The organism is Luteimonas lutimaris (assembly GCF_039537065.1).
GTDB lineage: Bacteria > Pseudomonadota > Gammaproteobacteria > Xanthomonadales > Xanthomonadaceae > Luteimonas > Luteimonas lutimaris.
The window spans coordinates 1-81,079 of the sequence record NZ_BAAAZU010000010.1; the positions used below are offsets into that span (position 1 = coordinate 1).

Below are 81,079 nucleotides of genomic sequence, written 5' to 3' on the forward strand. Positions count from 1 at the left end.
GCGCCGCGTCCCGCTCGCCTTCGGGCAACTCAAGCAGTTCTTCCGTCAACGCCAGTGCGGCCTGCCAGGCCGGGGAGTCACCGGAGCCGGGAGGAGTCGTCATGCGGACCTCGATCCATGTCCTGCGCCGTCCCTCGGTGGACGACGCACATGTCCATACATTCGCAGCACCGGCGGGAACGGGGCCAATGTCACGCCATCATGACCTGCAGTGCCGCACGGGCGGCGGCCCATTCGCGCCTGAGCGTACGCTCGGAGCGGCCGAGCAGCTGCGCCAGCTCGGTGTAGTCCAGGCCTGCGAAAAAGCGCAGTTCCACCAGCTCGCGGCGCGCGGGATCGAGTGCGCCCAGTTGCTCCAGCGCCCCGTCCAGCGCCAGCAGCTGGTCGGACCTGAGCTCCTGCGGCAGGCCGTCGTCCAGCTCGACCCGCACCAGGTTGCCCCCCCGGCGGTCGGCCTGCGAACGCCGCGCGCGGTCCATCATGATCCAGCGCATCGTCTGCGCCGCGACGACGAAGAAATGCTTGCGATTCTCCAGCGACAGCGTGCCATCGCCGGCGCACAGCCGCAGGTATGCCTCGTTGACCAGCGCAGTAGGCGTCAGCGTCTGCTGCCCGCCGCGCAGCTGGCTGCGGGCGATCTTGCGCAGCTCGTCATAAAGCAGTCCATAGGCCTCCGACAGCCCGCCCGCATCACCCGCGGACGCCCTCTGCAGCAGCACCGTGATTTCCCCGGTCATCCATGTACTCACCCTTCCCCGATGCCCGAATTATGACCCGTGTCGCAGAACCAGGTAAATTCCGGCCGCGACTGCGTACCTGGCAGCCCGTTGCATGTGGACGGGCCTGCCCCCGCCTTCCACGAAAAAGCCCCCGCATCGCTGCGGGGGCTTTCGTGTCGCGGTGTAGTGCGTAGACGGCGGGTATCAGAACCCCATCCCGCCCATGTCGCCCATGCCGCCGCCCGGCGGCATTGCCGGTTCTTCCTTCTTTGGCAGCTCGGCCACCATCGCCTCGGTGGTGATCATCAGGCCGGCGATCGAGGCCGCGTTCTGCAGCGCCGAACGGGTGACCTTGGTCGGGTCCAGGATGCCGAACTCGATCATGTCGCCGAATTCGCCGTTGGCGGCGTTGTAGCCGAAGTTGTCCTTGCCGTCCTTGACCTTGTTGAGGATGACGGAGGGCTCTTCGCCGGCGTTGGTGACGATCTCGCGCAGCGGCGCTTCCATCGCGCGCAGGGCGATCTGGATGCCGTGGTTCTGGTCTTCGTTGGCACCCTTGAGGTCGCCGATGGTCTGCAGCGCGCGCACCAGGGCCACGCCGCCGCCCGGGACCACGCCCTCTTCCACCGCCGCACGCGTGGCGTGCAGGGCGTCTTCGACGCGGGCCTTCTTTTCCTTCATCTCGATCTCGGTCGAGGCGCCGACCTTGATCACCGCCACGCCGCCGGCCAGCTTGGCCACGCGCTCCTGCAGCTTCTCGCGGTCGTAGTCGGAGGAGGTTTCCTCGATCTGCGCCTTGATCTGCTTGATGCGGCCTTCGATGCCGGAGGTGTCGCCGGCGCCGTCGATGATGGTGGTGTTCTCCTTGGAGACCTGCACCTTCTTCGCGCGGCCGAGGTCCTTGATCGTCGCCTTCTCGAGCGACAGGCCCACTTCCTCGGAAATCACGGTGCCGCCGGTCAGGATGGCCATGTCTTCCAGCATCGCCTTGCGGCGGTCGCCGAAGCCCGGGGCCTTGACCGCGCAGACCTTGACGATGCCGCGGATGGTGTTGACCACCAGGGTCGCCAGCGCCTCGCCTTCGACCTCTTCGGCCACGATCAGCAGCGGCTTGCCGGCCTTGGCCACGCCTTCGAGGACGGGCAGCAGGTCGCGCACGTTGGAGATCTTCTTGTCGTGCAGCAGGATGAAGGGGTCGTCCAGCTCGGCCGACATCGACTGCTGGTTGTTGATGAAGTACGGCGACAGGTAGCCGCGGTCGAACTGCATGCCCTCGACCACGTCGAGCTCGTTGTCCAGGCCCGAGCCTTCCTCGACCGTGATCACGCCTTCCTTGCCGACCTTCTTCATCGCGTCGGCGATGATGTTGCCGATCGACTCGTCGGAGTTGGCCGAGATGGTGCCGACCTGGGCGATCGCCTTGTCGTCGGCGGTGGGCTTGGAGAGCTTCTTGAGCTCTTCGACGGCGGCCTTGACGGCCTGGTCGATGCCGCGCTTGAGGTCCATCGGGTTCATGCCGGCGGCGACGGCCTTGGAGCCCTCGCGGATGAAGGCCTGGGCCAGCACGGTAGCGGTGGTGGTGCCGTCGCCGGCGTTGTCGGAGGTCTTGGACGCGACTTCCTTCACCATCTGCGCGCCCATGTTCTCGAACTTGTCGGCCAGCTCGATCTCCTTGGCGACGGACACGCCGTCCTTGGTGATCGTCGGGGCGCCGTAGCTCTTCTCGAGCACGACGTTGCGGCCCTTCGGGCCGAGGGTCGCCTTGACGGCGTTGGCGAGCACGTTGACGCCGCGCACCATCTTGGCGCGCGCGTCCTCACCGAAGCGGATTTCTTTTGCGGACATGGTGGAACTCCGGAAATTGGAAATGGGGAATGGAAAATCGATGGATCAAGGGCGGGGGAGCGGGCCTGGGGCGGGATCGGTGCAGATGACCTGCTTCAACGATTCCCCATTCCCGGTTCCCCGCGCGGGTCGCCTCAGGCGAGCACCGCCAGGATGTCGTCCTCGCGCACGATCTTGTATTCGACGCCTTCGAGCTTGTAGGCGCTGCCCGAGTACTGGCCGTAGATGACCTTGTCGCCGACCTTGACCTTGGGCGCGCGCAGCTGGCCGTTGTCCAGCGCCTTGCCTTCACCGATGGCGACCACTTCACCCTTGGTCGGCTTTTCCTTGGCGTTGTCCGGGATGACGATGCCGCCGGCGGTCACTTCGTCGGCTTCGATCGGCTTGACGACCACGCGGTCGTAGAGCGGCTTGAGATTCATTGCAACCCTCGCAAGTGATTGATTAATTTATGAAAACAGCTGGATCTGGGCGCGGATTCTAGCAGTCGCCAAAGACGAGTGCCAAACGCCGCGGACGAGAAAGCCCGGCGAACCGGGTTGCACGGGAGATGGGGGGGCCGGCAGGGCTTTCAAGAGGCAGGCGACGAAAATTTTCGCGGCCGGTCGGCGGATGGCCGGCCCGGCCCGTGTTCCACCTGCCGGACACGCGCAGGGCAACCGTGGAACAGTCCGCACCGGGGCCGGCCCGTACAATCGGGGTATGCCCCAAGCCGTCATCGCATTCTGCACCTGCCCCGACGCCGCCACCGCCTCGCGCATCGCCGAAGCGCTGGTCGGCGAGCGCCTGGCCGCCTGCGTGAGCGTGCTGCCCGGCGTGCTGTCGGTGTACCGCTGGCAGGGCGCGGTGGAGCGCGCCAACGAGGTGCAGTTGCTGGTCAAGACCGTGGCCGCGCGCATGCCCGCGCTGGCCGAGCGCATCGCCGCGCTGCACCCCTACGAAACCCCGGAACTGGTCGCGATCGAAGCCGCGTCCGGACTGCCGGCCTACCTGGACTGGATCGGCGCCGAAACCGCGCCCGATGCCGGCCGACAGGAGCCTCCGAAGACGTGATCCCGAAGTCGTTCGCATCCCGCTGGCCGCGCCTGGCGGCCACCTTCGCCCTGTGCCTGCTCGCCGCCGCGCCCGCGCTGGCCGCCATCCACGAGGACGACCTGCTGCCGGTGGACGAGGCTTTCGTGCTCAGCGCGAACGCCACGTCCGCCGATCGCATCGCGGTCGAATGGAAGATCGCCGACGGCTACTACCTGTACCGGCACCGTGCCAAGGCCGTCGCCACCGACGGCAGCCGGCTGGGTGCGCTCGACCTGCCGCACGGTGAGCCGCACGAAGACGAGTTCTTCGGCCGCGTGGAAACCTTCCGCGGACGCATGGCCGGCAGCGTGCCGGTCGAAGCCGCCGACGGCGGCCAGGTGGTACTGAAGATCAGCTACCAGGGCTGCGCGGACGCCGGCGTGTGCTATCCGCCGCAGTCGCGGACGCTGACCGTCGCGATGCCGGCCGGCGCCGCGGCCGCGGGGAGCACGGATGATGCGGCCGACACCGGCTTTGCGGCACTGGGCACGTCCCTGGGCCAGCCGCGCGGCGGCGGTTCGCTGGCTGGCGGTGCCGACGCTCTGCCGCTGCCGCCCGAACAGGCCTTCGGCTTTGACGCCATCGCCGACGGCGGAAACGCGCTGCTGCTGCGCTTCACCCCGGCGCCGGGCTATTACCTGTATCGCGACAACACCACGCTGGCGCTGGAAGCCGACGGGATCGCGCTCGAAAAGCCGCGCTGGCCGCAGGGCAAGCTGCACCGCGACGAACACTTCGGCCAGGTGGTGGTGTATTTCGACCAGATCGAGGTGCCGCTGCCGCTGCGGCGCACGAACACGCAGGCACAAAAGGTCACGCTGACCGTGACCTTCCAGGGCTGCCAGGACGAGGGGATCTGCTATCCGCCGATGACGCGGCGGGTGGCGGTTTCGCTGCCGGGGGCGGACGTATCCTCCTCCGCGGGAGCGGCGACCAACGAACCCACCCCGGCCCTGCCCTTGAAGGGGAAGCAGCAAAACCCCGCGGCGCCGGATACCGCTGCCGCAACTGCCGTCAAACCCTCCCCTTCAAGGGAAGGGTTGGGTGGTGATGGGTTTCCCGCGGACGCGAGCGGCGACGGAAACCCCGCCAGCCAGGCCACGGCAACCACCACCGCCAGTGACGACCTCGCCGAAGACACCCGCCTGGCCGCCGCGCTCACCGGTTCGGGCCGCTGGCTGACCCTGCTGTGGTTCTTCCTCGGCGGCCTCGGGTTGGCGTTCACGCCCTGCGTGCTGCCGATGATCCCGATCCTGTCGGGCCTGATCGCCGGCGCGGGCACGCGGCTGGGCACGCGGCGCGCGCTGTGGCTGTCGTTTGTCTACGTGCTGGCCAACGCGCTGGTGTTCACCGTGGCCGGCGTCATCGCCGGGCTGGTCGGCGCCAACCTGCAGGCCGCGTTCCAGGTGCCGTGGGTGATCGCGCTGTTCGCGCTGCTGTTCGTGGCGCTGGCACTGTCGTCGTTCGGGCTCTACGAGCTGCAGCTGCCGGCGGCGCTGCGCTCGAAGCTGGGCAGCGTCAGCGACCGCCAGCGCGGCGGTTCGCTCATGGGCGTGGCGGCGATGGGCGCGCTGTCGGCGCTGATCGTCGGCCCCTGCGTGGCGCCGCCGCTGGCCGCGGCGGTGCTGTACATCAGCCAGAGCCACGACCCGGCGTTCGGCGGGCTGGCGCTGTTCCTGCTGGCGATGGGCATGGGCCTGCCGCTGCTGGCCTTCGGCGCGGCCGCAGGACGCGGGATGCCGACCAGCGGGCCATGGATGACCGGCGTGCAGCGCGTATTCGGCTTCGTGTTCCTGGCGCTGGCGGCGTGGATGCTGTCGCGGATCGTGCCCGGGCCGGTGACGCTGGCGCTGTTCGGCGTGATCGCGCTGGCCGCGGCGGCGTGGGCGTGGGGCGGCGCGCGCAGCGAGGACGGACGGATGCGGTGGTTCGCCCGCTTCGCCGGGCTGCTGCTGGCGGTGATCGGCATGGCGGAGCTGTTCGGCGCGCTGGCCGGCAGCCGCAACCCGCTGCAGCCGCTGGCGGGCTTCGGCGGCGGGCAGGCGACGCAGGCCGAACTGGCCTTCCGCACGATCAAGTCCAGCGAAGACCTCGACCGCGAACTGGCCGCCGCGCAGGCCGCAGGCAAGCCGCTGATGTTCGACTTCTATGCCGACTGGTGCGTGTCGTGCAAGGAAATGGAGGCCTACACCTTCACCGACCCGTCGGTGCAGGCGGCGCTCGCGGACTTCGTCCTGCTCAAGGCCGACGTCACCGCCAACGACGAAGTCGACCAGAAGCTGATGCAGCGCTTCGGCATCATCGGCCCGCCGGCGACGCTGTTCTTCCACGACTCGCCGGACGAGCGCCGCGGACTGCGCCTGGTGGGCTTCGAGAAGGCCGCGCCGTTCGTCGAGCGCGTGCAGCGCGCGGCAGCCGCCCCGTGACGGGCGCGCGGCCATGAACTCCACGACGAAGATCATGCTGGTGGCGCTGGCCGCCGGCACGCTGGGGGTCGTCGCCAGCCTGGTGATGAACGGCCCCGGCCCGCTGCTGGGCACCGAGGCGGGACAGCGGGTGGTGCAGGAGGCCTACCGGGCCAGTGCGCCCGAGCCGCCCGCGGGTATTGCGGTCGCCGGGCGCGGCGACCGGCTCCCGGCATTCACCGTGCCCGGCCTCGACGGCGGGCCGGTGGACGTTTCCACGGCCTGGACCGGCAAATCGCTGCTGATCAACGTCTGGGCGAGCTGGTGCGGCCCCTGCATCGAGGAAATGCCGGAACTGCAGCGATTCCACGCCGAACAGGGCAACAACGGCGTGCAGGTGGTCGGCATCGCGCTGGATGATGCGGACGCGGTGCGCGACTTCCTGCGGCGGGTGCCGGTGGACTATCCGATCCTGGTCGACGCCGCCGGCCCGGCCGATGCCGGCGTGCGCCTGGGCAACCCCAAGGGCGTGCTGCCCTACTCGGTGCTGGTGTCGGCCGACGGCGTGCTGCTCAAGCAGCGGATCGGGCCCTTCGCGCATGGCGAGATCGACGACTGGGCGCGCCAGTAGCCTCTTACTGGACTTCGGGAGCGGCTATGGCCGTTCCCACGGAAGCTGTTGAGCCAAAACTCAAACACGCGCTTAAATCGGGTTAATGCCGGAAACTTCGGCGATCTGGACAGCATCGGCCGCTTCGCGCAGACTGGCCGCCCGATTCGCCCTGCGTCCCCGATGGCCAAGCTGCTGGTCCTGCACGGTCCCAACCTCAACCTGCTCGGCACGCGCGAGCCGGAGGTCTACGGGCGCACGACGCTGGCGGAAATCGACGCCGACCTGCAGGCCCGGGCGCTGGAAAAGGGCCTTGAACTGGCCAGTTTCCAGTCCAATGCCGAACACGCCCTGGTCGACCGCGTCCAGGCCGCCCGCGACGACGGCACCGACTTCATCCTGATCAACCCCGCCGGCTTCACCCACACCTCGGTCGCCCTGCGCGACGCGCTGGCGGCGGTGGCGATTCCCTTCATCGAAATCCACCTGTCCAACCCGCACGCCCGCGAGCCGTTCCGCCGCCAGAGCTACTTCAGCGACCTGGCCGTCGGCGTGGTCTGCGGCTTTGGCGCGCTGGGCTACGGGCTGGCGCTGGTCGCCGCGACCCGGCAGCTGGACGACCGCAATCGCGGCGGCGCCGGATAACCGCGCGCGACCGCATCCGAAACATGGTCCGCCGCCGCGGACCGCCACGACAAACCACGAGAGGCCTCCATGGACCTGCGCAAGATCAAGAAACTCATCGACCTGCTCGAGGAATCCAACCTCGCCGAAATCGAGATCAAGGAGGGCGAGGAGTCCGTGCGCCTGGCGCGCACGCCATCCGGCGGTGCGCCGGTCACCTATGCCGCGCCCGCCATGGCCGCACCGGCGCAGCAGGCGCCGTCGCAGGTGATGCCGATGCAGTCCCCGGTCGACGCCGCCACCGGTGGCCGCCCGGCCGAGGGCGGCTCCGCCCTGCCCGACGGCCACGTCGTGCGCGCGCCGATGGTCGGCACCTTCTACGCCTCCCCCGCCCCGGACAAGCCGGCCTTCGTCAGCGTCGGCCAGGCGGTCAAGGCCGGCGAGACGCTGGGCATCATCGAGGCGATGAAGATGTTCAACCCGATCGAGGCCGAAGTCGCCGGCACCGTGCTCGCCATCCAGTGCGAGAGCGGACAGCCGGTTGAATTCGACCAGCCGCTGTTCGTGATCGGCTGAAATGAGCGGGACTCGGGACCCCGGACTCGGGACTCGGCAAGAGCAACGGCAGAAGCTTCGGTTCCGGCTTCTGGGCCCTGCTTTTGCCGGGCCCCGGGTCCCGGGTACCGGGTCCCGGAATACCTCCAGGAATCCCGGAACTCCCCATGCTCGATAAAGTCGTCATCGCCAACCGCGGCGAAATCGCGCTGCGCATCCTGCGCGCGTGCCACGCCCTGGGCATCCGCACGGTCGCGGTGCACTCCACCGTCGACCGCAACCTCAAGCACGTGGCGATGGCCGACGAGTCGGTGTGCATCGGCCCGGCGCCGTCGGCCGAGAGCTACCTCAACATGGCCTCGATCATCGCCGCGGCCGAGGTCACCGACGCGCAGGCCATCCACCCCGGCTACGGCTTCCTCAGCGAGAACGCGGATTTCGCCGAGCGCGTGGAGCAGTCGGGCTTCGTCTTCATCGGCCCGAAGGCCGAGACCATCCGCCTGATGGGCGACAAGGTCGAGGCGATCCGCGCGATGAAGGCCGCGGGCGTGCCCTGCGTGCCGGGCAGCGGCGGACCGCTGGGCGACGACATCGACGAGAACATCCGCATCGCCGCGGAAATCGGCTATCCGGTGATCGTCAAGGCCGCCGGCGGCGGCGGTGGCCGCGGCATGCGCGTGGTGCATACCGAAGCTGCGCTGGCCAACGCCGTGTCCACCACCAAGTCCGAGGCCAAGGCCGCGTTCGGCAACGACATGGTGTACATGGAGAAGTTCCTCGAGAACCCGCGCCACGTCGAGATCCAGGTGCTGGCCGACGGCCAGGGCAACGCGATCCACCTGGGCGAACGCGACTGCTCGATGCAGCGCCGCCACCAGAAGGTGGTGGAGGAAGCACCCGCGCCGGGCATCACCGACGAACAGCGCGCGCAGATCGGCAAGGTCTGCACCGAGGCCTGCGTGCGCATCGGCTACCGCGGCGCCGGCACGTTCGAATTCCTGTACGAGAACGGCCGCTTCTACTTCATCGAAATGAACACCCGCGTGCAGGTCGAGCACCCGGTCACCGAAATGGTCACCGGCATCGACCTGGTGCGCGAGCAGCTGCTGGTCGCGGCCGGGCAGAAGCTGACCATCCGGCAGAGCGACGTGGTGCTGCGCGGCCACGCCATCGAATGCCGCATCAACGCCGAGGACCCGGAGACCTTCATGCCCTCGCCGGGCCTGATCCAGCACTTCCACGCCCCCGGCGGCCCCGGCGTGCGCGTGGACTCGCACATCTACGAAGGCTACCGCGTGCCGCCGAACTACGACTCGATGATCGGCAAGCTGATCGTCCACGGCGCCGACCGCGAGCAGGCGATCTGCCGCATGCGCGTGGCGCTGTCGGAGATGGTGGTCGACGGCATCAAGACCAACATCCCGCTGCAACAGCGCATCCTCGCCGACGGCGGCTTCAGCGATGGCGGGCAGAACATCCACTACCTGGAGAAGCGGCTGGCCGAGCGCAGGGACAAGGCGCTGTCGATCGGCTGACATCGCCCTTGCCTTCTCAGGGGAGTGAGCTGAACGCTCGCGGCTGAAGCCGCTCCTACAGGATTCACGACGCCGCCATGCCTTTCCTCGAACTCACCGTCCCCTGCCGCGAATCCGAACAGCCGCGCTACGAGCACGCGCTGGAGGACGTCGGCGCGCTGGCGGTGACAATGCTCGATGCCAACGCGGATACCGACAACGAGCACGCGATCCTCGAGCCGGGCGTCGGGCAGACGCCGCTGTGGGATGCGATCACGCTGACCGCGCTGTTCCCGCACGATGCCGACGCGCTGCTGCTGCTCGCCGCGCTCGAAGCCTTCGACCCGGCGCTCGACTGGTCGCAGGCTGCATTCCGCAACGTCGAGGACCAGGACTGGGAGCGCGCGTGGATGGACCAGTACGCGCCGCTGCGCTTCGGCGCGTGTACCTGGATCGTGCCCTGGAACCACGACCTTCCGGCCGAAGCCGATGCGCCCGACGCCGCTGTGGTGCGACTCGACCCGGGCCTGGCGTTCGGCTCCGGCACGCACCCGACCACGTCGCTGTGCCTGCAGTGGCTCGACGCACTGGCCGAGGGCGGCGAACTGCGGGGCCGCGAGGTGCTGGATTTCGGCTGCGGCAGCGGCATCCTCGCACTGGCGGCCCTCAAGCTCGGGGCCGCGCGCGCGGTCGGCGTCGACAACGACCCGCAGGCGCTCACCGCCACGCACGACAACGCGCAGCGCAACGGCGTGGGCGATGCGCTCGCGGTGTTCCTGCCCGATGAAGAACCCGTGGCCACGTATCCGGTCGTCGTTGCCAACATCCTCGCCTCGGCGCTCGACGCCCTGGCAGACACCCTCGCCGCGCGCGTCGCGCCGGGCGGGCGGATCGCGCTGTCGGGCATCCTCGACGGCCAGCAGGCGCCGCTGCTGCAGCGCTACGGCGCGTGGTTCGACGACCTGCAGGTGGCGGTCGAGGGCGACTGGGTCCGCATCGACGGCGTGCGCCGCGGCTGAGCCGCGCGCCTGCACGGCACGCGCAACGACGACACCGTCACGGAACCGCGCGAACGCGCCCATCCACGCGCGCACGGCCACCGCCGCCTCGTGATTGAATAGGCGCGCCATGTTCATCAACTGCCCGTTCTGCAAGTCCCTGGTTGCCACCGACCCGGCGACCGACCTGCCGCCGGAGCGCTGCCCGCGCTGCGCCGCGAGGCTGGACGAGCTTCCGACGGACACCGCCTCTTCGCCATCGCCGGCGCTGTACGACACCGGCGGCGCGCCCGTGAAACCGGAGTTCGACCTGCTCGAAGTCCCCACGCCGGACACCCTGGCCGCCGCGGCGGCGCCGGCGCTGCCTGCCTCCGGCCTCGCGACGCAGATCCACGAGGCCGTCGCGCCGGCGCCGATCGCACCGATCGCGACCATGCTGCGTCCGCGCGCGCCGGGACCGGAGGCTGCGCCGGAAGCGGAGCCGGAAGCGCCCGCTCCGGCGGCGACAGGGGACGCATCCCCGCTCGCCGCCGAAGCCGCGCCCACACCGGCCGCGCAGCCCTTCGCCCCCGTCCCGGCCACGCCACCCACGCCCGCCGAACTGGACGAAGCAGCCGACACGGACACGCCTGGCGACGCCGAAACCGCCGTCCAGCCGGTGGCGGACGCGACCACCGGGACCGATGCGCCGCACGCCACGGACGCGGCCGATTCGCCCGTGCAAACAACACCGGACCCCGCGCCGGCCACCGCGCCTGCCGCAACCCGCGCACTGCCGAGCTTCGCGCGCAGGCGCCGCCGCGGCGCGTCCGGCTTCGGCTGGAAATCCGGCGCCGCGATCGCGGGCCTGGCGCTGCTGCTCGTGCTGCAGTTGCTGCTCGCCGATCGGGTGAACCTGGCCAGCGACGCGCGCTGGCGGCCGCTGCTGGCGAATGTCTGCGGCGTGTTCGGCTGTTCGCTGCCGCCGTGGCGCGAGCCGGGCGCGTTCAGCGTGCTTGCGCGCGACGTGCGCCCGCATCCTTCCACGCCCGGCGTGCTGCGCGTCACCGCGACGTTCCGCAACGACGCACGCTGGTCGCAGCCGTGGCCGCGCGTGCGCCTGACGCTGTCGGACGTCAACGGCCGCGCCGTGGCCGCGCGCGATTTCGACGCCGGCGACTATCTCGGCGAGGCACCGGCACAGGCCGAACTGCGCAGCGGACAGAGCGCGTCGATCGCCATGGACGTGCTCGAACCGGCCGCGCGCAGCGTCGCCTTCGACTTCGAACTGCACTGAAACAGCCACGGCGCGCGCCGATGGCCGGCGCGCCATCGCATTGGCGCACGCGACGGCAGCGCGCTAGACTCCATCTCCCCGTCGCCCGCCGTCGGGCTTGCATCACCGGGGACACCCTCCTTGAACGCCGACCGTTCCGACAACGCCAGCCGCAGCGGTGCCCGCGCGCCGCTGCGCGAGCACGTCGCGAACTCCGTGCGCCGCTACATCGGCGACCTCGACGGCTGCGACGTCAACAACCTCTACGAGATCGCGCTGCGCGAACTGGAAATCCCGCTGTTCGTCGAGGTGCTCAACCACTGCGACGGCAACCAGAGCCGCGCCGCGGCGATGCTCGGCATCCACCGCGCCACGCTGCGCCGCAAGCTGCGCGAGTACGGCCTGGCCTGAACGCCCTGGTGTGAGCGGCTTCAGCCGCGAGCTTTCCCGATACGGGTACTCCACGCAAGGAGCGTGCGGGGGAAATTTGGGGACGCCTGCAGGAGTGGCTTCAACCGCGAGCGTCATGCCGGGTTTGCAGGAGCGACGGAAGTCGCGACCGGGGTTCGCGGGGAAAGCCTTCGCGACTTCCCTCGCTCCTGCACAAGCAAAAGCTCGCGACTGAAGCCGTTCCCACAAGGCTCAACCCGGCATCAACGTCCAGTACAGCGCGTAGAACGCGACCCAGGCGATCCACCAGACCCGCCGCACCACTGCGTCGCCGAACCGCGACGCCGCCCAGCGCGCGATGCCGCGCGCGAGCAGCGCCACCGCCACGAAGCGCGCGCCGCGCGCGACCACGCTGCAGGCGATGAACAGCGGCAGTCCCAGCCCGGCCGACACCGCCTGCGCCGCGTACAGCTTGTACGGCGCGCCGCTGAATCCGCCCACCAGCAGGCCCAGCCCGCCCAGGTCGTGCAGCTGTGCCTGCACGCGCGCCACCAGTCCCGGTCCGATCGCCGGCAGCCGTTCGAACAGCGCCAGCAGCGCCGCCTCGTGGCGTTCACCGGCCAGGTAGACCGCCACGCCGCCGACCAGCGCGCCCGCCAGCGCGAACGCGCAACCGCGCAGCGCCGCGCGCCATGACGACAGCGCCAGGCGACTGATCCACACGTCGGGCACGACGAAGAACACGCAGGCCTCGGCCAGCCCCCACAGCGCCGCCAGCGCCTGCGCGCGCCATCCCTCCGGCCATTTTCGCGGCCGTGGCCGGGGTGGGCCAGCTGGCGGCATGCGACATTCTCCGTGTTCGTTGCGCGGCGCATCGGCTCCGGGCCGCGACGTGCGCCGCCGATGCTCTCGTACAATACCGTCCCCGCCGCAACGCCTCCCCGCCATGCCCGCACATTCGCCCGCCGCGCCGGTGAAGATCACCCGCGCCCTGCTGTCCGTTTCCGACAAGACCAGCCTGGTCGAGCTGGCAAGCGCCCTCGCCGCGCGCGGCGTCGAACTGCTGTCCACCGGGGGCACCGCGAAGGCGATCCGCGATGCCGGCCTGCCGGTGCGCGACGTGTCCGAGGCGACCGGTTTCCCGGAAATGATGGACGGCCGGGTCAAGACCCTGCATCCGGTGGTGCACGGCGGCCTGCTCGGCCGCGCCGGCACCGACGACGCGGTGATGGCGCAGCACGGCATCGCACCGATCGACCTGCTGGTGCTCAACCTGTATCCGTTCGAGAAGGTCTCCGCCGACCCGGCGAGCACGATGGACGAGATCGTCGAGAACATCGACATCGGCGGTCCCGCGATGCTGCGTTCGGCGGCGAAGAACTTCGCCCGCGTCGCGGTCGCGACCGATCCGGTGCAGTACGCCGGCATCCTCGAAGAACTCGACGCCAATGACGGCGCGCTGTCGGCGAAGACGCGCTTCGCGCTGTCGGTGGCCGCGTTCAACCGCGTCGCGCAGTACGACGCCTGCATCAGCGACTATCTGTCGTCGCTCGGCGAAGACGGCACGCGCAACCTGTTCCCGGGGCAGGCCAACGGCAGCTTCGTCAAGGTCGCCGACCTGCGCTACGGCGAGAACCCGCACCAGCGCGGCGCGTTCTACCGCGACCTGCATCCCGTGCCCGGCACGCTGGCCACGTTCGCGCAGCTGCAGGGCAAGGAGCTGAGCTACAACAACCTCGCCGACGCCGATGCCGCCTGGGAGTGCGTGCGCCAGTTCGACGCGCCTGCCTGCGTGATCGTCAAGCACGCCAATCCCTGCGGCGTGGCGACGGGCGCGGCCTGCGGCGATGCCTACGAGCTGGCCTACGCCACCGACCCGACGTCCGCGTTCGGCGGCATCCTCGCCTTCAACACCACGCTCGACGCCGCGACCACGAAGGCGATCCTCGACCGCCAGTTCGTCGAGGTACTGATCGCGCCGGACTACGAACCCGCGGCGCTCGATTACGCGAAAAAGAAGGCGAACGTGCGCGTGCTTCGGATCCCGCATGGCGACGGCCGCAACAACGTCGACGTCAAGCGCGTCGGCTCCGGCCTGCTGATGCAGGACAGCGACAACCGGGAAGTGTCGCGCGACGAACTCAAGGTGGTGACCCGGCGCGCGCCGGACCCGGCTGAACTCGACACCCTGCTGTTCGCCTGGCGGGTGGCCAAGTTCGTCAAGTCCAACGCGATCGTCTACGCGAAGGACCAGCGCACCATCGGCATCGGCGCCGGGCAGATGAGCCGCGTGGTCAGCGCGAAGATCGCCGGGCTCAAGGCCGACGAAGCAGGGCTGGTGGTGCCGGGCTCGGTGATGGCCAGCGATGCGTTCTTCCCGTTCCGCGACGGCATCGACGCCGCGGCCGCGGCCGGCATCCGCGCGGTGATCCAGCCCGGTGGCTCGATGCGCGACAAGGAAGTGATCGCCGCGGCCGACGAGCACGACATGGCGATGGTGTTCACCGGCGTCCGACATTTCAGGCATTGATTCCGGCTGCGCCGGCATCAATCCCAAAGTTTGCCTTGCAAACTTCGGGCCCCGCCCACGCGGCCACACCCCATTCGCGCCTGCGGCGCGAATCGCCCCCTGACTCAGGGGGCTAAACTTCCCCGATCGACGGCCACGGCATGGCGATGACGTTCACCGGCGTCCGACATTCCCGGCGTTGACCGTTTGTTCCATTGCGCCGCCCTTGTAGGAGCGGCTTCAGCCGCGAGCTCCAAACTTGGCCGTTCGTGGAAAAACTCGCGGCTGAAGCCGCTCCTACACTGATTTGCAAGGAGATCCACGCATGAAGATCCTCGTCATCGGCGCCGGCGGACGCGAGCACGCCCTGGCATGGAAGCTCGCGCAGTCGCCGTGCGTGGACGAGGTGATCGTCGCGCCCGGCAATGCCGGCACCGCGGTCGAGGACAAGTGCCGCAATGCGGACGTGGCCGCCACCGACATCGACGGCCTGCTGGCGCTGGCCCGCAATGAGGGCATTGCGCTCACGGTGGTCGGGCCGGAAGGGCCGCTGGTCGCCGGCGTGGTCGACCGCTTCCGCGAGGCAGGCCTGCGCATTTTCGGGCCCACCGCCGCGGCCGCGCAGCTGGAGGGCAGCAAGGCCTTCGCCAAGGATTTCCTCGCCCGCCACGGCATCCCAACCGCGCACTACGCGGTGCATACGCACGTCGAGGAGGCGCTGGAGTACATCCGCGACCATTTCGAGAAGAGCGGCGGCACGCCGATCGTCATCAAGGCCGACGGCCTGGCCGCGGGCAAGGGCGTGATCGTGGCGATGACCGAGGCCGAAGCCGAGGCCGCGGTGACCGACATGCTCGCCGACTATGCGTTCGGCGCCGCCGGCGCGCGGGTGGTGATCGAGGAATACCTCGACGGCGAGGAGGCCAGCTTCATCGCCATGGTCGACGGCCGCTTCGCGCTGCCGATGGCGACCTCGCAGGACCACAAGCGCGTCGGCGACGGCGACACCGGCCCGAATACCGGCGGCATGGGCGCCTATTCGCCGGCACCGGTGGTCACGCCCGAGGTCGAGCAGCGCATCCTGCGCGAGATCGTCGCACCCACCGTACGCGGCATGGCGGCCGACGGCATGCCGTTCACCGGCTTCCTCTACGCCGGCCTGATGATCGACAGGACCGGTGCGCCCAAGGTGATCGAGTTCAATGTGCGCTTCGGCGATCCGGAGACGCAGCCGATCCTGATGCGGCTGCGCTCGGACCTGGTCGAGCACATCGAGGACGCCATCGACGGCCACCTCGACCGCAGCCGCGCGCTGTGGGACCCGCGCCCGTCGCTGGGCGTGGTGATGGCCGCCGAGGGTTACCCCGGCAAGCCGCGCACCGGCAACATGATCAACACCTGGGACGTGCCCGACGTGGACGATACCCGTGTGTTCCACGCCGGCACCCGGCTCGACGGCGACCGCGTGGTCACCGCCGGCGGCCGCGTGCTGTGCGTGTGCGCGCTGGGCGACACCGTGGCCGACGCGCAGAAGCGCGCCTACTCGGAAGTCGCCGGCATCTCCTGGCCGGGCGAGTTCCACCGCCACGACATCGGCTGGCGCGCGATCGAACGCGAGCAGCGCACGCGGGATGGGTTGAGGGCTTGAGCCAACGGCGAAACCCGTCACGCGGATTGCACCGGCGCACCACGGCCGTCGAAGGTAAGGCCCGCGGCTGAAGTCGCTCCCGCGGGGCCTGGCGCATCCGCATGAACGCGCGGCTCTGCTAGGCTCGCGCGGTTGCCACCGGGACCCTCGCATGTCGGGCCATAGCCAGTTCCAGCTGCTGCGGCAGCGCCGCTTCCTGCCGTTCTTCGCGACCCAGTGCTTCGGCGCGTTCAACGACAACGTCTACCGGCAGGCGATCATCGGGATGCTGTTCTGGCTGGGCGTGAGCGCCGAGCAGAAGACGCTGTACGCCACGCTCGCGCCGGCGATCTTCATCCTGCCGTACTTCCTGTTCTCGGCGCTGGCCGGGCAGTTCGCCGAGCGCACCGAGAAGGCGACGCTGATCCGCATCACCACGGCGATGGAGATCGCGATCATGACGCTGGCGGCGGTGGGCTTCGCGACCACCAACATGACCGTGCTGCTGGTGGCGCTGTTCCTGACCGGGGTGCAGTCGACGCTGTTCGGGCCGGTGAAGTATTCGATCCTACCGGCGGTGCTGCATCCGCGCGAGCTGACCGGCGGCAACGGGCTGGTCGAGATGGGCACGTCGCTCTCGATCCTGCTGGGCATGGTGCTGGGCGGGTCGATCTTCGCCATGGCCGGCGACGGCGGGCCGTGGGCGGCCGGCGGCATCATCATCGCGCTGGCCGTCACCGGGCACCTGGTCAGCCGCGCGATCCCGCCGGCCGGCGCCGGCGCGCCGGGGCTGAAGGTCAACTGGAACCCGATCCCCGAGTCGATCGCCGTGCTGCGGCTGGCGCGCAAGCTGCTGGCGGTGCGCAACGCCATCCTGGGCGTGTCGTGGTTCTGGTTCGTCGGCACGGTGCTGACCAGCCAGCTGCCGGCGTACGCCGAGGTCTACCTGGGCGGCTCGGCGACGCTGTACATCCTGGCGCTGGCGCTGTTCTCGGTCGGCACCGGCGTGGGCTCGATGCTGTGCGAGAAGCTGTCGGCGCGCACGGTGGAGATCGGGCTGGTGCCGCTGGGTGCGTTCGGGATGACCGCCTTCATGCTCGACCTGGCGCTGTCGCGCACCGGCGCGGCAACGGTGGCGGGACTGGACGTGGCCGGCTTCCTGCAGCAGCCCGGCGCGTGGCGCACGGTGGCCGACCTGGTCGGCATCGGCCTGTTCACCGGCTTCTTCGTGGTGCCGCTGTTCGCGCTGATCCAGTCGCGCACGCCCAAGTCGGAGATGTCGCGGGTGTTCGCGGCGCTGAACATCCAGAACTCGGGCTTCATCGTGCTGGCCTCGCTGTCGGCACTGGCGGTGCAGCGCTGGCTGGGCTGGACGATCCCGCAGGTGTTCCTGGCGCTGGCGGTGGCCAACGCGCTGGTGGCGATCTGGATCTTCGCGATCGTGCCGGAATTCCTGATGCGGTTCCTGAGCTGGGTGCTGGTGCACACGCTCTACCGGCTGCGCACGCGCGGCATCGACAACGTGCCCGAAGACGGCCCGGCGCTGGTCGTGTGCAACCACGTCAGCTACATGGACGCGCTGCTCCTGGCGGCCAGCATCCCGCGGCCGGTGCGCTTCGTGATGGACCACCGGATCTTCAACATCCCGGGGCTGCACTGGATCTTCCGCACCGGCAAGGCGATCCCGATTGCCGGCGCGCGCGAGGACGGCGCGCTGATGGAGCAGGCGTTCGACGCCATCGACGCGGCGCTGGCCGACGGCGGGATCGTCGGCATCTTCCCGGAGGGGCGGCTGACCGGCGACGGGCAGATCGCCGCCTTCAAGTCGGGCGTCGAGCGCATCCTCGCCCGCGCGCAGGCCGCCGGGCGCCCGGTGCCGGTGGTCCCGCTGGCGCTGCGCGGCATGTGGGCGAGCATGTGGAGCCGCCGCGACGGCCGCCGCGGACGGATGCGCGTGCCGCGCCGCTTCCGCGCGCACGTGGAGGTCGTGGCGGGCGAGCCCGTGACCGGCGCCGGCGTCACCGCGGAAACGCTGGAAGCGGAAGTCCGCGCGCTGCGCGGCGGCGAGGCATAGCAACCGCTGTTTGTGGGAGCGGCCATGGTCGCGATGGGATGCGGTGGGAGTCCATCGCGGCCATGGCCGCTCCCACAAGACTCCCACGGGAGTTGCTTCTAGCTCACCCAGCCGGCGACCACGAACAGCGCCAGCACCGCCATCCACACCAGCAGGATGCGCCAGGCCAGGCTCATGGCGTCGCGCAGTTCGGGCAGCTCGGGGGCACTGGGGGCAAGCGCGCCGCCGGTGGCCATCGCGACGCCCGATTCGGTCTCGTCGTCCACCTCCGCGGCCAGCTCGCTGCGCACGCAGGCACGGGCGGCGGCGTCCAGGAAGCCGGCGTCGAGGACGAACGACGCGCCGCCGTTCTCCCGCCACGCACCGAACACGGCGTCGAAGTTGCCGACCAGCGCCATCGCCAGGGTCATCAGCTGCGCCACCGGCCAGTCGAGTACCGCCAGCAGGGTGCGCGCGCCGGCGACGGTGCCGGCCGGCAGCAGGTGGGTGTCGCGGCCTTCGGCGGCCAGCGCGGCGAGGCGGTACAGCAGCGCGCCGACCGGCCCCAGCAGCAGGAACCAGAACAGCACGCCAAACCAGCGCCGCCTGGCGTTGCGGAACACCGCGCCGACCAGCGCGCCGCCGCCCAGCGACACCGGTTCGCCGGGCGGCCACAGGCGTGCGGCCGCGTCGTGGCGCTCGACCGGGTCGGTCGCCGCGGCGATGGCGTCGACGTCGACGTCCAGGTCGCGCGGGCCCCACGCGTAGAACAGCGCCGCGATGCCGAACACCAGCGCCGGCAGGCCGTACACCGAATCGCGCAGCGCCAGCTGGAACAGCACCACCACCAGCAGCGGCGGCACCAGCGCCAGGGCGACGCCGAAGGGGCCACGCCAGAAGCCGTCGCCGGGGAAGCGGCCGTCCAGCCAGCGCATCCACTGCCCGAACCAGCCGTACTGGCGCACGGCCACGGCGAGCGGCGGCACGAGATGGCCAAGGACGAGGGCGACGACGACGGCGAGCAGGGTCGTGAACATCGCCCGAGTTTAATGCAGCCTCCGCGCCGCCGGCATGACGCGCCGCGGCGGCGTGTCGCGCGGAGCCTCAGCGCGCGGCGGCCATCGTCGCGTGCCAGTGCTCGACCAGCCAGCGCGAGATCGAGATCGACGGCGACAGCAGCAGTCCGCCTTCGGGCGACACACCGCGGAGCGCGGCATCGATTTCTTCGAAGCTGAACCAGCGCGCGTCTTCCAGCTCATCGCCGACCTGCGGCTCGTCCGGCTCGGCCTCGGCAAGGAAACCGAGCATCAGCGACGACGGGAACGGCCACGGCTGCGACGCCAGGTAGCGGCAGCGGCGGACGCGCACCCCGCTCTCCTCGAATACCTCGCGCGCGACGGTCTGCTCCAGCGATTCGCCCGGCTCGACGAAGCCGGCGAGCGTCGAATAGCGGTGCGGCGGCCAGCCGGGATTGCGGCCGAGCAGCAGGCGCGCGCCGTCGGTGACGGCAACGATCATCGCCGGGTCGGTGCGCGGGTAGTGTTCGAGCCGGCAGCGCGGGCACCAGCCGAGCCAGCCGGCGCGTCGGTACTCGAGCGCGGTGCCGCAGGCGCCGCAGTGGCGGTGCCGCGCCTGCCAGTGCAGCAGCGCGCGCGCCTGCGCGAACGCGGTGGCCTCGAACGCCGGCCAAGCGGCCGCGGCGCTGCGCAGGTCGATCCAGCCGGACGCGTCGATCGCGACCGCGTCGGCGCGCACGGCGAACCACGCTTGCGTGCCGCGCAGGCCGAGGAACAGCGCCGCCGCGGCCGGGCCGGCGGCGGCGGCGCCGGCCGGCGCAAGGTCCATGCCGTGCAGCACCAGCGGCGCGCCGGCCGCATCGGCGGCCGCGCGGCCTTCGGCGTCGACCACCACCACGCGCGCCTGTGGCCAGCGCCGCGCGAGCAGGTCGGCGTCGTCGCGCAGGTGCTCGGCGCGGTCCAGGGGGGATTCGACGAAGGCGAACGCCGGTGGGCGTTCGACGGGGGACGATGTCATTCGCGCGGGCCGGTCATCGTGCGGGTCGCCATTGTCCCATTGTGGACACGGCGATGAGATCTTCCGCAGGAGCGACGGAAGTCGCGACCGGGTTTGCGGGGAAGGCCGTCGCGACTTCCGTCGCGCCTGCGAATGCGGATACGGACGCGGATGTGCCGCGCCGCCGCACCTAGACGGTGAAGCTGCTCCCGCAGCCGCAGGTCGACTTCGCGTTCGGGTTGCGGATGGTGAACTGCGCGCCATGCAGGCTCTCGACGTAGTCGACCGCCGCTCCCATCAGGTATTGCAGGCTCAGCGGGTCGACCAGCAGCACCACGCCGTCGGTGTCGATGGCCAGGTCGTCCTCGCCCTGCTGCTCGTCGAACTCGAAGCCGTACTGGAAGCCCGAACAGCCGCCGCCCTGGATGTAGACGCGCAGCTTCAGCGCCGGGTTGCCCTCCTCGGCGATCAGCTCGCGGACCTTGGCGGCCGCGGCGGGGGTGAAGTCGAGCGGGCGCTGCAGCGACTGGTAGCCGGGCTCGGCGCCGTGGGCGGCATTGATGTCCATGGCCACAGGATGGGGGGCGCAGTGGCGCGCTTCAAGCTTCCGGCGCGGAACGGCCCGTCGCATCGGCCCAGGTGAACGACTGTTCCACCGCCGCGCCGCTCTTCGGCGCCAGCCGCACGACCACGCGCAGCGGCTGGTAGCCGGCCGGCAGCACCAGGTCGCCGCCGACTTCCTCGAAGTACTTGAACGAATACGCGATGCCGGGCGCGTCGGGCTGCTGGCGCAGGTCGTCCCAGGCCAGCGTCTGCAGCTTGCCGTCGCGGGTGCCCTCCACCGACAGGGTCACCTCGCCGCTGCTGACCGCGCCGCGGTTGAGGTTCTGGGTGAGCGTGGTGGTGAAGTGCCAGGCTTGGCCGGACTGCGGCCGCAGGTTCAGCTGGTGCACGGTCAGCCCGCGGCGCTGCCCGGTGGCGCCGACGAAGCGCTCGTAGAAGGCGACATCCGCGCGCAGACCGGCGATTTCCTCGTCGCGCTCGGCCAGGGTGCCCTGCAGGTCGCGGTTGGCGTCACGGCTGATCTGGTCGGAGCGGCGCAGGGTGGCGACCTGCTGTTCCAGCGCCTCGACCCTGGCATGCTGACCGGCCGAGGGCACGGCGGGCGCCGGGGCGAAGGTCTTCCAGGCCCCCCAGCAGCCGAACGCCAGCGCCACGACGAACAGCAGCGGCCGCCACCAGCGGAGGGGCGACGCGGGCGAGACAGGGGGCGTGGAAGGCGTGGCCGGCGCATCTTCCGTGGGCGCCGCGGGCGGCGGTGCGGCGGGCGGCGATTGCTCTGGATCGGTCATCGCACCGGTATAGCGGCGCGTCAGCGGTGAAGCAAGCGCGTGCCGGCATCGCGGGCGATGGCGTCGCCGGCCATTCAGGCAGCCGCGCGCGGGCGCGCTAACCTGCGCCCGGCAGCCGCGATCCGACGCGGCGCGGGATGACGACATGACCGATGCCCACCTGTTCGCGATCGGCGTGCTGCTGGCCTGGCTGGCCGGGATCCGGGTCTACCTGACCGTATTCGGCGTCGGCCTGGCCGGCTGGTTCGGCTGGCTGGACCTGCCGCAGGCGCTGGAGGTGACCGCCTCGCCGTGGGTGCTGGGCGTCTCGGGCGTGCTGGCGGTGGCCGAATTCTTCGCCGACAAGATCCCCGGCGTCGACAGTGGCTGGGACCTGCTGCACACGCTGCTGCGGATCCCCGCGGGCGCCTTCCTCGCCGCCGCCGCGCTGTCGCCGGACGGCGACCTCGGTACCGGCATGCTCGCCACCGGCGCAGGGGTCGCGCTGACCAGCCACCTGCTCAAGAGCGGCGCGCGGGCGATGATGAACACCTCGCCCGAGCCGGTCAGCAACTGGACGGCCTCGGTGACCGAGGACGCGGCGGTGGTCGGCGGACTGGCATTGGCGTTCGCGCACCCGTGGATCGCGCTGGCGCTGGTGGTCGCGGTCAGCCTGTTCTTCGCCCTGCTGGTGTGGTGGGTCTGGCGCAAGCTGTTCCGCCGCGCGCCGCGGCCGCAGGGCGGCTGAGGGTCCGCGTTCATCGGGTCCGTGCGGCGCGGCGTGAGACCTGCCGGCAGGGCATCGACGACCGCCGGGCACGGCCGCTACCAAGGGTTTCCCCTGTCCTGATCGAACCGTGCGGTCCGTAGTAGGCTTGTACGCAGGTGCTGCGCATAATCGCGGCATCGACAGGGGAGCCTGCACGTGACCGCGTCCACCCGAACCGCTGCCGCAGATGCCGCAGGCGGCGCACGGCCTACTGCCGTGGCGCCGGAACCGGGTGTGCGCGCGGAATACCCGCCGCAGCACTACTGGCGCCGCTGGTGCGGCGATGCACCGCCACCGGAGCTGCCCGCCGAAGACGCCACGCCCGCCAACGAGCCGCTGCCGCAGGTGTTGCCGGCCGCGGACGAGGGCGTCGACGCGCCGTACCGGGTGCTGATCGTCGAGGACGACCCCAGCCAGGCCCTGTTCGCCGAGACCGTGCTGATGGGCACCGGCATGCAGGCGCGCGTGGTCGGCATCAGCAGCGAGGTCATGGCCGCGATGGAGGAATTCCGGCCCGACCTGGTACTCACCGACCTGCACATGCCCGGCCTCAACGGCGCCGAGATCACCACCATGATCCGCGCACACGCCGCGTTCGCGCACACGCCGATCGTGTTCCTGACCGGCGACCCGGATCCGGAAACCCAGTTCGAAGTGCTGCAGGTCGGCGCCGACGACTTCCTGACCAAGCCGGTGCGCCCGCGGCACCTGATCGCGGCGGTGGAAAGCCGCGTGCGCCGCGCGCGCAAGCTCGAACGCCAGCGCAGCGGCGAGGGCCGGCACCCGTCCACCGGCCTGTACACGCGCGCGGCGATGCTGCAGCAGCTCGGCGCGACGGTCCCGGGTGCGACATCCGGCGGCCTGTACTTCGTCGAGATCGAACACACCACCGCGCTGCGCGACCGCTTCGGCTACGCCGCGCTGGAAAGCGCGCTGGCCGACACCGGGCGCCACATCGGCGAGCTGGCCGGCGAGCACCTGGTCTGCCGCCTGAACGACAACACCTTCGTGGTCTTCGCCACCGGGCTCGACGACCCCGCGCTGGGCACCTTCGCGCGCACCCTGCGCGACGGCACCAGCCGCCACCAGGTGTCGATCGACGGCGAATCCCTGCGCCTGCGCGCGCTGGTCGGCTACGCCGCGCTGCGCAGCAATTTCGACGACGCCAGCACCGCGCTGGCAGCGGCCGAACAGGCGCTGCGCCAGGCGCGCCAGCTGCCGGTCGGCATCGCCGCCCACGAACCGCCGCGGGAGGCCGCCGTCGAGGCCGATGCCGACCGCGTGGTGATGATCCACGACGCGCTGATGAACGACCGCTTCGAGTTGGCCTACCAGCCGATCGTCGCGGTCGCCGGCGGCGAGGAAGCGCAGTACCAGACGCTGCTGCGCCTGCGCGACGGCAGCGGCAACCTGCACACGGCCGCCGAGATCGTGCCTACCGCGGAGGCCGCGGGCGTGCTGCACGAGATCGACCGCCGGGTGCTGGACCTGGCGGTCGCCACGCTCGACGAACGCGCCGGCGAGAACCGGCCGGTGCGGCTGTTCGTCAGCCAGTCGGCGCGCACGCTGGTCCGCGACGGTTACGCCGCCGCGCTGCTGCAGATGCTGTCGGGCACCCGCATCGACGGCCCGACGCTGGTGGTCGACGTGCGCCAGGACGACGCGCTGGTACACGCGGTGGCGCTGCAGGAGTTCTGCGCGGCGATGGTGCCGGCCGGCGTGCAGCTGTGCCTGAGCCAGTACACCGCCGGCCCCGAACCGGACGCCCTGCTCGCACGGATGCCCCTGGGCTTCGTGCGCCTGGCCGCGCGCTACTCCAGCCAGCTCGGCGAAGGCGCGGTGCGCGACGAGATGCGCGCGGCGATCGAACGCGCCCACCGGCTCGGCCTGCAGGTGATCGGCCAGCAGGTGGAAGACCCGCAGGCGGCGGCGACACTGTGGATCAGCGGCGTCGACTACATCCAGGGCAACCTCGTGCAGCACGCCGCCGGGGGCCTCGACTTCGACTTCCAGAACTCCGTCCTATGAACCTGACGGTATCCCGCGCGCGACCCTCGGCCGTGATGCTGCGCTGGCTGGCGCTGGGCGCGGCGGCCGGCGCGGCGCTGACTCTGTCGCTGGACGCGCTCGGCCTGGACGGGCCGTGGCAGGGCGCGGCCCTGGTGCTGGCGCTGCTGGCGGTGTTCGCCTCGATCGGCGTGTTCGTTTCCAGCCGCGAGCGCGAACGCGAGATGGCCGAGGCCGAGATCCGCGCCCGCCGCGACGAGGCCGAGCTGGGCGAGCTGCAGCGCGAGCTCGACCGCCACACCCAGCTCGAACAGCAGCTGCGCCAGGCCAAGCAGGCGGCGGAGTCGGCGATGATGGCCAAGGGCGAGTTCCTGGCCACGATGAGCCACGAGATCCGCACCCCGCTCAACGGCATCGTGCCGATGCTGGACCTGCTGATGCACGCCCAGCTCGCGCCCGACCACGCCGAGATGGTGCGTACCGCCTACACCTCGTCGCAGCAGATGCTGCGCATCGTCGATGACATCCTCGACTACTCCAAGCTCGAGGCCGACAAGCTCGTGCTCGAGTCCACCGGCTTCAACCTGCGCGAACTGCTGGAAACGGTGGTGCAGCTGCTCGAACGCCCGGCGCTCAGCAAGGGCCTGCGCCTGTCGCTGCAGATCGACCCGGGCGTGCGCCTGCCGGTGCGCGGCGATCCGGTGCGGCTGCGCCAGGTGCTCAGCAACCTGGTCAGCAACGCGGTCAAGTTCACAGAGCGCGGCGCGATCACCATCAGCCTGCGCCGCATCGGCGAGACGCCTGCGCAGCACCAGCTGCGCTTCGAGGTGCAGGACACCGGCATCGGCATCGCCCGCGACGCGCAGGGCCGGCTGTTCCAGGCCTTCAACCAGGCCGACACCTCCACCACCCGCCTGTACGGCGGCACCGGCCTGGGGCTGGCGATCTCCAAGCGCATCGTCGAACTGATGGGCGGCAGCATCGGGGTCGAGTCCGAGTCCGGCCGCGGCGCCACGTTCTGGTTCGAGGTCCCGCTGCTCAAGGTGCAGGGCGACATGCCCGCCACCGGCATCGCCGCGGCCAACAGCGGAGGCCGCCTGCTGCTGCTCAGCGCCGACCCGCGCCTGCGCCTGCGGCTGTCGATGCTGCTGCCCAACTGGGGCCTGCGGGTCAGTGCGGTGGAAACCACCCAGGAAGCGCTCGAACGCCTGCGCACCGCCGCCAACCAGGGCAAGCCGTGGGCCTACTCGGTGGTGCTCGCCGACCTGGCCGGCATCCGCAACACCGCCGTGGCCCTGCATCGCAACATCAGCCGCAGCTCGATCTATGGCGACCTGCGGCTGGTCTGCCTCTACGGCGAGGACTCGATCCCCGAAGAGCTGCAGCACAGCGCCACCCTGCTCAGCCGGCAGGCGCCCGACCAGGACCTGCGCGCGGCGCTGACCGACTCGCGCCCCGCCACCACCACGCCCGACAGCCTGCAGCGCGACGCTGCCGCCACACCGACAACCACGATGGTCACGAACAACGACGCCACCACGCTGCGCAGCGCCCGGGTCCTGCTGGTCGAGGACAACCCGGTCAACCTGATGGTCGGCCAGCGCCTGCTCGGCGTGCTCGGCATCACCTGCGACACCGCCAGCAATGGCGAGGCGGCGCTGATGCGGATGTCCGCCTCGCGTTACGACCTGGTGCTGATGGACTGCCAGATGCCGGTGATGGACGGCTATACCGCCACCCGCCGCTGGCGCGAAAGCGAAGCGGCCGCCGACCATGGCCACCACCTGCCGATCGTGGCGATGACCGCCAACGCGATGGCCGGCGACCGCCAGAAATGCCTGGACGCGGGCATGGACGACTACCTGCCCAAGCCGGTCACCCGCAGTGAACTCGAACGCTGCCTGCACCACTGGTGGAACCCGCAGGTCGCCGCGCTCGACGCCGACGCGCCCGCACCCGGCGTCGATGATGCCGCCGCGCCGGAAGCCGCGGCCGACGCCGCCTGGGCAGCCGATGATGTGCGCGAGGACGTGGTTTCGGTCCCCGTCCTCGCGGATGTGGCGCCCGAGCCTACGCCCGCCGCGCCACCGGTGATCCCGGCAGCGCCCGCTGTCGCGGCAGCGCAGCCGGAGCCGGTGGCCGCCGCCATCGCATCCGGCGCCGCCGCGCACGTTCCCGCCCCCGCCGCACCTGCCCCGGCACCCGCAACCTCAACGCCGCGGGCCGCAGCTCCGGCCAACGCACCGGCCTCCATGCCTGCACCGCCGCGCACGCCGGTGCCGCTGATCGACAGCGAAGTCCTGGACGAACTGCGCGCCCTGCTCGGCGGCGAAGTCGACCGCCTGATCGACGTCTTCCTCGAAGACACGCCGCGCCTGATTTCCGAGCTGGAAAACGCCGCCAGCAGCGGACCGGACTACCCGGCCCTGCGCGACGCCGCGCACTCGCTCAAGTCGTCCAGCGCCAACCTCGGCGCGATGTCGCTGTCGGCCGCGGCCAGGCGCATCGAAATGGGCGCCCGCGAGCAGTCGCTGGAGCGCCCCGCGGTCGCGGTGGCCCTGGTCGCCAACGAATTCCAGCGCACCCGGCAGCTCCTGCGCGCCACCCAGGGCAGTACCGCCGATTCACCCTGATCAAACAGGATGCCTGTATCTGCAGGGGCGGCTTCAGCCGCAAGTTCTTCAAGAGAATCCCAGCCCCCTGCGTGAGGGGAGATGGATATGCCCACCCGCCAATCAACAGCGCACGACTGAAGTCGCTCCCGCAAGGAGCAAGAGAAACAGCCCTCAGTCGTCCCCGTCGATCTTGGTCTGCAGGTAGTTCTGCTCGCCGATCCGCTCCACCAGCGCCAGCTGGGTTTCCAGCCAGTCGATGTGCTCTTCCTCGGACTCGAGGATGTTGGTGAACAACCGCCGGCTGACGAAATCGCCGACCTGCTCGCAGTACACGATCGCTTCCTTGAGCGGCGCGACGGCCTCCATTTCGAGCGCCAGGTCGCACTCGAGCACTTCCTTCGGGTTCTCGCCGATCTTCAGCTTGCCCAGCGCCTGGAAATTCGGCAGCCCGTCGAGGAACAGGATCCGCTCGGCGAGCATGTCGGCATGCTTCATCTCGTCGATCGATTCCTCGTACTCGTGCTTGGCCAGTTCATGCAGGCCCCAGTTCTTCAGCATCTTGGCGTGCAGGAAGTACTGGTTGATCGCGGTCAGCTCGTTGTAGAGCGCCTGGTTGAGGAACTTGATGACCTGTGCGTCGCCCTTCATGGCCGCCTCCGTGGTTCACGATGGCGCCACTCTAGCGCCATCGCCGGAGCGCTGACGAAACGCGAATCGTGTGCAATACCGGACCCGTCCGCAGGCGGGACGGCGGTCGTCAGGCGGCGTGGCGGATGCCCGGGAATTCGACGACGTTGCCGCGCTGCGGCTGCAGTTCCGCACGGGCCTGTTCAAGCGTGTCGGCAGCGGTGTCGACGCAGCTGCCGCAGCAGGCGCCGCAGCCGGTGCGCATGGTGAGCTCGGCCATCCCGCAGCAGCCGGCCTTCGCCGCCTGGCGGATGTCGTGGTCGGTCACGCCATTGCAGATGCACACGTACATGGATCGGTATACCGTCGCCGCGGGGAACGGTGCCGATTGTCGATGCAAATGAGAATGATTGTCAATCCTTAACGGGCGACACGACCACCCGGCGGCACGTCCCCCTGCCCTCGCTGCCCGGGCCGGCGCGGCGAGGGCCCGCGCATCCGGGCGTCGGGCCGCGGGTCCGGCTGCGGCTGCGGGATCGCCCGCTGGCCGGCGATCTGGCGCGCAAACGGCGCCAGGTGCCGCAGCGCGCTCGCGTAAACCCCCCGCTTGAAGGACACCACGTGTTCGAGGGGGTACCAGAAGTCGACCCAGCGCCAGTGGTCGAACTCCGGCTTGTCGGTGCCGTCCAGGCGCAGGTCGCTCTCGGCGCCGGTGAACTGCAGCAGGAACCAGACCTGCTTCTGGCCGATGCACACCAGCCGGTCGTTGCGGCGGATCGCCCGCCGCGGCAGGCGGTAGCGCAGCCAGCCGGGGGTGACCCCGAGCACGGCCACGTGTTCGGACCGCAGGCCGGTCTCTTCCTCCAGCTCGCGGTACATCGCCTCCAGCGGCGTCTCGTCGGTGTTCATCCCGCCCTGCGGGAACTGCCAGCCATCACGCCGCACCCGCCGCGCCCAGAAGACGCGACCGTCCGGATGCATCAGGATGATGCCGACATTGGGCCTGTAGCCGTCCGGATCGATCACGATGCGGACTCCAAATTCACTGCGACCGACTCTGCCATGCCCGTGCCGGACCGACAAGCGACCGCACCATGAATTGACGGCAGGCCGCCGCGCGGGAATAATTCGCGGTTCCGCGCGGCAAGGCAGTACAGCCGGCTGGAGCACGGTCCCCGCGAGGGGCCATGGCTGTAAAATCCGAAAACCTGGCTATGTAGCTCAGACGGTTAGAGCGCGAGACTCATAATCCCGAGGTCGGTGGTTCGATTCCACCCATAGCCACACCCTCCCGAAAGCCCCTGAAATCACAGGGGAAAAGGCATTTCCAGACGGTTCGGACCCTGTGCTACAGGGAGAGCTACAGGAAATGCTACAGCGCCGGGGCGCCGTCTACGCATCGCGGGTCATCGTGCCCGCCGACCTTCGGGACCGGCTTCGCCGGACTGAAATCACCAGATCACTACAGACCACGGACGCCAAAGAGGCGGCCCGTAGGCTTGCCCTGTGGGAAACTCACTTGGGGACACTGTTCACAAGCGCGCGACGCCGGGCCATGCCGACCGATCAGCTAGACGAGATCACCCGCCGCTACCTTGCCGCCAGCTTCGAGGAAATCGAGGAGCGGCTGGCGCTGGAATGGGAGGAGCCGGGACTAGACGCGCATCGATTCGACTTGAACGACGAAGCGCACCGGCTCGCCGCCCTACTCGCCCATGCGGACCCGGGGGAATTTCTGGACACAGCCCGGGCCATGCTGCCCGAGGCGGAAGCCGACACCCTCCGGAAGCTGGCCCGCAGGCTCACCGAGGCCAAGCTAGAGGCCACCACCGCGGAGCTTAGGGCGCTGGCAGGGAAGCCCCTGCAACGCCCCCAGACGGCCACCGCGGGGGCACTGCGGGAGGAGCCGAAGGAGACCCCGGAGTTTTCCGAGGTAGCGAGGGCCTACGCCGACGAGCGCGTATCCCTTGGCAAATGGGCCCCACGGACCGAACACCAGAACCGCGCCATCCTCGCAACCACCATCGAGCTAATGGGCGATCCCCGCATTGGGGAGGTCACGAAAGACGACGTGCGCGAGCTTGGCAGGGCAATCCGTCTACTGCCCGCGAACATGGGGAAGAAGTGGCCGGACAAGGGTCCGCGGGACGTGTTGGAGATCACCGAAGGGGACCCGGAAGTGGCGCGGCTGGCCCCCCGCAGCGTGAACAAGTACCAGCAGCTAGTCCGGTCCGTGTTCGCGTGGGCGATGGAGGGCGACACGATCACGAAGAACCCCGCCACCGTCTTAAAGGACATGGAGGAAGGGGACGAACGCGAGGACCGCGGCGACTTCACCGACGATGACCTGCGCGCCTATTTCGCGGAGCTGGACAAGGAACCAGACCGGCCCGAGTTGCATTGGATTCCCCGCATCCTTGCCTATTCCGGTATGCGCTTGGGTGAGGCTGCACAGCTCACCCGCGAGGACGTAAGGCAGGAGGGGGACACTTGGGTTTTCGACATCAACGACGACGACCCGGACAAGCAGCTAAAGACGAAACGATCACGGCGACTTGTCCCCGTCCACTCGCGTCTGTGGCAAATGGGCCTGCGGGAATTTCTGGATAGCAAGGGGCCAGGGTTTCTATTCGACGCGGAATGGCGCACGACCGACAACCCCAAGCGCGGCAGGGTCGATGCACTATCCAAGCTGCTAAACCGAAGGCTTGAAAGCGCGGGGATCGACGACCCCGACAAGACCGGGGCGCACAGCTTCCGGCACACGGTCACGACCCGACTAGCAGAGGCAGGAGCGCCGGAGCATCAGCTATCCGACTTGCTCGGACACAAGAACAAGGGCGTGACGATGGGCCGCTATACGAAGGCAACGAAGCCCGCGACGCTGGCCGAAGTAATCGAGCTACTGCACCTGCCCGTCTGACAAGAGAGCCGACAGGACCGCTATCCCTGCGGCCCCCGTGCGCGTGGATTACCAAGCCCGAGGAAGGGAAAGGCTTCGCACGTTGTCGGCCCGGATAGGTTGCCCCCGGGGACACTGCGGGGGCTATCAGGAAACCCCGCGGGGACGGGTAGGGAAACCCCGCGACTGGCCCCCGTTCCGACAAGATTTTGCGAGGCCCCATCGATAGAGCGGCCCGGCCGGTTTCCCCCCATAGGGGGTGCCCGGGAACGCAGGACAGGGGGCGCCCGGGGCCACCGCGGGGGACGCCCGGGGAGCCGGAGGGAGCCGCGGGGGAACCGCGGGGAATCGCGGGGAGCCGGAGGGCATCCGAGGGTGTACCAAAAGGGCCACCGCGGGGACCCCCGGGAAGCCGCGCCATTGCTAGGCCGTTCCATGCCGTTTGCCCTGTACCAAAACGGGGTGTATTGTTACACCACCAGACAGGAGGCAGAGGGCATGGCAACGAAGGCGAAGCGAGTAGCTATCTACGTCCGGGTATCGACCACGGAACAGACCACAGAGAACCAGACCCGCGAGCTACAGGCAGTGGCAGAGGCCGCAGGCTGGGAGGTCGTGGGGGTGTTCGCAGACGAAGGCATCAGCGGGGCCAAGAGCCGCGCCGACAGGCCGGCACTGGACAAGGTGCTGCGCATGGTGACCCGGCGACAGGTCGACATGGTGGCCGCGTGGTCCGTCGACAGGTTGGGCCGGTCGATGCGGGACCTGTTAGACACGATGGACAGCATCAGGGCCGCAGGGGCGGACCTGTACCTGCATCAGCAGGCAGTGGACACCAGCACGCCGGCGGGCAAGGCCATGTTCCAGATGATGGGCGTATTCGCAGAGTTCGAGCGGGCCATGATCCGGGAGCGGGTCATCGCTGGCATGGACAGGGCACGCGCCAAGGGCAAGGCCCCGGGACGGCCGGCTCTGGCGGCGGGGACCAATGACCGCATCCGGGCCATGCGGGCCGAGGGTCACTCCCTGCGGGCCATCGCCAAGGCCGTGGGGTGCGGGCTGGGGAGCGTGCAGAGGGCGCTTGCGGTCGAGGCATAGGGCCCGGGAGGGGACCACCTAGGCCGGTTTGGCGCCTACTAGGCCAGATCGACCCCTACCATACGGTTTTGGCCGTGTGCGTATGGCCATCCGTTCGACCCGCCGTACAGGCAATGTTCCACGGGCAATGTTCCACGGAGGATGCCCATAGAGGCCCAACGGTGGCGCTACAGGGGCCACCTTGCCGGACCCTTCCGGGTACACCAGAAAACACCAGACGGGCCCTGTAGGGCCACTGTGGGGGCTTCCCGGGGGTGTTTGTAGGTGCGACCTCTAGGAGCCAACAGGCCACCGAAGGGGAAACCGGGGGTGCCCCGGGGGTCATACCGGGCTCCAGCAGAGCGGCAAACCGGGATCGCCCGTAGAGCGGGCTAAGGATTGTTCGGACCTCTTGAAGAACACCAGCCGCCGAGAGCGGTCCCGGGTCACATTCCCCTCTAGAGGAACACCAGCCGCCGAGAGCGGCCCCCGGGTCACTCCACGTACTAGCAAACCTCCAAACGCGGCCCGGGCCAATTCAATTCTTACGCCCTCTAGCAAACCTCCAAACGCGGCCGGGCCAATTCGATTTGTTCCGTACTAGCAATCCTCCAAACGCGGCCCCGGGCCAATTTGATTGTTTGTAGTACTAGCAATCCTCCAAACGCGGCCCCCGGTCACCGGTGGTACTAGCAAACCTCCAAACACGGTCCCGGGTCACTGCGACTAGCTAGGGACACCAGACCGCCCCGGGCGTTCGACAGGCTCCCTTTTTTGCGCCCCCGCAGGTGACCCCGGGGCGTTTTACGTCCTGATTCTTTAGGCCCCTTGGCGGGCCTCTAACCAATGGAGAAATGATGGCGCACTACGAACAGTGTGCGGCCGAAGGCTGCACGAGGAGACCCCGGCGACGGAGCCGGTATTGCACGACGCACTATGACCGCATCCGCAGGAACGGAAGCCCGCATGGCCGGGCGATCCGCAAGCACGAGTTGAAACCGTGGCGGGACATTGCCGCGGGCTGGATCGGCCGGAACGCAGACCACCCCGCCGTGGTCGAGGCCTGCGGGTACTTAGCCGGGCTACTTGAACCGACAGCCGGGGCGCGCTTTCTGGGTTCCGAGTTTGACCGGCTGCGATCCGCAGGCGTGACAGGGGCCGACATGCTGGCCGCCGTGATTGCGCTATGGGCTTGGGCAGAGGCCACAGGCGGGAGGGGCATCGATGATCGATGCTTTGACGTGAACCTAGGGCGTGCCGTCCTGCGATGCGCGCGGCAGAGGATCGTGAGCCGTTCCAAGTCCGGGAAGCCGGATCACAAGCGAGTCACCGGCAACCATGCGGGGGCACTTGGCGAGGAGCTACGCCTTGCGCTTGGCGCGCTGCCACTGGTAGCGGCGCAACGCATTGTCGAGGAGGCGCTAGGACCAGAGCGTACCCGCGACCGCATCCGCGAGGCGATGACCGAGCCGTTCAAGTCGGCGACAGACACCGACTGATTCACCACCACCGATAACACCCGCTTCCATGTTGCAGGCGCATGGACGGCGGGCCTAACCGTGCCTGCACCTTTCGAAAGGAAAACCAAAACGATGGATAGCAACAACAACGCCCCGAAGCCGGGGACCGCCGAGTATGACGAGGCGATGATTGCCAAGTACAGAGGCCAAGGTGCCCGCGAGGCAGCCGAAGCCGAGGAAGGCCGCGGCAGACGCATGGGGATCACCGAGGCCGTCCCGCATGGGGGCCACGATGGCATCACCGCGACGGACGGCCGCATGGGCTTGAGCATCCGCCACGAGTCGACGCTGGGGCCGGACTTCGGCCGCGGTCGCATCGACCCGGGGCAGGCTATCGACATGCGCGCCGAGATCGACCGACTGTACGAACAGCTGCGCGAAGTCGCGGGCCATGACCCGAGAACCGGCGATCCGATTCCAAGGGTTCAGGGTCCCGGCCGCGAAGCGAGGACGCGCCGCTTGGTCATGCTGGAATCGCAGCTCCCGTTGCTTGAACAGGCAATCGAAAAGCAGCGCATTGCAGACGCAGACCCGGACGCCCCGCCGCGCCCCGGTACGTTCGAGGCGTTGCTGGCGGAAAAGCAGCGACAGGACGAGGTGCGAGCGCGTGCCGAACAGATCGCTTTCGAGCGTGAGGCAGAAGCAATGGCCGACCGCGTAGCCAAGCAGAACAAGGCGAACCGCGGCTAATGGCGGCGCGAATCACCGCTGACGTTCGCTGGCGTGTTCGGGATGCCGTTGCACTTGGCGTTCCGCTTGCGCTTGTCACGGCGTATTGGGACATCACGGCCGAGCAGGTGCAGGCAATCGCCGAGTCGGAGCCGACACAAGCAGAGCAGGCAGCGCGTGCAGCGCATAGCGCAGACGTAGACGCACGCATTACCAGCAACAAGAGCTAACACCCTTTGCATCGCGCCCCGTAGGAGCGAGCGCCCAAACCCCGGGGATCAAGGTCCCCGGTTAGTCGGACAACGCACGCCACCGCGGGGCGCCTTGCATTTCAACCAGAGGATTCAATGAAGATCACAGACAGATTCACCGCGGCGATGGATGCCGCACACGCCGCAGCGCGCGGGAAGGAAGGGAAGGAAGCAAGGGCCGCTAGGTCCTGGGCTTTCGTGCGTGCCGTGAGCGAGGGCGGGACCCGCGGGGTGCCCGCTTGGGTGTGCCCGCAGTTCCTTGTGGGACTCTTTCAGATTTCCACCCGGCTGGCGAAGTCGCACCTAGAGGAGATCGACAAGGACGCCAAGCGAGCGGCAAGGGGGCAGGCGTGACCCCGACAGAGCGCGAGGCGCTGCGCTACGCGGCGCACTGGATCGTGACGCGCTTTCCGGAGCGTCGAGACCAGACCGAAGTCGAGACCACGCGCGGGCTTTATGCGCGATGGCTGGCGACGGAAATGGAAAGAGCAGCGGAGGGGGAGGCATGACCCGCAGCGAGGCGAACAAACAAAAACACGCGCGGGACCGATTCCACGAATCCGCACAACGGGCGCTTGCCCTAGGCGTGGGACCGTGGGAGTTGGCGGCGATGATAGGGACCGCATGGCAAGACACAACGCCGCGGAGATCATGGCGCGAGGTGCATAGCGCGTGCATGGCCGATGATCGCCCGGAGGGACACCAGATGACACCAGAGGAAACCGAGGTGTACACCGCGGTGTGTCTGGGGGACTACCTAGGGGCCGGAACCGAGGAAATGCTCGCACTGTTCCGTGCGTTCCGTGCCGGCGTGCGGCCGGTGATATGGATGCCGGACGAAGAACGCAGCGGAGGCGTAGATGGCTCCCCCTTCACCGGCCACGACGTGGAGAGAATCGCGCGCAGCGCCTACCAGCGAATACAGGGCAGGATGCTGACGCTTTCCGAAGTTGAGCGAATCGCAGCGGATGAAACCGGGTTCGAGCTTTGCGAGGCGAGCGCCGCCGCTTGACCCTTTCAAGGAGGCAACGATGCAGATGAAGGCGTGTCCGCTGTCACTGGAATGGTGGCAGACCACCGCGGCCACCACGGTTCCACTAGGGGAGCTTAAGGAGGACCCGAGGTTGCAACCGAGGGCACCCGAGGCTATCCCCGTGCGAGACCGCATCACGTACCGGGAAAGGAGTGCAGCGCATGTACTAGAGCTTACGACCGCGTTGCAGATAGCGACCACGCTAGCGCCCCTTTTGGTGGCCGAAGTGGACGGCGTGTTGTACGTGGTCGACGGTCACCATCGACTAGCCGCATACCGGAGAGCAAGCAGGACAGAGGCACCCGTGCGCGTGGCGAAGATGACGATGGCCGAAGCTATCGCGGCATCGAAGCTAGTGAATTGTGGACAGGCCACGTTGCAGGTCCACAACGAGCAGAAACGGGAAATGGCGTGGCAATGGCTGGCCGAAGTGACGCAGCGCGGGGCGCATCCCTACCTGCCACCGGGGGTTTCCCTTAGGGACGTTGAGGCGTACTTCGGGCACGGCGTGTCGAAAGACACCATCCAGAACATGCTCCGACAGGTCGCGCACGTCCAGCCGGACGAGTACAGCGACGCAGCCAAGGACCCGGGCACCGGCTGGCCCCGCTGGCGTTACGTCCGGGGACCCAAGGGAGGCTATGGCATGGGGAACGCAGACCAGCAGCGAGAGAAGCGGATCAGCAAGGCCGCAGAGAGAACCGGCAAGTTCCTTAAGGGACTTGTGGAGACCTTGGGTCCCGAGGGGGCCGCCGAGGTGTTCCGGAGGGTCGAGAGGGAATGGCACGACGACATGGGGGACCGGGAAGCGGTCGCCCAATCCGCCGCGGCCATCCTTGCCCACGAGCAGGCATTAGCCCGCGAAGCCGCGGACACCAGCGCCGCAGAGTTCTAAGCCCTGTCCAGAATAGGGGTCCCCAAGTGGACAGTTGTCCAAGTTGGACACCCGGGGGGCTTAAGGGGCCCTAGGGGGGATCAAGGGGTTCCCCCTGTCTGAAATAGGGGTCCCCAAGTAGACAGAGGCTGTCTAGTTTAGACGCCCCGGGGACCCCTTCCCGACACCACACCACCACCAGAGGACCACCAGATGGACACCGAAAGCGAGCCGCGGGATTCCCCCGGGGTTCCCCTGACCGATGCCGTGCAGGCCGAGGTCGACCGCTACTTTAGGCGTAGCGAGAAACACGCCCGGGCGAACGCCAAGCGCAAGCCTAAGACAGCCGAGCAGAAGGCCCGGGAGGCGCTACGGCTACGGCTCCTGAGGCTGGGGAAGAAGATCGAAGCACTGGCCGAACAGGTCGAGCAGCAGCAGACCAACCGGAGCGGGGGGCTCCACTGGACGTGGAGCGTAATGAAGCCCCCGGCAGACAACAGCGACCTAAGGAGCCAGTCGGCAGAGCGGCCCGGGTTGCTGGATAGCTGGGAACGAGCCGAGCGAGAGGCCGCGGCGGGGTGTGAGTTGTCGCAGGCGTTTGTCGCCGACTTCGGCCCGATGCTGCGACTTGCCCTAGAGCTACGGCACGAACGGCCACCGGAGAGGGACCCCGACTACTCCCCGCCCGGAGACGGGGAGCGCGCCGAATACTGGCGACAGCGTTACAGCCGGTGAGGGAAGTCGAGGATCAAGCGACAGTGAGCCGACACCCAAGGTATACCCAGAAGTGGCCCAACAGGTCACCCCGGGGGAACCGTTGCCGACAGGGAACCATGCGCTACAGTATGTGCTACATCACGTGCTACATTTCGCCCCTACCGAGGTCCGTAACCGTCTGATTGGCTTAGGCGACGCATAGCCACCGCGTTTCCACCCATAGCCACCACGCGCAGCCACATAACCCCGCGGATCTGCGGGGTTTTTTGTTTCCGGCGCCCGGAGTCCCATGGACATCTTCAAGACCTTCACCATCGAGGCCGCGCACCGGCTGCCAAACGTGCCACCGGGGCACAAGTGCGCGCGGCTGCACGGGCATTCGTTCGTGGTCGAGCTGCACGTGTCCGGCGAACCCGGCGCGGACAGCGGCTGGGTGATGGACTTCGGCGACATCAAGGCCGCCTTCCGGCCGCTGTACGAGCAGCTGGACCACCACTACCTCAACGAGGTCGAGGGGCTGGAGAACCCGACCAGCGAGCGGCTGGCCGCCTGGATATGGGAGCGGCTCCGGCCCGCCCTGCCGCAGCTGTCCGAGGTCGTGGTGCGCGAAACCTGCACTTCCGGCTGTCGCTACCGCGGCCCGTAACGGCTGGAGCCGCCGGCACGGCACGCCAGCGTCCCGCGTGTGACGTACCCGCAGTCGTCCATTCCCGCGCCAAGCCCCTGATTCGATTGGAGCTGAACGGCCGGAACGGGTATGTTGCATCGCAACAAATCCCGGGTTATGCTGCATCGCACAAATACCGGCAATCCCTGCCGGACATCTAGCAGGAACCCGCCATGTACCAGGATTTCAACGAGCAGTTCGCCACCGCGTCGCGCCAGTTCGCCGACACCGCCGCCCAGGTCAACCGCCTGGCCCTCGAGAACGCCGAGAAGGTGTTCGGCCTGCAGCTGGCCACGTTCGAAGAGAACGCCAACGCCGCTTTCGCCTTCTGGGGCGAGATCGCCGAGGCCCGCGATTTCGACGGCCTGAAGGCCGTGTGGCCGAAGGGCGTGCAGGTTGCGCGCGAGAACGTCGAGCGCACCGTCAGCACCGGCCAGGAAGTGTTCGGCCGCACCCTGAAGACCAACGAAGCCATCGCCCAGATCGCCAAGGCCCAGGTCGAATCGGCCAGCGCCAAGGTCCAGGCCAAGGCCGAGGAAGCCGTCAAGGGCGCCGCCAAGGCCCGCAAGTAATTCCAGCTTCAATCGGCCGGGCGACCGGCCACGCGGTCTCTCTCCCGCGTCCGAAACCCGGCAACGCAAGTTGCCGGGTTTTTTTGTGCCTGGGCCGGCGGGCGCCGGCACCAGGTGCGGCCCTTGGGCGAGCGCGGGGCGACGGGAACCGCTTCGGCCGCCGCAAGCGCCATGCGGCCGGACAGAGCCGGCCCCCGGGTGTCACCAGCGATAGCGCTGCGACAGCATGTGGCGCAGCCTTGCCACGTGGTCGGCCGCGGCACGTTCGCGGTGCGCGGCAGCATCGCGCTGCCGGTGCGCCCGCTTGAGGTCGCCGTGCAGATGGTCGCGGTTGCGCTGGAGCGAGTTGCGCGCCTCCTTGTCCAGGCCGCCTGCAGCCAGCCGTTCACCGATGTCGTCGAGCTCGTCCTCCATGTCGTCGATGCGGCGGTCGAGCTCGCGCAGCTCCGACCGCACGTCTTCATGGTGCTCGGTGGCGGCGTGCACGCGCAGGCCGTCGTCGTACCCGGCCAGGAATCCGTCGGCAAGCCCCGGCGGGCAGACGCCGTGGTACTTGCGTCCCAGCCGCCCGGCTTCGAACCCGCGGTACGGGGTGCAGTAGGCGTCGAGCCCGCGCTCGCGGGCAGCGAAGTAACGCTCGCGGTCAGGATGTACGCCGTACGCCGTGCATGCCCGCTCATGGTCGGACAGGCGCGATGGCGGATGGCCGGCCGCGCCATCCTGATAGCCGACGCCCGCCCAATCGCCGGTCAGGCAATCCCCTTGGCTCATGCTCGCGCAGCCGGTCAACCCCAGGCCGAGCATTGCGATGGCGAGGGTGCGCGCCGCCCGGCCCGCGCTGCGGCTCATTGCGCCCCGCGCATCAGGTCGGCCATGTCGACCTGCTGGTAGCCATCGGGGAGGTCGAACCGGCCGTCTGCCACCGCGCCCGGTTGCAGGTCGTAGAACTCGGTGATGGTGTACGCGGGCATGATGCCACCGCCACTGGCGAGCGCCTCCCGGTTCACCATCACCACGCGCACCGGCGCGCCGTCACCCACGTCCATCTGCCCCAGCGGATTGATCGCCTGCCAGATATCGAAGATCGGACCGACCTGTCGCTCCAGGTCCTTCGACAGCCAGACGGTGGCGACGTTGTCGTCCATGAACTCGAAACGATGTCCGATGGCGTGGAAGCCGCGGATCTCGCGTTCCCCGACCTTCTCCACATCGAGGTCCATCGGAGCGCTCCCCTCTCCGCGCACCGCGGCCGCCCCTGCCCTCTTCGCCGGGTCCATGGTCATGATCATGCTGTTCTCGGGGTCCACCACGTACGCGGCCACCTGCCTGCCATCGAGCACCGTGTACGACGCTTCACCCTCGTTCTGCAGACGGCCCATGCGCCCGTCGATCTCCAGGGTCGACCTGTGGATGCTGTCGGCCTGGATCGCGCCGCCGTGGACGGCGTCGATGACCTTGTCTGACGAGAGCGCCAGGACCGTCGCCAGGTCATTGCTGCCTGCCACCGAGCGGATCGCGTCGGGACCCAGCGAGATGATCACCTGTTGCAGGGTGCCTTCGAAGTTCGCGGCTGCCGCACGCTCCGTTTCCCCGCCCGCCTGCGACAACCGCGATGGTGACTGCGCAAGACTGCCCGCGGCCGCTTCCGCCGCCTGTTGTGCGCCGGTGTCGCCCGGCACGCCGTCGGCGGCGCCGCCGCCGCAACCGGCGAGCAGGCCGCCGGCCAGCAGCGCGGGAACCAGTGCGTCAATGCGCAGGATGCCAAGCACCTTCGTTCTCATCAGCTGAATCTCCCTTTTCAAAACGTGCAGGTATCGAGCAGTCCAGCAGCCCATCGAGCTTGCCCGGGTCCGGCTTGCCGGACATGGCGTCGAACATGCCCCTCATGACCTCATGCGCCTTTTGCATCATCTCGGGCCGCCCTCGCAGTGGCGATCCCGGCATCAGGCCCACTGCCAGCGTCACGAGCCTCCGGGACGAGAGCCGTACGGCGAACCGGCTGTCGTGGCTGATCGTCACGGAATGCTCCTCGCACGGGTGCGCCGGGTAACGCGACGACTCGAAGGCGGAGCACGTCTATTGCCCACGCGGGTGCGCCACGTCGAAACGCTGCCATTCCACGCTGCCGGGAACTTCCAGGCGCCGGATCCAGCGCTCGGACAGCGCATCGTCCATCAACGAGGTCAGGTGCATCAGCGCGCGCGAATTGCGCTCCTGGCCGGCGATGCCGAAGTCGATGGCCACGACCATCTCGGGGTGCTCGAGCGTGGCCGCCTCATGCAGTTCGTCGTAATCGCCCGCGGCAATGCCGAACAGTTCCTGGGCGATGCGGACGGGTGTGGCAATGGCGAATTCCGGCTGCCCAGGTGGTGTCATCGCGTCCCGATAGACCGCCGGCGCGGTCGCGGGTGCGGGAATGGATTCGAACCGGCCCGGCTCGAACCCGGCGCCGTCCATTGCAAGGCAGGGCAACTTTTCCAGGCAGGTCGCGCGCGATGCTTCGACCGGCTCCACCACGCGGCGGCTGGCGGCAACCACGGCGGCGCGCTGGCCCATCAGGCCGGTGGTGACCAGGCGCCAGCTGACGTGCGGCAGTTCCAGCTCCGGTCCGGGCGGTGCGGCGTACTCGCCGTACGTCTCCACGTTCATCCGGTGCAGGCCCGGCGCGAGGTTGTAACGGGTGATCTCGATGTAGGCGTGCCGGACATCGGACCAGTCGCCGTCCAGCGCGCGCTGGTGGCGGGTGATGCGGTACCGCGCGGTCTCCAGCGTTGCTTCCTGGCGGGTGAACAGCAGCATGCCGCGGGTGACCGGGTCCAGGTCGGCATCCGGAGGCAACGCGGATTGCCCGGCGCGGTCGAAGCGCCCGTACCAATCGTCGTCCAGCAGCGCGTCGACATCGAACCGCGCATACCCCGGCGCATCGACAAAGGCATCGACGCGCTGCTCCAGCTGCTGCGCCACGTCGGGCGGCAGCACCACCGCGCCTGCCGGCGGCGCAAGGGCCGCCAGCAGGAGGAACACGGCAATCGCACTTGCCGCCAGCGACAGTGGCCCCGTCGCCGCGGCGGTGACCACAGGGGATGCAGTGCCGGTCACGCCCTACTTCGCCTGCTTCTCGAGACCGCGCAGGTCCATGTCCCCGACGATGCCCTTGAGCTGCTCGAAGCGCTCGACCTGCCCCTCGGCCTCGATCTGGAAGCGGTCGCCGATCATGACGGCGTACTTGCCGCGGTTCGTCCTGCCGTCCCACTTTTCCTGGATGCGCTGGCCGTTGCGCAGGTAGGTCTTCTCGTAACCGTGCGCGGTCTCGCTTTCCGATTCGCTGCCGAATACGCCGGCCATCGCCATCATCCCGCTCATGGCGGCCATGTCGGTCAGCTCGACGTTGACGCGCACCTTGCCGTCGGGATCGGCGTAGGTGGCCGACGCCTCGCTGATCTGCACGCCCATGCTGGCCTGTCGCTTCGACGAAATACTCTGGCGTTCCAGGCCGCCGAGGGTGTCGGGCAGGAACGCCTTGATCTGGTCGGGTGCAAGCGACTCGACCGGCTTGCCATCCTTGCTGCCGCCCAGCATCGCGCCCATCATCGCGCCCATCGCTTCTGCTTGCGATTTCGCATCGGCCGGACCACCGCCCGCGTCCGCACCGACTCCCGCCTTTGCCTTCGCTTCGCCCGCTTCGGCCGCGGCCTGCATGCGCTCGCCCAGCGCGGCGATCCTGCCCAGCCTGCTGTCCTCGTCGAAGGTGACATGGGTGCGGGCGCTGCTGCCCGCCGCCGCCCCGCCCAGGACGCCCATCGCGGTGACGCCACCCACGACCAGCGCCAGGATCCAGCTCAGGACCACGGCGATGACCACGCTGAGCGCGGTGTAGCCGGCGGCCTTCTCCGGCGGACACTTCATGGTGTGCGGCAGGCCGATGAAAAGCAGGTAGATGCTGTAGACGCCGCCCGCCAGCGCGACCAGCCAGCCCAGCCACGGCACGATGACGGCAATGCCCGCGACCCATGCCGCGGTCCACGCGTAGCCCGCCGCCTTCACGGCCTGCACCTGGTCCTTCTGTCCATCGAAGGTGGGCGCCAGCGCATTGATGACCAGCGCGACCACGTACAGCATCACCAGTCCCAGGACGTATCCCATGACCATGCCGACGATGCCTGCCGCGATCGACGTGGTGACCGTGACCCCGAACATGCCATGGCCGATCAGGCTGCCCTTGATGAAGCCGAACACCGCCGGGATGGCGGCGAGGATCATGACGTAGCCGGTGTACAGACCCTTGACCGTGGCCGGTTCGGCCGCGATCACGGGCCATTCGCTCCTGGGCGACAGCAGGATTGATTTGACGCGTTCGACGAGTTTTGCGATATCCATGACGCAGTGGCTCCCCAGTCTGGCTCTGGCGCGGAATGTGAGTGGTGCACGGTTGTCAGGTTGATCGCCGACGTTCCGGCGATCGCACGAACCATCTTCTGCTTGCGATCGGATCACGCGCGAATCGGCGCTGTTCTTCTGCCACGGAACGATCCCGATCAATCAGCGGACAACGCGCAACCGGAAGACAACAGGCCATTGCGGCGCGGGCGGCGCGGATTGCGCCGCAGCGACCCACTGGCACGCATCCACGCATGCACGGGCATATCCATGGACTTTTGCTGCCATCGGTTCCGGATGGCATCCCATCGATCATTGGCCGCGCTTGCACTGCCGCCCGCCCGGGGCGACCGGGATGAGGTTCGCTCGGGCAGGCGACAGCGCAAACGGGTAACGGCCGGACATGGACTGCCGGTCAGAGATCGATACCGATGCCGAAGCCGGCCGAGGCTTCCGAGCCGCTGAAGGCACCACCGAAGTTGACGCGCACGCGGTCGTTGAGTGCCTTCGCATAGCCGACGGCCAGCGCCGCGCGCCCATCCTGGAAGCCCACGCCCGCAGCCAGGCGCCCATTGCTGCCGGCGCCGGCACCGGCCATGGCCATCTGCATCGAGGCCGCGGTCATCGCCCCCTGCCGGCTGATGCGGTCGTCTGTGCGATAGAAACGATCTTCCACTTGCTCGCGAAACTCGCTCAGGCCCTGCTCCCAGGCCGCGACCTTTTGGTCGGTGTAGTGATTGGCCGACTGCAGCGTTGCCGCATCACCGGTGTCGGCATAGTCCTGCGCGGTCGCCAGCGTTGCAGCGTCGCCTGCATCGGCATAGTCCTGCGCGGATGCCAGCGTTGCAGCGTCCCCTGCGTCGGCATAGTCCTGTGCCGACGACAAGGTGGCGGCGTCACCGGCGTCCACGCGCGCCTGGACCTGGTCAGGGGTGATGGCGCCTGCGGCGAACACCTGGGAGTCGGTGTAGGCCTTGGCATCGGCCAACGTCGAGGCATCACCAATGTCTGCATAGTCCTGTGCGGACGTCAGGGTCGCGGCATCGCCCGCGTCCAGCTGGCCCTTGTTGACGGCATCGCTGTCGACAGTGCCATCGGCCACGTTGTGGATGGCGGTGCCGCCGGTACCGGCCAGCGTCAGGTCGCCCTGGGCCGCGTCGTCGTAGGCGACCGCGTTGGGCGTGCTTCCTCCGCCACCGGAGACGCCCGCAATGGCGGCGTCCAGCTGGCCCTTGTTGACCGCATCGGTCGCATCGATTCCATCGGCAACATGGATCAGGCGGCGATTGAGGTCGCTGCCGTAGGCGGTGCCGGTGAAATCCAGGTCACTGGCCGCGTGGCCGAAGGACACGGTATCGGCACTGCCGGCAACCGATGACGCGCCCAGCGCCACGCTGCCGTCACTGGCCGCCTGGGCATCAGCACCCAGGGCGACCGATCCTTCACCGGAGGCGTTGGCTCTCGGGCCGGTCGCGATGGCCGCTTCCCCGTCCGCCAACGCGAAGGCACCAACCGCAATGCTGAAGTCCCCGTTGGCGATGCTCTCTGAACCCAGCGCGGTACTTATTTGCCCCAGGGCCCGGCTTCGCGCGCCAAACGCACTGCTACCACCGGCGATTCCCGAGCTTGTCGCCACGCTCTCGACACCGTAGGCGCTGCTGCCAACGACATCGGCGCGACTGCCCGCACCGCTGGCGATGGTGTTGTTGGCGGTGGCCTGCGCGGCACTGCCGAAGGCGCTGCTGTTGGTGCCCGATGCCAGTACTACTTCATCGCCATCGATCATGTTGTCGCCGTCCCTGTCTACCCAGCCCCCCACGGCAGTGGCGGACTTGCCCGTAGCTTCGCTGCGGGCGCCCAACGCCGTGGAGAATTCGCCATCGGCGAGGGCGTAGGTGCCGAGTGCCGCGCTATTGGACTCAGTCGCGGAGGCCCAACTCCCGACGGCGGCACTGTACGCCCCGGTGGCCGAGCTGCTGACCCCGGCTGCCAAAGCTCCCGTGCCGCTGGCCCGGCTTAGCGAACCCAGCGCGGTCGCCCTGGCATTGAGAGCCTGCGCTCCGCTGCCAAAGGCGCTCGTCTGGGGGTTACGCGCGAACGCAATCTCGTCCGTATCGACGATGCCGTCGCCGTTGGTGTCCGTCCAGCCGCCGACCGCCGTCGCGCCATCACCATTGGCGACGCCGTGGTTGCCGATGGCAATGCCACCTGCGCCGGCTGCAGAAGCGCTGAAGCCCAGCGCCGTAGCACCGTCATCCGTGGCTTGCGCACCATGCCCGAAGGCACTGCTCTGCGATGCGGTCGCGCCTGCGCCGTGGCCCACGGCGACACTTTCGCCCTTGGCCGCGCTGTCGAAGCCGATCGCCGTGCTGTCGCCGTCGGCGATGCTGCTTACGCCCAGCGCGGTGCTGCCGCCGGTGGCGTGGGCCGGGGTGGTGTCCGAACTGTCGTCCACCGCGAAATACGGCGAGCCACCCGCGGCCGCCAGGGACGCGTTGAGCTGGGCGACATTGACCGCATCGGTGTCGTCGACGCCGGCGGCGACATGCGACAGGCGGCGGTTGAGATCGGTGGCATAGGTTCCGCCCCCGGGTTGTGCGTCACCGGCGGCGTGGCCAAAGGAGACCACCTGGTACTCATTGGCGACCGAACGGCTGCCAATGGCAACCGAGTCGGTGACGCGGGCATACGAGAAGGCGCCCAGCGCCGTGGACTGCTGGTCGGCGGCGCTGGCGCCTTCGCCGATGCCCACGCTGGCCAGGCCAGCCGCGCTGGCGGCCTGGCCGATCGCAACCGCCTCGTCGCCTGCAACGGCCCTCCTGCCGATTGCCACGGCCCACCCGCTCGCCACGGCCTCATCGCCGCAGGCCACGGCGTTGGAGCCGGCCGTGCCGGCCGGGTTGCCGGCGGTGTCGGTGCACTCCACCTTTGCGGCGTGGGCGCCGGAGGCCATGCCCAAAGCGAGCAATGCGGTGACGGCCAGCGCCAACGGGTTGCCGCGCGGCGCGACGTGCCGTCCGTTGCGGGGCTGGCGATGCGGAATGCGATTGATCATGCGGTGTTCTCCCTGGGTGATTAGTCACGTTGTCCGGCCACCTGCGGCTTGGCGCCGACGCGAGCGCGCCATGACAACGTCCTGCCCATCCAGTACCGGAAAGCGACCCGGGAGAGGACATCCGCTTTGCCCACACCTGTCCTAGCGGTGCCCTCTCTGCTCGTGCACGTCGTAGGTGATGGTGGTGGTGCCGGGCGTTTCACCGGCCTTGAAGGTCATGATGATGCCGTAGCCATCCCTGGACGCCACGACCTGGCCGACGCCTTCCTCGTTCAACGGCGTCCCGGAGACTTCGGCGCCACGCGACTTGTAGTCACCGGCAAGCGATGCCGCGACGATGTCGACGCGATCGTCCGTCTCCGCCGTCACCAGGGACTTGAGCATTGCGCCGGATCCGATCTTGAAGGCGTGCGTGACCGTGGGGGGCTCGTAGATCGGCGCGGCATCCCAGGGGTATCCCTCCGGCAAGGGCTTGGACGCCGGCCCGGGCATTTCCGAATCCGACGCGGCGGTGGCGTCGGGCCGGGCACTGTCTGCGGTGGCGACAGGCGGTGCACCTGCCGGTTCGTCCCGGCTGTCGCCGGAACAACCGACAAGAGCGCCACCGGCGATGAGGATGGCGACAACCAGCAGGGCGATCGCCGGGCTGGCGTTTTGACGTGATGGGTTCGTGGTTTTCTCCACGGACGAATTGGCGGCTTCGAGGTCGCGCTGAAACAGCATCAGGTGGACGACGTCGATGCTGCTTTCCGCACGTTGCAGGTGTGCGTTGCGGATCTCACGCGGCGTTTGGAACTGGCAGCACGCGCGGGCGCGTATCTGAGGCTGGGGTGACGCGGTCGAGGTTGGACTGCGCGAAGACGTGACGCAGGCGTCCGGGTCTGGCGTCCCAGCCTTGTGCTTCGGCGTCCTGCATCCTCTGCACAAGCCGCGCGGACGCATCGCGGGACCGGAAAGATCGACTCGGCCGGGTGTTCCGGGCACCCGGCGCAGTCAGGCCATCAATCGATATCCAGTTCGAAGATCGGCGCACCGGGCACGGCGTTCGTCACGATCCCGCCGTCGTCGTAGCCGTCATCGGTCGAGCTCACGTTGAAATGGCCGATCACCTTGTCGCGGGCCAGGGGAGTTCCGCATGCAGAGCCATACCTGTCCTCCGGCCAGCGGACAACGTCGAACTCGAACGTACCCGCGATCCGGCCCTGCTCGGCCGCCTCCAGCGTGAGCCTGCCGGCCGAGCAGACGACGGGCGGGCAAGCAGCCGAGGCCAGTCCCCGGGTTCTCTGCTGCTCGGCTTCGGTCATGGTGCAGATTTCCCAGTCGCCGCGGCGCGGGTCGAGCGGATGCACGGTCGGTATCCCCGCGCGCAGGGCCCGCAACATCCCGGCCGGATACACGCGGATGGCAAACTCCGGTGCCTCGTCGGCGGGATACAGGCTCTCGTCAACGGCTCCGGCCAGGACCTGGGCGCCGCCCGTGCGGCCGGCCAGCCTGGCGCCGACGGTCATCTGGCATTCGCCATCGGCATTCTGGCCGACGAACGTCGCGGCCAGGCTCGTCGTCCGCCGGGCGCGCGCCTCATCGGCAGCTTCCCGGAAAACTGGCTGCACCTCGGCCCGGCCGGCCGCCACCATGCTTTCCATCTGTTTCCGGAAGGCCGCAAGCTGCTCGCGCGTCATGCCGTCTGCCGTGCCGTCGTCCTCCGCCTGCTTCACCATTATCTCGATCCCGTCCAGCCAGTTTTCGGTGTTGCGTGCAGCCTGGGGGAGCGAGCGATCGTAGCCGCGGGCCAGCTCGTCCGGGGTGACGAGGTCGAAGATCGCGCGCGACTGGCCGCTTCCGTTGCACGACCATGGTGCCGGCCCGCGCATGGCGAATCCCGGCGGAAGCTCGCCACTGATCGCGTCGGTGTCGCCTGCCGCCAGCCCTCCGGATACGTCGTTGCCGTAGAAGCCGTCGACCTCGACCCGCAGCGAGAAGCCGGCATCGGACGTCTCCGCTGCATCCGCGGCCACGTTGGCGACGCGGACGAGGTATTCGACAGCACCGCTGGCAGCCGGAGTGGCGAGATCGGTGCGCTGGACGTCCGCGTACGGCGCGGTCGGATCGACCGGTCGCGGCACGACCTTTTCGTCGACGATGAGGTGGAGGTCGTCGCGATCGGTTCCGTCCAGTGCATCAACGGTGAAGCGGACGTTGTAGGGCATCGCGCTGGCGTTCCTGGCCAACGGTACACGAAAGCGCCACGCGCGCGTCGCCAGCGGCCCGAACGGCCCTCCGGACTGCTCGCTCGATGCCTGGTAAAGGTCCGGCGTACGGAGGTCGACTTCCACGAGCTTGCCGTAGAACCGGTCCTCGGTCAGGTACTGCGCCACGAACTGGGGGTACAGGTCGTAGAGGCCGCCGCTGTATGGCCCGATCGCGTCATAGGCCGCCGCTGCCGCCTTCAGCGCGGCATCGACATTGGCGATCCCTCCGTCGTCCCACGGTTTGGTTTCTTCGAACAGCCACCGCGTGTAGGCAACCTTTTCCGCGTCGCTGCGCCCGATCATGTCGCCAATGGCATACCAGAAGTACCAGGTGCCGTAGTCGCACGCCCACGAGACCGTTTCCATCGTCGACACGGGGAGCCGCTCCTTCGGATACCGGCGCTCGGGCGGGATCGAGCCCTCGTGGAGCGGCTGGTCGAAGTGGCGGACCCACGCGGCCCGATGCGATCCACGGAACGGATGCCCCCACGACACCCCGTGCTTGCCCTCGAGCCAGCGGATCTGGACCATCGCCGCGACCCCTTCGAAGAGCCAGTCGACGTTGGTGTCACCGGGGCATTCGGGCAATTCGGGCCATCCGGACGGTTCGCTCGCGTTTCGCGCCAGGAACGAGGGGCTCATGGTTTTCTGGATGCCATGGTAGAGCTCGTGGACGACCGAGGCCTCCATCAGTTCCCAGAGCGGTGTGTCGGCGGAGAGAAAACCGGGATGCGACGTCAGCCTCATCTCCCCATCGATGACATGGCTCGAACCGTTGTCGTTCGCGTCCTGCTTGAGGAGGGCGAGATAGGCTTCTCCGGGGTCCACCTCAAGGTCGCCGCCCTCGGTTCGCTGGAACGGAGGCGGAAAACCGAGCGACCGGTACCAGATGCTCCCCGCCTCCAGGGTTCTCCGATGCTTTTCGGCCATCACCGCACGGTCGCCCAGCGGCGGAATGAACGTGGCTGAAGCCCAGTCGAGAATGTAACCGGCAGCGCCGTACTCGGTGAGTTTGCTGCCCTGTCGATCCATCACGACCCATTTCGTCGTGGGCCAACTTCCGGACTTCGTTGACTGCGCCCAGGCCGATGCCGCGAGCGCGAGCACGAGCACGACCATGAACAGCGCCAGGGGCACGATGTGCTTCCCGCGCTGGCGAGCGATGGAAGCGAAGGGTCGCTTCATGACCGCCCTACTCTACCGGGAAGTCGAGGCTGACTTCGGTGGTCTCGGCCGCGGTGACCGTCACATCCTCGACGAAGCGGTCGTCGGCCTCGATGCCGTCCGGGCGGACCTGGATGCGGTACTGGCCGACGGGGACGGTGTAGTCGGCGAAACCCTCGCTGTCGGTGCTGTCGCGGCTGGCTTCCTTGTGACTGTCCGCATACTGGATATAGGTGCGGGCCTTCAATGACTTGCCGTCGGCGGTGACCTTGATCCGGACCGTGCCGCTGGGGATTTCCAGACTTTTCGTCGTGGTCTTGCCGGCTTCCACCGTGACGCCGTCGATGAACTGATCCGGCGCGCTGATGCCATCGGGGCGGACCTGGATGCGGTATTCGCCGACCGGGATGGTGTAGCTGGCGATGCCTTCGCCATCGGTCCCGTCGCGGCTGGCTTCCTTGTGGCCGTCGGTGTACTGGATGTAGGTGCGGGCCTTCAGCGGCTTGCCGTTGGTGGTGACCGTGAGTTCAACGGTGCCGCTGGGAATTTCCAGGCGCTTTGTCGTGGTCTTGCCAGCTTCCACCATCACGTCGTCGATGAACTGATCCGGCGCGCTGATGCCATCGGGGCGGACCTGGATGCGGTATTCGCCGACCGGGATGGTGTAGCTGGCGATGCCCGCGTCGTCGGTTCCGTCGCGGCTGGCTTCCTTGTGACCGTCGGCGTACTGGACGTAGGTGCGGGCCTTCAGCGGCTTGCCGTTGGTGGTGACCGTGAGCTCGACGGTGCCGGTGGAAAAGTCCACGCTGCGCTCGGTGGTCTCGCCATTGCTGACGGCAATGCCTTCCAGCAGCCGATCCGGTGCGGAGATTCCTGCCGCGCGGACCCGGATGTCGTAGTCGCCCGCGGCCAGCTTGTAGCGGACCTTGCCCTCCTCCAGGGAGTGGTCTCGCGTGACCTCTTCCTCGGTGCCGGCCTTGTAAACATAGGTATAGGCATCGATCGGTTCACCGTTCCTGGTGACGGTCAGCTCGATGGCCCCGGTGGACTCCACCACGGACTCGGGCTCCGGCTCGACCTGCACCGCTTCGCTCAGCGCGCCAGCCAGCTCGTCGGCGTTGCTGGCACTGAAGAACCGGCCACCGCCCGCCTCGGCCATGCACTGCAGCTGCGCCGTATCGGTGTCGCCCAGGTCGAAGCCGACCACGTGCAGCCTGAAATCGACACCCGACTGTTTTGCGGCCTTCACCGCTTCACAGGGATCACCACCGCAGGACTCCAACCCGTCGGAGACGAGCACGACACTGGCCGACTGCTCGGTTTGCCGCAGTTGTTCGATCGCCTGCTTCACCGATGCCGTGAGCGGCGTCATTCCTATCGCATTGAGACCCTCGATCTGCTTGATCATGGCATCGCGGTCCAGCGGCCCCAACGCCACCAGCGACTCGATATCCATGCAATCGCCCTTGCGGTGGTGGCCGTAGGCGATCAACCCCGCCCTGGCGTCATCCGGCAACTGCCGGACCAGCCTGGACATCACGTCCTTGGCGACCACGATCTTCGGCTCGCCCTCGACGCGGCCCCACATGCTGCCCGAGGCATCGAGGATGAACAGCAGGTTGCTGCCGGCCGCGGTTTCGGCCCTTGCGGAAGCGTCGCCATTCTCCGACGCGATGGCGGCCCATGGCGCACCGGCCAGAAGCAACAGCGTGCACAACAACGTCAGCAACCTGTTCATGGCTCGCCCCCCGATTACTGGCACGGGACCGCATGCGACTCGAAGCCGAGCGCGTCGGCAGCCTGGGCCAGTGCGGCCACGTCTTTTTCCGTGCCGCCGCCGGCAACCAGCGCCCAGTTGCCCGAGGTCGCCCAACGAACCTGGTCCTTGAAGCCGAGCGTGCCGCACATCCCGGGGATATCGTCTTGGTACATCTCGTCGCGAGCCTCCGGGTCCTTCCATTCGCTGGCGATCAGCTTCCGGGACTTGTCCTGGTTCGACCGGCAATCGACGACCTCGACGAACCTGTCCGGATGTCGTTCCTTCACCTCACAGGTGAACCCGGCTTCCTCGATGACCGCCGTGATCCGTGCGATGTCCGGCGTCGCGCCATGGGCCGCGCTTTGCACCGTGCCCTGTCCGTCGAGTGGGTCGGTGGCGCCACAGGCGGTAACAAGCGCCAGCGTCACGGCTGCAGTCATGGCGGAAAGAGCGGTTGCTCTCATCAAGGTTCTCCAGTTCGGTGCAACGAGGATGCTTGCGGCATGGCGCTCCCCGCGATCTGCGCCACTCCTTGTCCATAGGCAACCGATTTCGGACGGAAAGCGGGACATGCCCCAATCGCGACCGGACGTGGCGCAGGACGTCGAACCGTATGTCCACGTGATCCGGCCCTGTTCGGCCGCCTCCAGCGTCGCCGGCCCGGGGATCGGCGCTGCAATGAACAATGACCTTGTCCCACTACGAATGGCCCAAAGTCGCGCACACGTCGTGGCCGTGCCTCGGGTTGATTACCCGAAAGCCGGGCGGAAGAGGACATCGAATTTGCGTTTGCATGTCCGGATGCCTAGATTGTCGGCACTACCGGGGGGATCCGACTGCACGCCATGCCAGCACTGCCAGCTTCCATCGATGGCGACGTGACGCGCCTGTTGAATGCGCTCAAACGCGGCGAGGAGCTGGATGCGCAGGCCCACGACGAGCTGTTCACCCGCGTCTACGATGCGCTCCACCGCATCGCCCGGCACCAGCGTGCGCGATGGAAAGGCAACGAGACCCTCAACGCCACGGCGCTGGTGCACGAGGCCTACATCAAGCTGCTGGGCACAGGCGCGGGCTACGAGAACCGTTCGCACTTCCTGGCGGTCGCTTCGCGCGCCATGCGGCACCTGCTGATCAGCTACGCCCAGCGCCAGGCATCGCAGAAGCGCGGCAACGGCGAGCCGGACCTGCCGCTGGACGAGGCGCTGCTGATCCCCCAGCAACGCGGCGAGGACCTGCTGGCGCTGGATGAAGCCCTCGAACGGCTCAAGGACAAGGACCCGCGCGCTGCGCAAGTGGTGGAATGCCGCGTCTTCGGCGGCCTCAGCGCGGATGAAACCGCGGATGCACTCGGCATTGCCCGGCGCACCGTCTCGCGTGACTGGAGCGCCGCATGTGCATGGCTGTACGGCGAGCTGCGTCAGGACCTGACCACCGGGGTATCGTGATCGCCGCAGCACGGCGGACGGCATGTGGCCGCAGGTGGCACGGACGATGAAGACCGGACACTGGCTGCGTGCGAAGGAAATCCTTGGAGAGCTGGACGGCGTCGCGCGCGAACAGCACGCGTCGCGGATCGCCGCCGCTTGCGCAGGTGACGTGGACCTGCAAGCAGAGGTGGAGCGGCTGCTGGCCCTGGATGACGCAGCGGGCGCCTGGTTCAGCGGCCTGCAGGATGCATTGGGGCAGCTGGACAGGGCGACGCCGGATCAGGTCGGCCCCTACCGGATCGTCCGCGAGATCGGCCGCGGCGGCATGGGCTCGGTGTTCCTGGGCGAACGCTGCGACGGCCAGTTCGAACAGCGCGTGGCGATCAAGGTGGTGCACGACGGGATCGGCGGCCGGCTGATCGCGCGCTTCCGCGACGAGCGCCGCATCCTCGCGCAGCTCGAACATCCCGGCATCGCCTACCTGCTCGATGGTGGCAGCCTGCCCGACGGGCGGCCCTACTTCGTCATGGAGTACGTCAAGGGCGAGTCGATCACGACCTACTGCGACCGGAAGCGTCTGGACATCAAGGCCCGGCTCGACCTGTTTCGCGACATCTGTGCGGCGGTGGCGTACGCGCACCGCAACCTGGTGATCCACCGCGACCTCAAGCCGGGCAACGTCATGGTCGAGGAGGACGACCAGGGTCAGCCATCGATCAAGCTGCTCGACTTCGGCATCGCCAGGATCGTCGAAGCAGGCGCCGACGACGGGGACCCGGAGGCTGGCAACCAGCGCGCACGCGGCACGGGCGACCGGGTTTCCGCTGCCGCCATTCCCCTGCTTGAACACGGGCAGACCCAGCACGACGAACGCTTGTTGACGCCACTGTACGCGGCACCCGAGCAGCTTCGCGGCGAGCCGGTCACCACCGCCGCCGACATCTACGCGCTGGGCGTCCTGCTGCACGAACTGCTCACCGGCGCGCGACCGTTTGCCGACGCCGCAGCCACGCGCGAGCAGATGGAGCGCGCGATCCTGGAAGACGAACCGACGCCGCCCAGCCGGATCGCACGCGCGTCCGATGACAGCATCGCCAACCTGCGCGGCACCGACCCGGCACAGCTGTCACGCCTGCTGCGCGGCGACCTGGACAGCATCGTGCGCAAGACGCTGCACAAGCAGCCAGAGCGTCGCTACGCATCCGCCGGCCAGCTGTCCGACGACATCGAGCACCACCTGCGCGGCGTCGCGGTGACTGCCCGCGGCGCCACCCGCACCTACCGTGCCGGCCTGTTCCTCAGGCGCCACCGCTGGGGCATGGCGGCGATCGCGGTTGCGCTGATCGCGAGTCTGTCGGCGGCGATGTTCCACGTCTCCGGGATCACACGCGAACGCGACCTGGCGAACGCCGAGGCCGCCAAGGCCGAGGAAGTCGCCAGCCTGTTGATCGGCATGTTCGAGTCGGCCGACCCATCCCAGGCGCGTGGCGAAGACATCACCGTGCGCGAGGTGCTCGACCGTGCTGCGGCCAACCTCGACGACGGGCTGTCGAATCAGCCGGCCGTGCTGGCGGAAATGAAGCACATCATGGGCGGCATCTACGCGCACCTGGGTGAGTACGACACCGCAGCCGACCTGCTGCAGCGCGGCCTGGCGCTACGCCGCCAGCTGCACGGCCCACGCCATCCCGATGTCGCCGAAAGCCAGCACAGCCTGGCCGTCCTGGAGTGGATGCGCGGGCGCTACGACCCCGCCGAAGCGCTGTTGCGCGACGTACTGGCGCAATACCTGGAACAGCCGGAACAGGACCCGTTGAAACTCGCCAAGGTCCGCAACAACCTGGCCGCAGTCCTGCGCCGCAAGGGTGGCTTCGACGAGGCGGAGTCGCTGTACCGCCAGGTGATCGCGACGCGCCGCGCACAGTTGGGCGATGACCACCCGGATCTGCTGTCCAGCCAGCACAACCTCGCTCTGCTGCTGAACGTCCTGGGGCGTGCTGATGAGGCCGAGGTGCTGTTTCGCGACGTGCTTGCCTCGCGCCGCAGGACCCTCGGCCCGATCCATCCGCAGATCGCCAATACCACGGACAGCCTTGCATTCCTGCTGCGGGACGAAGAACGTTTCGTGGAAGCCGAATCGCTGCTGCGCGAGACGCTCGCGATGCGATTGGCGCTTTACGACGACAACCATCCGCTGGTTGCCGATACGATGAACGCCCTTGGCGGCGTGCTGCGCATGCAGCAACGCTACGACGAGGCCGAAACGTTCTATCGCAAGGCGTTGGCGATCCGGCGCGAGGCCTTTGGCGACGGGAACCAGCACGTTGCCAGCAGCCTCAACAACCTCGCCAACCTGCATCGGGACCGGGACAATTACACCGCCGCCGAACCGCTTTACCGCGAGGCAATCGGGATCTATCGCGACGAGGTCGGCGCGGAACACGCCTGGACCGCCACCAGTATCAAGAGCCTGGGCGAGTTGTACATGAAGATGGGCGACGCGAAGGCGGCTGAAGCCCAGTTCCGCGAGGCCTTGCGCATCCGCGAAAAAGTCCATTCCCCCGGCCACTGGCAGATCGCCGAAGTGCGCAGCCTGTTGGGTGCGACGCTGGCGGAGCAGGGCCGGCTCGACGCGGCAGAGCCGCTGCTGGTCCGGGCGCATGCTGTCTTCGAGCAGTCTCGCGGAGCAAGGGATTCGAAGACGCAAGAGGCCTTGGCGCGACTGACCGCGCTGCGGGAACGCCGCTCGGCGACGCCTTGAGACCCGCCCTGCGCAGGCCTCGCAACGCGCCTGCCCGCCCCGCCATCGCGCGGGACGGAACTGAAGAGCTCGCGGCTTCCGCCGCTCCTACGGGGGCGGGTCCGACGCCGCGGCGTCCACCAGGTCGACGAAGGCCTGCAGCGCGGGGCCGCGCGGGCGGTTGGCCAGTTCCAGCCGGTACAGCGGGCGCAGGATGTTGGGGTCGCCGGTCATGCCCACGACGCGCACCCGCCCCATCGCGGCCAGGTCCTGCACCACGACCGCCGGCAGCAGGGCCACGCCCGCGCCGGCCGCGACGGCGCGCGCGATCGCCTCGTTGCTGCCCAGTTCGATCAGCCGCACCGGCTTGATGCCGCGCCGGCGCAGCAGGCGCTGGGCCACCTGCCGCGTCCCGGATCCGGCTTCGCGCAGCAGCCACGCATGCCGCGACAGCTCGGCGACCGACGCACGCCGCCTCGCGCCGAGCTTCGCCTCGGCGGCGACCACCACCTGCAGTGGCTCGTCGTGCCACGGCGTGGCGACGATGCCCGGGTCGTCCACCACGCCCTCGACGAAGGCCACGTCGATGCGGCCCTCGGCGATGGCATGGCCGACGTCCGCCGTGTTGCCCACCTCCAGCGCGAAATCCACCCCCGCGAAGCGCTGCACGAATTCCGCCACGTGCGGCGCCAGCCAATAGCCGGCGACAGTGGTGCTGGCGCCCACGCGCAGCGCGCCGCGGCGCAGTTCGACGCGGTCGCGGATGTCCGTCATCGCCGTGCGCTCCATGGCGAAGATCGCGCGCGCGTGCTGATGCAGCGATTGCCCGTGGTCGGTCAGCACCACGCCGCGGCTGCGCGCGGTGCCGCGTTCGATCAGCGGCAACCCGAGCTGGTATTCCAGTTCGCGCACCCCCTTGGAGACCGCCGGCTGGCTGACATGCAGCGCCTGCGCCGCGCGCGAGAAGCCCTGGTGCTCGACCACGGCCATGAACACGCGCAGCAGGTGCAGGTTCATCGATAACTCCAAGTCATGGGATCCTGAATTATATGTATTGGATTCATTCCATGCCGGCGCCTAGCCTTTGCGCACCCCCACTGCGCCCACGTCCCGATGCACGCCATTGCCGAACCGTCGCCATTCCACGCCCGCCTCCAGCGCTGCATGGCGCTTTGGCCCGGGCTGGCGCTGGCGGCGGCGGTGGCCGGCGCCGCCATGCTCGCCGCGCGCCTGCCCGCGCTGCAGGCGCTGGGCATGGGTGCGCTGACGCTGGCGATCGTGTTCGGCATCGCGCTGGGCAACAGCGTGTTCCCGGCGGTCGCCGGGCGCTGCGGCGAGGGCGTGGACTTCGCCAAGGGCATGCTGCTGCGCGCCGGCATCGTGCTCTACGGCTTCCGCCTGACCTTCCAGGACATCGCCGGGGTCGGCGTGGAGGGCGTCGCGATCGCGGTGGTGATGGTCGGCACGGTGTTCTCGCTGGCGGTGCTGCTGGGCACGCGCGTGTTCAAGCTCGACCGCGAGACCGCGATGCTGATCGGCGCCGGCAGCGCGATCTGCGGCGCGGCGGCGGTGATGGCGGCCGAGCCGGTGGTGCGCGCGCAGCCGCACAAGGTGTCGGTGGCCGTGGCCACGGTGGTGGTGTTCGGCACGGCCGGGATGTTCCTGTATCCGTGGCTGTACCCGCACCTGGGGCTGGGCGAGCACGCCTTCGGCGTCTACGCCGGCTCGACGATCCACGAGGTCGCACAGGTGGTCGTCGCCGGGCGCGCGGTGGGCGACGTCGCCGGCGCCGCCGCGGTGATCGAGAAGATGCTGCGGGTGATGCTGCTGGCGCCGTTCCTGCTGGTGCTGTCGTCGCGGCTTTCGCGCGGCGCGGGCAGCGGGGCGAAGACCGGCATCGTGGTGCCCTGGTTCGCGCTGCTGTTCGTCGCCGTGGCCGGCTTCAACTCGCTGCAACTGATGCCCGCGTCCGCGGTCGACGCGCTGGTGCGGCTCGACACCGTACTGCTGGCGATGGCGATGGCCGCGCTCGGCCTGCGCACGCACGCCGGCGCGATCCGACAGGCGGGGATCAGGCCGCTGCTGCTGGCGGCGGCGCTGTTCGCGTTCCTGCTGGCCGGCGGCTACGCGGTCAACGTCGGTATCGGCGCGCTGGTGTCCGCACTGCACTGACGCGCGGCAAAAGGAAAGGCCGCGTTTCCGCGGCCTTTCCGGTGGCTTCGACGATGCACGCGGTCACTCGTGCGCGATCGCGGGCTTGTCGCCCAGCTCGGGCTTCTCGTCGAGCTTGTCGCCCAGCAGCCTGCGCACCACCACGTAGAACACCGGGATCAGCAGCAACCCCAGGAAGGTGGCGAACAGCATGCCGCCAATCACGCCGGTGCCGATCGCATGGCGCGCGTTGGCGCCGGCGCCGGTGGACACGGCCATCGGCAGCACGCCCATGATGAAGGCGAACGAAGTCATCAGGATCGGACGGAAACGAAGCTTCGCCGCCTCGATGGTGGCCGCGCCCAGCGGCTTGCCGAGCTGGCGCTGCTCGATCGCGAACTCGATGATCAGGATCGCGTTCTTCGCCGCCAGGCCAATGACCGTGATCAGGCCGATCTTGAAGTAGATGTCGTTGGGCAGGCCACGCAGCAGCGACAGCGTCACCGCGCCGAGCACGCCAAGCGGCACTACCAGCAGCACCGCGACCGGCACCGACCAGCTTTCGTACAGCGCCGCCAGGCACAGGAACACCACCAGGATCGACAGCACCATCAGCATCGTGGCCTGGTTGCCCGACAGGATTTCCTGGTAGGACTGGCCGGTCCAGTCGTAGCCGAAACCTTCGGGCAGGTCGTTGTCGACGATCTCCTGCATCGCGGCCATGGCCTCGCCGGAGCTGTGCCCGGGCGCCTGCGAACCCACGATCTCCACCGCGGCGTAGCCGTTGTAGCGGCTCAGCGACGGCGGCGACGTAGTCCACTGGCTGTGGACCACGTTCGAGATCGGGATCATCGCGTTGGTGCTGCCGTCGGCGCCGCCGCCCGTCGCCGGGGTGTAGAACCGCGACAGCGATTCGGGGCCGGTCCGGTAGTCGCGGTCGGCCTGCATGGTCACGCGCTTGACGCGGCCTCCATCGCTGAAGTCGTTCACGTACACCGGCGCCAGCATCAGGCTGATGGCGTTGTAGATGTCGGTCACCGACAACCCCATCGCCTGCGCCTGGGTACGGTCGACGTCGAGCTTGAGCTGCGGCGCATCGGCCAGCGAATTGGGGCGCACGCCGGTCAGCGCCGTGTCCTGCCCGGCCTTGCCCAGCAGCTGGCCCATCGCCTGCCCGAGCGCTTCGCGGCCGTTGCCGCCGCGGTCCTGCAGGAACATGTCGAAGCCACCGAACTGGCCAAGTCCATTGACCGTCGGCAGGTTGATCACGAAGATCTGCGCGTCGCGGATGCCGTACAGCGCGCCGTTGGCCTGCTCGATGAACTCCTGCGCGGTGATCTTGCGGTCGCCCCACGGCTTGAGCTTGATGAAGGCCATGCCGACGTTCTCGCCCTGGCCGACGAAGCTGAAGCCGGAGATCTGCATCATCCCCTCGTAGCCGTCCATCTTCTCGATCGTGCCGCGCACCTGCTCGAACACGTGCTTGGTGCGGTTGAGCGTGGCGCCCGGCGGCAGCTGCACGATCGCCAGCGCGTAGCCCTGGTCTTCCTCGGGCAGGAAGCTGCCCGGCATGCGTGTGAACAGGAAGCCGCACAGCAGCGCCAGCCCTGCGAACACGAGCATCCAGCGCGGCGCATGCCGCACGGCGCTGGTGATGTGGCCGACATAGGTAGCGGCAACCTTGTCGTAGATCTTGTTGAAGCCGCGGAAGATGAAGTTGCGGCTGTCGTGGTGGTCGGTGGGCTTGAGCATCGACGCGCACAGCGCCGGGGTGAAACCCAGCGCGAGGAACGCCGAGAAGCCCATCGCCATCGCGATGGTGATCGCGAACTGCTTGTAGATCTCGCCCGCGCTGCCGGCCTGGAACGCGCTGGGCACGAATACCGCCGCCAGCACCACCGTGACCGCGACCACCGCGCCGCTGATCTGCCCCATCGCCTTGACCGTGGCGTCCTTCGGCGACAGGCCTTCCTCGGTCATGATGCGTTCGACGTTCTCGATGACGATGATCGCGTCGTCCACCACGATGCCGATCGCCAGCACCATGCCGAACAGGCTGAGCTGGTTGATGGTGAAGTCGATCATCCACATCCCGACGAACGTGCCCATCAGCGCCACCGGGATCACCAGCGTCGGGATGATCGTCGCGCGCAGGTTCTGCAGGAAGATCAGCATCACCAGGAACACCAGTACGATCGCCTCGACCAGGGTCTTGACGACCTCCTCGATCGAGATCTTCACGAACGTCGAGCTGTCGTACGGCGAGAACCAGGTCACCCCTTCCGGGAAGGTCGCCTGCAGTTCGTCCATGCGGTCGCGCACCAGGTCGGCCACGCCCAGGGCGTTGGCGCCGGGCGCCAGCTGCACCGCGAAGCCCGACGCCGGCGTGCCGCTCCACTGCAGGTCGAAGCCGTAGGCCGATGCGCCCTTCTCGACCCGCGCCACGTCCTTGAGCCGGACCGTGGTGCCGTCGCTGTCGGCGCGCAGGATGATGTTGCCGAACTGTTCGGCGGTGCTGTAGCGGCCCTCGGCCGACACCGTCGCGGTGAACGCCTGGCCCTCGGGCGAGGGCTCGGCGCCGACCGAACCGGCCGCGAACTGCACGTTCTGCCCGCGCACCGCGGCCAGGGCCTGGCTTGCCGACAGGCCGTAGCCCTGCAGCTTGTCCGGGTTGAGCCAGATGTTCATTGCGTACTCGCCGCCGAACAGCTGGGTGCTGCCAACGCCGGGCGTACGCGAGATCTGGTCGAGCACGCGCGCGGCGATCAGGTCGGCCAGCGCGTCCTTGTCGTAGGCGGGATTGGTCGAACGCAGCGCCGCGACCATCAGGAAGCCGGGGTTGGCCTTGGCCACCACGACGCCCTGCTGGGTCACTTCCGACGGCAGCCGCGGGGTCGCCAGCGCGACCTTGTTCTGCACCTGCACCTGGGCGATGTCCGGGTCGGTGCCCGGCTTGAAGGTCAGCGTGATCTGCGCATGGCCACTGGAGCTCGACGACGAGCTGAAGTAGTCGAGGTTGTCGATGCCGGTCATCTGCTGCTCGATGACCTGCGTGACCGCGCCCTCGGTGGTCTCCGCGCTGGCGCCGGGATACGTCGCCGACACGGTGACCTGCGGTGGCGCGATGTTGGGATACGACTCGATGCCCAGGCCGTTGATCGCGAGCACGCCGCCAAGCGTGATCAGGATCGCGATGACCCAGGCGAAGACCGGGTGGTTGATGAAGAAACGTGACATGGCCGGTCAGTCCTTGTCCGCGGCGTCGTCGCCCTGCGGCTTGTCGCCCGCCTCGCCTGCCGGCGCCTTCGCGGGCGCCTGTGCACCGGCGGCGGCTGGTGCTGCCTGCAACGGTTCGGCCTTGGCCGGCTGGCCGGGCTGGGCACGCTGCAAGCCGGACGCGATGATCCGTTCGCCGCCGGCCAGGCCGCGGGTCACGACCCAGTTGCTGCCCTGGGCGCGGTCGGCGTCGACGTCCTTGCGCGCGACGTTGCCGTCGTCGCCCACCACCAGCACGTAGGCGCCCTTGGCGTCGCGCTGCACGGCGACCTGCGGGACCAGGAATGCGTCCGGAACCTGCCCGAGGGTGATGTCGAAGGACACGAAAGTCCCCGGCAGCAGCTGCTTGTCGGGGTTGGGCAGCACCGCACGCAGCGCCACCGAGCCGGTTTCCGGATCGACGATGTCGCCGGAGAAGTCGAGTTCGCCGGCGCGCTCGTAAAGCGTGCCGTCGGGCAGCCGCACCTTGACCTGCGGCGCCTTGCCGCTGGACTGCAGGCCGCGCGCCCGGGCCAGTTCGGACACGCTCATCGAGAAGTTCACGTACAGCGGATCGATCTGGTCGACCGTGGTCAGCAGGGTCGCGGTGCCCTGCCCGACCAGCGCGCCCTCGGTGACCTGCTGCTTGCCCGCGCGGCCGTCGATCGGCGCGCGCACGGTGGCGTAGCCCAGGTTGATCTGGGCAGCGTCCACCGAGGCCTTGGCGGCCTGGATCGCCGCCGCCGAACTGCGCTCGGCGGCCAGCGCGTTGTCGTAGTCGGACTTGGAGATGAACTTCTGCGGCAACAGCTGGCGGGCGCGGTCGGCGCTGGCCTTGGCGTTGGCGTAGCTGGCGTTGGCCTGCGCCAGCGAGGCCTGGGCCTGGCCGAGCGCGGCGCGCAGCGGCGCGGGATCGATCACGAACAGCTGGTCGCCCTTGCGCACGTCGCTGCCTTCCTCGTAGACGCGCTTCTGCAGCACGCCGGGCACCCGCGCACGCACGTCGGCGCTGCGGTACGGCGCCAGCCGGCCGACCATTTCCTGCTGCAGCGACACGGTGGTCTTCTTCGCCACCACCACGCCCACCTGCGGGGGCGGCATCGCGCCGGCTTCGCCGCCGGGCCCGGCCTCGTCGCCCTTTCCGCAGGCGGACAGCAGGAGGATCGCGCCGGCGACTGCCAGCGTACGGATGTGCATCGTCATGAGTGGGGGCTCCGGGGAGATAGGTGCCGGCCTGTGGGGGGCGGGTACGGCAATTCCTGTACCCGCCAGTGTAGCATCGGGCACGGACCGTCCACCGTGCCGGAAGTCAGGATTTTCAGCCGCCGATCAGGGGCGGCGTGTACAGCTTTCCGGCCAGCGCCGCCGTTTCCGGCGACGGGCTCCAAGGCAACCTGCCCAGGCACGGCGCCGGCAGGCGGTCGCGCAGGGCGTCGAAGTTTTCGTCACGGCGATCCATGTCCGGGTCGACTTCGCTGGCGATCCAGCCGGCCAGGCGCACGCCGTCGGCTTCGATCGCGCGCGCGCTCAGCCGCGCGTGGTTGAGGCAGCCCAGGCGCATGCCCACCACCAGCACCACCGGCAGGTCCAGCGCGCGCACCAGGTCGACGTGGTCGAGCGTTGCGGCCAGCGGCGCCAGCCACCCACCCACGCCCTCGACCAGCACGAAGTCCGCCCGCGACGCCAGCCGCGCGTGCGCGGCCAGGATCGGCGCCAGCGCCACCTCGATGCCGGCGTCGCGCGCTGCGAACTCCGGTGCCACCGGCAGCGGCAGCGCGAACGGATTGACGTCGTCGTAGTCGGGACGCGGATCGCTGGCGGCCTGCAGCGCCAGCGCATCGTCGTTGCGCCAGCCGCCGGCGGTGCGGGTGCAGCCGCTGGCCAGCGGCTTCATCCCCACCGCGCGCAGGCCGCGACCGCGCAGCGCATGCAGCAGCGCGGCGCTGGCGGTGGTCTTGCCGGCGCCGGTGTCGGTGCCGGTGACGAACACGCCCGCCGCGCTCATGCGCCCACGTCCCGCGCCAGCGCGCGGCGCCGTGCCCGCGACTCGACCACGCCGGTCAGCATCAGCAGCGCGTACACCATCCCGGCGATCCCGACCAGCTGCGGTGCATGCGATGGTGCCCACGCGGCCAGCGCGATCGACACCGCCGCCACCGCGACGAAGAACCCGTACATGGTGATTTCCGCCACCGTCCCGGCCCGTTCGTTGCGATCCAGCCCGAGTTGCGCACGCCGCCGCCAGGCATGCAGGTACAGCCCCGCCATGCACAGCGACATCATCGCGAACGCCAGTCCGTACACCAGGAACATGAAACCGACGTCGCCAGCACTCTCGACCCGCATCGGCGACGGCAGCCAGCCATCGGTGACCCAGGCGAAGAACACGCCGAACTGCAGCCGCAGCGGATACACGTACACCAGCACCACGAACACCAGCAGCAGGCTGAGCACGGTGCTGGCGGTGTCGTCGAAACCGTAGCGCCGGCTCCAGCGCGCGTGCGCGGCCCAGAACATCGCGATCATCGCGAAGCACACCGCGAACGACGGCACCGCCTTGAGCGCGAGCACCAGCGCCTCGCGACTGTCGGGGATCGCGTCGATGGAAATCACCAGCAACGTCACCGCGAATGCGAACGCGGCATCGACGAAGGCCTCCAGCCGCGTCACGTTGCGGCCGCGATGGACGAAGCCGTCGGCCATCCGCGGTTCGCGTGCGTCATCCGGTCCGGTCATCGCGCCTCCGTTCCCGCGTGTCCCGCGCGGAAGGCCCGCGCGGCCATCGCTGCTAGACTGCAGGGCATGTTCACCGCGCACAGTCTAAGCGGCAGCAAGCCCGAGCAGTACGCGCAACTGGCCGAGCAGGCCCGCGCGCTGGTCGCCGGCGAGCGCGACCGCATCGCCAACGCTGCCAACCTGTCGGCACTCGTGTACCACGCGCTGCCGCGGCTCAACTGGGTCGGCTTCTATTTCTTCGACGGCAACGAGCTGGTCGTTGGCCCGTTCCAGGGCCAGCCGGCGTGCATCCGCATCCCGCTCGACAAGGGCGTGTGCGGCGCGGCCGCGCGCAGCGGGCAGACCCAGCGCGTGGCCGACGTCAATGCCTTCGACGGTCACATCGCCTGCGACTCCGCCTCGCGCTCGGAACTGGCGGTGCCGCTGCTGCGCAACGACGCGCTGGTGGGCGTGTTCGACCTCGACAGTCCGGATCCGGACCGTTTCGACGTTGAAGACCAGAGGGGACTGGAAGAGATCGCACGCATCTACGTGCGGTCATTGGGGTAGACGAATGAAGCTGCGCATGATCGGGCGGGAAGCCGCCACACCCACGCGGCATGGCCATGGATTTCCATGCAGTCCGAAGCGGCCGCAGCGCGCGCCGCATGCGGGAGCGCGCCGATGAGCACGCCCCCGCTGAAAATGCGCAACATCGGCCCGAAGAGCGCGGCTTGGCTGCGCCAGGTCGGCCTGCGCACGCCCGAGGACCTGGCCGAAGCCGGACCGGTGGACGCCTTCATGCGCGTCAAGCGCGCCGGCTTCCGGCCCAGCCTCAACCTGCTCTACGCGCTGGAAGGCGCCCTGCGCGACTGCCACTGGCAGGAAGTGCCCGGTGAACGCCGCGCGGAACTGGTGGAAGCCGCCGAAGCCGCGATCGCCGAGCTGCCGCCGCCGCGCAACCGTCCCGCCGCCGCGCCGGTGACCACGACGGTGATGCAGGAAGACGACCCGATGCCGTCGCCCCGCCTTTTCGACCAGCCCGACGACTGAACGCTTTCACCGGAGCGGCTTCAGCCGCGGGCTTTGAAGACCGGGTGCCCGGAAGTCGAGGTCAGTCGACGACAACAATCCCGCATTCCGCTCTTTCCCAAGATTCTTTGCCGGGGAGAGCGAAAGCTCTACCGAGGCGATCGCCGGGCGCGGGTACGGATGGCTCCGGGGCGAATGTCCCCCGACGACGGCCTGCGGCCGCCGCCTCCTCCTTGATTTCGCCCCAAAGCCATCCGTCCCCGCGCTGCAAGCGTTGCGGCGGCTGCTACGGGAAGCAAAGCAAGGCCATCCACGCAAGCCTGCAATCCGATGCCCCGTTGCGGCCGGCAGGCTTTTGGGGGAAATCAAGGAGGAGGCTTTCGCCGCAGGCGGAAGCCGGGGGACATTCCCCCAAAGGCCTGCCGGCCGCAGCAGGGCCCGTCAGATCGCGGTTCGGCTGGCGATCGGAGCACCCACTGACTTCATTGGCGGAAGAACTCTTTCAAAGAGAGTGCAGGCGCCCACAGCTGAAGCAACTCTTGCAGGAGCGCCCTGCCATCCGTCCAAACGGCACCCCACCGCCACGCCATGGCGTACAATCGCCCCGCTTCGCGGTGACCCGGCGGCATCCGCCAACGGGTTGAAACGGGAAGCCGGTGAAGTCTTCCGCGTGCCCCACGGGCATCGCGCCACGACCATTCCGGCACTGCCCCCGCAACGGTAAGTGAGTCGCGCCAACGCATCCGCCACTGTCCAGGCCCGCAACGGGCCCGCACGGGAAGGCGCCGCGGCCGGAGTCCAGCACTCCAACTCGCCAGTCCGGAGACCGGCCACGAAGCAGGGGTCCACCGACCCCGTCCGATTGCGATGCGGAGGGCATCGTGGCGGCGATGCCGGCGCGTGCCCTCGCCCCGACCCCGCGGCCCCCGTCCTTCTCTCCGCAAGCGGATGCGAGTCCATCGCAAGCGCCGTGCGCGCCTGCGCGGCCTCGCAAGGGCCCCGCGCATCCCGCGCAGGCTTTCCACCCTGTTTCGCGTGCGCGGGTGCACGCGAATGGAGAAGCGTCCATGCAGTCCCGGATCCTCGCGCTGGCCATTGCCGGCACCCTGTTTGCCCCGTCGCTGGCCCATGCCGAGGCGGCAGCCACCGACCTCGACGAAGTGGTGGTGACCGCCACCCGCACGCAGGTGGCCCTGGCCGACAGCCTGTTCCCGGCCCAGGTCATCGGCCACGACGAGATCGTGCGCAGCCAGGCGCGCAGCGTCACCGACCTGCTGCGCGGCCGCGCCGGCATCGACATTGGCAACCAGGGCGGGCCGGGCAAGCTGAGCACGGTGTTCATGCGCGGCAGCGAATCCGACCACGTGCTGGTCCTGGTCGACGGCGTCCGCGTCGGCTCGGCCACCGCCGGGCTCACCGCGTTCCAGGACCTGCCGATCGACCAGGTCGACCGCATCGAAATCGTGCGCGGCCCGCGTTCGAGCCTGTACGGCTCCGAGGCGATCGGCGGCGTGATCCAGATCTTCACCCGCCGCGACGCGGGTGCCTTCACCCCGCGCCTGCGCGTGGGAATCGGCAGCCACGGCCTGCGCGAAGGCAGCGCCGGCATCGGCGGCAGCGGCGAACGCGGCTGGTTCGGCGCCGACGTCGCCTACCAGCGCACCGACGGCATCAATGCCTGCAACGGCTCGGCGACGCTGTTCCAGGGCTGCTACGCGGACGAACCCGACCGCGACGGCTACCGCAACCGCTCCGTCGGCCTGCGCGGTGGCGTCGACCTGACCGACACGCTCGCACTGGAAGCCAACGCACTGCGCGCCGAAAGCAGCAACGAATACGATGGCACGCTGTTCGGCGGCAACGAAACGGAGAACGTCCAGCAGGTGGTGGGAGGCAAGCTGGCCTTCAACCCGACCAGCACTTTCGGCCTGACCGCCCAAGTCGGCCGCAGCTACGACAAGTCGGACACCTACTTCGCCGACCACAACGCCGGGACGCGCGACTACGTCGGCGCGATCGACACCAGGCGCGATTCGGCATCGGTGCAGGCCGACGTCGGCGTTTCCGATGGCCATTTGATCAGTGTCGGCGTCGACTGGCTGCAGGACACGATCGAAAGCGAGACCGCCTATACCGTCAAGGAGCGCGACAACGTCGGCGGCTTCGTCGAATACCAGGGCTCGTTCGGCGCGCACCGGCTGCAGGCCAGCGTGCGCAACGACGACAACGAACAGTTCGGCAACCACACCACCGGCGGGCTGGGTTGGGGCATGGCGCTCGGCTCCGGCCTTCGCCTCAACGCGAGCTACGCCACCGGCTTCAAGGCGCCGACCTTCAACGAGCTGTACTTCCCGTTCGGCAGCGGCAATCCCGAGCTGGAACCGGAGCGCTCGAAGACGGCCAACCTCGGCGTCCGCCAGGACCGGGACGGCTGGCGCTGGACGCTCGACATGTACGAAACCACCGTCGACGACCTGATCACGCTCGACGCGGACTTCGTGCCGCAGAACATCGAGCACGCGCGCATCCGTGGCGCGGAAGCAACGGTCGCGACCACGCTGCTGGGCTGGGATGCCTCGCTCCAGCTCAGCCACACCGACCCGCGCAACCGCAGCAACGGACCGGTACGCGACAACCTGCTGGCCCGGCGCGCGCGCGACACCGGCCGCGTCGACGTCGACCGCGCGTTCGGCGCGTTCGCGTTCGGCGCCAGCCTCAAGGGCGCCGGCCACCGCTTCGACGATGCCGCCAACACCGTGCGCCTGGGCGGCTACGCAACGTTCGACCTGCGCGCCTCGTATGCCTTCAATCCGGACTGGACGCTGGAGGCGCGCGTGGACAACGTGTTCGACCGCGATTACGAAACCGTGGCCTGGTACAACCAGCCCGGCCGCGAGTACGGCCTGAGCCTGCGCTGGTCGCCGACGCGCTGACGCACGGCACCGCGTCGCCCTGCTTTTCTGCAGGAGCGGCTTCAGCCGCGAGCTCTTCTCCCGGGATATCGCCGCGCCGAGGCCCGGGAGGAACGGCAGGGATTCCACCCGCCGACGCCGCCATGGATCCGGTGCGTTGGCGAAGGGCTCGCGGCTGAAGCCGCTCCTACCGATCCGGGGGCGCCGGGACGGACGGCAGGTCGTCGTCGAACAGGCTGCCCTGGCCGTCGCCCTCGCCGCGCTCGCGGAAGCCCGACAGCCCCACGCCGACCAGCCGGTAGCGCGTTGACGGCGGCAGGTCGACGCGGTCACGCAGCGACAGCGCGATCGTGGTCAGTTCCTCCAGCGACGCGGGCGGGAATTCCGGGGTGTGGCTGCGGGTCAGGATCCGGAACTGTGCGGTCTTGAGCTTGAGTACCACCGTGCGGCCGACGCGCTCGGTCCTGCGCGTCGCCAGCCAGGTCTTTTCGGCGAGGCGGCGGATGTCGGCCTCGAAATCGTACAGCAGCAGGTCGCGTTCGAAGGTGTCCTCGGCCGAGATCGACTGCACCGGCTGGTCCGGCTGCACCGCGCGCTCGTCGATGCCCTGCGCGCGCAGGTGCAGGCGGCGCCCGAAGCTGCCGAAGCGCGACTGCAGTTCCTCGACAGGATGCATGCGCAGATCGCCGACGGTCGCGATGCCCAGCTCCGCCAGCTTCTTCTCCATCACCTTGCCCACGCCGGGAATCTTCGCCACCGGCAGCGGCGTCAGGAACGCCTCGACCTGCGACGGACGCACCACGAACACGCCGTCGGGCTTGTTCCAGTCCGAGGCGATCTTGGCCAGGAACTTGTTCGGTGCCACGCCGGCCGAGGCGGTGAGCGAGGTTTCCGCGCGGATCTGCGCGCGGATCGCCTGCGCGGTGGCGGTTGCGCTGGGCGAGGGAATCTTCGGCGCGGTGACGTCGAGGTAGGCCTCGTCGAGCGACAGCGGTTCGACGAGATCCGTGTGGCGCAGGAAGATCTCGCGCACCTGCCGCGACACCGCCTTGTAGCGCGCGAAGTCCGGCGCCACGAACACCGCGTCCGGGCACAGCCGCTCGGCGCGCACCGCCGGCATCGCCGAGCGCACGCCGAACACCCGCGCCTCGTAGCTGGCCGCGCACACCACCGAACGCGCGCCGCGCCAGGCCACCACCACCGGCCGCCCGCGCAGCGACGGATCGTCGCGCTGCTCGACCGACGCGTAGAACGCGTCCATGTCGACGTGGAGGATCTTGCGCATGCGCCGATTATCCCGCAGTGGCGGCCGATGACCCCTGTGTCTTGTCGCCCACCGGCAGCGTCACCAGCATCAGCGTCGCGTCCTCGGGATCGGGCACCACGGTGAACCCCAGGTGCCGGCACATCGACAGCATGGTGCTGTTCTCGCGCAGCACCTGGCCTTCGACGAGGTTGAGGCCGAGCCAGTGCGCAACCTCGATCATCGCCTCCATCAGCTTCCAGCCGATGCCGGCGCCCTTGAGGTCGGAGCGCACCATGATCCCGTACTCGCCGCGGTCGAAGTTGGCGTCTGCCAGCAGGCGCACGGCGCCGAGCATCTCGCCGCTTTCCGCGTCGATCGCCACCAGCGCCATCGAGCGTGCGTAGTCGAGCTGCACCAGCCGGGCGATGAAGTCGTGGCTGAAGTCGCGCACCGCGCGGAAGAAGCGCAGGCGCAGGTCCTCCGCGCTCACCCGCGCGAAGAAGGCGCGGAACATCGCGTCGTCCTCCGGCCGCACCGGGCGCACGAATGCTTCGCGGCCGTCGGCCAGGGTGATGCTGCGTTCCCACTCCTTCGGATACGGAAGGATCGCGAAGCGCGGATGGCCGCGGCCGCGATGCAGCTGCCGCGACGGCGCCACCGCCACGCGCGCATCCAGCGCGACCACGCCGTCGGCGTCCACCAGCAGCGGATTGATGTCGAGCTCGCGCACGGCGGGAATGTCGGCCGCCAGCTGCGCGAGCTTGACCAGCACCAGCGCCAGCGCGTCTTCGTCGGCTGCGGGCACGTCGCGGTAGGCCTTGAGGATGCGCGACACGCGGGTGCGCGCGACCAGCTCGTGCGCCAGCCGCAGGTCCAGCGGTGGCAGTGCCAGCGCCTTGTCGTCGATCACCTCCACCGCGGTGCCGCCGCGGCCGAACACGATCACCGGGCCGAAGACGGCATCGTCGGCGATGCCGGTGATCACCTCGCGCGCCCTGGGCCACAGCGCCATCGGCTGCACCAGCACGCCTTCGATGCGCGCGTCGGGACGGCGTGCGCGGGCACGGCGCAAGATGTCCTGCGCGGCAGCACGCACGGCGTCAGCGCTGCCCAGGTCCAGCCGCACGCCGTCGACGTCGGATTTGTGCGCGATGTCGGGCGACAGCAGCTTCACTGCGACCGTACCGCCTTCGGCAAGCAGTGGCGTGGCGATGCGCACCGCCTCGTCCGCGTCGGCCGCCGGCAGCGCGGGGACGAAGGCGATGCCGTAGGCCGCGAGCAGACGCGACACCGCATCGGGTTCCAGCCACTCCCGCCCGCCGGCGAGCGCTTCGGCCACCACCGCCTGTGCGGTTTCGCTGTCGACGACAAAATCCTCGGGCAGGCTCGGCGGTGTTTCCATCAGCGCCTGCTGCGCCTCGCGGTGGCGCACCAGATACATGAAGCCGCCCACGGCCTCGGCTTCCGAGGCGTAGGTCGGCACGCCCGCGGCGTTGAGCGCGGCCGTGGCCTGTTCGTCTCCGCCCACCCACACCGCCAGCGTCGGCTTGCGCGCGCCGCCGGGCCGCGATTCCAGCGCGCGCACCACCGCGGCGGCGGTGTCGCGCGGCTGCGACAGCACCGTCGGCACGTGCATCGCCAGCACCGCGTCGCTGTCGCGGTCGGCCAGCAGCGCCTGCAGGCCAGCGAAGTAGCGTTCGCCGTCGGCGTCGCCGAGCATGTCGACCGGGTTCGTCCGCGACCAGCCGCGCGGGAACGCGGCATCGAGCGTTTCGACCGTCTGCGCCGACAGCACCGCCGGCACACCGCCCAGGTCCACCAGCCGGTCCAGCGCCAGCATCCCGGTACCGGCGCCGTTGGTCAGCACCGCCAGCCGCTTGCCGGGCACGTTGCCCAGGTGCGAGAGCGTTTCGGCCGCGGCGAACAGTTCGTCCAGCGCATGCACGCGCAGCAGGCCGGCGCGCCGGAAGGCCGCGTCGTAGGCGGCATCGGGCGTGGCCAGGCGGGCGATGTGGGTTTGCGCATCGACCGGCGCACGGACGTGGCGGCCGGGCTTGACCACCACCACCGGCTTGCCGCGCGCCGCCGCGCGCGCGGCCGAGAGGAACTTGCGCGCATCGCGCACGTGCTCGAGGTACAGCAGGATCGCGCGGGTGTGGCGATCGACGGCGAAATAATCGAGCAGGTCGCCGAAGTCGACGTCGAGCGCGTCGCCCAGCGCCGCCACCGCCGAGAACCCGATTCCGCGCGGGCGCGCCCACTCCAGCATGCCCGCCGCCACCGCGCCGGACTGCGACACCAGCGCCAGGTCGCCCGGCAGCGGCCGGTGCGCGGCAAAGCTGGCGAACAGATGGGCGTGCGGCGCGATCACGCCCAGGCAGTTGGGGCCGACGACGCGCAGCCCGCGCGGCCGCGCGACGGCCTCGAGCGCGGCATTGTGCGAACCCGCGCCCGCGCCCATGCCGCGGGTCAGCACGATCGCCGCCCTGGCGCCGTTGTCGGCCGCGGCTGCGGCGGCCGCCGCCACGTCCCCAGGCGGCACGGCGATCACCACCAGCTCCGGCGCGAATCCCAGTGCATCGAGCCGCGGAGCGGCCGCCATGCCGTCGATCTCGCGGTAATGCGGATTGACCAGACCCACCGGCCCGGTGAAGCCGCCGTCGCGCAGCTGCCGCAGCACCAGCCGCCCGAGCGAGCGCTCGCGCGGGCTCGCCCCCACCACGGCCACCGAGGCCGGCGCGAACACGGACTGGAGCGCGTAGGTGCTCACGGGACTCCTGCTGCGGGACGAGCCGCGACCTTAGCACCCGGAAACGGACGATCCGGTCAGAGACGCCCGCCTCACACCGCCGGCGGAATCGCCTCCTGCACCGCCAGCGTCTGCGGATCGTCGGCGCGGCCGACCACGGCGAAGCCGTAACCGTTGCGGTACCAGTAGCGCAGCGCCAGGCCTTCGTCGCGGCGGCTGCCGCGCGCATCGGCGAAGCGCGTGCTCGGGCGCACGTAGAAGCTCACCCGCCGGCCGTCCGCATCCTGGTACATCAGCATCGCCGCGGCGCCGTCCGGGGTGGCGAGCATGCGCCCGCCGAGCAGCGCGAAGCCGTAGGGCTGCAGGTCGGGCAGCGACATCGGCCGCCCCAGGCGCGCGGACAGCCAGGCCTGCAGTTCCGGCCCGCGGCTGGCATCCATTTCCACCGGCCGCGTGCGGTCGGTGGCGAAGATGCGGTAGGCGGCGATCGCATCGTCCATCGGCGGCGCGGCGGCCGCCACTCGCGCGGTCTTCGCCTGCCAGCCGCCCACGCCACCCACGCCCAGCGCCAGCACCAGCGACGCGCACAGCGCGAGGCGCTGCCGCGTCCGCTTGCGGCGCGTGCGCCGGATCGACGCCGGATCCAGCCGCGGCTGCGGCGACCGCGCCAGGTCGCCGGCCAGCGCCGCGCGCAGGTCGGCGGCATCGCGCTGCCACTGTGCCACGCGCGCGGCCAGCGCCGGCTGCGCGGCCAGGCTGGTCTCCACCTCGCGCCGCCGCGGCTCATCAAGCTGGCCATCGACGTAGGCCTGCAGGGTGTCGTCGTCGGGTATCCGGGTATTCATCCGATCCTCCGCAGCCGGGTATCGCCGGGTTCGTCGCCGGTGAGCTTGCGATACGCGGCGCGGGCGCGCGAGAGCCGCGACATCACCGTGCCGACCGGCACGCCCAGCGCCTGCGCGGCGTCCTGGTAGGCCAGTCCTTCCACCACCACCAGCAGCAGCACCGCGCGATGATCGGTGGCCAGCGCGTCGAACGCCTCCAGCGACGTGCGCGCCACGAAGGTTTCCTCCGCCGAGGGCGCGGCGACCGGCTCGTTGCCGAACAGCGCCAGCACGTTGCGCCAGCGGCCCGCGCGGCGGCGCTGGTCGAGGAATTGCCGGTGCAGGATCGAGAACAGCCATGCCTTCAGGCTGCCGTCGCCGCGACGCGTGGACCAGCGCGAGAGCGCCCGCTCCAGGCTGGCCTGCACCAGGTCGTCGGCCTCGGTGGCGTCGCGCGACAGCCACAGCGCAAAGCGCCGCAGCGACGGCAGCAGCGCGCGCAGTTCGTCGTCGTCGATCGTGTTCACGGTGTCATCGGTCCCATCGCATGGGCGGCGTTTCTCCGCCGGTCGCAGGGTACGACGCATGAGAGCGGCGTTTATTCCCTGCGCGTGAACGGTGCCCAACACGGTGGAATCCGACGGAATAAACCGGCACCCGGCGCGTCCCACAGCCATCGAACGCCACGCAGGAACCACGATGCCGCCTTCCCTCCCCTCCCCGCAGTCGCTGCGACGCCTGTGGCGCCGGCGACGCCCGATGGTCGCCCGCTTCGGCGCGATCGCGCTCACCGTCGGCCTCCTCGCGCTGGCGTTCGCCTGGACCGCCGGCTGGCTGTCGCCCTCGCGCCTGTCGGGCGCCGATGTCGCCGACGTGCTCGAACGCCACAACGGCGACCACCCCGGCTTCCGCCGCGCGCACGAGAAGGGCGTGTGCGTTGTCGGCCATTTCGAGAGCAACGGCCGTGGGCAGGCGCTGTCTAAGGCGGCGGTGTTCGCGCCCGGTCGCACGCCGGTGTTCGGCCGCTTCGCGCTGGCCGTCGGCTCGCCGTACGCGCCCGATGGCGTGCCCGCGCCGCGCAGCCTGGCGCTGGACCTCACCGCCCGCGACGGCAGCACCTGGCGCACGGCGATGAACAGCGTGCCGCTGTTCCCGGTCGGCAACGTGCGCGACTTCGTGGCGCTGCAGCGCGCGACCACGCCCGACCCGGCGACCGGCAAGCCCGATCCGGACAAGGTCGCGGCGTTCATGGCCGCGCACCCGGAAACGCGCGCCTTCAACGCGCTGATGGCCTCGCGGCCGATTCCGTCCAGCTTCGCCAACGGCAGCTACCACTCGATCAACGCGTTCCGCTTCATCGACGCCGAGGGCGCGACGCGCACGTTGCGCTGGTCGCTCGTGCCCGAGGCGCAGTTTTCCGCGATCGATCGCGACCGCTTCGATGCGATGAACGCGCGTGACCACGATTTCCTGTTCAACGAACTGTTCGAGCGCCTGCGCCGCGGACCGCAGCGCTGGCACCTGCTGGTGACACTGGCCGAACCCGGCGACCGCACCGACAACGCCACCGTGCAGTGGCCGGAAGATCGCGAGCAGGTCGATGTCGGCACGCTGGTAATCGAGCAGGCGCTGGCCGAGCCTGCCGGCCCCTGCCGCGACGTCACCTTCGATCCGCTGGTGCTGCCGGCGGGCATCGCCGCATCCGACGATCCCCTGCTCGCGGCGCGCTCGGCCGTCTATGCCGCCTCGCTGCGGCGCCGCTCCGGCGAAGGCCCGCACCCCGGTGCGCCCGGCACCACGCACGCCGCCACCGCATCGGAGGCACGGCCATGAGCACGCAAACGCCCCCGTTCCACGCCCGCGCGCGCCTGCTGCACTGGCTGATGGCGCCGCTGGTGGTGGCGATGCTGTTCATCGGCATCGGCATGCTGTCTACCACGTCGTCCGCGTATGCGCTGCTGCTGGCGATCCACAAGCCGCTGGGCGCCGCGATCCTGGTGCTGGTGTTGCTGCGCATCTACACGCGCCTGCGTCACCGGCCGCCGCCGTTGCCCGCCGACCTTCCCCCGCTGCAGCGGCGCGCGGCCACCCTGTCGCACTGGTTGCTGTACGCGCTGATGCTGCTGATGCCGCTCAGCGGCTGGGCGATGCTGTCGGCGGCGGGCTATCCGGTCACGCTGTCCGCGGGCATCCACCTGCCGCCGATCCTGCCGCGCGACGCGGCGCTGTTCGCCGTGCTGCGCGGCGCCCACCACTGGCTGGCGCTGCTGCTGTTCGCCACGTTCCTGCTGCACCTGGCCGCGGCGCTGTTCCATGGTTTGATCCGGCGCGACGGCGTGCTGGCCAGCATGGGGCCGTGGCCGCTGCGCGGTCGCCGTTGATCCACCCCGCCCTCCACCCGCACACGTCATGCGCGATGGTGCCAAGATCGCGACAGGCCGCGCACGGCGCGTGGCCACCGGCAAACGAGGATGCGTTCCATGGCCAACATCGTCGGACTGTGCGGAAGCCTGCGCCGCGGTTCGTTCAATGCCGCGCTGCTGCGTGCGGCGGCGGGGCTGGTGCCTGACGGCAGCCATATCGACGCACGCACGCTGCACGGCGTGCCGCTCTACGACGGCGACGTGGAAGCGGCCGAGGGCATCCCGCCCGCGGTGGCCGCGCTGAAGGACGCCGTCGCCGCGGCCGACGGCCTGCTGCTGGCCACGCCCGAGTACAACAACGGCATCCCGGGCGTGTTCAAGAACGCGATCGACTGGATGTCGCGCCCGGCCGCGGACATCGCGCGGGTGTTCGGCGGCAAGCCGGTCGCGGTGCTCGGCGCCTCGCCCGGCGGCTTCGGCACCCAGCTCGCCCAGAACGGCTGGCTGCCGGTGCTGCGCACCCTCGGCACGGCCCCGTGGTTCGAGGGGCGACTGATGGTGGCGCGGGCCGGGGACGTGTTCGACGCCGACGGCCGCATCGTCGATGCCGGCATCGAACGGCGCCTGCGCGGGTTCGTGGCCGGCTTCTGCGCCCACGTGGAGGGAATTACGAGAAAGACCTCATCAAACGGTTGATTCCTGCCATTTGAGAGTAAATATTACTGAAACGGCAGATATCCACCGGTTATGAACAACGGATATTCATGATTTCAACTGGTACTATCCGACCGGAATCTTCATTTTTTCTCGCTACAGGCTGAGAAGTACCGAATGAATACCGTTATCCCCGACATCGACGAACTGCAGGCCCGGCTCGGCGACCAGCTGCGCCGCCTGCGCCTGGCCCGCGACCTCGACCAGCTGACCCTGGCCGACAAGGCCGGCGTGTCCGAAAAGGCGCTGCGCAACCTCGAGGCCGGGCGCGGCTCCAGCCTGTCGACCCTGCTGCAGGTGCTGCGCGCGCTCGACCGCCTCGACTGGCTGGACACCCTGTCGCCGGTCGCCTCGGTCAGCCCGATGGCGCTGCTGCGCCAGCGCCCCGAGCGCGAACGCCGCCGCGTCGGCCGCCCGCGCCGCAAGGCCGCGACGGCGAAGTAGCCGCGAGCGCCCCGTGGACACCCCGGTCATCGAGGTCCGCCTCTGGGACCAGCGCGTCGGCGCCGTCGCGCCCGACCCGCAGGCCGGCTGTTACGCCTTCGAATACGACCCGGCCTGGCGCCGGCAGGGCATCGAACTCGCCCCGCTGACCATGCCCACCGACGCGGCGGAATCCGTCTTCCTGTTCCCCGACCTGCCGCGCAACAGCTTCCACGGCCTGCCCGGCCTGCTTGCCGACGCCCTGCCCGACGCCTTCGGCAACGCCCTGATCGACGCCTGGATGGCGCGCCACGGCGTCGCCGCCAGCGCTGTCACCGCACTCGACCGCCTGGCCTACATGGGCAAGCGCGGCATGGGCGCGCTGGAGTTCCGCCCCGCGCGCGGTTCGCACAGCGAGAGCGCCGAGCCGCTGCGGATGAAGTCGCTGGTCGAGGCCGCGCGTCAGGTGCTGCACGGCGACCTGTCCGACGACGCGCACGCGCAGGCCGCGCTGGCCAACATCATCCGCGTCGGCACCTCGGCCGGCGGCGCGCGCGCCAAGGCGGTGGTCGCCTGGAATCCCGAAACCGGAGAGCTGCGCAGCGGGCAGTTCGACGCCGCGCAAGGCTTCGAACACTGGCTGCTCAAGTTCGACGGCGTCGGCAAGGACATGGAACTGGGCACGGGCGCGGACTACAGCCGCATCGAGTACGCCTACCACCTGATGGCGCGCGCCGCCGGCATCGTGATGGAGCCCTGCCGCCTGCTGGAAGAAAACGACCGCGCCCACTTCATGACCCGCCGCTTCGACCGCGACGGCAACCGCAAGCACCACGTGCAGTCGCTGTGCGCCATGCAGCACCTGGACTACAACCAGCGCGGCACCCACGCCTACGAGCAGCTGTTCCTCGTTGCAGGGCAACTCGAACTCGGCGACGACGCGCACACCGAAATCTTGCGCCGCATGGCCTTCAACGTCATGGCCCGCAACTGCGACGACCACACCAAGAACCACGCCTTCCTGCTGCGCGAAGGCGGCCGCTGGGAACTCGCCCCCGCCTACGACGTCACCCACGCCTACAACCCGAACGGCGAATGGACCTACCAGCACCTGATGGGCGTCAACGGCAAGTTCGACGGCATCACGCGCGACGACCTGATGGCCGTAGCCAAGCGCTTCGGCGTGGTCGGCGCGCGTGATGCGCTGTCGCAGGTGCGCGATGCGGTGGCGCAGTGGAGCGACTTCGCGGACGAAGCGGGCCTGCCTGCGTCCACGTCGCGCACGATCGCCGCGGACCACGCGCCCGCCTGAGGAAACGCGGCCTGCCGACCACCTGCTGCGTGTTCGCATCGCCACGCTGGTCTCCCCCACGATCCCGGCCAGCGGCGCCGTAGGCTGGGTTGGCTTCATCAACCCAGCGTTCGCGCGAGGTTGATGCTGGGTTGATGGAGCCAACCCAGCCTACGGCCAAGGCTTGCCAAGAATCTCGACCAGCCGCGATTCGCACGGTGAGAGATCGTGGCCCCGACGCTGCGAGACCACGAACGTCAGCGGGCGGATGTGCCAGGCGCGACGTTCGAGTTCGACGAGCTGCCCGCCCGCCAGGTCATCGGCGACGAGGTGTCGCGGCAGGTGCCCCCAGCCAAGACCGGCCTTGAGCAGGTCGCGCTTGGCGCCGAGGTCATTGACCAGCCACTGGCGCTTTCCGGCGACGCCCCGCTGGGTCTTCTCCGCTTCGGGCTGGTTGTCCGTGACGACGACCTGGACGTGCAGGCCGAGTTCGTCCATCGGGATCGGGCCGGTTACCGAAGCGAGTGGATGGGATGGCGCGCATGTGGTCACCATCTCCGCCTCGCACAGCCAGCTGCGTTCGATGGCATCCGGGTTCACCTCCGGCACGTTCTCGATCGTGATCGCCAGGGCACACGTCTTTTCGAGCACGAGGTTCTCGCCGCCCTGCATGGTCGTGATTCGCAGGTTGATCGCCGCGGTCGGGAACTCCGCCTGCAGCGTCCGCAGGCAGTCGGTCAGGCGGGCGCGCGGGAAGTAGGCATCGACCGCGACCGAAACCTGCGGCACCCCGGCTTTGGCGATCGCGCCGGCGCGGTTCTTCATTTCTTCGACGCGTGAGATCACCGCCCGTGCGTCCGGCAACAGGCTGCGCCCCGCCGCGCTGAGCTGCGCCTTGCGCGTGTTGCGCTCGAACAGTTCGACATCGAACGCGCTTTCCAGCGCCTTGACCGCATGGCTGATGGCCGACTGCGCGCGCCCGAGCTTCCGCGCCGCACCCGAGAAGCTTCCCTGATCGCATACCGCAACGAACGCACGCAGCTGGTTGATGGTGACGTTGTCGAGCACCGGTATCCAGAAAATAGATCGTATTTAGCGATGTTTCGTCAATTGTGTTGATGCGTCAAGCGACCCAGATCGGTTGGGCAGCCGGCTCGAACGGGCCGGCCCACTTACTCCCCTACCGAAAAGGATCATCGTCATGAGCTACGCAATCATCGGTTTCGGCTCCATAGGCCAGGCCCTCGCCGGCGCTTTCGCCCGCAACAACATCGAAGTCACCGTCGCCAGCCGACGCCCGCCCGAAGCACTGTTGCCGCAGGCGCAGGCGATCGGGCCCAAGGTCATCCCCCGGACGCTGCAGGAAGCAGCCAAGGCGGACGTGATCATCCTGGCGGTCCTGTTCGAGGGACACCGGGACGTCGCCAAGGCTCTCCCGGACTGGCAGGGCAAGACGATCATCGACGCGATGAACACGAACGACCCCGTCGAAGATCTCGACGGCCTCCCGTCCACGTCTTTCGCCGCCAGGGCTTTCCCCGGCGCCAGGTTCGTGAAGGGCTTCAACCACCTGCTTGCACGCACCCTGGCCACCGACCCGAACGTGGAGGGCGGCCACCGCGTCGTGTTCCTGTCGAGCGACGACGAAGCTGCCGCAGCGCAGGTCGCGGACCTTGCCAAGCGACTCGGCTTCGCGCCCGTGTATCTCGGGAAGCTCGACGAAGGCGGCACGCTGGTGCAGGCCCGGGGCAAGACCTGGGGCCCGCTGATCTTCCAGGACCTGTTCAAGAAGGAGCCGTGAGCGATGCATGGCCATCACGGCGAGCGTGATCGGCCCACGGCGTGAATCACTGCTCCACAAGTACTGACTCCCCCCAACGAAGGATCCATGAAATGACCACGAACAAACTCAATGGGAAAACCGCCGTGATTACCGGCGGCGCCACCGGCATCGGCATCGCGGCGGCAAAACGCTTCATCGAGGACGGCGCATTCGTCTTCATCTTCGGCCGCCGGCAGGAAGCGCTCGACGCGGCCCTGGCCGAACTCGGACCCAATGCCCGTGCGGTACGGGGTTCGATTTCCGACCCGGCCGACCTCGACCGGCTTTACGCGCAGGTGGAGGCAGAGCGCGGAACCCTCGACATCGTCTTCGCCAATGCCGGCACGGGAGGCGTGCTTCCGCTGGGCGAGATCACCGTCGAGCAGATCGACGACACCTTCGACACCAATGTGAAGGGCACGATCCTCACGGTCCAGAAGGCACTGCCGCTGATGGGCCAGGGCGGCTCGATCATCCTGACCGGATCGAGCTCCGGCACCACGGGCGCCCCGGCATTCAGCGTCTACAGCGCGAGCAAGGCAGCGGTACGCAACCTCGCGCGGAGCTGGGCGGAGGACCTGAAGGGCACCGGCATCCGGGTCAACGTGCTGTCGCCCGGGCCGACGGCGACCGAACTGGCGAAGGCCGCGGTGGGCGAGGAAGGCCTGAAGATGTTCGCCTCGATGAATCCACTCCAGCGCATGGCCGAACCGACGGAAGTCGCGGCGGGGGCGGCATTCCTCGCGTCGAATGACAGCAGCTTCATGACCGCCAGCGAGCTCGCGGTCGACGGCGGCCTGGCGCAGATCTGACCCGCGAGGTGCTACGGCACTCCATTCCGCAAGGCCGCCGGCAGGTGGCTAGGCGGCTGGAGTGTCGTCGCCGAACGTGCGCTTGTAGTTGTCTTCGACGTTCAGATGTTCGACCAGGAAGTCGACGAACGAGCGCACCTTGGGCAACTGCACCTGTCCGCGCGGGAACAGCGCATGGACGGCGACGTCCGGGCCACGCCAGCCCGACAGCGTCCGCTGCACCAGGCCCTTCTCGACGTAGGCCCGCACCATCACGTCGCTGGTGAGCATGATTCCCTCGCCGCCCAGCAACATGGCGCGCAGCGGGCCGGGGTCGTTCGCGACCATCACGGGTTCGACCGGGAAGTCGCGTGGCTTGCCCTTGCCGTCGCCAAGTTTCCAGGCAAAGGAACTGCTGTTGCGGTGGTTGGTCTGTGTCAGCGTGCGATGGTTGATCAGCTCGTCGGGATGAAGCGGCTCGCCGAAGCGCTCGATGTAGCCCGGCGAGGTGTAGGCCGCGGTGCTGAACACCGCGAGCCTGCGCGCTGCCAGGTTTGAATCGGGCAGCGTACCCACGCGCAGCGCCACGTCGATCTCGCCGGCGATGATGTCGAGATTGTCGTTGCTCAGCAGCAGTTCCACGCGCACGTCTGGATGGCGCGCGTGGAATTCGCTTAGCAGGGGCGCGACCCAGATGTTGCCCAACGGGTGCGTCGTGGTCACGCGCAGCCAGCCCCGTGGTCCGCTCCGCAGCTGGTACACCGCGCTTTCCGCCTCGTCGAGGTCGCGCGCGATGCGCTGGCAATGCGTGAAATAGATGTTTCCGGCCTCGGTCAATCCGAGCTTGCGGGTTGTTCGATGCAACAGCTGTGCGCCCAGTCGCTCTTCCAGCTCATGCACCTTGCGACTGACCGTGGTCTTGGGCAGGTGCAGCGTCCGGGAAGCGGCAGTGAAGCTGCCAAGTTCGACCACCTTAACGAACACCAGGGTGTCATTGAGATCACGGCTCATGGGGCCTCCCGGCGATTTTGCCGTTGGCGGGATGATCTTATCCCCAATTGCCGGCTAATCAATTGCCGGCGGTGGGATTAGGTTCGGTGCGGCGACAGATGCCACGTACTCACCAGACCCACGGGAACACACCATGAAAATCGATCTCACCGGCCGCAAGGCCATTGTCACCGGATCCACCGCCGGCATCGGTCGCGCGATTGCCGAAGGGCTGGCGGGCGCGGGCGCGTCGGTGGTGATCAACGGACGCACCGAGGAAAGAGTCGCCGCGACACTGCGGGAGATGCGCGCGCTGCTGCCGGACGCCGACTTGTCCGGCGTGGCCGCCGACGTCGCGACGCCGGAGGGTTCCGCCGGATTGTTCGAGCGGGCCCCGGATGCCGACATCCTGGTCAACAACGCGGGTACGGCGCGGCCAAACGACTTTTTTTTGCAGGATGACGACGAATGGCTGGACCTGTTCCAGCTCAACGTGATGAGCGGTGTGCGCGCCGCGCGCCATTACTTGCCCGGAATGAAGGCGCGCGGCTGGGGTCGCGTGGTGTTCATCAGCAGCGAGTCCGCACTCAACATTCCCAGGGAGATGATCGACTACGGCGTCACCAAGACCGCGGTGCTCGGCGTTTCGCGAGGGCTGACCGAACTCGTCGCCGGCACGGGTGTCACCGTCAACGCGGTCGTTCCCGGCCCGACCAACTCGGAAATCCTTTCCAACTGGATGAAGGCCACCGCCGAGAAGCAGGGCATCACGCCGGCGCAAGCCGAGCAGAACTTCCTGAGGGAGCAACGTCCGACGACGCTGATCAACCGCTTCGCCACGACCGAAGAGGTCGCCAACATGGTTGTCTACGCATGCTCGAAACAGGCCTCTGCCACCACTGGTGCCGTGTTGCGGGTCGACGGTGGCGTGCTCCGCTCGATAGCGTGAAGAGGCGGCTGCGGCTCATGGGGCCTCCCGGCGATTTTCCCGTTGGCGGGATAGTCATAACCCCGATTGCCGACTAATCAGATGCAGGCCGCGGGACTAGATTGGGTACATCACCTGCAAGGAGCGTCGACGTGCTCGCTCTGGTCACTGGTGGCACGGGCCACATTGGTTCTTGCGTCATCCCCGAACTCGTTGCCGTCGGCTACGAGGTCACCGGCCTGGCCAGATCCGACGCATCCGCGGCCGCGCGCACAGA

The 81,079-nt window shown here is 69.0% G+C and carries 71 protein-coding genes, 1 tRNA gene, 2 pseudogenes and 1 riboswitch; of the genes and pseudogenes, 42 read left to right on the plus strand and 32 right to left on the minus strand.

The annotated features are described in order from the left end of the window. Positions 1-191: 191 nt before the first annotated feature. The 3 genes from ABD679_RS09390 to groES form a co-directional block, all read right to left on the minus strand. Complete coding sequence (locus ABD679_RS09390) at positions 192-737, minus strand: ECF-type sigma factor (protein ID WP_344759719.1); 546 nt, start codon at positions 735-737, stop codon at positions 192-194. A 186-nt stretch (positions 738-923) separates the two neighbouring features. Beyond that, the gene (groL, locus tag ABD679_RS09395) at positions 924-2,564 is read right to left on the minus strand and encodes a chaperonin GroEL (protein ID WP_344759720.1); all 1,641 of its coding nucleotides are present in this window, start codon (positions 2,562-2,564) and stop codon (positions 924-926) included. Between the two features lie 134 nt (positions 2,565-2,698). Further along, positions 2,699-2,986: a co-chaperone GroES gene (gene groES, locus ABD679_RS09400; protein WP_344759721.1), complete on the minus strand. Its 288-nt coding sequence runs from the start codon at positions 2,984-2,986 to the stop codon at positions 2,699-2,701. A gap of 280 nt (positions 2,987-3,266) precedes the next feature. On the opposite strand from groES, the gene cutA reads away from it, so the two are divergent. From cutA to fis, 9 genes are all read left to right on the plus strand, one after another. Further along, positions 3,267-3,617 (plus strand): divalent-cation tolerance protein CutA, encoded by a 351-nt coding sequence (gene cutA / locus ABD679_RS09405; RefSeq protein ID WP_344759722.1) that lies wholly within the window; start codon positions 3,267-3,269, stop codon positions 3,615-3,617. After that, positions 3,614-6,064, plus strand: coding sequence for a protein-disulfide reductase DsbD (locus ABD679_RS09410; RefSeq protein ID WP_344759723.1), 2,451 nt, complete (start codon positions 3,614-3,616; stop codon positions 6,062-6,064). The genes cutA and ABD679_RS09410 overlap by 4 nt, the downstream gene beginning before the upstream one ends. A 13-nt stretch (positions 6,065-6,077) precedes the next feature. Then, a complete protein-coding gene (locus ABD679_RS09415; protein WP_344759724.1) occupies positions 6,078-6,674 on the plus strand; it encodes a TlpA disulfide reductase family protein in 597 nt (198 codons plus the stop codon). Between the two features lie 162 nt (positions 6,675-6,836). Next, on the plus strand, positions 6,837-7,298 hold the full coding sequence (aroQ, locus tag ABD679_RS09420; protein ID WP_344759725.1) for a type II 3-dehydroquinate dehydratase: 462 nt from the start codon (positions 6,837-6,839) through the stop codon (positions 7,296-7,298). A 69-nt stretch (positions 7,299-7,367) separates the two neighbouring features. Next, positions 7,368-7,853, plus strand: coding sequence for an acetyl-CoA carboxylase biotin carboxyl carrier protein (accB, locus tag ABD679_RS09425; RefSeq protein ID WP_344759726.1), 486 nt, complete (start codon positions 7,368-7,370; stop codon positions 7,851-7,853). Positions 7,854-7,999: 146 nt separating this feature from the next. Continuing rightward, positions 8,000-9,367: an acetyl-CoA carboxylase biotin carboxylase subunit gene (gene accC, locus ABD679_RS09430; protein ID WP_344759727.1), complete on the plus strand. Its 1,368-nt coding sequence runs from the start codon at positions 8,000-8,002 to the stop codon at positions 9,365-9,367. Between the two features lie 77 nt (positions 9,368-9,444). Next, positions 9,445-10,365 carry a 50S ribosomal protein L11 methyltransferase gene (gene prmA, locus ABD679_RS09435; RefSeq protein ID WP_344759728.1) on the plus strand — a complete coding sequence of 307 codons (921 nt, stop codon included), beginning with the start codon at positions 9,445-9,447 and terminating at the stop codon, positions 10,363-10,365. A 109-nt stretch (positions 10,366-10,474) separates the two neighbouring features. Further along, on the plus strand, positions 10,475-11,620 hold the full coding sequence (locus ABD679_RS09440) for a DUF3426 domain-containing protein (RefSeq protein ID WP_344759729.1): 1,146 nt from the start codon (positions 10,475-10,477) through the stop codon (positions 11,618-11,620). A 120-nt stretch (positions 11,621-11,740) separates the two neighbouring features. Next, positions 11,741-12,010 (plus strand): DNA-binding transcriptional regulator Fis, encoded by a 270-nt coding sequence (fis, locus tag ABD679_RS09445; RefSeq protein ID WP_344759730.1) that lies wholly within the window; start codon positions 11,741-11,743, stop codon positions 12,008-12,010. Positions 12,011-12,241: 231 nt separating this feature from the next. Here the strand turns inward: fis and ABD679_RS09450 are convergent, their stop codons facing one another. Further along, on the minus strand, positions 12,242-12,832 hold the full coding sequence (locus ABD679_RS09450) for a hypothetical protein (protein WP_344759731.1): 591 nt from the start codon (positions 12,830-12,832) through the stop codon (positions 12,242-12,244). Positions 12,833-12,935: 103 nt separating this feature from the next. On the opposite strand from ABD679_RS09450, the gene purH reads away from it, so the two are divergent. The 3 genes from purH (at position 12,936) to ABD679_RS09465 (ending at position 18,199) form a co-directional block, all read left to right on the plus strand. After that, positions 12,936-14,519, plus strand: coding sequence for a bifunctional phosphoribosylaminoimidazolecarboxamide formyltransferase/IMP cyclohydrolase (purH, locus tag ABD679_RS09455; RefSeq protein WP_344759732.1), 1,584 nt, complete (start codon positions 12,936-12,938; stop codon positions 14,517-14,519). A 304-nt stretch (positions 14,520-14,823) separates the two neighbouring features. Next, the gene (gene purD / locus ABD679_RS09460) at positions 14,824-16,146 is read left to right on the plus strand and encodes a phosphoribosylamine--glycine ligase (protein ID WP_344759733.1); all 1,323 of its coding nucleotides are present in this window, start codon (positions 14,824-14,826) and stop codon (positions 16,144-16,146) included. A 151-nt stretch (positions 16,147-16,297) separates the two neighbouring features. Continuing rightward, complete coding sequence (locus ABD679_RS09465; protein ID WP_344759734.1) at positions 16,298-18,199, plus strand: MFS transporter; 1,902 nt, start codon at positions 16,298-16,300, stop codon at positions 18,197-18,199. 98 nt (positions 18,200-18,297) lie between these two features. On the opposite strand, the gene ABD679_RS09470 is transcribed toward ABD679_RS09465, so the two are convergent. The 4 genes from ABD679_RS09470 to ABD679_RS09485 form a co-directional block, all read right to left on the minus strand. After that, positions 18,298-19,215, minus strand: coding sequence for a hypothetical protein (locus ABD679_RS09470; RefSeq protein ID WP_344759735.1), 918 nt, complete (start codon positions 19,213-19,215; stop codon positions 18,298-18,300). Positions 19,216-19,282: 67 nt separating this feature from the next. Then, complete coding sequence (gene nudC, locus ABD679_RS09475) at positions 19,283-20,212, minus strand: NAD(+) diphosphatase (protein ID WP_344759736.1); 930 nt, start codon at positions 20,210-20,212, stop codon at positions 19,283-19,285. A 169-nt stretch (positions 20,213-20,381) separates the two neighbouring features. Continuing rightward, complete coding sequence (gene erpA / locus ABD679_RS09480; protein WP_344759737.1) at positions 20,382-20,759, minus strand: iron-sulfur cluster insertion protein ErpA; 378 nt, start codon at positions 20,757-20,759, stop codon at positions 20,382-20,384. Between the two features lie 31 nt (positions 20,760-20,790). After that, entirely contained in the window at positions 20,791-21,543 is a 753-nt protein-coding gene (locus tag ABD679_RS09485) for a DUF6776 family protein (protein ID WP_344759738.1), read from the minus strand. Positions 21,544-21,688: 145 nt separating this feature from the next. Here ABD679_RS09485 and ABD679_RS09490 point away from each other — a divergent pair, with 145 nt between their 5' ends. The 3 genes from ABD679_RS09490 (at position 21,689) to ABD679_RS09500 (ending at position 26,931) form a co-directional block, all read left to right on the plus strand. Next, entirely contained in the window at positions 21,689-22,270 is a 582-nt protein-coding gene (locus tag ABD679_RS09490) for a DUF4126 domain-containing protein (RefSeq protein WP_344759739.1), read from the plus strand. Between the two features lie 255 nt (positions 22,271-22,525). Then, positions 22,526-24,319, plus strand: coding sequence for an EAL domain-containing protein (locus ABD679_RS09495; protein WP_344759740.1), 1,794 nt, complete (start codon positions 22,526-22,528; stop codon positions 24,317-24,319). After that, a complete protein-coding gene (locus ABD679_RS09500) occupies positions 24,316-26,931 on the plus strand; it encodes a hybrid sensor histidine kinase/response regulator (protein ID WP_344759741.1) in 2,616 nt (871 codons plus the stop codon). Before ABD679_RS09495 ends, ABD679_RS09500 begins: the two co-directional genes overlap by 4 nt. 153 nt (positions 26,932-27,084) lie before the next feature. Here the strand turns inward: ABD679_RS09500 and bfr are convergent, their stop codons facing one another. The 3 genes from bfr to ABD679_RS09515 form a co-directional block, all read right to left on the minus strand. Then, on the minus strand, positions 27,085-27,561 hold the full coding sequence (gene bfr, locus ABD679_RS09505) for a bacterioferritin (protein WP_344759742.1): 477 nt from the start codon (positions 27,559-27,561) through the stop codon (positions 27,085-27,087). A gap of 109 nt (positions 27,562-27,670) precedes the next feature. Then, on the minus strand, positions 27,671-27,892 hold the full coding sequence (locus tag ABD679_RS09510; RefSeq protein WP_344759743.1) for a (2Fe-2S)-binding protein: 222 nt from the start codon (positions 27,890-27,892) through the stop codon (positions 27,671-27,673). Positions 27,893-27,960: 68 nt separating this feature from the next. Next, complete coding sequence (locus ABD679_RS09515; RefSeq protein WP_344759744.1) at positions 27,961-28,566, minus strand: RNA pyrophosphohydrolase; 606 nt, start codon at positions 28,564-28,566, stop codon at positions 27,961-27,963. A gap of 184 nt (positions 28,567-28,750) precedes the next feature. Here ABD679_RS09515 and ABD679_RS09520 point away from each other — a divergent pair. From ABD679_RS09520 to ABD679_RS09570, 12 genes and pseudogenes are all read left to right on the plus strand, one after another. Continuing rightward, positions 28,751-28,824, plus strand: a tRNA-Met gene (locus ABD679_RS09520). 85 nt (positions 28,825-28,909) lie between these two features. After that, positions 28,910-29,077 (plus strand): annotated as a pseudogene (locus tag ABD679_RS15625) (DUF6538 domain-containing protein); the annotation flags it as partial. Between the two features lie 18 nt (positions 29,078-29,095). Further along, positions 29,096-30,463 carry a tyrosine-type recombinase/integrase gene (locus tag ABD679_RS09525; RefSeq protein WP_344759745.1) on the plus strand — a complete coding sequence of 456 codons (1,368 nt, stop codon included), beginning with the start codon at positions 29,096-29,098 and terminating at the stop codon, positions 30,461-30,463. 477 nt (positions 30,464-30,940) lie between these two features. Further along, on the plus strand, positions 30,941-31,540 hold the full coding sequence (locus ABD679_RS09530; RefSeq protein WP_344759746.1) for a recombinase family protein: 600 nt from the start codon (positions 30,941-30,943) through the stop codon (positions 31,538-31,540). 836 nt (positions 31,541-32,376) lie between these two features. Continuing rightward, a complete protein-coding gene (locus ABD679_RS09535) occupies positions 32,377-33,018 on the plus strand; it encodes a hypothetical protein (protein ID WP_344759747.1) in 642 nt (213 codons plus the stop codon). Positions 33,019-33,111: 93 nt separating this feature from the next. Further along, positions 33,112-33,729, plus strand: a complete 618-nt coding sequence (locus ABD679_RS09540) for a hypothetical protein (RefSeq protein ID WP_344759748.1) — start codon at positions 33,112-33,114, stop codon at positions 33,727-33,729. Between the two features lie 580 nt (positions 33,730-34,309). Next, positions 34,310-34,468, plus strand: a complete 159-nt coding sequence (locus ABD679_RS09545) for a hypothetical protein (protein WP_344759749.1) — start codon at positions 34,310-34,312, stop codon at positions 34,466-34,468. Further along, complete coding sequence (locus tag ABD679_RS09550; RefSeq protein WP_344759750.1) at positions 34,465-34,971, plus strand: hypothetical protein; 507 nt, start codon at positions 34,465-34,467, stop codon at positions 34,969-34,971. Before ABD679_RS09545 ends, ABD679_RS09550 begins: the two co-directional genes overlap by 4 nt. A 19-nt stretch (positions 34,972-34,990) precedes the next feature. Continuing rightward, positions 34,991-35,887, plus strand: coding sequence for a ParB/RepB/Spo0J family partition protein (locus tag ABD679_RS09555; RefSeq protein WP_344759751.1), 897 nt, complete (start codon positions 34,991-34,993; stop codon positions 35,885-35,887). 192 nt (positions 35,888-36,079) lie between these two features. After that, positions 36,080-36,601 carry a hypothetical protein gene (locus ABD679_RS09560; protein WP_344759752.1) on the plus strand — a complete coding sequence of 174 codons (522 nt, stop codon included), beginning with the start codon at positions 36,080-36,082 and terminating at the stop codon, positions 36,599-36,601. 271 nt (positions 36,602-36,872) lie between these two features. Continuing rightward, positions 36,873-37,229 (plus strand): 6-carboxytetrahydropterin synthase QueD, encoded by a 357-nt coding sequence (queD, locus tag ABD679_RS09565; RefSeq protein ID WP_344759753.1) that lies wholly within the window; start codon positions 36,873-36,875, stop codon positions 37,227-37,229. 194 nt (positions 37,230-37,423) lie between these two features. Next, a complete protein-coding gene (locus tag ABD679_RS09570) occupies positions 37,424-37,822 on the plus strand; it encodes a phasin family protein (RefSeq protein ID WP_344759754.1) in 399 nt (132 codons plus the stop codon). A gap of 201 nt (positions 37,823-38,023) precedes the next feature. Here ABD679_RS09570 and ABD679_RS09575 read toward each other — a convergent pair whose 3' ends face one another. The 10 genes from ABD679_RS09575 to ABD679_RS09620 form a co-directional block, all read right to left on the minus strand. Beyond that, positions 38,024-38,671 (minus strand): DUF2799 domain-containing protein, encoded by a 648-nt coding sequence (locus ABD679_RS09575; RefSeq protein WP_344759755.1) that lies wholly within the window; start codon positions 38,669-38,671, stop codon positions 38,024-38,026. Further along, on the minus strand, positions 38,668-39,591 hold the full coding sequence (locus ABD679_RS09580; protein ID WP_344759756.1) for a hypothetical protein: 924 nt from the start codon (positions 39,589-39,591) through the stop codon (positions 38,668-38,670). The genes ABD679_RS09575 and ABD679_RS09580 overlap by 4 nt, the downstream gene beginning before the upstream one ends. Continuing rightward, positions 39,569-39,841, minus strand: coding sequence for a hypothetical protein (locus ABD679_RS09585; protein WP_344759757.1), 273 nt, complete (start codon positions 39,839-39,841; stop codon positions 39,569-39,571). The genes ABD679_RS09580 and ABD679_RS09585 overlap by 23 nt, the downstream gene beginning before the upstream one ends. Positions 39,842-39,898: 57 nt before the next feature. Then, entirely contained in the window at positions 39,899-40,921 is a 1,023-nt protein-coding gene (locus ABD679_RS09590) for a hypothetical protein (protein WP_344759758.1), read from the minus strand. Positions 40,922-40,924: 3 nt separating this feature from the next. Next, positions 40,925-42,199 carry a Yip1 family protein gene (locus tag ABD679_RS09595; protein ID WP_344759759.1) on the minus strand — a complete coding sequence of 425 codons (1,275 nt, stop codon included), beginning with the start codon at positions 42,197-42,199 and terminating at the stop codon, positions 40,925-40,927. Positions 42,200-42,614: 415 nt separating this feature from the next. Beyond that, the gene (locus tag ABD679_RS09600) at positions 42,615-45,254 is read right to left on the minus strand and encodes a YadA-like family protein (RefSeq protein WP_344759760.1); all 2,640 of its coding nucleotides are present in this window, start codon (positions 45,252-45,254) and stop codon (positions 42,615-42,617) included. 141 nt (positions 45,255-45,395) lie between these two features. Continuing rightward, positions 45,396-45,977, minus strand: coding sequence for a hypothetical protein (locus ABD679_RS09605; RefSeq protein WP_344759761.1), 582 nt, complete (start codon positions 45,975-45,977; stop codon positions 45,396-45,398). A gap of 278 nt (positions 45,978-46,255) precedes the next feature. After that, positions 46,256-48,688, minus strand: coding sequence for a hypothetical protein (locus tag ABD679_RS09610; RefSeq protein WP_344759762.1), 2,433 nt, complete (start codon positions 48,686-48,688; stop codon positions 46,256-46,258). 7 nt (positions 48,689-48,695) lie between these two features. After that, positions 48,696-50,405, minus strand: coding sequence for a vWA domain-containing protein (locus ABD679_RS09615; protein WP_344759763.1), 1,710 nt, complete (start codon positions 50,403-50,405; stop codon positions 48,696-48,698). 14 nt (positions 50,406-50,419) lie between these two features. Then, positions 50,420-50,866 (minus strand): hypothetical protein, encoded by a 447-nt coding sequence (locus ABD679_RS09620; protein ID WP_344759764.1) that lies wholly within the window; start codon positions 50,864-50,866, stop codon positions 50,420-50,422. A gap of 405 nt (positions 50,867-51,271) precedes the next feature. Between ABD679_RS09620 and ABD679_RS09625 the strand changes: the two genes are divergently transcribed. Both ABD679_RS09625 and ABD679_RS09630 read left to right on the plus strand, forming a co-directional pair. Beyond that, positions 51,272-51,874 (plus strand): ECF-type sigma factor, encoded by a 603-nt coding sequence (locus ABD679_RS09625; protein ID WP_344759766.1) that lies wholly within the window; start codon positions 51,272-51,274, stop codon positions 51,872-51,874. Between the two features lie 46 nt (positions 51,875-51,920). After that, positions 51,921-54,617 carry a tetratricopeptide repeat protein gene (locus ABD679_RS09630; protein ID WP_344759767.1) on the plus strand — a complete coding sequence of 899 codons (2,697 nt, stop codon included), beginning with the start codon at positions 51,921-51,923 and terminating at the stop codon, positions 54,615-54,617. A gap of 87 nt (positions 54,618-54,704) precedes the next feature. Here the strand turns inward: ABD679_RS09630 and ABD679_RS09635 are convergent, their stop codons facing one another. Then, positions 54,705-55,613, minus strand: a complete 909-nt coding sequence (locus ABD679_RS09635; RefSeq protein WP_344759768.1) for a LysR family transcriptional regulator — start codon at positions 55,611-55,613, stop codon at positions 54,705-54,707. A 96-nt stretch (positions 55,614-55,709) separates the two neighbouring features. Between ABD679_RS09635 and ABD679_RS09640 the strand changes: the two genes are divergently transcribed. Further along, positions 55,710-56,768 (plus strand): YeiH family putative sulfate export transporter, encoded by a 1,059-nt coding sequence (locus ABD679_RS09640; RefSeq protein WP_425561881.1) that lies wholly within the window; start codon positions 55,710-55,712, stop codon positions 56,766-56,768. 63 nt (positions 56,769-56,831) lie between these two features. Here ABD679_RS09640 and ABD679_RS09645 read toward each other — a convergent pair whose 3' ends face one another. From ABD679_RS09645 to ABD679_RS09660, 4 genes are all read right to left on the minus strand, one after another. Continuing rightward, positions 56,832-59,984: a multidrug efflux RND transporter permease subunit gene (locus ABD679_RS09645; protein WP_344759770.1), complete on the minus strand. Its 3,153-nt coding sequence runs from the start codon at positions 59,982-59,984 to the stop codon at positions 56,832-56,834. 6 nt (positions 59,985-59,990) lie between these two features. After that, the gene (locus tag ABD679_RS09650) at positions 59,991-61,205 is read right to left on the minus strand and encodes an efflux RND transporter periplasmic adaptor subunit (RefSeq protein ID WP_344759771.1); all 1,215 of its coding nucleotides are present in this window, start codon (positions 61,203-61,205) and stop codon (positions 59,991-59,993) included. Between the two features lie 115 nt (positions 61,206-61,320). Continuing rightward, positions 61,321-62,007 (minus strand): dethiobiotin synthase, encoded by a 687-nt coding sequence (gene bioD, locus ABD679_RS09655; RefSeq protein ID WP_344759772.1) that lies wholly within the window; start codon positions 62,005-62,007, stop codon positions 61,321-61,323. After that, positions 62,004-62,738, minus strand: a complete 735-nt coding sequence (locus ABD679_RS09660; protein ID WP_344759773.1) for a TMEM175 family protein — start codon at positions 62,736-62,738, stop codon at positions 62,004-62,006. Before ABD679_RS09660 ends, bioD begins: the two co-directional genes overlap by 4 nt. 66 nt (positions 62,739-62,804) lie before the next feature. Here ABD679_RS09660 and ABD679_RS09665 point away from each other — a divergent pair, with 66 nt between their 5' ends. The 3 genes from ABD679_RS09665 (at position 62,805) to btuB (ending at position 66,682) form a co-directional block, all read left to right on the plus strand. Next, entirely contained in the window at positions 62,805-63,287 is a 483-nt protein-coding gene (locus tag ABD679_RS09665) for a GAF domain-containing protein (protein ID WP_344759774.1), read from the plus strand. A 114-nt stretch (positions 63,288-63,401) separates the two neighbouring features. Then, positions 63,402-63,770, plus strand: a complete 369-nt coding sequence (locus ABD679_RS09670) for a TfoX/Sxy family protein (RefSeq protein WP_344759775.1) — start codon at positions 63,402-63,404, stop codon at positions 63,768-63,770. 574 nt (positions 63,771-64,344) lie between these two features. Then, positions 64,345-64,598, plus strand: a riboswitch (cobalamin riboswitch). 218 nt (positions 64,599-64,816) lie between these two features. After that, positions 64,817-66,682, plus strand: coding sequence for a TonB-dependent vitamin B12 receptor (gene btuB, locus ABD679_RS09675; RefSeq protein WP_344759776.1), 1,866 nt, complete (start codon positions 64,817-64,819; stop codon positions 66,680-66,682). Between the two features lie 166 nt (positions 66,683-66,848). Here the strand turns inward: btuB and dinB are convergent, their stop codons facing one another. The 4 genes from dinB to ABD679_RS09695 form a co-directional block, all read right to left on the minus strand. Further along, positions 66,849-67,946 (minus strand): DNA polymerase IV, encoded by a 1,098-nt coding sequence (gene dinB / locus ABD679_RS09680; RefSeq protein WP_344759777.1) that lies wholly within the window; start codon positions 67,944-67,946, stop codon positions 66,849-66,851. Between the two features lie 7 nt (positions 67,947-67,953). After that, positions 67,954-70,677: a bifunctional acetate--CoA ligase family protein/GNAT family N-acetyltransferase gene (locus ABD679_RS09685; protein ID WP_344759778.1), complete on the minus strand. Its 2,724-nt coding sequence runs from the start codon at positions 70,675-70,677 to the stop codon at positions 67,954-67,956. Between the two features lie 71 nt (positions 70,678-70,748). After that, complete coding sequence (locus ABD679_RS09690) at positions 70,749-71,501, minus strand: anti-sigma factor family protein (RefSeq protein WP_344759779.1); 753 nt, start codon at positions 71,499-71,501, stop codon at positions 70,749-70,751. Next, positions 71,498-72,007, minus strand: a complete 510-nt coding sequence (locus ABD679_RS09695; protein WP_344759780.1) for a sigma-70 family RNA polymerase sigma factor — start codon at positions 72,005-72,007, stop codon at positions 71,498-71,500. The genes ABD679_RS09690 and ABD679_RS09695 overlap by 4 nt, the downstream gene beginning before the upstream one ends. A 172-nt stretch (positions 72,008-72,179) precedes the next feature. Here ABD679_RS09695 and ABD679_RS09700 point away from each other — a divergent pair, with 172 nt between their 5' ends. The 5 genes from ABD679_RS09700 (at position 72,180) to ABD679_RS09720 (ending at position 76,292) form a co-directional block, all read left to right on the plus strand. Then, positions 72,180-73,313: a catalase family peroxidase gene (locus ABD679_RS09700; RefSeq protein ID WP_344759781.1), complete on the plus strand. Its 1,134-nt coding sequence runs from the start codon at positions 72,180-72,182 to the stop codon at positions 73,311-73,313. Then, a complete protein-coding gene (locus ABD679_RS09705) occupies positions 73,310-73,861 on the plus strand; it encodes a cytochrome b (RefSeq protein ID WP_344759782.1) in 552 nt (183 codons plus the stop codon). The genes ABD679_RS09700 and ABD679_RS09705 overlap by 4 nt, the downstream gene beginning before the upstream one ends. A 99-nt stretch (positions 73,862-73,960) precedes the next feature. Continuing rightward, on the plus strand, positions 73,961-74,539 hold the full coding sequence (locus ABD679_RS09710) for an NADPH-dependent FMN reductase (RefSeq protein ID WP_344759783.1): 579 nt from the start codon (positions 73,961-73,963) through the stop codon (positions 74,537-74,539). Between the two features lie 135 nt (positions 74,540-74,674). After that, positions 74,675-75,001 (plus strand): helix-turn-helix domain-containing protein, encoded by a 327-nt coding sequence (locus ABD679_RS09715; RefSeq protein WP_344759784.1) that lies wholly within the window; start codon positions 74,675-74,677, stop codon positions 74,999-75,001. 13 nt (positions 75,002-75,014) lie between these two features. Next, positions 75,015-76,292, plus strand: a complete 1,278-nt coding sequence (locus tag ABD679_RS09720) for a type II toxin-antitoxin system HipA family toxin (protein ID WP_344759786.1) — start codon at positions 75,015-75,017, stop codon at positions 76,290-76,292. Positions 76,293-76,442: 150 nt separating this feature from the next. Here ABD679_RS09720 and ABD679_RS09725 read toward each other — a convergent pair whose 3' ends face one another. Further along, complete coding sequence (locus ABD679_RS09725) at positions 76,443-77,339, minus strand: LysR family transcriptional regulator (protein WP_344759787.1); 897 nt, start codon at positions 77,337-77,339, stop codon at positions 76,443-76,445. A 133-nt stretch (positions 77,340-77,472) separates the two neighbouring features. Between ABD679_RS09725 and ABD679_RS09730 the strand changes: the two genes are divergently transcribed. Together ABD679_RS09730 and ABD679_RS09735 are read left to right on the plus strand one after the other, a co-directional pair. Beyond that, on the plus strand, positions 77,473-78,072 hold the full coding sequence (locus ABD679_RS09730) for an NADPH-dependent F420 reductase (RefSeq protein ID WP_344759788.1): 600 nt from the start codon (positions 77,473-77,475) through the stop codon (positions 78,070-78,072). Between the two features lie 92 nt (positions 78,073-78,164). Beyond that, positions 78,165-78,905, plus strand: a complete 741-nt coding sequence (locus ABD679_RS09735) for an SDR family NAD(P)-dependent oxidoreductase (RefSeq protein WP_344759789.1) — start codon at positions 78,165-78,167, stop codon at positions 78,903-78,905. Positions 78,906-78,989: 84 nt separating this feature from the next. Here the strand turns inward: ABD679_RS09735 and ABD679_RS09740 are convergent. Next, positions 78,990-79,895, minus strand: a pseudogene (locus ABD679_RS09740) (LysR family transcriptional regulator); the annotation flags it as partial. Positions 79,896-80,028: 133 nt separating this feature from the next. Between ABD679_RS09740 and ABD679_RS09745 the strand changes: the two are divergent. Both ABD679_RS09745 and ABD679_RS09750 read left to right on the plus strand, forming a co-directional pair. After that, positions 80,029-80,823 carry an SDR family NAD(P)-dependent oxidoreductase gene (locus ABD679_RS09745; protein WP_344759790.1) on the plus strand — a complete coding sequence of 265 codons (795 nt, stop codon included), beginning with the start codon at positions 80,029-80,031 and terminating at the stop codon, positions 80,821-80,823. 131 nt (positions 80,824-80,954) lie between these two features. Next, positions 80,955-81,079, plus strand: a 125-nt coding sequence (locus ABD679_RS09750; protein WP_344759840.1) for a GDP-mannose 4,6-dehydratase, incomplete at its 3' end; no start/stop codon positions are given.

Coding starts and splice junctions, on each gene's coding strand:
- ABD679_RS09710 (WP_344759783.1), top strand. CDS start 73,961: ATGGCCAACATCGTCGGACTGTGCGGAAGCCTGCGCCGCGGTTCGTTC.
- erpA (WP_344759737.1), bottom strand. CDS start 20,759: ATGGACATCAATGCCGCCCACGGCGCCGAGCCCGGCTACCAGTCGCTG.
- ABD679_RS09660 (WP_344759773.1), bottom strand. CDS start 62,738: ATGACCGGACCGGATGACGCACGCGAACCGCGGATGGCCGACGGCTTC.
- ABD679_RS09705 (WP_344759782.1), top strand. CDS start 73,310: ATGAGCACGCAAACGCCCCCGTTCCACGCCCGCGCGCGCCTGCTGCAC.
- ABD679_RS09570 (WP_344759754.1), top strand. CDS start 37,424: ATGTACCAGGATTTCAACGAGCAGTTCGCCACCGCGTCGCGCCAGTTC.
- accB (WP_344759726.1), top strand. CDS start 7,368: ATGGACCTGCGCAAGATCAAGAAACTCATCGACCTGCTCGAGGAATCC.
- ABD679_RS09665 (WP_344759774.1), top strand. CDS start 62,805: ATGTTCACCGCGCACAGTCTAAGCGGCAGCAAGCCCGAGCAGTACGCG.
- ABD679_RS09645 (WP_344759770.1), bottom strand. CDS start 59,984: ATGTCACGTTTCTTCATCAACCACCCGGTCTTCGCCTGGGTCATCGCG.
- ABD679_RS09625 (WP_344759766.1), top strand. CDS start 51,272: ATGCCAGCACTGCCAGCTTCCATCGATGGCGACGTGACGCGCCTGTTG.
- purD (WP_344759733.1), top strand. CDS start 14,824: ATGAAGATCCTCGTCATCGGCGCCGGCGGACGCGAGCACGCCCTGGCA.
- accC (WP_344759727.1), top strand. CDS start 8,000: ATGCTCGATAAAGTCGTCATCGCCAACCGCGGCGAAATCGCGCTGCGC.
- queD (WP_344759753.1), top strand. CDS start 36,873: ATGGACATCTTCAAGACCTTCACCATCGAGGCCGCGCACCGGCTGCCA.
- ABD679_RS09550 (WP_344759750.1), top strand. CDS start 34,465: ATGACCCGCAGCGAGGCGAACAAACAAAAACACGCGCGGGACCGATTC.
- ABD679_RS09390 (WP_344759719.1), bottom strand. CDS start 737: ATGACCGGGGAAATCACGGTGCTGCTGCAGAGGGCGTCCGCGGGTGAT.
- ABD679_RS09530 (WP_344759746.1), top strand. CDS start 30,941: ATGGCAACGAAGGCGAAGCGAGTAGCTATCTACGTCCGGGTATCGACC.
- ABD679_RS09620 (WP_344759764.1), bottom strand. CDS start 50,866: ATGACTGCAGCCGTGACGCTGGCGCTTGTTACCGCCTGTGGCGCCACC.
- ABD679_RS09440 (WP_344759729.1), top strand. CDS start 10,475: ATGTTCATCAACTGCCCGTTCTGCAAGTCCCTGGTTGCCACCGACCCG.
- ABD679_RS09525 (WP_344759745.1), top strand. CDS start 29,096: ATGCCGACCGATCAGCTAGACGAGATCACCCGCCGCTACCTTGCCGCC.
- groL (WP_344759720.1), bottom strand. CDS start 2,564: ATGTCCGCAAAAGAAATCCGCTTCGGTGAGGACGCGCGCGCCAAGATG.
- ABD679_RS09615 (WP_344759763.1), bottom strand. CDS start 50,405: ATGAACAGGTTGCTGACGTTGTTGTGCACGCTGTTGCTTCTGGCCGGT.
- ABD679_RS09610 (WP_344759762.1), bottom strand. CDS start 48,688: ATGAAGCGACCCTTCGCTTCCATCGCTCGCCAGCGCGGGAAGCACATC.
- ABD679_RS09510 (WP_344759743.1), bottom strand. CDS start 27,892: ATGTACGTGTGCATCTGCAATGGCGTGACCGACCACGACATCCGCCAG.
- ABD679_RS09715 (WP_344759784.1), top strand. CDS start 74,675: ATGAATACCGTTATCCCCGACATCGACGAACTGCAGGCCCGGCTCGGC.
- btuB (WP_344759776.1), top strand. CDS start 64,817: ATGCAGTCCCGGATCCTCGCGCTGGCCATTGCCGGCACCCTGTTTGCC.
- ABD679_RS09630 (WP_344759767.1), top strand. CDS start 51,921: ATGAAGACCGGACACTGGCTGCGTGCGAAGGAAATCCTTGGAGAGCTG.
- ABD679_RS09635 (WP_344759768.1), bottom strand. CDS start 55,613: ATGAACCTGCACCTGCTGCGCGTGTTCATGGCCGTGGTCGAGCACCAG.
- ABD679_RS09470 (WP_344759735.1), bottom strand. CDS start 19,215: ATGTTCACGACCCTGCTCGCCGTCGTCGTCGCCCTCGTCCTTGGCCAT.
- ABD679_RS09670 (WP_344759775.1), top strand. CDS start 63,402: ATGAGCACGCCCCCGCTGAAAATGCGCAACATCGGCCCGAAGAGCGCG.
- groES (WP_344759721.1), bottom strand. CDS start 2,986: ATGAATCTCAAGCCGCTCTACGACCGCGTGGTCGTCAAGCCGATCGAA.
- ABD679_RS09730 (WP_344759788.1), top strand. CDS start 77,473: ATGAGCTACGCAATCATCGGTTTCGGCTCCATAGGCCAGGCCCTCGCC.
- ABD679_RS09690 (WP_344759779.1), bottom strand. CDS start 71,501: ATGAATACCCGGATACCCGACGACGACACCCTGCAGGCCTACGTCGAT.
- ABD679_RS09465 (WP_344759734.1), top strand. CDS start 16,298: ATGTCGGGCCATAGCCAGTTCCAGCTGCTGCGGCAGCGCCGCTTCCTG.
- cutA (WP_344759722.1), top strand. CDS start 3,267: ATGCCCCAAGCCGTCATCGCATTCTGCACCTGCCCCGACGCCGCCACC.
- ABD679_RS09490 (WP_344759739.1), top strand. CDS start 21,689: ATGACCGATGCCCACCTGTTCGCGATCGGCGTGCTGCTGGCCTGGCTG.
- ABD679_RS09560 (WP_344759752.1), top strand. CDS start 36,080: ATGGACACCGAAAGCGAGCCGCGGGATTCCCCCGGGGTTCCCCTGACC.
- ABD679_RS09640 (WP_425561881.1), top strand. CDS start 55,710: ATGCACGCCATTGCCGAACCGTCGCCATTCCACGCCCGCCTCCAGCGC.
- ABD679_RS09700 (WP_344759781.1), top strand. CDS start 72,180: ATGCCGCCTTCCCTCCCCTCCCCGCAGTCGCTGCGACGCCTGTGGCGC.
- ABD679_RS09500 (WP_344759741.1), top strand. CDS start 24,316: ATGAACCTGACGGTATCCCGCGCGCGACCCTCGGCCGTGATGCTGCGC.
- ABD679_RS09745 (WP_344759790.1), top strand. CDS start 80,029: ATGAAAATCGATCTCACCGGCCGCAAGGCCATTGTCACCGGATCCACC.
- ABD679_RS09650 (WP_344759771.1), bottom strand. CDS start 61,205: ATGACGATGCACATCCGTACGCTGGCAGTCGCCGGCGCGATCCTCCTG.
- bfr (WP_344759742.1), bottom strand. CDS start 27,561: ATGAAGGGCGACGCACAGGTCATCAAGTTCCTCAACCAGGCGCTCTAC.
- ABD679_RS09415 (WP_344759724.1), top strand. CDS start 6,078: ATGAACTCCACGACGAAGATCATGCTGGTGGCGCTGGCCGCCGGCACG.
- ABD679_RS09600 (WP_344759760.1), bottom strand. CDS start 45,254: ATGATCAATCGCATTCCGCATCGCCAGCCCCGCAACGGACGGCACGTC.
- ABD679_RS09535 (WP_344759747.1), top strand. CDS start 32,377: ATGGCGCACTACGAACAGTGTGCGGCCGAAGGCTGCACGAGGAGACCC.
- ABD679_RS09555 (WP_344759751.1), top strand. CDS start 34,991: ATGCAGATGAAGGCGTGTCCGCTGTCACTGGAATGGTGGCAGACCACC.
- ABD679_RS09450 (WP_344759731.1), bottom strand. CDS start 12,832: ATGCCGCCAGCTGGCCCACCCCGGCCACGGCCGCGAAAATGGCCGGAG.
- aroQ (WP_344759725.1), top strand. CDS start 6,837: ATGGCCAAGCTGCTGGTCCTGCACGGTCCCAACCTCAACCTGCTCGGC.
- ABD679_RS09735 (WP_344759789.1), top strand. CDS start 78,165: ATGACCACGAACAAACTCAATGGGAAAACCGCCGTGATTACCGGCGGC.
- prmA (WP_344759728.1), top strand. CDS start 9,445: ATGCCTTTCCTCGAACTCACCGTCCCCTGCCGCGAATCCGAACAGCCG.
- nudC (WP_344759736.1), bottom strand. CDS start 20,212: ATGACATCGTCCCCCGTCGAACGCCCACCGGCGTTCGCCTTCGTCGAA.
- ABD679_RS09595 (WP_344759759.1), bottom strand. CDS start 42,199: ATGGATATCGCAAAACTCGTCGAACGCGTCAAATCAATCCTGCTGTCG.
- bioD (WP_344759772.1), bottom strand. CDS start 62,007: ATGAGCGCGGCGGGCGTGTTCGTCACCGGCACCGACACCGGCGCCGGC.
- ABD679_RS09575 (WP_344759755.1), bottom strand. CDS start 38,671: ATGAGCCGCAGCGCGGGCCGGGCGGCGCGCACCCTCGCCATCGCAATG.
- ABD679_RS09605 (WP_344759761.1), bottom strand. CDS start 45,977: ATGCTGTTTCAGCGCGACCTCGAAGCCGCCAATTCGTCCGTGGAGAAA.
- ABD679_RS09485 (WP_344759738.1), bottom strand. CDS start 21,543: ATGACCGATCCAGAGCAATCGCCGCCCGCCGCACCGCCGCCCGCGGCG.
- purH (WP_344759732.1), top strand. CDS start 12,936: ATGCCCGCACATTCGCCCGCCGCGCCGGTGAAGATCACCCGCGCCCTG.
- ABD679_RS09540 (WP_344759748.1), top strand. CDS start 33,112: ATGGATAGCAACAACAACGCCCCGAAGCCGGGGACCGCCGAGTATGAC.
- dinB (WP_344759777.1), bottom strand. CDS start 67,946: ATGCGCAAGATCCTCCACGTCGACATGGACGCGTTCTACGCGTCGGTC.